The 115,343-nt window shown below is 37.1% G+C and carries 99 protein-coding genes, 1 tRNA gene and 1 pseudogene (1 of these 101 running past the window's edge); 68 read left to right on the top strand and 33 right to left on the bottom strand.

The genetic code is table 11. The annotated features are described in order from the left end of the window. The 3 genes from AACR75_RS09820 to AACR75_RS09810 all read left to right on the top strand — a co-directional run. Positions 1–403, top strand: the 3' portion of a protein-coding gene (locus AACR75_RS09820) for a hypothetical protein (RefSeq protein WP_047689936.1). Its footprint begins 128 nt before the window's first position; only the last 403 of its 531 coding nucleotides appear in the window; the start codon falls outside the window, past its left edge; it ends in the stop codon at positions 401–403. A 203-nt stretch (positions 404–606) separates the two neighbouring features. Further along, positions 607–1,953 (top strand): hypothetical protein, encoded by a 1,347-nt coding sequence (locus tag AACR75_RS09815; RefSeq protein ID WP_047689934.1) that lies wholly within the window; start codon positions 607–609, stop codon positions 1,951–1,953. A gap of 93 nt (positions 1,954–2,046) precedes the next feature. Then, positions 2,047–2,613, top strand: a complete 567-nt coding sequence (locus tag AACR75_RS09810; protein WP_047689931.1) for a hypothetical protein — start codon at positions 2,047–2,049, stop codon at positions 2,611–2,613. Between the two features lie 38 nt (positions 2,614–2,651). On the opposite strand, the gene AACR75_RS09805 is transcribed toward AACR75_RS09810, so the two are convergent. Continuing rightward, positions 2,652–4,751 carry a type II secretion system protein gene (locus AACR75_RS09805; protein ID WP_047689928.1) on the bottom strand — a complete coding sequence of 700 codons (2,100 nt, stop codon included), beginning with the start codon at positions 4,749–4,751 and terminating at the stop codon, positions 2,652–2,654. 976 nt (positions 4,752–5,727) lie between these two features. On the opposite strand from AACR75_RS09805, the gene AACR75_RS09800 reads away from it, so the two are divergent. From AACR75_RS09800 to AACR75_RS09765, 9 genes are all read left to right on the top strand, one after another. After that, positions 5,728–6,075 carry a hypothetical protein gene (locus AACR75_RS09800; protein ID WP_047689926.1) on the top strand — a complete coding sequence of 116 codons (348 nt, stop codon included), beginning with the start codon at positions 5,728–5,730 and terminating at the stop codon, positions 6,073–6,075. Between the two features lie 15 nt (positions 6,076–6,090). Further along, complete coding sequence (locus tag AACR75_RS18600; RefSeq protein WP_047689924.1) at positions 6,091–6,393, top strand: hypothetical protein; 303 nt, start codon at positions 6,091–6,093, stop codon at positions 6,391–6,393. Between the two features lie 289 nt (positions 6,394–6,682). Further along, positions 6,683–7,216, top strand: coding sequence for a hypothetical protein (locus AACR75_RS09795; RefSeq protein ID WP_156117114.1), 534 nt, complete (start codon positions 6,683–6,685; stop codon positions 7,214–7,216). 382 nt (positions 7,217–7,598) lie between these two features. Further along, positions 7,599–8,132, top strand: a complete 534-nt coding sequence (locus AACR75_RS09790; protein ID WP_047689920.1) for a hypothetical protein — start codon at positions 7,599–7,601, stop codon at positions 8,130–8,132. An 88-nt stretch (positions 8,133–8,220) separates the two neighbouring features. Beyond that, positions 8,221–10,626: a DNA methyltransferase gene (locus AACR75_RS09785; protein ID WP_052190343.1), complete on the top strand. Its 2,406-nt coding sequence runs from the start codon at positions 8,221–8,223 to the stop codon at positions 10,624–10,626. Positions 10,627–10,643: 17 nt separating this feature from the next. Continuing rightward, a complete protein-coding gene (locus AACR75_RS09780) occupies positions 10,644–11,078 on the top strand; it encodes a hypothetical protein (protein ID WP_047689917.1) in 435 nt (144 codons plus the stop codon). Continuing rightward, positions 11,062–11,364 (top strand): hypothetical protein, encoded by a 303-nt coding sequence (locus AACR75_RS09775; RefSeq protein ID WP_047689916.1) that lies wholly within the window; start codon positions 11,062–11,064, stop codon positions 11,362–11,364. Before AACR75_RS09780 ends, AACR75_RS09775 begins: the two co-directional genes overlap by 17 nt. 31 nt (positions 11,365–11,395) lie before the next feature. After that, complete coding sequence (locus AACR75_RS09770; RefSeq protein WP_025580922.1) at positions 11,396–12,097, top strand: hypothetical protein; 702 nt, start codon at positions 11,396–11,398, stop codon at positions 12,095–12,097. A gap of 804 nt (positions 12,098–12,901) precedes the next feature. After that, a complete protein-coding gene (locus AACR75_RS09765; RefSeq protein WP_047689909.1) occupies positions 12,902–14,005 on the top strand; it encodes a hypothetical protein in 1,104 nt (367 codons plus the stop codon). 74 nt (positions 14,006–14,079) lie between these two features. Here the strand turns inward: AACR75_RS09765 and AACR75_RS09760 are convergent, their stop codons facing one another. Continuing rightward, positions 14,080–14,379 carry a hypothetical protein gene (locus AACR75_RS09760; RefSeq protein WP_047689906.1) on the bottom strand — a complete coding sequence of 100 codons (300 nt, stop codon included), beginning with the start codon at positions 14,377–14,379 and terminating at the stop codon, positions 14,080–14,082. A 245-nt stretch (positions 14,380–14,624) separates the two neighbouring features. On the opposite strand from AACR75_RS09760, the gene AACR75_RS09755 reads away from it, so the two are divergent. The 4 genes from AACR75_RS09755 to AACR75_RS09740 all read left to right on the top strand — a co-directional run bounded on the left by AACR75_RS09755 (position 14,625) and on the right by AACR75_RS09740 (position 18,568). After that, positions 14,625–14,834, top strand: a complete 210-nt coding sequence (locus tag AACR75_RS09755) for a hypothetical protein (protein WP_047689904.1) — start codon at positions 14,625–14,627, stop codon at positions 14,832–14,834. 2 nt (positions 14,835–14,836) lie between these two features. Next, complete coding sequence (locus tag AACR75_RS09750) at positions 14,837–16,237, top strand: hypothetical protein (protein WP_047689901.1); 1,401 nt, start codon at positions 14,837–14,839, stop codon at positions 16,235–16,237. A gap of 325 nt (positions 16,238–16,562) precedes the next feature. Continuing rightward, on the top strand, positions 16,563–16,850 hold the full coding sequence (locus AACR75_RS09745; protein WP_047689899.1) for a hypothetical protein: 288 nt from the start codon (positions 16,563–16,565) through the stop codon (positions 16,848–16,850). Next, positions 16,850–18,568 (top strand): hypothetical protein, encoded by a 1,719-nt coding sequence (locus tag AACR75_RS09740; RefSeq protein WP_047689896.1) that lies wholly within the window; start codon positions 16,850–16,852, stop codon positions 18,566–18,568. Before AACR75_RS09745 ends, AACR75_RS09740 begins: the two co-directional genes overlap by 1 nt. A 40-nt stretch (positions 18,569–18,608) precedes the next feature. On the opposite strand, the gene AACR75_RS09735 is transcribed toward AACR75_RS09740, so the two are convergent. After that, the gene (locus tag AACR75_RS09735; protein WP_047689893.1) at positions 18,609–19,370 is read right to left on the bottom strand and encodes a hypothetical protein; all 762 of its coding nucleotides are present in this window, start codon (positions 19,368–19,370) and stop codon (positions 18,609–18,611) included. A gap of 219 nt (positions 19,371–19,589) precedes the next feature. On the opposite strand from AACR75_RS09735, the gene AACR75_RS09730 reads away from it, so the two are divergent. From AACR75_RS09730 to AACR75_RS09700, 7 genes are all read left to right on the top strand, one after another. Further along, positions 19,590–19,757, top strand: a complete 168-nt coding sequence (locus tag AACR75_RS09730; protein ID WP_154216430.1) for a hypothetical protein — start codon at positions 19,590–19,592, stop codon at positions 19,755–19,757. A 201-nt stretch (positions 19,758–19,958) separates the two neighbouring features. After that, positions 19,959–20,723 carry a BspA family leucine-rich repeat surface protein gene (locus tag AACR75_RS09725; protein WP_052190342.1) on the top strand — a complete coding sequence of 255 codons (765 nt, stop codon included), beginning with the start codon at positions 19,959–19,961 and terminating at the stop codon, positions 20,721–20,723. 227 nt (positions 20,724–20,950) lie between these two features. Then, on the top strand, positions 20,951–21,628 hold the full coding sequence (locus AACR75_RS09720; RefSeq protein ID WP_047689891.1) for a hypothetical protein: 678 nt from the start codon (positions 20,951–20,953) through the stop codon (positions 21,626–21,628). 209 nt (positions 21,629–21,837) lie between these two features. After that, on the top strand, positions 21,838–22,716 hold the full coding sequence (locus tag AACR75_RS09715) for a BspA family leucine-rich repeat surface protein (RefSeq protein WP_052190341.1): 879 nt from the start codon (positions 21,838–21,840) through the stop codon (positions 22,714–22,716). Between the two features lie 12 nt (positions 22,717–22,728). Further along, positions 22,729–24,240, top strand: a complete 1,512-nt coding sequence (locus AACR75_RS09710) for a hypothetical protein (RefSeq protein WP_047689889.1) — start codon at positions 22,729–22,731, stop codon at positions 24,238–24,240. 372 nt (positions 24,241–24,612) lie between these two features. Further along, positions 24,613–25,503, top strand: coding sequence for a hypothetical protein (locus AACR75_RS09705; protein ID WP_047689887.1), 891 nt, complete (start codon positions 24,613–24,615; stop codon positions 25,501–25,503). Continuing rightward, positions 25,503–26,501 carry an N-6 DNA methylase gene (locus AACR75_RS09700; RefSeq protein WP_047689884.1) on the top strand — a complete coding sequence of 333 codons (999 nt, stop codon included), beginning with the start codon at positions 25,503–25,505 and terminating at the stop codon, positions 26,499–26,501. The genes AACR75_RS09705 and AACR75_RS09700 overlap by 1 nt, the downstream gene beginning before the upstream one ends. Before the next feature lie 32 nt (positions 26,502–26,533). On the opposite strand, the gene AACR75_RS09695 is transcribed toward AACR75_RS09700, so the two are convergent. Continuing rightward, positions 26,534–26,851, bottom strand: coding sequence for a helix-turn-helix domain-containing protein (locus tag AACR75_RS09695; protein WP_052190340.1), 318 nt, complete (start codon positions 26,849–26,851; stop codon positions 26,534–26,536). 243 nt (positions 26,852–27,094) lie between these two features. On the opposite strand from AACR75_RS09695, the gene AACR75_RS09690 reads away from it, so the two are divergent. After that, positions 27,095–27,718, top strand: a complete 624-nt coding sequence (locus tag AACR75_RS09690) for a hypothetical protein (protein WP_047689880.1) — start codon at positions 27,095–27,097, stop codon at positions 27,716–27,718. A gap of 240 nt (positions 27,719–27,958) precedes the next feature. On the opposite strand, the gene AACR75_RS09685 is transcribed toward AACR75_RS09690, so the two are convergent. Continuing rightward, complete coding sequence (locus tag AACR75_RS09685; protein WP_047689877.1) at positions 27,959–29,284, bottom strand: zincin-like metallopeptidase domain-containing protein; 1,326 nt, start codon at positions 29,282–29,284, stop codon at positions 27,959–27,961. A gap of 136 nt (positions 29,285–29,420) precedes the next feature. Beyond that, positions 29,421–29,564, bottom strand: a complete 144-nt coding sequence (locus AACR75_RS09680) for a hypothetical protein (RefSeq protein WP_156117113.1) — start codon at positions 29,562–29,564, stop codon at positions 29,421–29,423. Positions 29,565–29,950: 386 nt separating this feature from the next. Between AACR75_RS09680 and AACR75_RS09675 the strand changes: the two genes are divergently transcribed. The 5 genes from AACR75_RS09675 to AACR75_RS09655 all read left to right on the top strand — a co-directional run bounded on the left by AACR75_RS09675 (position 29,951) and on the right by AACR75_RS09655 (position 37,359). Beyond that, positions 29,951–30,418 carry a hypothetical protein gene (locus AACR75_RS09675; protein ID WP_047689873.1) on the top strand — a complete coding sequence of 156 codons (468 nt, stop codon included), beginning with the start codon at positions 29,951–29,953 and terminating at the stop codon, positions 30,416–30,418. Positions 30,419–30,524: 106 nt separating this feature from the next. Next, positions 30,525–31,091, top strand: coding sequence for an XRE family transcriptional regulator (locus tag AACR75_RS09670; protein WP_038964398.1), 567 nt, complete (start codon positions 30,525–30,527; stop codon positions 31,089–31,091). Positions 31,092–31,240: 149 nt separating this feature from the next. After that, positions 31,241–34,222, top strand: coding sequence for a hypothetical protein (locus AACR75_RS09665; RefSeq protein WP_047689869.1), 2,982 nt, complete (start codon positions 31,241–31,243; stop codon positions 34,220–34,222). A 145-nt stretch (positions 34,223–34,367) separates the two neighbouring features. Continuing rightward, complete coding sequence (locus AACR75_RS09660) at positions 34,368–36,815, top strand: hypothetical protein (RefSeq protein WP_047689866.1); 2,448 nt, start codon at positions 34,368–34,370, stop codon at positions 36,813–36,815. Between the two features lie 16 nt (positions 36,816–36,831). Next, complete coding sequence (locus AACR75_RS09655) at positions 36,832–37,359, top strand: hypothetical protein (protein ID WP_047689864.1); 528 nt, start codon at positions 36,832–36,834, stop codon at positions 37,357–37,359. A gap of 14 nt (positions 37,360–37,373) precedes the next feature. Here the strand turns inward: AACR75_RS09655 and AACR75_RS09650 are convergent, their stop codons facing one another. Beyond that, on the bottom strand, positions 37,374–37,724 hold the full coding sequence (locus AACR75_RS09650; protein WP_047689861.1) for a hypothetical protein: 351 nt from the start codon (positions 37,722–37,724) through the stop codon (positions 37,374–37,376). 136 nt (positions 37,725–37,860) lie between these two features. Between AACR75_RS09650 and AACR75_RS09645 the strand changes: the two genes are divergently transcribed. Next, positions 37,861–38,928 carry a hypothetical protein gene (locus AACR75_RS09645; protein WP_047689858.1) on the top strand — a complete coding sequence of 356 codons (1,068 nt, stop codon included), beginning with the start codon at positions 37,861–37,863 and terminating at the stop codon, positions 38,926–38,928. Between the two features lie 36 nt (positions 38,929–38,964). On the opposite strand, the gene AACR75_RS09640 is transcribed toward AACR75_RS09645, so the two are convergent. After that, a complete protein-coding gene (locus AACR75_RS09640; RefSeq protein ID WP_047689855.1) occupies positions 38,965–41,595 on the bottom strand; it encodes a hypothetical protein in 2,631 nt (876 codons plus the stop codon). Between the two features lie 278 nt (positions 41,596–41,873). Here AACR75_RS09640 and AACR75_RS09635 point away from each other — a divergent pair, with 278 nt between their 5' ends. From AACR75_RS09635 to AACR75_RS09625, 3 genes are all read left to right on the top strand, one after another. Further along, positions 41,874–42,911, top strand: a complete 1,038-nt coding sequence (locus AACR75_RS09635) for a hypothetical protein (RefSeq protein ID WP_047689852.1) — start codon at positions 41,874–41,876, stop codon at positions 42,909–42,911. A 4-nt stretch (positions 42,912–42,915) separates the two neighbouring features. After that, entirely contained in the window at positions 42,916–43,662 is a 747-nt protein-coding gene (locus AACR75_RS09630) for a hypothetical protein (protein WP_047689849.1), read from the top strand. Positions 43,663–43,861: 199 nt separating this feature from the next. Further along, the gene (locus tag AACR75_RS09625; protein WP_156117112.1) at positions 43,862–44,017 is read left to right on the top strand and encodes a hypothetical protein; all 156 of its coding nucleotides are present in this window, start codon (positions 43,862–43,864) and stop codon (positions 44,015–44,017) included. 132 nt (positions 44,018–44,149) lie between these two features. Here the strand turns inward: AACR75_RS09625 and AACR75_RS09620 are convergent, their stop codons facing one another. The 6 genes from AACR75_RS09620 to AACR75_RS09595 all read right to left on the bottom strand — a co-directional run bounded on the left by AACR75_RS09620 (position 44,150) and on the right by AACR75_RS09595 (position 49,938). Then, positions 44,150–45,004: a hypothetical protein gene (locus AACR75_RS09620; RefSeq protein WP_047689847.1), complete on the bottom strand. Its 855-nt coding sequence runs from the start codon at positions 45,002–45,004 to the stop codon at positions 44,150–44,152. After that, complete coding sequence (locus AACR75_RS09615) at positions 44,994–45,710, bottom strand: hypothetical protein (protein ID WP_047689845.1); 717 nt, start codon at positions 45,708–45,710, stop codon at positions 44,994–44,996. The genes AACR75_RS09620 and AACR75_RS09615 overlap by 11 nt, the downstream gene beginning before the upstream one ends. Beyond that, entirely contained in the window at positions 45,692–46,429 is a 738-nt protein-coding gene (locus AACR75_RS09610; RefSeq protein ID WP_047689843.1) for a hypothetical protein, read from the bottom strand. Before AACR75_RS09610 ends, AACR75_RS09615 begins: the two co-directional genes overlap by 19 nt. 126 nt (positions 46,430–46,555) lie before the next feature. Next, positions 46,556–47,692: a hypothetical protein gene (locus AACR75_RS09605; RefSeq protein WP_047689841.1), complete on the bottom strand. Its 1,137-nt coding sequence runs from the start codon at positions 47,690–47,692 to the stop codon at positions 46,556–46,558. A gap of 59 nt (positions 47,693–47,751) precedes the next feature. Then, the gene (locus AACR75_RS09600) at positions 47,752–48,456 is read right to left on the bottom strand and encodes a hypothetical protein (protein WP_047689839.1); all 705 of its coding nucleotides are present in this window, start codon (positions 48,454–48,456) and stop codon (positions 47,752–47,754) included. A 1,188-nt stretch (positions 48,457–49,644) separates the two neighbouring features. Further along, a complete protein-coding gene (locus AACR75_RS09595) occupies positions 49,645–49,938 on the bottom strand; it encodes a hypothetical protein (protein ID WP_047689834.1) in 294 nt (97 codons plus the stop codon). Between the two features lie 322 nt (positions 49,939–50,260). Here AACR75_RS09595 and AACR75_RS09590 point away from each other — a divergent pair, with 322 nt between their 5' ends. The 18 genes from AACR75_RS09590 (at position 50,261) to AACR75_RS09505 (ending at position 69,619) form a co-directional block, all read left to right on the top strand. Further along, complete coding sequence (locus AACR75_RS09590; RefSeq protein ID WP_047689832.1) at positions 50,261–53,449, top strand: hypothetical protein; 3,189 nt, start codon at positions 50,261–50,263, stop codon at positions 53,447–53,449. A 133-nt stretch (positions 53,450–53,582) separates the two neighbouring features. Next, positions 53,583–55,697: a hypothetical protein gene (locus AACR75_RS09585; protein ID WP_047689829.1), complete on the top strand. Its 2,115-nt coding sequence runs from the start codon at positions 53,583–53,585 to the stop codon at positions 55,695–55,697. Positions 55,698–55,807: 110 nt separating this feature from the next. Then, on the top strand, positions 55,808–56,347 hold the full coding sequence (locus tag AACR75_RS09580; RefSeq protein ID WP_047689827.1) for a hypothetical protein: 540 nt from the start codon (positions 55,808–55,810) through the stop codon (positions 56,345–56,347). Positions 56,348–56,395: 48 nt separating this feature from the next. After that, entirely contained in the window at positions 56,396–57,358 is a 963-nt protein-coding gene (locus AACR75_RS09575; RefSeq protein WP_156117111.1) for a hypothetical protein, read from the top strand. A gap of 302 nt (positions 57,359–57,660) precedes the next feature. Then, the gene (locus tag AACR75_RS09570; protein WP_047689821.1) at positions 57,661–58,086 is read left to right on the top strand and encodes a hypothetical protein; all 426 of its coding nucleotides are present in this window, start codon (positions 57,661–57,663) and stop codon (positions 58,084–58,086) included. A 218-nt stretch (positions 58,087–58,304) separates the two neighbouring features. Continuing rightward, positions 58,305–59,393, top strand: coding sequence for a hypothetical protein (locus tag AACR75_RS09565; RefSeq protein ID WP_047689818.1), 1,089 nt, complete (start codon positions 58,305–58,307; stop codon positions 59,391–59,393). A 232-nt stretch (positions 59,394–59,625) separates the two neighbouring features. After that, positions 59,626–59,859 (top strand): hypothetical protein, encoded by a 234-nt coding sequence (locus tag AACR75_RS09560; protein WP_047689815.1) that lies wholly within the window; start codon positions 59,626–59,628, stop codon positions 59,857–59,859. 147 nt (positions 59,860–60,006) lie between these two features. Next, the gene (locus tag AACR75_RS09555) at positions 60,007–60,360 is read left to right on the top strand and encodes a hypothetical protein (protein ID WP_047689812.1); all 354 of its coding nucleotides are present in this window, start codon (positions 60,007–60,009) and stop codon (positions 60,358–60,360) included. A 248-nt stretch (positions 60,361–60,608) separates the two neighbouring features. Continuing rightward, positions 60,609–61,127 carry a hypothetical protein gene (locus AACR75_RS09550; RefSeq protein WP_047689810.1) on the top strand — a complete coding sequence of 173 codons (519 nt, stop codon included), beginning with the start codon at positions 60,609–60,611 and terminating at the stop codon, positions 61,125–61,127. A 118-nt stretch (positions 61,128–61,245) separates the two neighbouring features. Continuing rightward, positions 61,246–61,413 carry a hypothetical protein gene (locus AACR75_RS09545; protein ID WP_156117110.1) on the top strand — a complete coding sequence of 56 codons (168 nt, stop codon included), beginning with the start codon at positions 61,246–61,248 and terminating at the stop codon, positions 61,411–61,413. Between the two features lie 855 nt (positions 61,414–62,268). After that, positions 62,269–63,036, top strand: a complete 768-nt coding sequence (locus AACR75_RS09540; RefSeq protein ID WP_047689807.1) for a hypothetical protein — start codon at positions 62,269–62,271, stop codon at positions 63,034–63,036. Between the two features lie 16 nt (positions 63,037–63,052). Then, on the top strand, positions 63,053–63,574 hold the full coding sequence (locus tag AACR75_RS09535; protein ID WP_047689804.1) for a hypothetical protein: 522 nt from the start codon (positions 63,053–63,055) through the stop codon (positions 63,572–63,574). A gap of 193 nt (positions 63,575–63,767) precedes the next feature. Beyond that, positions 63,768–64,106 carry a hypothetical protein gene (locus tag AACR75_RS09530; RefSeq protein ID WP_047689802.1) on the top strand — a complete coding sequence of 113 codons (339 nt, stop codon included), beginning with the start codon at positions 63,768–63,770 and terminating at the stop codon, positions 64,104–64,106. 166 nt (positions 64,107–64,272) lie between these two features. Continuing rightward, positions 64,273–64,461, top strand: coding sequence for a hypothetical protein (locus tag AACR75_RS09525; protein WP_047689800.1), 189 nt, complete (start codon positions 64,273–64,275; stop codon positions 64,459–64,461). Positions 64,462–64,583: 122 nt separating this feature from the next. After that, positions 64,584–64,988, top strand: a complete 405-nt coding sequence (locus AACR75_RS09520; RefSeq protein WP_029803474.1) for a LexA family protein — start codon at positions 64,584–64,586, stop codon at positions 64,986–64,988. Positions 64,989–64,991: 3 nt separating this feature from the next. Beyond that, positions 64,992–66,251, top strand: coding sequence for a Y-family DNA polymerase (locus tag AACR75_RS09515; protein WP_047689797.1), 1,260 nt, complete (start codon positions 64,992–64,994; stop codon positions 66,249–66,251). 60 nt (positions 66,252–66,311) lie between these two features. Next, on the top strand, positions 66,312–67,259 hold the full coding sequence (locus AACR75_RS09510) for a hypothetical protein (RefSeq protein WP_047689795.1): 948 nt from the start codon (positions 66,312–66,314) through the stop codon (positions 67,257–67,259). 380 nt (positions 67,260–67,639) lie between these two features. Beyond that, positions 67,640–69,619, top strand: coding sequence for an ATP-binding protein (locus AACR75_RS09505; RefSeq protein ID WP_047689793.1), 1,980 nt, complete (start codon positions 67,640–67,642; stop codon positions 69,617–69,619). Positions 69,620–69,689: 70 nt separating this feature from the next. Here the strand turns inward: AACR75_RS09505 and AACR75_RS09500 are convergent, their stop codons facing one another. After that, positions 69,690–70,160, bottom strand: coding sequence for a CreA family protein (locus tag AACR75_RS09500; RefSeq protein WP_047689791.1), 471 nt, complete (start codon positions 70,158–70,160; stop codon positions 69,690–69,692). A gap of 237 nt (positions 70,161–70,397) precedes the next feature. Between AACR75_RS09500 and AACR75_RS09495 the strand changes: the two genes are divergently transcribed. The 3 genes from AACR75_RS09495 (at position 70,398) to AACR75_RS09485 (ending at position 77,590) form a co-directional block, all read left to right on the top strand. Then, entirely contained in the window at positions 70,398–72,338 is a 1,941-nt protein-coding gene (locus AACR75_RS09495) for a site-specific DNA-methyltransferase (protein WP_047689789.1), read from the top strand. Next, positions 72,338–75,274 carry a type III restriction-modification system endonuclease gene (locus tag AACR75_RS09490; RefSeq protein ID WP_047689787.1) on the top strand — a complete coding sequence of 979 codons (2,937 nt, stop codon included), beginning with the start codon at positions 72,338–72,340 and terminating at the stop codon, positions 75,272–75,274. Before AACR75_RS09495 ends, AACR75_RS09490 begins: the two co-directional genes overlap by 1 nt. Before the next feature lie 150 nt (positions 75,275–75,424). Continuing rightward, positions 75,425–77,590 carry an AAA family ATPase gene (locus tag AACR75_RS09485; RefSeq protein ID WP_231564197.1) on the top strand — a complete coding sequence of 722 codons (2,166 nt, stop codon included), beginning with the start codon at positions 75,425–75,427 and terminating at the stop codon, positions 77,588–77,590. Between the two features lie 87 nt (positions 77,591–77,677). On the opposite strand, the gene AACR75_RS09480 is transcribed toward AACR75_RS09485, so the two are convergent. Next, positions 77,678–78,709, bottom strand: coding sequence for a nucleotidyl transferase AbiEii/AbiGii toxin family protein (locus AACR75_RS09480; protein WP_047689783.1), 1,032 nt, complete (start codon positions 78,707–78,709; stop codon positions 77,678–77,680). Position 78,710: 1 nt separating this feature from the next. Beyond that, positions 78,711–79,334, bottom strand: a complete 624-nt coding sequence (locus AACR75_RS09475) for an AbiEi antitoxin N-terminal domain-containing protein (protein ID WP_052190339.1) — start codon at positions 79,332–79,334, stop codon at positions 78,711–78,713. Between the two features lie 556 nt (positions 79,335–79,890). Here AACR75_RS09475 and AACR75_RS09470 point away from each other — a divergent pair. Further along, entirely contained in the window at positions 79,891–80,694 is an 804-nt protein-coding gene (locus AACR75_RS09470; RefSeq protein ID WP_139047935.1) for a hypothetical protein, read from the top strand. Between the two features lies 1 nt (position 80,695). Beyond that, entirely contained in the window at positions 80,696–82,960 is a 2,265-nt protein-coding gene (locus tag AACR75_RS09465) for a UvrD-helicase domain-containing protein (RefSeq protein WP_047689778.1), read from the top strand. Positions 82,961–82,988: 28 nt separating this feature from the next. Here the strand turns inward: AACR75_RS09465 and AACR75_RS09460 are convergent, their stop codons facing one another. Beyond that, positions 82,989–84,137, bottom strand: a complete 1,149-nt coding sequence (locus AACR75_RS09460) for a DUF6035 family protein (RefSeq protein WP_052190338.1) — start codon at positions 84,135–84,137, stop codon at positions 82,989–82,991. Positions 84,138–84,387: 250 nt separating this feature from the next. Beyond that, positions 84,388–84,522: a hypothetical protein gene (locus AACR75_RS09455; RefSeq protein ID WP_269413195.1), complete on the bottom strand. Its 135-nt coding sequence runs from the start codon at positions 84,520–84,522 to the stop codon at positions 84,388–84,390. A gap of 188 nt (positions 84,523–84,710) precedes the next feature. Between AACR75_RS09455 and AACR75_RS09450 the strand changes: the two genes are divergently transcribed. The 3 genes from AACR75_RS09450 (at position 84,711) to AACR75_RS09440 (ending at position 87,914) form a co-directional block, all read left to right on the top strand. Further along, entirely contained in the window at positions 84,711–85,220 is a 510-nt protein-coding gene (locus AACR75_RS09450) for a hypothetical protein (protein WP_013867962.1), read from the top strand. Positions 85,221–85,290: 70 nt separating this feature from the next. Continuing rightward, positions 85,291–87,081: an HD domain-containing phosphohydrolase gene (locus tag AACR75_RS09445; RefSeq protein WP_047689776.1), complete on the top strand. Its 1,791-nt coding sequence runs from the start codon at positions 85,291–85,293 to the stop codon at positions 87,079–87,081. A gap of 140 nt (positions 87,082–87,221) precedes the next feature. Beyond that, complete coding sequence (locus AACR75_RS09440; RefSeq protein ID WP_026028382.1) at positions 87,222–87,914, top strand: HAD family hydrolase; 693 nt, start codon at positions 87,222–87,224, stop codon at positions 87,912–87,914. Here AACR75_RS09440 and AACR75_RS09435 read toward each other — a convergent pair. Then, entirely contained in the window at positions 87,871–88,083 is a 213-nt protein-coding gene (locus tag AACR75_RS09435) for a hypothetical protein (RefSeq protein WP_010318303.1), read from the bottom strand. The two genes, AACR75_RS09440 and AACR75_RS09435, sit on opposite strands and share 44 nt — an antisense overlap. 114 nt (positions 88,084–88,197) lie before the next feature. Beyond that, positions 88,198–88,866: a DUF2238 domain-containing protein gene (locus AACR75_RS09430; RefSeq protein ID WP_017046080.1), complete on the bottom strand. Its 669-nt coding sequence runs from the start codon at positions 88,864–88,866 to the stop codon at positions 88,198–88,200. A gap of 306 nt (positions 88,867–89,172) precedes the next feature. Between AACR75_RS09430 and AACR75_RS09425 the strand changes: the two genes are divergently transcribed. Next, the gene (locus tag AACR75_RS09425) at positions 89,173–89,796 is read left to right on the top strand and encodes a DNA-J related domain-containing protein (RefSeq protein ID WP_170935174.1); all 624 of its coding nucleotides are present in this window, start codon (positions 89,173–89,175) and stop codon (positions 89,794–89,796) included. Between the two features lie 106 nt (positions 89,797–89,902). Here AACR75_RS09425 and AACR75_RS09420 read toward each other — a convergent pair whose 3' ends face one another. The 4 genes from AACR75_RS09420 to tesA form a co-directional block, all read right to left on the bottom strand. Continuing rightward, positions 89,903–91,558 (bottom strand): ABC-ATPase domain-containing protein, encoded by a 1,656-nt coding sequence (locus AACR75_RS09420; protein WP_047689992.1) that lies wholly within the window; start codon positions 91,556–91,558, stop codon positions 89,903–89,905. 87 nt (positions 91,559–91,645) lie between these two features. Continuing rightward, positions 91,646–93,556 (bottom strand): bifunctional diguanylate cyclase/phosphodiesterase, encoded by a 1,911-nt coding sequence (locus AACR75_RS09415; protein ID WP_029189707.1) that lies wholly within the window; start codon positions 93,554–93,556, stop codon positions 91,646–91,648. Between the two features lie 200 nt (positions 93,557–93,756). Further along, a complete protein-coding gene (gene fabV, locus AACR75_RS09410; protein ID WP_047689774.1) occupies positions 93,757–94,956 on the bottom strand; it encodes an enoyl-ACP reductase FabV in 1,200 nt (399 codons plus the stop codon). A gap of 81 nt (positions 94,957–95,037) precedes the next feature. Next, the gene (tesA, locus tag AACR75_RS09405) at positions 95,038–95,640 is read right to left on the bottom strand and encodes a multifunctional acyl-CoA thioesterase I/protease I/lysophospholipase L1 (protein ID WP_047689771.1); all 603 of its coding nucleotides are present in this window, start codon (positions 95,638–95,640) and stop codon (positions 95,038–95,040) included. Here tesA and AACR75_RS09400 point away from each other — a divergent pair. The 3 genes from AACR75_RS09400 (at position 95,639) to AACR75_RS09390 (ending at position 100,511) form a co-directional block, all read left to right on the top strand. Next, on the top strand, positions 95,639–96,313 hold the full coding sequence (locus tag AACR75_RS09400; RefSeq protein WP_013867953.1) for an ABC transporter ATP-binding protein: 675 nt from the start codon (positions 95,639–95,641) through the stop codon (positions 96,311–96,313). The two genes, tesA and AACR75_RS09400, sit on opposite strands and share 2 nt — an antisense overlap. Beyond that, a complete protein-coding gene (locus AACR75_RS09395; protein ID WP_047689769.1) occupies positions 96,313–98,754 on the top strand; it encodes an ABC transporter permease in 2,442 nt (813 codons plus the stop codon). The genes AACR75_RS09400 and AACR75_RS09395 overlap by 1 nt, the downstream gene beginning before the upstream one ends. A gap of 275 nt (positions 98,755–99,029) precedes the next feature. After that, positions 99,030–100,511, top strand: a complete 1,482-nt coding sequence (locus AACR75_RS09390) for an FAD-dependent oxidoreductase (protein WP_081989769.1) — start codon at positions 99,030–99,032, stop codon at positions 100,509–100,511. 44 nt (positions 100,512–100,555) lie between these two features. Here AACR75_RS09390 and AACR75_RS09385 read toward each other — a convergent pair whose 3' ends face one another. From AACR75_RS09385 to AACR75_RS09375, 3 genes are read right to left on the bottom strand one after another with little or no spacing between them, the layout of a single operon-like run. Then, entirely contained in the window at positions 100,556–101,500 is a 945-nt protein-coding gene (locus AACR75_RS09385) for a 5-oxoprolinase subunit C family protein (protein ID WP_013867949.1), read from the bottom strand. After that, on the bottom strand, positions 101,482–102,201 hold the full coding sequence (locus tag AACR75_RS09380; protein WP_047689761.1) for a 5-oxoprolinase subunit B family protein: 720 nt from the start codon (positions 102,199–102,201) through the stop codon (positions 101,482–101,484). The genes AACR75_RS09385 and AACR75_RS09380 overlap by 19 nt, the downstream gene beginning before the upstream one ends. 53 nt (positions 102,202–102,254) lie before the next feature. Continuing rightward, a complete protein-coding gene (locus AACR75_RS09375) occupies positions 102,255–102,998 on the bottom strand; it encodes a 5-oxoprolinase subunit PxpA (protein WP_026027410.1) in 744 nt (247 codons plus the stop codon). A gap of 208 nt (positions 102,999–103,206) precedes the next feature. Here AACR75_RS09375 and galE point away from each other — a divergent pair, with 208 nt between their 5' ends. After that, complete coding sequence (gene galE / locus AACR75_RS09370) at positions 103,207–104,223, top strand: UDP-glucose 4-epimerase GalE (protein WP_029189705.1); 1,017 nt, start codon at positions 103,207–103,209, stop codon at positions 104,221–104,223. A gap of 95 nt (positions 104,224–104,318) precedes the next feature. Here galE and AACR75_RS09365 read toward each other — a convergent pair whose 3' ends face one another. After that, positions 104,319–105,746, bottom strand: coding sequence for a methyl-accepting chemotaxis protein (locus AACR75_RS09365; RefSeq protein ID WP_047689758.1), 1,428 nt, complete (start codon positions 105,744–105,746; stop codon positions 104,319–104,321). A gap of 186 nt (positions 105,747–105,932) precedes the next feature. Further along, positions 105,933–107,150 (bottom strand): aromatic amino acid transport family protein, encoded by a 1,218-nt coding sequence (locus tag AACR75_RS09360; protein WP_047689755.1) that lies wholly within the window; start codon positions 107,148–107,150, stop codon positions 105,933–105,935. Positions 107,151–107,757: 607 nt separating this feature from the next. Here AACR75_RS09360 and AACR75_RS09355 point away from each other — a divergent pair. Beyond that, on the top strand, positions 107,758–109,023 hold the full coding sequence (locus AACR75_RS09355) for a DEAD/DEAH box helicase (protein WP_013867942.1): 1,266 nt from the start codon (positions 107,758–107,760) through the stop codon (positions 109,021–109,023). A 10-nt stretch (positions 109,024–109,033) separates the two neighbouring features. On the opposite strand, the gene AACR75_RS09350 is transcribed toward AACR75_RS09355, so the two are convergent. The 3 genes from AACR75_RS09350 to AACR75_RS09340 form a co-directional block, all read right to left on the bottom strand. Continuing rightward, a complete protein-coding gene (locus tag AACR75_RS09350) occupies positions 109,034–109,744 on the bottom strand; it encodes a TetR/AcrR family transcriptional regulator (RefSeq protein WP_013867941.1) in 711 nt (236 codons plus the stop codon). Positions 109,745–109,867: 123 nt separating this feature from the next. After that, the gene (gene ltaE / locus AACR75_RS09345) at positions 109,868–110,872 is read right to left on the bottom strand and encodes a low-specificity L-threonine aldolase (protein WP_017043160.1); all 1,005 of its coding nucleotides are present in this window, start codon (positions 110,870–110,872) and stop codon (positions 109,868–109,870) included. Positions 110,873–110,981: 109 nt separating this feature from the next. Continuing rightward, a complete protein-coding gene (locus AACR75_RS09340) occupies positions 110,982–111,497 on the bottom strand; it encodes an NUDIX hydrolase (RefSeq protein WP_017048791.1) in 516 nt (171 codons plus the stop codon). A 277-nt stretch (positions 111,498–111,774) separates the two neighbouring features. Between AACR75_RS09340 and AACR75_RS09335 the strand changes: the two genes are divergently transcribed. The 3 genes and pseudogenes from AACR75_RS09335 to AACR75_RS09325 all read left to right on the top strand — a co-directional run bounded on the left by AACR75_RS09335 (position 111,775) and on the right by AACR75_RS09325 (position 115,322). Next, positions 111,775–113,433 (top strand): ATPase RavA domain-containing protein, encoded by a 1,659-nt coding sequence (locus tag AACR75_RS09335; protein WP_013867938.1) that lies wholly within the window; start codon positions 111,775–111,777, stop codon positions 113,431–113,433. A 9-nt stretch (positions 113,434–113,442) separates the two neighbouring features. Continuing rightward, a pseudogene (viaA, locus tag AACR75_RS09330) lies at positions 113,443–114,889 on the top strand (ATPase RavA stimulator ViaA). Between the two features lie 346 nt (positions 114,890–115,235). Beyond that, positions 115,236–115,322, top strand: a tRNA-Leu gene (locus AACR75_RS09325). The last annotated feature ends 21 nt before the right edge of the window (positions 115,323–115,343 follow it).

The raw sequence follows: 115,343 nt of genomic DNA, 5'->3' as shown, positions 1-115,343 counted from the left end.
TAGTTTCGATTCGGGCGAAAACAAAACATTCCCTCACTATCTTCTTGAAGAATTGATAGATCGCTTAGGTGCAAACTACTTCTATCGAACAGCGGTTGTAGAAGTGTTCAACCCGATCAAAAGCAAGTTAAATCAAGCTATCATCGATGACCAAAACATCTTGATCGGTCAAAATATCAGAGATTTCAATCACTTGTTTGAGATAAACGCAAGCTTTATTGCAGAACTATATCCAAACCGTTTTTACTCGTTCAGCAGCGGTTCTAACTTGCTGAAATACCTGAAAACTTTTCCTACAATCAACTATCTATTCGAGTTTGAACATATCAAAGAAGACTTTGCAATAATCGTCTTAGAGCAGATGATTAAAGATAGTGTAATCGAATCTAATACAGTACATTAAGCATCCTTGGGATGCTTTTTTTATCAAAGTTTCAATATAATAAATCATGATTCTCGATTAAAATTTTAAGTATATTAAAATTATGATATTCAATTTATACTGTATTTAAAACAAATCATTAACACTGAAATATACACTCTCTTAAATAATTATCGTTTAATGATAAAATGTACTTATACATAAAAATTAAACAAGGAGAGTTTATGTTATTAAAAAAATCAAAGTTAGATTTTATGGAGAATTTATCAGATAAGTTAGTATCACACTTACCTGACGAATTAAATCTATCAGAAGGTGATGTGTTTGAAGAATATGTGTTAGAAAACTCAAAATCATTGGCAAGAACAAAAACATATCTAAATCATTTATCAGACAGAATATTATCTGAGTATGAATCAACGTTAGATCTTGATGAAGCATATGAGAATGTTATGCAAAATGCAGATGTAGCAAGTCTTGTCTTTCAAGATCTGAATCTTGGCAACGGGCGAATCGTTCCGACGATAGATATTAGTATAAACGGTGGTTTGTCAGACGTTGAGCAATTCAACTTTGGTCAAAAAGATAAAGTTCTAAACGATACTGATTTAGCCGTTCTGAGCGAACTCAACTCTGATAGCAACATTTACCACAACACGCTGAGAGAGATGTTTAAGAACAAGTTCGATAGCTTAAATGACTCGTTAACGCTCAACGATAGTTTTAAAGAGTTGATGCTTGATTACACGTTAGCTAAAAACTCAGATGTTGTTGAGTTAAGCATAGGTGATAGGTTTGAACATGAATGCACACACTTCATAGCATTAGAAGATGCAGTGTATAAAATCAATGGTTCTGAGCTTACAAAGATAGACATTGTTGAAGCAATCGATTCAGACTTGTTGAGCTATGAATCTAATGACTTGAAATTCGACATCATCTCTAATGTTGAGATAAAGAACAAACGACTAATAGAGATAGAGTGTTTATTAGAAGATGGAGATGATACGGTATTCGCTAACATCAACTTTGATTTGCGTGATGCACAATTCCACTTTGATCCAGTTTTCAACAAACTGAATTTAAGCACAGATAACATGCTCGAACTTGAAGAAGCGTTGATTACCAGTATCAATAAGCTAATGGAAGAGCCAGCGGCTACATACAAGCTTCTTCCAAGTGGAATCAAAGTGCCACAGCTCGACGGGGCGACAACGGATGTTGGTAGCTTGTTTGTACTGAGCGGTAGACATCAAGATATTCAAGAGATCTATACAGACTTGGATCACAACGTCAAAGTGTTTGCAGCTTCTGAGATTCACCCTATGCATTTTGAGAAAGTTCTTAAAAGCTTTGGATTTGATACTGAAAAAGTCGGTAATCAATTGGCTGTGAAAAACAAAGATGATGCTGACATTAGTTTTTATCAGTTGAATGAGTCAAATAGAACAGAACTGAGTAGTTCAGAAGTTTCAAAAGAACTGAAACAGAAAGTCTCTGATGAGTGGAATGTAGATGTTTCAAATAAATCAAAAGAAAAACGTAATCGAAAAAGAGCGTTTAATCTTTAAATTAAAATAAAAAGGTGCAAGAGATTGCACCTCTTTTTTGCAATTAAATTTTGACATGATATAAATTATTATATAACGACAAGGAGAAATGTTATGTCAAAAGTAATAGATAATGAACTAATTAAAAACAAAAAAGAATTAGAATTAAAGTTTAACGCTATGAGTTATGAAGCTGAAAAGCTGATAAACCAAGAAGAAAAGTTAACGCATGAAGATACACTTTTTTTAAGTGAGTATTTTGTTCTTGAATGTAAGTTAATTGATATGAATGATTACATAAACACTCTTATCAAACTTGAACAAAAACATAAAAAAGAAAATAAAATCGCTAAGAGAGTCATAGAGTACAACTTGGCTTTACGCAAAAAAACGGAAAAAGACAAGAAGCAGCTTGAAGATTACATTGAGACGCATAAAGAAATTTATGTTGAGTTTTTGAATTCAGATGAAAATTTCAATAAGTTTTTGATTGATTTTATAAGAGTTGATGCTGCGAATACATACAGTGCAATAGTATTAGATAGGGTCAAAAGTACGACTGATGCGATTTTTGAACAAAAAAATGAGATTCACAAAGGCAAGTTAAAAGTAATCCTTGGCTTTATTGCTTTAATCTTTGTTTTGAAAGGTTCATTGATGCTTTATCATTCCTTTATATGATATAGGTAAAAAAGAACGCATAATGCGTTCTTTTTTGTTTATTTACATTTCATAACATAATGTGCAGTCACAAAGGCAGGAGCTGTTTCATGAGCGTGGGTTCTAATGATACGACTGTTGTCAAAAATTACATCGTATGTTGAACCATCACCACCGTCAGCACCACCACTGGCAGGATTCCATTCATTTCTAAAAACACCTTTTGGATTTCTTGCACTTCTATCATCTGTGTTCACGCGACCTTCAATATTTTGCATGTAACCAGAACTTTTTCTATTAGCAACAGATGAATAACCAAAAATTTTACTTGATGTTTTAGAAACTTGATCTCTTCTGCTCCACCATTTGACATCCAAATATTGAATGCCAGCACCACGAACAAACAAACCTTGCCAATCAGGTATTTTCGTTCCAAAAACACTTTTAAGCTTATCTGTATCACAATTGTTTATGATTGAACTGTTAATGATGCTTTGACCGCGCAACTCCAACCAACCGTCCTTTATCATATTTGCTGGATTGAACGGGACAAGCATAATCGAGCCGAAAGGAGCACTGTCTTCACCATACTCTGATGCCGCTTTCCAATACGTTCCTGAGCAATACAAAAGTCTACCTGTGCGTTTATCTGTTGATATTGCACCTTTACCTTCTGATATACAGTATTGGGGTGTTTCTTTGCCGTTAGCATCAAACAGTTCAACGCTTCCCGATACAAAGTTTTTCGCTTTGATTTCGCCCGTAGTCTCTATGTCACTAACAGATCTGATGTCGGTGTGATAACCGTTGCTGAGTTTTACACCATTGATAGTAGCTGTTTCGATATTTGTCGCAAAAACATTAGGTGTTTCAATCTCTGTTGCTGTCAAACGCTGCATATCTGTATCTTGTGTAAAGATCGCAGAAGAATTGAATGTAGTTGTGCCAGTTGAACTATCTATCAGTGCAGTTTTTAGCGTGTTTATGATTTCCATGTCGTCCACAACAGCGACTTTTGACACCAAACTATCAATGTTTGCTACTTGAATCTTTGCGCTTTTCAGCGTTGCTTCGTTTGTGTTTAACTGAACTGTTTGAATTGCTTTTGAGTCCAAATCATTCAGCTTTGCAGATAGGGCAATAATCGCTTGTGAATTTACGTTTGGAATGACTTGATACATTGTTGAACCATTGTCTACCATGCCGCAAGGAGAGCGTTTAGTGCTATCCACAACGTTTGTTCCATTCCACTCATACAAAACACATTCTTCATCTAAAACAACAGATTTGAATGAACCGTTATCTGCGACAACATCAACTGCTGCTGGAACACCAGTTTGTTTGTAAATGCCTATGCCGCAATCTTCATCAAGCGTTTGAATCCAAGCACCAGAATTATCATCTTTGTCATTCGTCCACTTCGCGCAAGTTAAGCCCGTTCCAGCACTTCCATCGACGAAAGACAAGTGACTATCAAGCATCGAGTTACTGCCATCAGTTCTCACATAATCAAATGAACCAGCTCTGTTATAACTAATCATAACACCGCAATCTTTATCAAGATTTATACATTGAGTGTTTGAAATGTCTGTTTTAGTGTTCAAATCGACAAATGAGTATGAGTGATTTGAAGAAGAATCAGATGTATCTTTTACTCTTGCTTTAAACAAACTCCTTTGCAAATTCTGATATTCTTTTTCAAAGTGTTCTTTGTCTTTAAAGCTTAAAGTCAGATCAAAACTCTCAACAAAACCAGCACTGTCTTTTTTCAGTTCTGCTTTCGCTTGCATGTCAAAAGGCATTTTGTTCCAGATTAAACAATCGACAAGTTTAGCGTTCTTTTGTTCTGAATCTTGTGGTTCCCAAGAACCAGTTGAACAGTTTGCATCAGCGGCAATCAATTGTTCCCTTAACAGATTATTTATTACTTCATTTGTGTTTTTCCACTCGTTTTGATTCCAGTGCGACTCTGAAAAGCCGTCTAAAAGTAATCGGTTTTCGATTGCGCCAATGATTTTAACAAACTCATTTCCTGCTTTTTCTTGCTGATCTTTCTCTAATTCATCTATTGCGATTTTTATTGCACCAGTTGATAACACACCTGCAATACTTACAGCAATGAGTGTTTCAACAAGAGTAAATCCTTTTTCATTTTTCATATGTTCTCCTTAATATATCTTTACTTATATTAGAGCATTGAATTTTATTAATTCAAGAGTGAGAAAAATGATGAAATTGATTATGATATATATTTCATTTAAATATTGATAAAAATTATTTTTGAATTATACAAAAAGATAAATATTAAAGTTGATTTAGTAAAATATAATTAGCGTTTTTAATTGGGTGTCTGATTTGACGATTAAGATAATAATTTGATATATGAATTGACAAATAATTGTTAAGTGCTTTAATGATAATTAAGAGATCTTGTTCCCTCCTTACAAATCTCTTGTTTTATTTAAATAAGAAAATTGATAATTGAAAACTATTAAGAGCAAGTAAACATTGCTCTTTTTTTGTTTATGTAAAACTTGCAATTTTGCATAATACACGTTTGTTAAGCAAAAATTATATTTGATTTTCTATATAATTTAAAATTATTTAGATAAATACTATCATTGCGACAACAAAAGAATAATGCTAAAAATACAGTTTTTTTAATTCTTCTTGTTTATGCATTAGGATGAATTTCAAATAATTTGTTTGACAAGTATAATTTAAATGTTATATCTATAAGAGTATAGAGTTAGTTGTTCTATACATAATGAAGCTTTGGAAATAGCTATGTAGTTCAAGACAGAACAACTCGTTTTTGCGGGAAAGTTGTAAGTATCGAATCTTACCATAGCACACAACTATATTTTTAGAGTTAAAACAAATGAGCTAATGCGCTGATCACGCATTGGCTTTTTTGATTTATGAATATAAACAACATCTCGTAGCTTTGTTTTTGTAAATCTTGCAATTTCTCATAAAACCCTTTTTTGATAGATAAACTATATTTAATTTTTTATATCGTTAAAAATATTTTCTCTGTAAATAAACAATAATCTGATTGAATAGCAGCTATAACCTTTAAATGATTATTATAAATGGTACATTGTAAATATAAACAAATTCAAAGGAATGACTATGAAAAATCAAATTGCTATTGCTGCATTATCACTTGTCAGTTTGTTTGCGAATGCGAAAGTTGCTGATCATGAAGAGATACTGAACAGAAGCGGTGTTTACTACTACTCAAAACTTGGACAAGTTCAAAAGTATCACAACCCTAACAATCCTAACCAGTTAATAGTCGAAGACTATTATTACTTAGAGTGTTATGTGGGAAGCGACCAGAATCCATACAATAATCAATTAGAAGACTGGCTAAGTCTGCCAGCACAACTTAACAAAAGGATGCTATCTGATGAAAGTTTAAGAGAGTGCAGGGCAGCGATAAACGTTAATAAATGCAATAAAAAGGTATGTAACTAAAAAGGAGAGATACAGATGAAGAGAATAATGATTTTAATGTGTTTAATGTTAGGCACATCGCAAGCGATTGCTGCTGAACAGATACATTGGCGAAAGTTGGGTGAAGTGTACTATTACGCAATTCCGTACAACGAACCACCGTACACCAAGCCAATGTTTGTATTGTCGTGCGTAACAGGCTATCCAAATCGCATAGGGGGTTTCGAAACGAATTTGGGTGTGAGAAGTAGTCCTGTTTTAAATGCTGCGGATAAAGCAAGTTGTGAAAAGGCTTTAGCCTGTACAGAAGATAACAAATCAAAGAAATGCAGGGGCTGATAAAAAGAGAATCCAGAACGGGTTCTTTTTTATGTTTAGAAAAATTATTTTCATTTAAAAATGCACAATTTAAATATTCAATTGAGAGATTTTTCTTTGATAAATTGAAAGGTTCGAAATAAATGCTTTAATATAAATGTATATATATTTAATGGGAGTGTTTATGAATACAAATAAAAAATTTGAATTTCTTGCGAACTATTTTTTGAATTTAGTAAAGATTATATTTATTTCTCTAATCTTGTATAAATTGTCAATTGCATGTACTACTGATTTTATACGAGACTTAATGAGTGAATCTATAAATGATGTTGTTTCACTGAAGATTAGAAACGAAAACGGTGAAATGATTTTGATTCAATTAAATATTCTAATGATTCTAAATATCCTGAGTGTTATTTGTGCATATATTTCAAAAGTTTTGATATGTATATCACCGATATTTGCAATTGCAATTGCATTATTTGAAAATTACGTAAAGATTGATTCAACAGTTAAACAAGAGATCGAAGTTAAAGCTATTAAAAATAGAATAGCGAAGATAATTAATAGTTTTGATTTCGAAGAGGCACAAGAGAATGTTTTTTTAACATCATGTAATGAATTCTACAAAGAAAAAGTACAATCACTATCTGAAAAATTTGAACAATTAAAAGCTGACGAAAATTGTTCTCTTGAAATAGGAAAATTCGAAGAGATGCACAGCAAGGTTCAAGAGATTCAAAAAGCTTATTTGAATGATGTAGAACATATAAATAGCGTTGAATCACTGGGTTATATTACAGAAAATCAGAAGATCTCAAATACACTGCACACAATCTAAAACAAAAGAGAATCCAAAATGGATTCTTTTTTATTTGTTAATGTGACATGTGTCACACTATGGAACGTTAGATTTTCTGTGATTTAAGCCGTTTTATGCTTGCTTTGATATATATATAAAAATTATCGGACCTTAGATCAACAAGTTATGAATTTATCAATTTTAAAAGCAACTCACAGTTGTTTTTAAAAGTCAAGTATAAAGTTATTGACTTGAAAATTTATTTATTTTAATCTTTGCAGCACAAATCGGAACAGAACAAAATTAAATGGAAAACTTTTAACAGATAGTCAGTGGTATAGATTATAAATAACGTATAAAGTATTAACTCAACACAAAGGAAATTTGTTCTTTCCCTGCATACATACAGGAGAAAGAAAATATGCAAAACAAAAAACTTGAACAATCTTTGAAAGACATTACAGAATCCATCAATTCAGAGATTAAAAATGAAAACCCACGTTTTAATTATAAAACATCAGATCAATTGATGTTGTACGTCAATCCTTACATTCGACCAAAGGCTGTAAGTATTGACGATTGTATTTCAATTGCTTTAAAACTGTCAGATAAATCACAAATTGTTGATTTTGTGCTTGGTATGCTTGACAAAGCGTATTCTGAACAAAATACCTATCAATTAATCCTCTTTACGAACTACGAATCAGCAGTGAACAGTTTTACGATCACTGAGCATAGGTTTGCTCAGTTGGTTGTTGAAATGTGCTCAGATACTCGATTCGTTGAACCGAACCCTCAGCTCTATTCAGTTCTTTCAGTAGTGGTAAATCACTTTGCTGACGACTTCAATGAACCTCTACACGTTCAACTTCTTGAAGAAGCAAAGCTTGTTTGCTTAACAAAGATGTTTTTGGCAATTCAAGACCAGAAACAAGAGTTGAAATTAGTTAGCTAATAACCAACTAAACAAAGTCCCTTTTGTATGTCTGGAACACTGGCAGGGGCAAGCTACATCTAAAAACTATTAAAGAGGAAATATCAATATGAAATCAATCGGTTATATGGGTTCAAAAGAGAAATTACTAACATTTATTGAAGATGCAATGCGTCATTATTTTGGTGAAAAATACAACGAAATTAAAACATTCTTTGATTGCTTTTCAGGAAGTGGTCGAGTTGCTAATCATTTCAAAAATCAGTTTTCTGTAACGACAAACGACAAGCAATTTTTCACGAAAGTAATTAACAATGCTTTTCTAAACAACAAGCATTCTTCTGAGCATTTTAAGCCGCTTATCGATCATTTGAACAACCTTGATGAAGAGTATTTCTATAAGACAGATGGTTGGTTTACGAAAACGTACTCGATGAACCATAACGTGAACGGCACGTTGCATGAAGATGGAACGCGCAAACTGTTTCTTACTAAGAACGGTCGGAAAATCGATATGATCCGTCATCGTATTGATGAAATGTTCGACACTGGTGAAATCGATCAAGAAGCAAAAGACGTTTTAATCGTGTGTCTGATGAGAGCTATCTCACTTGTTCAAAATGCAGGTGGACATCAAAATTCTTACTATTCAGAGTGGAAAGACAAAGCGTTTAAAGACCTTGTTCTGACTTACCCAACGATTGAACCAAGTGTTAATGCACACACACACTTTAATGCTGATATCGAAGATGTAATAGAGAATGTAGAGTCAGACGTTATCTATATCGATCCACCGTATGGTTCTACTGTTCCATACAGTGCTTACTATCACTTGTATAACACCGTTGCGGAAAACTCTCGTCCACAAGTGTCTATGATGGCTTCAAAGCCTGTTAATTGTTACGGCAAGAGTAAGCTTGAAAAGAAAAAAAAGAATGAAGTGATGAAGTCGTTTGTTGACCTAATCAGTGCTTCAAAGTCTAAGACAGTCGTATTGTCATATCACGATGAAGGGCTTCTATCTCACTCTGATTTAGTGAAAATTCTGGAGCTTTCAGGCTGTGATATTTCGAGTTTAAAGACCTACGGCACTAACCATAGAGCTAATCTTCAATCTCTTTCTGCAAATAAAGAGAAAGGTCAGAAACTACGATCTGTTGTTGAGTTCGTGATGATTGTTGATAAAGCACGTTTCTCAGTTGTACGTACTTCTGAACAAATTAAAGATGAAATTACTAAACATCTATCACTTTGTATTGAGTGTGATTTTGAAGAGATAGCTTATGTTTATGACAAACAGAGCAATAGCTTTGAAGCTCCACTAATCACCTTAGAAACAACGTCAGCCGCGAATGATGAGCCTATTCAGCTCTTCAATGAAGATGCACTAAAACGTATGTCGAAAATGGCTGATGAGAGTGTTGAATTAGTCCTTACAGATCCACCTTACAAAATCTCGTCGGGTGGAAAGGGCAAAGGTAATCAGCCCAAAGGGATGCTTAACAACGATAATCAAAATGTGAGAACTGGCAGTTTGTTTAAGCATAACGAAATCAAGTTTAGTGAATGGCTTCCAGAAGTCTATCGAGTTCTAAAAGATGGTTGTCACGCTTACTTTATGACTAATGCGAAAAACCTTAACGACTTAATGAATGAAGCTCTGAAAGTTGGTTTTAAATTTCACAATTTGCTGACTTGGAAAAAGAACAATGCAACGCCTAACAGGTGGTATATGCAAAACAGTGAGTTCATTTTGTTCTTTCGCAAAGGCAAATCAAAGTCTATCAATGATTGTGGTTCTAAGACTGTTTTAGAAGTAGATAACATCCTTGGGAACAAGGTTCACCCGACTGAAAAACCAGTCGAGTTAATGGAGATTTTGATAAGCAATTCATCAAATGAAAATGATGTGGTGTTTGATCCCTTCGCTGGATCTGGTGCAACTCTTCAAGCTGCAAAGAATTCAAACAGAAATGCAATCGGTATTGAGCTTGATGAAGAATACTTTGATTTAGCAAGTAAAAGACTAAACATAAATCAAAAAGGGCTTGGCGAGAAATCAGTAACAAACATAAATGCAATTAAACAAACTAAAAATGAGGAAAAAACTATGGCATATTCAATTAGAAAAGTAAAAAACAAATTACAGAGCAATGAGCAGTTCAGAGATGAATTATTATCGATCATTGACGAAACCATACCGATTCTTGATAAATTATTTCCGTACTCAAGACTTCGAAATCAATCAAATTATATAAAAGAAATGTTGAATACAAACACACAATTTTCAGACCATTTTGTTTCAATGTATATACATGAACTGAAAGATATACAGAAAGATCTAATGTGCATTGATGAGATTTACGTTGCTTTCCAAAGCGAACCATACAACAAAAGAGCAATTAAGAATTTACAACTAATTAACGCTGGTCTTTGTGTTCTTAATTATGCTCTAAAACACAATGTTTCACTAAGTGATGCATTCATAGAAATGAAACTTAGAAATGTTGCTTAATATGATAGGAGAATAAAATGAGAATTGACAATAATGGCTTAGAAGAGATGGAGTGTCCATCATGCTCAAAAACAGATTTAGTAGTGACTAATGAATTGTTTTTCAATAGTGAACATTTGAATGTCGATTTTGAATGTACATCATGTAATAAAGAGTATGAAAGAGATTATGAAGCATTAATTGCAGGTTTTAACGATTGTGAAGATTTTCCACACTTGCCGCAAGAAGAGTTCAATCTCAATGAAGATGAAGAAGGTGAAAGGTTTGAGATCGGTACTTGTTACAACTGCGGTTCAAAGGATGTATGGGAATCAAGTGATCCATTTTTTGGAGAGAACTACGTGCATGAGACATACACTTGCGATGACTGCGATTTAGAAACGTATGTAGAGTTCTATGATTGTGATGGTTTTAATGAAATAAAAGGAGAAGAAAATGACGTTGAAATGTAATAAGTGTAGCAGTGAAAATGTAGAGTTTATGGAGTATCAATATGAATCAGAGTTCGTTGATCTTGATTTGTGTTGTCATGATTGTAGTCATAAATTCAACATGAGATTCATAAATGTAGATTATAGAGATTCATTAAAATCTGGTTGTATTAAATGTTCGTCGGAAAATTGTGACAGTGGTTCTTGGGACACTGAAATTGATGAAGATGATAATATTTTAATGTCTGTGGATTTTGATTGTGATGACTGTGGATTTCAGTTTGAAAGAAGATATTTACAAGATTAAGCCTTTAAGTATCAACAATAGGAGAAAATAAATGAATGAAGAACAAATGATAAATGAACTGCTACAAACGCAAGGGAAATGCATACTGCTTGGTACTGATGGTCACTTCGCGTTAGAAGTGAGTTCTGAGCTTATAAACGATAGAAACTTATTCAAGTTTTTATCGTTTACAACAGATATGCAGAATGGATTATGTTTAGTTGATTATGATGAAGCAATCTTTGATTCTGACGTGTTTTGCTATGAAGAGTATAAAGCCTTGACATCTGTAATCACTCTGTACGAAACTTTAGATTTATTTAAAGTAAGTCATTATGTATCAGATATATATATTAAAGAAGACTATGTAGCGAATGGGACAATTTTCAAAGAAGTTGATTGGAACGAGCATAGTAAAGCACAATTGATCATCTTTGAAGTATTAGATGGATCTGGTGGTGTCGCTTATAAAGAACTTAAACTTTTAGTTGATTTTGACTACACAAATGTTGATGTCACGGAATGGAATCTTTTAGGCGAGTTTGTTTCAGATGAGACTTTTGTGAGTGGTGTATTCAGTTATCTATCAGAAGCTTGTTATGATTTTGAGTATGAATGGCAGTGCGACAACAATGATGATTTTAGCCCTGATGATAATATATTTGACGTTAATCCTGAGTGGGTACAAAGAATGTGGAATAGGCATTATTCAGCATCATGTCATATCGTTGAACTGATGAAACAACTAAAATGATATTGAAATAAATCGTGAATTTACAATTTAAATAGTTCACAAAAACTGGAACGCAATACTCACGCAAACGGATTTTCGTGATAGGGCGTTTTAGTGTGTTTTAAGGTAAAAAACTGGGTTAAGATGAGAATAATAAAAGTATTCTCTTTCTATCCCAAAAAAATGCCTTTAAATAGCCATTTTTCGAAAGTCATGTTTTTGCGTGTGGGACTGTCAAATCACGCACGTTTTGAGTACCAGAAACCAGTTCAAGCGCGTATGAGCGTAGAATTGAAAAGTAGCGACTAAACACTCGACTATAAAGAATTACATTTAATCTCACGTTCATAGTGAGATAGTGAAAAGAGACGTTTGGATTTTGTAGAAAACCGATTTGGTTAAAATTGAATTCCGTTGGTTGTGATTTTTTATTCGAAGATTGTTCATTCATTCGAAATTATCGTTTTGGTATTTTTTGCAAAAGTTGCAATTATTCACAATATAATAAATATACTATTTAAATTGTCTTTGTTTGTGCGTTTATAGATTGTCAAAAAAGCATTAAAATATTTATTTTGAAATAAGTGAATTATTTTTGTTTTATCTATTGACTTATATTGAATTGATGATAATTTAAATAGTGAAGTTAATTTATTTCTTAATGTACTTATAATAAAAAATAGCTAAGAGAAAGAAGAAGGACTATTATTCAAGGATGAATATTTCTCTAAGTTTCCAATATACTTTGCCGCTTGATTGAGCGGCTTTTTTTTGTCTTTTCGAAAATGGTGATACAATAGATAGTATAATATTTAAGGATTAACTATGAAAGAAATTCAAAACTTTTTAAAACAGAATCACAACTTAGATTTTTTGCAAGAAAGAATCGAAAGCCTTAACGAAACGAAATTTCGTTTTAACAACTCTGAAAACGGTTTGGTTTACGTTAAACAAAGCCAAAAAGCAGATCTGACTTTAACTGCAACAGAGCTGTTCAGAGATTTAAGAACGTTAGATAAAACAATGTGCGCTTTTGTGTTTGCCAAAAGCTACTACCCTGAATCAGATAGAGAAAAATATCTCGATAGAGTGGGGAATCTTGCCGCTAATCTTCTGAATCAAGACTCTCTCAAAACTGTGCAAGTTAAAGACTTTGATGATCTGAAACAGCTCTATCAGAACCTTCCAGATTTTGCTTTAAAATCAATGTTCAACACTGATGTTTGTTGCTTTACTGTAGCTGAAAATGAAGTGTATTACTTATCGCAAGTAGAACAGCACGTTTACCCTATGTCACAAACGATGTTCAGAGACGACTATGACACTATACGTGAAGTGATAATCGAGCGTGGTGAAGAGATTGAGTTCATGTCTCCATACCTATCAAACTCAGAGATTAAGGCGTTAACGCCTGTCATTTCTGAACTGTATGATGATCGAGATTTGGTTCATGGCACAGTGTTATGTCAGACCATAGGGTTTTATCGAAAAGGGCATAAAATGCCGCTTTGTGAAGTAGATTTTTCAGCTTATGGACTACGAAAACAATCGCAATTTTCAAAGCACATGTTGGCTCAAAACGTGTTTGACTTGTCTGATACTGACTTGCTCAATGAACTGAATAAGCATCACCAGCACGTCATAGACAACGCATTCGACAAATTCTTAATCAACATGCCTGAGAAGATCATATTGATTGGTGAAAGGCAGGACAGAGAGAGACTAAACAAGCTTGAACAGTGGCAAGCATTGTCTGATTTTAACGATTCTATCGACTTCACCAAAGACGCGAGACAACAGCAAAATCTCTCTGCTGGCATAGATCAGCACATCGACCAAGAGCTAATCGAATCATTGAATTTTGATTTTACTGATTTTGACGCGAGTGTGAGCAAGCAGGAAAACAAGCGAAATAAGAGAAAATTATGAAGTTTGGTAAAAATTGCAAGTTTTGCAAAAAGTAAGAAAGCCACTCAATGAGCGGCTTTTTTAGTGCTTGAATACTAAATGGTGTAGTGCTTGAATACTAAATGGTGTAGTTCTTTTATGTAACATATACTAAGTGCATTTTGTTTAAAATTCTGAACTGTATTAAGAATCTCAATGTTGTTTTGTAAGATTTTTTTCGTTGTTTCGTAGTTGTAAGGGTCGATTGACGTATCAGCTTCCAGAAGCTCTAACTCTTCTCGTAGATGATCAAGTTCATCAAGATCCATATTGTTTTCGATGAATTCGCAAAGCGCATCATACTCAAGATAGTTTGATTCATAGTATTGCATTAAAAATTCAATTTCTTCTTTCATATATTCTCCTTAAAGATAATTGTTTTCTTTTACTGTTAAACCATATTCTGAGATTTAATCAAATTATTTATATAAAATGAAATGCTTGTTCTTTGTGAAAATTATTTAGTTTAAAACAAAAGATATCGAAATTTATTCGATGGTTTGTTATTTATCATAAATATTATTGTGATTCTTTTGACTGTTATGTTTTAAATGATATAACTTTTAATATATATGCAATTTAATTAAATGGAGAAATTCGCATGAAAAATGAAAAGATAACGTTCGAACCTGAAACTTACGAGTCATTGACTGATTATCTTAAAAACTTACACGAAAAGAATTTGTCGCTTGATGAAATTAACGATCTAAGTGGCGATAGCATAGATAATCAGATTAAGTTTCAAAATGAGCAAATTAAGTTCAAGTCAGAACTATCTAAAACAAAAACTACAAGAAGATTAAGGAGATAAGTATGAGTAGTAAAAAATTATTATCAGAGTTGTTTGATGAGTTAGATAAAATAGTTAAAGTTGACGCTATATATTTCGAAGAACTGATACAATGTGGTGTTAACGAAAATGAAGCATGGATTAGAGCAATGGCAAAATTTTTCTTAGATATTGATAGTTCATATGAAGTGATATCAATTATAAGGGATGTGATTTATGATGAGTATTTTTTAAAATCATATAAAGAACATTCCAAACATTTTGAAACGCATGGTGAGTATCTACTTGAAAATGTGGAAAAGAAAACGATCCAGACACTAAAAAAATTGAATATGAACTACAAGATTGATTCTGAGATATTTAATTCTTTTAGCGATGAAGATTTGAAAAATGAACTTGAACGTAGAGAAAAAGCTGAATCAAAAGAACAAGACGTTGAGCTTGATCTTGATTTCGAAGATGGTTTAGACATAGAAGTTCAAGATCTTGAATTGAAACTATTAGGGGATGACGATTTAGATTTAGATGATTTAGACTTTGATGATGTTGATTTGGACTTTGATGATGAAGAGATAGAATTAAAAAAAGATGAACTTTCTGATTTTGAAGTTAACGAAGCTGAAATGAAAAATAAAGGTATTGACCCAAGAGACGACTTTATAAGTTTCGATGAGTATTTGAAGGGTTTAGAACAAGAAAAGCAAGATGTTAAAGCTGAACTTGATGATCTAAAAGTAGATAGAAACTCTGTGTTTTTAGACTATTTGGATTTCGAAGGTATCGATTCACTGATAGATGATACAGAATATGATGATGAATTATTGGATGACGAACTTAGTCTTGATGATGAAGATGAAGACTTATCTGTTGTCAGTCTGTTTAAAGTGAATGGAAATTCAATCTCTTTTGCGGATTATAAAGAAGAAACTGTAAATGACGATATTCTCGAACTAATAATTTCGTTATCTAAAGATGAAATTGGTTCGGTTTATTCAATCCAAGTCGATGGTATAGATTATTATTATTCTAAATATGATACAGCAGCATTGATTCACATATTCAGATATTTAAGAGATCTAAATCCAAAATCTCAGTACAACACACACATAGCACAGATAGGTGAGAACTACAAAAAAAGTGTATTAACTATGATTAAATATTTTGATTACATCAACGAGTTTTACGCTGAAAATAAACAAGAACCATTCAAGATTGTAAAGAAAGATATGTGTGAAAATCTATCTTTCGGAAACAATGATTGGCATAACCAGATCATGAATTGGCTGATAAAGTGTGGCTATATCGCCACTAAATCACACAATCGCTATGTAATAACAAATTTGGGATTCGACGTGATAAAAACAGAAGGTTTGAAAGTGAAGCATTTAGAACCTTGGCTTCGATATAGAATTGATCAAAACTAAATACAAACAAAAGACATCTTCTCGATGTCTTTTTTTATAACTGTAAAAATATATTCGAAAATTATTTTCCTTTAATTCTAAACTAAATCTCTTTCTTTAATGGTTTAAAACTTTTCTCAAAATTGTTGATTATAAAATATATGGTATAACAATAATTAGATACAACAACTAAAAATAAAAGGAATGAATATGACAAGGCAACAAAGATTAGTTGAGATTCGAAGATTGTTTAAATCTATCTCTAATAGATTAGATAGTTTAGAAATGGCTGTCGAAAAAGAACAACTTTCGAATCTTGAAAAGAAATTTAACTCAAGGAGCAATTATGATAGACGCAAAGGTTTTTGAACCAGAAACTGATATAGATTTAATCGTTATAGACGAATCAGACACAAACTCATTTTACGTTTTTCGATATGACAACATAGATTATCGCTTTGTAGATAGCATCTACGGATTAAATTTGTATCAAAAAGAAAATGATGAACTCGTTGAAGTCACTTATAGCTATGACTTTGATGATATCAACGAAGTGCAGTTAGAAATCTTACATCAAAAGATTACAAACAAAATAGAAACAATTATTAAACAATTAAATAAGGAAGGAAAATAATGAACAGAGAAGAATATACACAACTAATGATCGACAAGTCCAAATCACTTGCAAGAGATGATATGAATGTCGTGGATAGAATTGTAAATAAAATAAATGGTAAAAAAATTAGAACAAATGAAGAGTTTGCTAATCTTCTAATTGAAGAATGTTTTAAGCAAGATAGTATAAGACCTGAGTTTTTCTTAGACACAACTCAAACTGCAAGTCAGCGAGTCTTAAACACATTAGAAAAACAAGAAGCTTTTGCCAAAAGAATTGTTGAATTTCAACAAGCAGAAGCAGTTGTTCATGAAATGATGGTTACAGGCAACATTCAAGAGCTACAAGCTGATGGAACTATTTCACTTTATAAAGAATCAATGAAGTTTAATCCAAAAAATATTGATAGTTACTATGTCGATTATGTAAAGAGAATCAGCAATGAGAATGAGTTTGTTGTTAGTGAAGCACCAAAACCTATTGAATACACGGATAAATTCACACTTTTCAGTCAAGAGCCGATAAAAAATGAACAATCAGCTCTGATCAAAACAGCGGATTTAGAACAACCAAAAATTGTAAATTCATCTGATGCAAAAATTAAGGAAACTGTTTCACAAGATGTTGATGTACCAGAAGTTGAATATCCCATTCAAAAATCTGATAAAACAGTGAAGAGCTATCAAGATTTTATCGATGAACTGATAGAAAAATACGAAAGCAACTATTCTGTTGAAAAGTTGGGTAAAACAGGTTTGAAAAAACGCTTATTTAACGCTGAAACTGGCGGCTCAATAACTATCGAGAAGAGTATATTTGGTTCAACGACTTTGACAGCGGGGACAGGAACAAAAGCTGTGGATTTAAAAATGTTGTTTATGAATAAAAAATCAAAAACATTAACGCAAGTACCAACGCCTGAGACTGAAGAAGATTTTTTAAATATGATTGAAGCTTGGAAATTACTGAGATCAGACGGATTCGATTTAAACACAATCAAACTTCATGAAGAGGGTATACCACAACGCTATCATGATGCTTTGGCCGAATTGACAAGACCAAGTTTTGTCATGAATGGTGAAGAGCTGAACAATGATGTTGAAGAGCCAGCGAAACCAGAAAATTCATTCGTTGTAGTTGATGATAATCCTTTCGAAAATGAAGGAGAAACGCCTGAAAATCCGAAGAACGAAGGGGATGTACCGCAAGAGCCAAAACATCAAGAGAAGCAAGAGCAGGTAGATGATAATCCATTCTCAAATGATGGAGAGACACCTGAGCAGCCGAAGAACGAAGGAGATGTGCCGCAAGAGCCAAAACATCAAGAGAAGCAAGAGCAGCAGGTAGATGACAATCCATTTGAAGGTGAGAATGCTGTGAAAGCTGAACAGGCGCAAGAGCCAGAGAACCAGATTGTTGATGATAATCCGTTTGAAGGTGAAAATGCTGTAAACGAACCTGAACAGCCAGATCAGCAAAGTGATGAGTTAGATATTGATTTTGGTGATCTTGAATTTGACGATGAAGATGAAGTTAAAAACACAGCAAATCAAGAAAAAGACTTTGATCCTGATTTCGATGATGCACTTGCAGATGCGGTAAACGGAATCGATCCGAACAGCGATGAAGCAGTTGAACAACGCGCTATTCAAGAGATACAAGCTGAGACTGGCACAACTCCAAGCAACACACAGAAAACTCATCAACAACAAGCTAAAAAAGCGAAGTTGAGATAAAAAAGAAAGACCGCCAAATGGCGGTTCTTTTAGTTCTGAGTTACAGAGTTTTGTTTATCGCTTGTGAGAAGCAAAGTTTAATCAACATAATGTCTGGTAGGGCATGGAACTGATACTTGTTAAAATCTTTGTCAGTCTGATCAAAATGATGTGACTTTATCAGTCTATCTACTACATGTTCTAACTTAATGTTTTGAAGCGTTGATTCAGATTCAATCGAATACAGACGTTTGTAATGTTCAACAAGTTCTAACTCTAATTGCTTGTAAGCCACACGATAAGCTTGTGCGCTGTCTTTTGTGTCTTTAACAGTCCAAGCTTTAAGCAGAGATTTTATGGTGTCTGAGTTAACACCAATAGCTTTAAGCTCTGAGTGATAAGCCGTGTTAAGTTCTCGATCACGGTTAATCGCGTTGTAGACTTTTATAATTTCGTCTGCATAAAGTCGTTTGACTATTTTAGTCTTGCCAAACTTACTAAACAAGCCATTCCACAGAGTTTGCATGTCGTATTGAGAAGTTAAATCAAAGCCGAACATATTAACAAAGTATGTTGACGCATTGGCAAACACAACATCGCGCTTCGCTTCAAACTCTTTCATTATTTTTTCAGGATCACTTCTCAGAAGCTTTTGATGCTGTACGTTCAAGTTCATTAAGATCTTAACTTTGTCCATGATTAGTGATAAATCGATTCCTGACGCTATCGCTAAAAACGCATAATGATCTGTCCACTCACTCGCGTTTCGTGGCATTCTAACGTTGACGTATTGATTTAAAAAATTCAGTTCTTGTTTATTCATATTATATATCCTTATTATTAGTTCTTGTTATTATCGATATATCATGCATTGCTTTTAATTCAATAATAAAAACTAAACTTTATATAATAATCTTTATAGTTTAAAAAATTATTTATCGTAGTTAAAAGAAAAACGTTCAATTTTTTGGCTTGAGATTTGTTCAAAGAAAAATACGATGTAATATATAAATAAGAAGACAAGAACAAGGAGAGTGCAGCAATGGACAGAGAACTGAATACTAAAATGGAAGCGTTTGAAGACGGGGTTTTAACGAGAATGCAGGGATATAATAAATACTTTAATCCGTTTCGAAATACAGATAATGAAGAGCTTTACAAAGAATGGCAAAAAGGCTGGACTGAACAACATCTTGTCATGCTGAACTAAACCTTAGAACAACCAGAACATTAAGAGTGCGTATGCGCTCTTTTTTTGTTTTTAAATGATGGTTTTCGATTTTTGTTTATCTAAATGAAAATTAGATGAAGCGGAATGTTTTAAATATCTCTTAATTTGTATAACTAAATTTATATGATAAAACAAATATCATGGAAAAGATTTTTTCAATTAAATAAAAGGAAGGAGAAAATGAAAAAAACAATACTAAGCATAATAATACTCTCAACGATTACAGCACAAGCAGCCTTTGTTGCAATAATCGGGGGAGAAGGCTCTGGAGTTAGATATAACGTTGCGTCAGACGATCCGAATGGTGAGATAGGGCAAGTGATCGGAGATGGTCAGTATGTCATAACCAAGCCTTCAAATGGGGGCGGTAGTGAAACTGAACAGCCTAATCCTAATCCTGATGAACCTGTCAATTCATCATGCGTTGGTGAAGAACTAACAAGAGAAGAGCTGCGTTATCTGATCGGTTCTGGACAGGATTATTCGAAAGCGTGTGTGTCAACAATCACAGACTTTTCAAGGTTATTTGATGGTTTGTCAGTTGATTACGACATAACAGCGTGGGACGTATCAAGTGGCTTAACATTTCAATACATGTTCAGAAACTCAGTGTCTTTCAATCAAGATATAAGTAAGTGGCACGTTGCAAATGGTGCGAACTTCTCATATATGTTCGAAGGTGCGACAGCTTTTAATAAGCCGTTAAATGATTGGAATATGTCAAACGCGACAACGTTAATGAACACGTTTAAAAATGCTACGAGCTTTAATCAACCACTCGATAAATGGGACACGTCAAAAGTTAAATATTTTGATTACACGTTCGAATACGCAACTAACTTTAATCAAAACATTAGTAGCTGGAATACATCATCAGCGAGATGGTATCCTAAAAGTTTTTCAATGGGCAGTGCGTTAACTTCTGAAAATTCACCAGATTTTTAAAATATAGAAAGGACACTGAATGCAGTGTCTTTTTTTTGATGTTTTATATTAAATCTCATATTACTTCTGCAATTATTTTTCTTTTACTTCAAGCAATTTCAAAAGCTCATCTGATTTTATCAAGCTCTGATGATTTGTATATCTGATTATATATGTTAATGAATAATTAACATTAAAAAAATATTTTAATACAAATATTTCAACGATAAATATCAAGGATGAAGTTTATGAATAAAAAAATATTATTCTTCCTTAGCTCTTTTGTGACACTTTTTTCAAATGTTTCATTAGCCGCAGGGGAAGTAGAAGAGCGAATGAGGCTGGTTAGTTCACTTTATTATGTTCTTACAATCTTTGTTATGTTTCTTGGACTGGTAATGATGTATCAAGCAGCATTAAAATTGAAAAGAAGAACGGAAGACCCAAACGATACTAAAGCTTTCCCAAGTGCCATAATTGTTACTTTTTTTGCAGGAGCATTAGCATTTAACTATTCTGGCTCGGCTGGTTCTATGATAAGCAGTTTGCTTGGGAGTGATTCAGGGTATTGTTTTGTTCTGAACGATTCGATTGAAGATTCAAAAGATTTGCACACAGATAATTGTTGGGATTCTACCAATTCAGAGATCTTAGGTGATATAGCAGATAAAGTTGAAGAAATGGAAAGTGGCAAAGGCGATGTGTTGAGAGAAAATGCAAAAGTGATCGTCGGATTTTTTCAATTCATAGGACTGATTTATTTTGCAAAAGGAATTTATGGATTAAAAGTAACATCAGAAGGCCAAGGAAAAGCTACGTATGGCAAGTCAATTATGACAATGATTCTCTCAGCTTTAATCATAGATTTGCCACACACATTAGAATTCATAAAAGAAACGTTGCAGTTAATAGGTTTTGGAGCATAAACATAATCGACACTCAAAATTGAGTGTCTTTTTTTATCACTGTTCTATATCAAATATTATATTTTTTAAAATCAATTATTCCTTTAAATTAAATGAATTTTAATATCTTGGTTGTTTTTTGTTTTTCAAATTATTTGTATATCTAATTTTATATGTTAAATAATAATTATATCAAAACTATAATTTCATTAATTAAAAGGAAGGAAAAAATGAAAAAAACAATGATCACATTAACATTATTAGCTTCATTCGCATCACAAGCAGCGTTCGTGTCTTTTATCAGCGATAGCAAATACAATATTGCTTCTGACGATCCATCATCAGAGACAGGTCAAATCGTTGGCGGTGGTGAGTATGTTTCAAGCGAACCGTCGAACGGTGGCGGCAACGAACCTGTTGTTGTCGCTTGTGAAGGTCCTGAGCTGACAAAAAGACAGTTGCAAGACCTTGTAATGTCGGGCGGTGACTACTCAAAAGCTTGCGTAGGCACAATCACTGATTTTTCACTTGTATTTATGAATCGTAATGTCAATTACGACATAACAAACTGGGATGTTTCGAGCGGTGAAGATTTTAGCGGTATGTTCGAAGGTTCAAGCTTTAATCAAGACATAAGCGGCTGGAATGTTTCTAACGGTAATAACTTCTACGCGATGTTCAATAATGCTCAAAATTTTAATCAAGACATCAGCGGCTGGAATGTTTCAAACGGAAAAAATTTCTCATACATGTTTAATTATGCAAGAGCATTTAATCAAGACATAAGCAAATGGAATGTGTCAAATGGCAATGACTTCAGCAATATGTTTTCATCAACAAGAGCATTTAATCAAGACATAAGCAAATGGAATGTTTCCAATGGTAGAAATTTTTCATACATGTTTGATAGTTCCAATTCATTTAATCAAGATATAAGCAGTTGGAATGTTTCAAATGGCAATGATTTTAACAGAATGTTCAGATCAGCAATGGCATTTAATCAAGACATCAGCGGTTGGGATGTTGCAGCAGCAACAACTTGGTATGATTTTAATCAAAACTATCCAATAACATTACCATCAGAAAACATTCCTGCTAAATTCAGATAAAGTGAGGTTGTTATGATTGCAATAATTATAATGATCATGATGTTTTTAGGTTTCTTTATCGTTGTTGCTTACAACATGATGTCATTGAACCATAACTTAGTAGTGTCAGCAGAAGCTGACACTATTGAGAATGAGTTAGAACTGATAAAAACAAAGCTAATCAAATCATCTTTATCAATCGAGGGCAAAGACAACTATTCTTTGCCTTTTGGTTTAGATTCAGACAATAAACACGGCTTGCCGTTAGGTTTGGGGCTACCACTTAGAAACATTTCTGGATATGAGTATCAATACTGTCCGTTCTCTCGAAATATTGAAGAAGGGGTATTAAACATCTCTCAAAACATAGGAGAAAACTACACAGCAAACGTGAAGAAAATAAATGATATTGACTATGTGGTAAGTTCAAGCACAAGCCTTTCATTACCTAACGCGCCATCTGTAGCAGCACTGATTATTTCGAAATACGACGATGAGCAAGTGAACTGTTTAGATGTTGAGTATGACGTTAACACAGCACAGTTTTACTTGAACAACGCGAAAGTTAAAGCGATAACTTTTGAAGAAATAGAGCTGTACAACAGTTTCAGCTTAGAAAATGACGAACTACTGTTAAACGTTGATGGTTCAACAGTAAGTGATGTTCTGGCACTGGTAGAGAATGATTCATCGAATCGAACATACAAGCTTAATCTACTTAGTAATGTAGTTTTAAGCAAAGACTACAATATCAACCGCGATGAAAGGGCTAAAATCACGATTAAGACGAATGGCTATGCGCTTCAAGGGCAGTCTATCAGCTTTAACAACGTCGATATGAACATGTACAACGACATGAAAACGCCAAGCGATAACTTAACTAATTTCGCTTTTGCAAATTCATTAGTAAGACTCTCGAATGTCAGTGTTGGTGATGTATCGATAAGCAATACAAATGCACATTTCAACAATGTTCATTTGAAAAATGACACACTTCACCCGATCACTGTTATGAACAGTAGATTAGACATTCAAGGTGAGTTGTTGTTTGAGCCAGCGGTTAACTTTCAATCTCTTTTAAGGGCGAAAGGTTCTGATGTAGCACTGACAGGGACAATCAATGAAAAGCTCAGTTCTGGTGAAGGTGATAACTTACTGTATATAGATACAGGTTCGAAGTTTTACATGAACACTGGCGCAATCGCGCTAAACAAATCACTCAAAAATGGTGTTGATCTGTTGATAGTAAAAGGTTCGTTTTCAACATCTAATCAAAACAATGGAATAGCGATGATTGAAGATGATAGAATCAATGATCTGATTCGTATTGATGGTGGTGAAATCTATATCGATGATTTAACAACAAACATAAGTAACAATTCAGGTTTTGCAGTAAATCAAATTCTTCAAGACAATGATTATCAAGGTTCTGTGATACTAAAATCAACACTCCATTCTGGCTTGTTAGGTTGTTTGAACTTAGTGAAGAAAGAAATAGATAATGGATTAATCGTAAATCGAAATGAAATTATTCCATGCGGTTAATTAAAGGCACTCAAAAGAGTGTCTTTTTTTGTTGTTTTAAAATTCAAAGAAATAAAAACATTGATAAATAATGTGATAAATATCACAAATAATCGTTGTTATAAAAATAGATAAATTCTGTTTTTATGCACTTTATTTAATGAATAAAAAAATATCTGTAGCAAACTCAAGGCGTTAGCGTGAATTAGTTGCTAACATAATGATGTTTTGATGTCAATATCGCTGTATTGACAAATTAAATTAAATTTTGCTATTGTATTCAGCGTTGAAGAACAAACGGAAAATATTATGAGTAAATAAATTAACTTAAATTAACTTATAGGAATGGAATTCTCTTTAACAACAAAAACTAAAAAAAATAGGAGAATAATTATGAACTTTTACGAATGTGAACTACAAACTAACGACATTTCAGCAATCAAATTTGCGTTAGAATGTTTTGGAGTTAAAAAAAATGGCTGTAAAAAAGAAACGAGAGAAGTGTTTAATCGTTTGAAGAACAAGGTTAAAACTAAACAAACGACAATCAAAACTGCTTTTATAATTGATGAAGATAATGCAGTAAAATGTTGTGGTTTGTTTGAAACCATGCCTGACTATCCAAACTTTATATGCATGAAAGGTATCTACTTTTCAAGTGATTATGCAGAAGAAGTCGAACTTTCAAGAACTTTAGATTTGTTTTATGATGTATTAGAATCAAATGGATCAAAACTAATGTTCAAAGTTGATGATCGAATCATGAATATGCAATACCAAGGATTTTTGAACGTAGGGTTTAATAAAATCTTGATGAATGAAAGTGAAAACTTCCTCTTTAAAGACAAAGATATAATAGATTTAACTGATGCATCAACTACTAAACATGTCGTAGATTTATCGCACTTTGTTTCAAAAGAAAGTTCGATTAAAAAAAATTTTCACTCTCTCGTAGAGCATGTAGAAATTGATGAACAAGTAGCATGTCTTGTAGCGAATCTTAAATCCCTTATAGATGATGCGAAAATAAAAACAGGTAAGGAAAACATTCTTGAAGAATGGCAAAAAATCGTAGCTTGGCTTGATGCAGAAGATGACACACTTTTAAGTAAAGATGAAATTATTGATTGTTTTGCGAAACTACATCAAGGTTGTTTGATTCTATCTGAGAAAGAAGAAGAGAATGATGAAATAAACGAGATTTTTTCATTGATAGAAGAATTAGTGAAAATTGCTTTAAAAGTGATTGAACATTCTGAAATTGAAATGCAAGAAGCAGCATAATGAGTTTACTAAAAATTATTCAAAGCTCTTCTGACAAGCTACTTTTGAATCAGAAACATTTGTTTGAGTCATTAGTTGAAATGTCCTATCAATTCGTAATACTCGGCAAAATAGAGAAAAAGTATCAGCATCTTCAAGCTGTGTATGAAGAGTTTTCTGTCGCGTACATGAATGAAGTGAAAGATATGCCATTCAGGGATGTGCTTGGTGAGTTAATGGCTGAACTGAATCTCTTATGCAATGGCAAGTATTCGCGTAAAGCACAGCACTTTACACCTCAAGCAGTATCAGAAGCTGTTTCTGCGCTGCTCGGCAAACCGAAAGATAGTGATCACCAAACTGTTAGTGATATTTGCTGCGGTTCTGGTTCTCTTGTGCTGGCTGAGATGAAGAAGCGTGTTGATTCAGGCTATACAGGGACACTATCGCTTGTACTGAACGATTTAGACACGTTTGTTTGCAAAGTAGCTACGATACAAATTGAGTTTAACAACTTGATACACGTTAAACAACAGTATGAACTTTCATACATCATCTACAACCACGATGCTTTGGTCGAATATCAGCTTTTCTGTAATGGAATTGTATTTGATTCAAACGTCATTGGATGTTCTGCGACAGCGCATATTACTGAAAGTGTGATTGAACACGAAATTTGGTGGCGGTGTGATTGTGGTGGTAATATACATCATGAAGCTGAAGAGTTTGTTTACGTTGATAGAGTTCATTCGACTTATTGTTGTAGTAGTTGTGATGATATGACTAAAATTGTTCATGAATTTGAATCATGGACATTACTTTCAAGCGAATCTGACTCAGTTCTAAAACAGTTTAAGGTTGGTAAAATGTACGAGTCAGTTCCTGATTTTAAATGTTGTGAACATCATAATTCATGTTTATGTTATGACGCTGAACATTCTGAACCTCTCATGAAATGGAACAGACAAGAGTATGCTTGTGATGAATGTAAGACAAGGATTCAAATAACTTATAAATAGAAATGAAAAAGCCCCGAAACAACGGGGTTTTCTTAGTTTAAGACTATTGATCGATACTTAGGTTTACATTTCAAAGCTTTTACATCAACTAAATTCGATTTTCTGTTTACAAGTTCTTTCTCTTCAATTTTTATGATAGATCCAAATATCTCTAAGTAACCAATTAATGTATCAAGAGTGAAACGTTCGTGTTTCAATCTGATAAGATCACTAACTCTTGGTTGCTTGATATCTAAGATTTCAGCAACTTCTCTCTGTTTTAAATTATCGTCCTTTATTTTATTTCCTATTGCTTTCATTAACGCTATTTTATTTAAAGTCGAATTGTCGTATTTCAATTTATTACTCATATTAAATTCCTTTTTAATTATTGTTTATAAATATCATAGAATATCTATATTTGTAGTCAATACTAAAACTTTGATAAATTGCTATTTAATTTATTAGCGTTTGCAAAACTTTTTAAATTAAGGTTTTATTTGTAATTGCAATAATATTTAATCTTCTTAGTTTAAAGAATTATATAAATAATTTGGTATTTAATAATTCAATGATAAATTATTATATAGGAAACTAAAAAGGAGAGTTTTAAAATGAAAATGAAAGAAATATTATTAACTTTATTAAAAATATTGATGGTTGCAAGCATCGCAGTTATCGCATTTGCAGGTGGTGATTTATTTGAGATGTTCAGAGACAGTATCTTGCAGCATCATGGTTTTGCGATACCAGTGAGCGGCTATATGTTCCAAATAGCAGCTATTCTTGTATTAGTCGTGTTGTATCCCGTAGATCTAATGCGTGATAGGGAAGTAGCTTTTTTTAAGAGATTTGCGATAATGTCAATCAAATCGATACTTCTGATATTCTCAATTGTGAATTTGATATTGATTGTAAACACGTTGCTTAGTTTTGAATTTGTCATGCTCCAAGTGATTTTCTTTTCAGCAGCAATTTTCTCGTTTGTTTTTTCTTATAAAATGCTGATAAGCGTATCAAACGATTCAAATGACAGTCAGATATTAAGTAATATCAATGCTATTCAAGCATTATGTTTAACTACGATTATATCAATGATCGCGTATCAAGGTTCTATCTATAGTCCTATATTATTTAGCGTATTGTTTGCATGTTCGCTTGTATTTACAGCTTGTATAGCAATTTATCACAGCAGAATTAGATGGAATCAACAGAATGGAATCAAAGAAATAGCATAAAATGACAGAAAAATTGAGAGAAGATGAAAGTCTTCTCTTTTTTGTTTTTATTCATTTACTTGAATGATTTGAATAGCATGGTAAACTGATTAAGAAAATGACAATTTAACTAAAAATACATTAGCTTAAATCAGTTTTTTTTGTTTCTATGACATTTTAGATGTCGAACGTAAAAAGGACACTAAATCAGTGTCCTTTTTCTTTTCGTAAAAATTGCAAAGTTTGCAATTCTTCCTATTTTTAAGCTCTGAGTCTCTGACCACTTCTTTTATTGCCCTTAGTTGATTCAAGCTTTTGAGCGGCTTCAACACCGTATTTATCTTTGATTATGTCCTTGAATTTAAGTTCAAGCTCATTTCTCAGCTCTGGGGTGTTGTGCTTGTCATATGCTTCTTTAATGATGCCATAAATTCGATCAGCGTGTTTAGCAACTTTAAGCAATTCACCTTTGTCTTTCCCTGTGTAGCTAATGATGTATGCTGCGTGTTCCTCCATCAAATAGCAATACCCTAATGTCTTTGACATTTTAGACGATGGAAGCTCTACAATCGATTCCTCAAACGCATTTACACCATTAACACGTTTACCAACTTTCCTCTTATCAATCGCTTGCGTTGCATGACAGAACTCGTGACACATTACGGCAAAGTAATGCGCGTGAGATTTGTATTTTTCAGGTGGAGCCATTTTAACTACTGAATAGCTGCGGTCTTCTGCGGTTATGCAATGAGCAACATTCAAGTCTTCCTCTACAAATTTGATTTGTGGATATTCCGTTGTCATCGCTATCTTGATGATCTCTGCATCTACCCAAGCATCAAGATTCATGCGTTCAATATCCATTTTGCGCTCTGCAAGTTTCTCTTGCATGGCGATTTGTGGGATCTGGTCTTTGATATGCTGTGGAAGAACATCTTTCAGCTCGTCAAGGGAATGATACTTGTAACCTTTAAAATTGTTCTTCATGTTAGTAAGTATTTGACCAATTTCTAACGGGTTTTTGCCTTGCTCCTTTAACTCTTCAATTCGCTTGTAAGCTGCTGAACCTGTAAGTTGTTTGGAGTTCTCAGTATCGTAGCAAGAGAAGAAGCTACTCATTACTTCTGCCTTGGCTTGGTTGCCTTTCATTGGCTTTTCAGGATCAAAGCTTTTTGGTGCGTTATCAAGTACAAAATCATCTTTGATATGGTTTAAAAATCCAGCCATGTTTTTGAACGTCGCAAGAACAGGGATGTTCAGTGTTAAACGTTCACCTAAGATCGGATCATATTCAATTTGACTAAGTTCTTGTACACGAAATTCTTGTAATGAAAAAGTGTTGTTCTTTTCATTAAATATCAGTTTAACAGGTGGAATCTGTAATTCATTGGAATAGATGTAATTCTCTCTTTTTGCTCTTTCAGCGTTTTCTTCAAAGAACGCAAGCAAACTATCTTCAACAACATTATAGTTTTTAAGCTGTTCTTCTTGCTTTTTCTTTAACCACGCTTCTTTTTCTTCCGCTGTCCAATCCGTTTTTTTAGTTTTACTTTTTGCTTTGTAGTTTCTTCTTTTTGTCGTAGCCATAAACTTTCTCCTTATTTAAATATTTAAAGCTCTGATATAATTTGTTTTATCATATATTTAATTTTTTTGAAGAAAGACAAAAAAAGAATAGCAAACGCTATTCTTTAATCTCTGGATTATTTCATTTATTTAATAGCTAAATGCCAAGTTTTTCTTTTGTCTCTAAATAAACTTGATAAGCTTCTTTTGCACTGATATTACGTGCGTTATTCATCTGCAATGCTTTCGCTTTGTTTTTTAGATAATCATTAGGATCGAAATTCGTGAGATGCTTACTCATTATATCAATCTTTTCTCTTGTTAATGCGTTTCTGATACGCTGAATAACTTCTTCTCTTGAAAGGTTATTCATGTATCTGTGACATTCCATCATTTTTAATTACTCCTATATTTTATTTGTTATATATAGTCGTTATAAGTTATATATCGATAAATGCAACAATGTGATATTTCGAAATTAACTTTAATACTTTTTGCAAGTTTTGCAATTTTTCCGAAATATTTAGAATTAAACATTATTCATTTGTAGCCATTTTTTGACTGTCAAAAAAATATTTATAATTTTCTATATTGACTTGTAATTTTTAATTGATAAAACATTTATATATTCAAGACTGACAAACTTGAACTAATCAATTATCAACTTATAAAAAAAGGAAATGAATTATGTTAGATACAGCTATCAAATCAATTAGAAAAGCAATCAAAAGAAAAGAAGTGAGAACGTCAGACATCCTTGGTTATCACGCTGGTTACATAAACTCGCCAGCGTATAACTCGAACAAGACAGAGATTAGCTGGATTATCACTGAACAAGACAACGCAAGAGCATTAACACAGATCGAGAATGCTATGAAGTCCATCATCGCTTATGCAGAAGCTTACAAGTCAAGTGAGTTAACTCATTGGAATGTAGTAGGTTTTGACCGTGATTCTTTGAACCAAGAATCAAAACTGCAAGAGCTGAAAAATCGAGTGTTTGAAGTGGCTGCATACCGTGGTGAACAGAAGGTCTACTTAGGGTATTCATCGAACGGTGAGATTTTAGAGAAGAATAATCCAAGAGATTCAAACGGTATTGTTCTAACGAAAGATACAGCTAATTTTACGCACATAAAGACATTTAAACAATAAATAGAATTAAAACGAGTCGCATATTGCGGCTCATTTTTTTGACAAGAATAAATTATATTATAACATTTTATATATAATCAAAATTATAACAAAGGGAGAATATAATATGATTGCGACACACATTAAACGCCACAACGCACCAAAGGGGCTATTTTCAGGAAATATGCATGATGCACAAATTAGTTTAGATAATGAAAAGATTTATCAGATGATTTTCTTGAAACGAAATTTAAATAAGTTTATAGAAAAGGGAGAGTTAAACCAAACCGTGATTGCTCAACATTTTGGCACATCGCAAAGTCAAATATCACAACTGTTAAACGGAAAAATTGACAGTTACACTATGGAAACTCTGACAGTTTTCGCATTTATGATAGACAGTAAATTAGGTCTGGTTTCATCAAGGGATAAAGCGAAACAAAAAATGCTCAACAATAAAATAGCTTTGATGAAAGAAATATCGATTAAGATAAAAGAGAAACTAAAAGCAGATGGTATAAATCAATCAGAATTAGGAAGAAAGTATTTTAATACTAATCAATCTGTTGTATCTGAATTTGTCAATGAAGAGAATTTCAAAGTTCACGTTTCAAATTACAGCTATGACAGACTTAGAAAATATGCTTACGTATGCGGAATTACAGAAAAAGAACTGGATGAGTACGAAAAGTAAGATTATTTTTTCAGATAGAGAGAAGGCTTTTGCCTTCTTTTTTTTGCTTGTTTAAAGCAAATTAAAAATTAGACGATTTCATAAACTTGTTAATTATTAAAGGAATGATATAAATAAAAATATATATAAGATAAAAAAGGAGATTGCAAATGTTTAGAAAAATAACATTGCTATTATTATCAGCAAGTATGCTTACGGGTTGTTTACCCGATCAACCTACGGACGATGCGTGTATAGATACAGATGCGGATTTGTCTGAAATTACAAACAAATCATTTTCAGAACATTTTACTATTTGTAAGTCATTAGACAAAAATGTGCAGTTAAATAATGTTTTTGATGATATGGATCGTCAAGAAGAGAACATTTTCACTTCAAATCAGTTCATAACCGAAGATGATGCAGCAAGAAAAAACGCAGAACAAGCAGTAATTCAAGAAACTGGTGATCTGGTTTTTGAGTTGAATAATGACTTAGTTGATTTTTTCAAAAGCCACGGTGGTTTAGTGACATACACGATTTTAGGTATGTTGTTGAGTGGGCTTTACGGTTTAAAAAGATACAATTCAGAGCAACATTCAATAATTGATGTTGTGGCAAAATCAGTTGCGATTTTTGCACTAATTATGTTCTTTGGTTTAGTAGTTAGTCAGTCGCAATGGTTTCAAAAGGGCTGGTCAAGAGTCACGATGTTGACAGGAAATGGCTTTATCAAGAACTTTGAAGCAAAACAAATAAACAACGTAACGTCTATAAAAAGAAAGGTTACTGCTGACTTCAACAATCAAGCGCAAATACAAATGGAAAGCTTGTTTAAAACGAATATTTGTTTAAGCAATAACAGAAAAGAGATGCTGCACCACAAAGAGCTAACTTTGAACGGCTACGGTGATGTAAGTCAACTTGTCTCTTTTTACAAAGGTAAGAACGAACCGTATTTTCCTCGCGTTGAGCCGCGCAACGAACGTGTAATCAAGTATTACTACAATAACTTATCACAGTATCCAACGATTTCAGGAATCGAGCTGAAAGGTTGTGGTTTCTTACCTATCAAAGCAACTGAATTTTCTGGTGAGCTGGCTGAAATCATGCGTTCAGTGGACTTCTCGAAAGTGTTGTATGACGCGATTGTAAGTAATAATTTTGAGAGTGGTTGGACACAAATCTCTGACAAGTTTGATGAATTGAATCCTGTCAGTGATCAGATGGCCAAGAACCGCAAGACACAGCTTTTGGTTGCGTACAAGAAAGAATTTACAAAGGGTTTAATCGCTGGTGCGGTGCTGTTTGATGAGAAGACAGGTGAGCCGATTAAGACTGACTTTTCAAACTTCAACAAGCTGATGGAGCAAGCTGATGAGTATTACCGATACATTAATAAGAGTGTTTGTATTGTCAATAACGAAATTCTTATAGAGACAAACAAACGTCTACCAGAATTTATGCAAACTGGTGAGATGTCGTATTACTACTGCATGGACTTAAACAAAGAGACTCCATCGTTAGTAACTCAAAATCTGTATATTCCTGACTCTGGCTCAGTTCAGCACAAGAGTGCGAAACGAGTTGAAAAGCTGAATGACGTTAGTAGAGAAGTGAAAAAAGCACGTAATTTCTTCAAATCTTCAAGACAAGAATTGGCTGATTCTTATGAGAAAGTTCAAGATGTTTACAGTGAAGAATTAGACAAAATCTACAACATAAATCAGACGTTGATTGAGTATTACAATTGCGGTTCACGATGTGTGCAAAAGTTTTGGAAGACTGTTTATCACGACAATCCAGAACTTAGACATTTATACAGTGTGAATGGCTTTTTCTTCAAGTTTGATTATTCAAAGTCATTGCCGTATTTCAATTCGAGCGTTGACGCGAGTGTTGATAATTACGCGAAAATTTATACCGTTGATTTCGTTGAGCAGTTTATTCCGAAAGACGATGTTAACTTGAAATTGATTCAGGCGTTTGAAGAGATGAACGGCACTATCGGAACTGAAATGTTGAAGAATCAGTGGCATGTTGAATCGAGTGTCGAAAACACGGTGAAAGGTGACTCTTGGTTAGACGGTGTTGAGTCTACGATCAAGAATCAAGAGAGACTGTACTGTATCGGCTTGTCAGACAATAGCGATGCTAAAACTGAATGTCGTGATTACATGGTAAACGGTGGTGGTGTATCGACCTATTACGATATTCAAAGCCAGTATCTCGACTATGGTTCTGATCTGGCAATCGGGGGAGTGGTAACGAAACACTCAGCTTCATTTGCAGCAAGTGTTGCAGAAAAAAAGCTTAACTCTTACATTGCAAAAGAGCTAAAAGCGCAAAAATCATTCACTACTGGTAGTAAAAAATCATCGAAAAAAGGTGCAGCAATTGCCGCACAATCAGCGATGATAGCCGCGCAAGCAGCATCATTTTCTGGAAGTGTCATGATTGTTTTTGGTGCAACAGTTTACATAGTCGGATTGTTAATGAGTATGCCTGACATGTTTATAAATGGCATGATTCTGATTTCAGATTTAAGCTCTGCGTTGACCTTACGATTACTACCAATTTTGATAATTACAGCGACTGTCATGTTTTTCTTGTTCGGTAGAGATAGAAAAAGCATATTCGATTACGGGTTCTATATCTATCGCTTAGTGCTAACGCCAGTTCTTCTGAAAATCTTAAGCTTCATCGTGATTCCTTTGTCATTGTATACAAATGACATGATCAAGAACTACGCAGCGGCAACCATTGATACGACAACGTTTGATAACATGCTCATTGCTGATTCAGTGTTCGCCTTCGGGTTGAATTTCATTTTAGTGGGTATACGTAGCATCTTCTTGTTCGCAAGTATCATCGTGATGATCTACTTCTCCTTGATGTTGCCAGGTTGGATCGCGTTAGCAGCAGATAGACTTGATCAAGTCACACTGTTCAAGACAAGAACAGATGATGCCTTTGAGCAAAACAACTTTACGAAAAACGCTATAGCAATTGCAGGGATGAAGCACAGCAAAAAGATTGCAGGTTTCGATAAAAATGAAAAAGATCTACGAGAACGCAGAAAAATTGCAAAACGCAGAATCAAATCAAATCGAGACATAAAATCAAATGTCGGGGTTGATAAGAAAGAATAAATAACTTAAAAGATTTCACAATTTGTGGAATCTTTTTTCATTTAAATATAAGCAAATACTATTTCTGACTTAGTTTGAAACTTTTCTTTATTTAATTAGATGTTATAAATATTAATATATAAATTAAATAAAATTGGAGAAGTCAATGTTTAGAATAAAAGGAAGGAATTCTAAAACTGAAAAAAATAAAGTTACTGAGACTAAAAGTTTAAGTTCTGTGCCAAGACGTCTGTTTAAAGCTATAGGTAAAGGATTTTTAAGAACAACAATTCTTCTTGCTGTGATGTTTTTGTCATTAGGTTTATACGCACACGCAAACGGATTTTTTGCAGCAAATGATTATAACTATACTTATGAAGCTTATCAGAAACTAATCTCTGGCGAATTCGGAATGCACACGTCTGTTTCATCAGCGTTAGCCGATCAGTATGCGTTACACAATTCCTTTGCTGTGTATTTTAGTTACTCAATTGTAGGTGTAGCGTTACTGTGGTTCATATTCCAATGGATCGTAAGCACAAAAACAAACAGTGTAAATTCATCGAACCATGCAATGAAAATAATACTGTGCCTTAGTGCAGCCGCATTTCTCAATACTCCAATGGTCGAAACAAAAACGCCTAACGGCTTGGTGTATAAAAAGCCGCTAATTACAGTGATGTTTGAAAGTCTGGTAGGTGATGTTCTCACTCAAGCGGGAGAAATGAGCGAAAGAGATTATGGTCAATTGGTTGAGATTCCAGAAATCAAATTAGCACCTGAGCTTGCCTATTACGACTCGTTTCGTGAATTTTCAGTTCTAATGCTTAAAACAGATTTTGTAGAAGGAGTAGAGCATCAAATCAAGGTTTATGAAGAGAACGGTGAATACTATATGAGATTCAAAATGGGTAGTAAGTATTTGAAAATTAGCCTTGCAAGTAATGAAGATCTAAACGCCAAAGCTTACAACATTGGGGTTGATCTAAAGTCGTTAGAAAAAGAATATGTCATTGCATATTTTACAGATTTGGTGAATCACGCAATTCGAGTTAGAAATGCGCTGAATGGTGTAAATATCGAATCAAACAGCACTATAAGTAAAGGGTTTTTGGGTTCGAACGACTTTGATCAAATTAGTAATTACTCGATGGATTATAAGAAATATTGTGATTCTATTTATGATTCAGTTCCTGAAAGATTAAATGAATATGGTTTAAACGAATACATTGAAGTTGCGGCTAAATGTGCGTCAAAAGCACACATTTCTAAACATTATCAAAATCCTTTTTACGACTATGACACAGTGATGTTTACTAACACTGAACTGAAAAGGGGCTTTGTTGCAAACTTCGGTAATGATCGTCAGTCTCTGAAAATGAATGTCGATAGTTTAATTACGAAAACTCAACAGATGTGTAGCTCTGGAAGTTATCTTGCGTGTGCACCATCAGTTTCAATCGCTGCTTATGAAGACAAGGTTCGTAACTTAAAATTAGACATTTTTACGCCAATCGTTCGAATGTTTGCACCGCTAACTTTTTCGATAGACGATTCATACAACTTGCAAACTTCAAGGAAGATTGAAGGTGAGATTGTTTTATCAACCGACTTTGAAGATTACAGCTCGTATTACGCAAAGAGTGAACCTATCTCGACAATACCGTTTACGCCTATCGCTGCAAAACGAATGCAGCAAGATTTAGACGGAATCTATAACTATATAGATCTGGATATGATTGACTTGTCTAAGATAGATCAAGAATTGGTGGTGAAAACGCTAATCGGTACAGACACTAAGGAAGTCTGGGGAAGGCTGACAACATGTTCGTTTAATCCTTCACAGATCAAAGACGGTTATAGATGTATGCGTCCAACTGTTGAACTGTCGAACGCTGCAATAGGCTTCGGTCAAATGGCTGTTAGAGCGTATCTGTTAGCGACTGTGAACACATCAGAAGGCTATGACCAAAGTGTGTTCAAAACGAATAAAAACATGTTCGGTGGCAAAGTGAATTTGCTGAAAACAAGTGCGATAGGGTATGCGACAAACGAACCTTTCATTGATTCACCATATTATGCTGCGGATACTATGAACAACATGATTATCGCTAAGGTAATCATAGAGATGGTGAACCCTAATAACGTTGCAAGTGAGATGATCGCTGAGATTTTCTATACGATTGCAAAAGTTTTTGGCTTTGTGAGTATTTCGATTTTCTTGTTTGTTTACGCGATACCAACGATTTACTTCAAGCATTTATTTATGTCTTTGCAAGAGTTGTTGGTGCATCAAATCATAGCTCCATTATCAGTCGCGGTTTGGTCTGTAAATGCTGATCCTTTGTATGTTTTTAAAGAGTTCGTGAAAGCGTGTTTGAAGTTCCTAACATTCGTGGCCGTGTGCATAATGGGATTTCATTACATGGATTTAATTCTCATGGCAGTGATTGAGCAAATGCTTGAATATCAAGTTATGCAGTGGCAAGGGATTACACACTTTATTGCAGTTTATACATCAAAATTACTTTCGTTTGTGTTGAGCGCGTTTGTAATTCTTAAATCATTAAGAAAAGAGTTGGATGAAGTAAATCAGATGAGTAACGTGAATTAAAAAAGGAGAAAGATGTATGAATGAGCAAAATACTATTAAATTTTATAATGAATTGTTCATATTTGAGTTCAGTGTGATTCCATCGAGGATCACACAAGATGAAGTAAATGATTGTGGAACAAATCAGAGTTTTACAGATTTTAAGTATGAGTTTAAAGGCTTATCAGAGAAGAGCGAAACGCTAAACAAAGTCATTGCAAAATGTCATGATAAATTTGCTGAGTTCTTACATGAGAGTTTAGATCGAGAAATGAGATTGCAATTAGAATCTCGTAGCTATGAAATAAAAGATTTGCTTATACAAGCTCTGTTCGAAGAAGAGAAGCAACAACAGAAAATGACGTTCTCTCTTGTCGATGGGAATAGTGATATTAGAGCTTTAACAGAAATGGAAAAACGCGATCTCACTATGATTGCAGCAAGAGTGAAGCAAAAACCGCATGTTAAAGCACTGTTTGATAAATGTGAAGAAATTACAGTTAAGTTTATTGAATATAATCATAAAGTGAAAGGTAGAAAGCCGAAGATTGGTAAACCAAAATAACACTCTTTTGAGTGTTATTTTTTTATGAAGCTTTGCATTACATTTTTCGATTTTAGTTCATTTTTAATTGCATTTTGTTGAAAATATTCCACTCTTTCAATGATGTGTTTGAGCCATTTTAAATCACAAGATTCTTTTGTTGCACCAATTTCAATCATCAGCGTTCCGTATCTATGGTCGTCAGCAATTGAAATCATCAAACCACCACTGTAAAAATGTCGCTTGAAATCTTCTTTCGAAATATGTCTATCTTCAAGTTCTTTATAGAATAGCTCCGCAAATTCGTTTTCTTTAAGTTTTTCATTGAATTTGGCAAGTTCTGCTTTTACATCTCTTCTACCAACCATTTTAGTTAAAATTCTCATTTCTCTTAATTCCTTTTAGTTGTTTATCTAATTAAAAATATATCATGATATATAACTAATTCAACAATTTGATTGATTAAACAATAATAAGTGGTATAGATAAAGTAATAATAAATATAATTTTTAAGGAATAAAAATGAAGAAATTAACATTGTTCGAATTAAATCAAAAAATAGAATCTGAGAAAAGGTTGAACATTCAATTTAAAGGCTCTGAATTTAAAGAAGCGAATGACAAGATTTATATGATAAAACTTCCGAAACAGCTTGAAAGACACAAAGGCTCACTGGATTTTGATAAAAAACTCAAATCAGCATTGAAGAATCTTGAAGCGATAGCAGGGCAAGAAATAATTTTTACTGACGGTGAACCAATAGAGCTTGAACAATCTGTATCAAACTCTATTCAGTCAAGTGTCGTAGATGGTGTAATCAAATTCTCTGCAAGTAGTGGGAAGATCCACAACTTACCAGTCAATTCTATGTTTAGGTTGAAAGTTGATGAAGCACTGATCAAAGAAATTGAAGAGACAAAAGCTCTCAACAGCAGACTTTTAGATGAATTGAAAAACGACTTAGATTATGCAATTGATTTGATTTTGCAGTTCGAAACAAAGAACAAAGGACTGATCAGCAACTATTATGCAGTTGTTAAGCAAGGCAAGAAGTTCGTCAAAAGTGGGGACGCTGTGAATCTAAGTGAATCCACGATTCAAAGCTTAGTTCTGCACATAAACAAGAAGTACAAAAAAGCGTTTAGAACAAGTGAATTGCCAAGGTTCGAACACTTCAAAGAAGCGTTTATGTATGGTGTTTCAGGGCAGCACATAAAGCCTTTGCACGATGTGCAAGAAGTGATAGACCAGTTCAAGGCTATGCGCTGCAAAACAATCCTTGGTAGACCAGCGGCTGAGTATATGACAAAAGCACTGTATCAAGAATTGGATACCTTAGATGTTCTGATTTACGACTACACGAATCCGCGCATTTCAGCGTATGACACGAACAAGATTTTGGTTGCGAACGCGATAAACAACTTCTTTAACAAAATCAACGATGATTTGGCACAGTACATAAGCAATGCCAATGCACGTAGGGACTTGATCGAGCTATATTCAAAGATTCTCTGTGATTATTACATTAAGGGCGTACAACATGACTTAGATGTGATAATTGCTTCAAATATGAGAGAAGGAAAGCATTAAAAAAAGAACCTCTATCGAGGTTCTTTCAATTTCTGATTAGAGCTTTTGTTTGTTGTTTGAGCTGAGTGTTGAGTTTTTACCCTCGCGTAACTGTTCAATTCGTTGCTCATTTTTACGAACATAATCCTCTAAGATAATTCCGTTCATAGTCAGATCAGTGAATCCCGCTTGTTCGAGTTTAACGATAGAGCGATTCAAGAATTCTTCGTATCGTTCTCTTAAAACACCATCAAACTCTTCATTACTTAGAACAAACGCGCCATGAAGATTCGTAAAATTAAATGAATTTTTGTTAGGCGTGTTTATCGCTTTATCAATCGAAGCTTCCGCTTTTTCAAGCATTGTGTCGAATTTTTTCTGCATAAACTCAACAGTCCTTTCATCATAGCCATTTCGAACTTCGATACGGCTTCTCATATCTTGGTTAGGACAGAAGGTACGTTCAACATACATCGTCCTTAAAAAGTCACAGACTTTGCCATCTTTCGCATAAAATGATGTGCCATAGTCAGCATTATCAAGATTCTCCAACACTTCTTTTTGAGTGTGCGCCCAAGTGTCAAGTGCGGCACTTCGCGCTTGGAACGGCTGGAATAGCACATCAAATGAAGAATCGTCGCTCGGCTTGAAATATACAGTCGGTTGTTCATTTCTAATGCTATAAATGTAATAACCACCATCATACGTACTACGTTGTTCAAGCTTACGGTAGTCGTAGTTCTTTTGTATCGATAAAAGCAAAAACGACTTAGCATCAGCATTTTGATTCATCTGTTCAAGCAAGTTAGTTTTATTGCTCATAAAAGCAACTTTGTACTGCATAAAGCGAGCAGGGAAAGCATCCATTACCCACGTTAGGTTTAACCTGATTATCGTTTCATCATCAAGCTCAAAAAGCTCTTTAATGTCTTTTCCACGTAGGTCTTCCGTAAACCAACTGGATTTATACTTGAACGCGCTATAGTCGGCTTGTGCCTTACCAGCTTCGAACCAATCCGTATTTTCGTTGTGAATCTTTTTGCGATTCTTGTTGATCTTGTGATACGTCAAATTGCCTTGCTTATTCAAGTTAACAAGAATGCCGCTTTCTAAACAAAGTTGCATGTACGTTTCAAAGTGCTTCCTTTTGATCTTTATCGCTTCTTCTTTCGAGTAAGGCGCAAGCGATAGCTCATGATTCATCGCTGCTTTTGTCATACGCATGTTATGAGCAAGAACAGTTTGAATGCTATCTACGTCATAGGGTAATCGCTCTTGCTTCGTCTTGAACGTCTTATTGATCTCATGTTGAAGCTGATTGCGCTCATTATATGAACTTGCAAATCGCTTAACTTTGCTTCTCGCATCACCAGAAAAGCTTGCATTGTTAAATTTGATGCCCGTCTTTAGATCAGTGAACTCGAATATGTGCTCAACATCCTTTTTCTTTTCGAAATGGCTGTTCGTGTCTTTTTCGTGATCAAACCCAAAATCGATTTCAACGCCATTTTCTTTAAGCTCTTCTTGTAGCTTGTCATAGTCAACAATGTTGTCTTTAAGAGCTTTACTCACGATTCGTGATACTTCTTCTTTACGCGATTCATAAACTGCTTCTGCTTCACTTTTTAACATCTCGTCAAAAGCCGCTTTTGCTTCTTCGTTTTTATCCAAGTCGTTAAAGAACTTTTCGACTTGCATTTGATCATCGATGTCGCAGTCGTAACCATTATTTTTGATAAAGTCCTTGCAAATTTTATCTACGTTAAGAATAGTAGGTTTATTCATAATATCTAACACTGCTTCTTCTTTAAGGTCATTAGAGATTTGTTTTACCGCGCCAATGGCAACACCTTCTTCAACAAACTTATAAAGTCTTTTACTCTTACTTTTGTATGAGTATTTCTTCTCTAACTTCACGCCAATTTTTTTGTAAATATCGACATAGTTTTTAGGTGAAGAGAATAGTCCAGTGGTCGGATCGAACGGTGGTGCGATGTAATGAATGTGCGCTCCTTTTGACCAATCGGGATCGATATGAATATTCATAGGTAGCTCGACATCAGATATCTTAGTTTTAATTTTATGCTTCTTGGTTTTCTTTTTCTGTTCTGCTTTACAAGCATTATGAAATTCTTTTTCAAACTCTTTCGTCCACAAAATCAGAAAGTCTTCGATCATCCATCTCGCATACTCTTCTTCATTAAATACTTCCATTCTTACTTTGTCTTGTTCAGACAGATTTTTGTAGTTGTTAAATGCAGTGTCGCGTATACGCTGAGTTTCGATATCATCTAAGCGATGAGTACCAAAACGCAAAGGCAAGTAGGGGATTGCTTCTGTCTTGCTTATGCTTCTACCACCGATAGTCGATGATTTGGTTATAGTTCTTGATGTAAGTTCGTGACACTCATTATTTTCGTCCATCTTTGACCATTTTCTTGCGCCAGCAAACTTTTTTTGCCAGTGATCTAAAGCTTCTCTCGCATATTTCGCATAAAGTTCATCTTTTTCACTATTTGTTAGTTTGTTTTCACGATAACGAATGACATCATTATAATGTTCTAATTCTGCTATATTACTTACAAACACTGAAGCTTCAACGTTTGGATCTTTTTTTCTTAAGTATTTAATGTGTTTTGCAAATGGCTCAACAACCCAAGCACTATTTGTATACACTTTTGAAAACATAATATTATTTTCCTAAAAATTTAATATCTATTATTATGTATATCATTTTTAAAATCATTTGCAAAAATCGTGAAAATAATATTTGTTAATTTCTATATTTTTAAGATTTCGTTATTTAAATTAAAAAATATTTAGTGCAATTTAAAGTGATAAATTAGGCGTTTATGATTTTTTGCAATTTTTGCAAAAAATACTATTGACAAAAATCAAGGTCCTTGTAATCTAAATTATAGATAAAGAAAAAATAATTTATCAAAACATTAAGAAAGGAATTAGACATGACAAATAATAAATCAATAAAATTGTTAACTAAAAAAGAAGTTAATGATTTAGAAGTTAAAAATGATTCAACAACAACTTTGATAGTGCGTAGTAAAAAGGGCGGTTGTGCAAAAACAACAAGCGCAACAAGTTTAGTGCATGGTTTAGCACGTTTAGGTGAGAAACTAAATATTGTGTACGTTACAGCAGATGTAAATGAAGGTGCGAAACGCTTATTCACAGAAGAATATTGTAAAACACAATTTCCGAAAGGCGTTTACTTCAAAAGCATTGCTATTAAAGATGCATGGAAAAAATCAACAAGCAAAATTAACAGAGAGATTGCAGCAGAGCTTTTAGCTGATGAACGTTTGATTGAACATGCAAAAGCAAAAGGTTTAGAGATTACCGAAGAAGATTTAGAAAATACTTTTTACTTAGAAAGAGATGGTGAAATCCAAAAAGTCGATTACTTAATCTATGACATTGCAGGTGGTGTAGATCAGATTGAAACTGACCAAATTGCAAGAGATAGCTTAAATGGTTTTATCACAGTAGAGCTTGCAAACGACTTAGATTCTAAGAATAACGCTCTTGACTCAATAAGAGATATGGCACTTGAAGAGATTGCATACACCAAGCGTTTTCTTACAGCACAAGGGTATGACGTTGAGAAGATTCCAGAAGATAAATTTAACGCGATGAAAGAGCAGATTGGTTTTACTTACACTTACATCTACTCGAAGAACTACCAAGGCGCAATGAGCGTGAGTGATCCGAAGGAAACTGTTGCTGAACTGAAAAAGCTTGAAGCAGAGTTTGGTATCAAAATCGATTTTCTAATTCTTCCATGCGTCAAATTCAACGAACTGAAAAAACGCGGTCTGAGTTACCTAATAACGCGAGAGGAAGCGAAAGCTCAAGGACATAGTATCGGTAGAGTTAAGACGATAGAGAAACATCCAGAGTTTCAAGAGTTCATGACAGACTTTATCAAAAGTGTCTTAGGTGGTTATACCGCTAATAAATACGAACTAATGACAAAAGGGAGATAAGAATATGGCGCGTAGAAAAATTGATTTAAGTATTTTAGGTGATGAACTGAAACTTGATAATGCAGTATTTACTACTGAAACAAAAGAATCAGTCGTGATATCGCAAAAAGAAACAACAAGCAAAGAAAATTCAAAGTTTATGTCTCTAACTTATCCAGAAAGTTTGGTAAAAAGAATTATCACTTCACAGCTACACGATGAAGAGACAATTCAAGATGCCATAAGCGCATTATTGAAAATTGGACAAGAATCAGAAGCAGTTTTTGCACCAAAAACTTTAGAGATGGCAAGTGGAAACAAGCTGAAATATTCAGTTAAAATGCCAGATGGTTTCGATGCTTTTTTTGCTGACACAGTAAAGCTCAATATGTTGCCAGCAAACAAAAGTCGCTTTGTTACTCAATTATTAGAGTGGGTTTTGAACGGTTGCCCTGAAATGAAAAATGAACAAAAAGTTCTTAGCGATGAAGAGATTTTAATTGAAGTTATCAGAAAATCTGTTTTATTAATTTCGCATTCTACTGACAAAAAAACAGGTGGAGTGATGAATGAGATAGGATTAAGCAGCTCGGATTACACTCGATTAGATCAAAAACGAATGGTTGGTCTTAAAAATGTGGTAAACAAATTGAATAATTCAAAGTTTGGAATTGAAATTGATACAAAAAAAGATTTGGTAAAAATCAAACTCGAAGATGAAACAGAAATAAAAAGTTTCGACAAGTTTATATCTTGGAAGGCTTTTCATTAAAGCCTTACCAAAAATAGAGAAATAAATATATTTTGATTGACAATGATTAAAAAAGTTGATTTTAATAAATGGTCCTGATAAAATATAAAATATAAAATATAAAATATAAAATATAAAATATAAAATATGAAATAAGATAAGTTATATATTTAAACAAGGTTACAAATAAACAAATTAAATTAAGAGAGAGGAAATAATTATGTGGTTAATTCATGGTATATTAAGCGGAATTGGTGCAGTAATTGTATCACACATTCGTATGATGTGCGGAAGTATGGGACTTGTTCCTGCAATGTTTGCTTGGGCAATGGTGTATGGTGCGTACATGTGGACACAAACTGGAATTTTCTGGTAAAAATTTTTGTTGAAGTAAAACAAATTCGCAAGTGAAATGCTTGTTTGAATAGTTGTATATTTTAATAGGAGCTATCAGTGAATATTCAGAAGTATTAAAAACACTCTAATCAAAAGTTAGGGTGTTTTTTCTTTATTTATCGTTGTTCGTAATTTTTGTAAAGTTTGCAATAACTGGTTTTTCATATTCCATTGCTACATAATACAGTTCCAAAATCTTTTCATAAGACACTTCTTGATTATCTCTAATTATCGAATCTCGTATCGTCATTGATAGATCTTGAATCTTATGTGCTTTTTGAACAGAAATTTTATCATACACATTTCCGACTTGATCAACATCATGAGCCGTTAAGTTACAATGTCCAACGGTTTTTGATACTTTTTTCAACAACATCATCAATCGGAAAATATACACTTCAACGTCATAATTCCCTTCATAGCCACGATTCAAATAGTACAAACCGCGCTTATCGCTTTCCTTGCGTTTCATGTGTTTCTCAACTTTCCAATCATCTAATAGACAGAACCACAACTTCTCTTCGATTTTTCTATCGTAGAATTTAATCTCATCAATCTGTCTTACTTCTTCATGAAAAGCCCAAGGCGCTTTATCAAATTCAATATCAGAAACGATTTGCGAATACTTACGCATAATAAAGTATATGTGTTTGATGCACTTGAACACATACCATGCTTCTTCAACCAGATCTTCCATGTCTTCGCTAATGTCGTGTTGTGGCGTGATATCGCTTGTATAAGCTATTGGAAGAAAGATATTCTCGATACAGATTTTCACTAACTCATCGATGAATTCCTTATGATAAGCTGCGTGTGCAAACACAAGCTGCGTGTCTTCTTCAAAGGCCGGTATTAGATACTCACGGTAGTTGTAAATGTCCATTAGCCACTCAAAATCATCGTGAATCTCTTCAAGATGCTTCTGCATAGGTGTTTTTTGTTTAAATGTCAGTATGTTAGCTTGCATTTTTCACCACCCTTACAACCATTTCAGGTTTGATATGAATGTCGTCAAAATCTATGATTTCGCGGTATAAGTAGTAGCCAATCTCCATATTCGCTTGCTTGTTGTTCTTGTTTTCTTGAACGTGCGACAAGCAAGACTTCTTAGCTGATACAGACAGATAATCCATGTAGTTTACGATTTCGTTATGACATACGACAATCACTTGTTTTAGCTTGTTCAGTATGATGCCGTTGTCCATTGCAAGATGAAAGAACACGGCTTTTTCTTTATCGAGATAAGATAGGTGAGCGTAGTGCTCAACAAAGCTAAATGGTGTAGTAGCCTTTCTATCAACAGTGATTAGATCAGCTTTCGACAATGGCAATTTCCAATTGTTCTTTTTAAGCACATCATTTTCGATGTTCATAAGCTGTTCAACAGAATCGATCCACAAAAAGCACTGGTTTGCGAACGTGTGAAGCAACTGTATGTCTGCTTTGATCGGTGTAAGGTATGAATCTTTACCGTCTGCTTCTAAATACGCTTTAACTGTTAGGACATCGATTAGTGTTTGAGCATAAAATTCTTTAAGCTCATACAGATCGAAACGAACACGATTGTGAAAATCGTCAAGCGTTCTATCACTAAGAAAAGCAAAGCTAATCTGTTTGAATGTTTGATCCATTTTGTTTAGATGCGCCAGCATCTTTATATCTCTGTTATACATAGCAACTCCTTTTCTATGTTATGGTTTAAAATGTTGTGTTTTTTCAATGCAACGTAGCTCTTGCCGTGTGTTTTAAGAACAGGGATGAAATCACCACCGTTACTAATGAAAAAGCCGCGCTCGGATTCCCACGCTTGTAAATTCTGTTCAGTAGTTATGTCGTAATGCTTTTTCAAGAATTGCTGCAAGTAAGCTGAATCAGTGTTGCAAAGACATACTGCGTCTTTATCTATCAAATTCACTTTCGTTATGAATGTGAGTGAAGAGTAGGGATCTGAACTCTGGTCGTAATGCTCAATGGCCTTGCGGCAAAGCTCTGAATGGTTCTCGAACACAAATTCAACGAACTGTTCTGCTGAAAGTGGCTCAATGACATTTGCAAGTTCTTCAATTTCATTTTTTATAGAAGCTGGTAAATGATAAATACCACTTTTTGTTTCAATGACTTCGCAAAGTTTGAACAAATCTTTATGATGTTCTTTAAAGAAAAGTGGTTCATAGATTCTTTTATACAAATAAAATGCAAGTTCATTTTGAACAGGGAACTCGTCAAGAAATAATAAACCACTCGGTTTGATTATCTCTTCAAGTTCTTCTGGATTTGAAATGAATCCACAAATAACAAATTCATTATCGATACGAATTGCAATGAATCGTTCGATTCTAAACTTTGCCATCGCATCATCGATCAATGTTTGAAAATCATTTTTCATAGACATAACTTACTTCCTTAAACTTTATATATATTTAAAATTGTATAACATTAAAAACTTGAGTCAACAAATGGACCATATATAGAAAGGGATTAAAGAAAAAGATAAGTATTACTACTTATCTTTTGGTTGTTAATTCAAATGTTTGTTGTCGATTCTTTTTGCCAGAAACTCAACAAGTTTTTTGAATTGCAAACAGACTTTGATGATTGTTCTTAATCGAAATTTATTTATTTCATTTTCGTTTGAGTTTTCATTACAGAACATATTACAATCTTTAACAATCTTGTTTATTTCAGAAAGTAGTTTGTTCATCTCTTGGATGTCCGTTGTGTTGCTTTTATCAATGCTCTGTTTTTGCAAAGTCATGTTCTCTAAAAGCCAGATAACAATTTCAGTGTTTGTCTTCTCAACAGGCTCATAAGCTGACAAAGGATTGCTTGGGTTGATAGCGTTCTGCTCATAGCCAAGCTTCAACAGTTTGAGAGTGTTCAACACTTCTCTTTTCTCTTCGTCATTGATGTTGTCCATAGCGTTTACCATCTCATCCAGTTGTTCATAGACGGTTGTCATACGTTTGTTTTTTGATAAACGATGTCGAGAGAATTGAGAGATTCTTTTCACTTCATTTAGCTGCTCAACATCATACACAAAACAGCAAGTTCGCTTGTTGAAGTTTCCAGCTTTTTTGATCTGATTTAACTCACGCAAATAGTTGTTTTTTTCTTCACTTGTTATTGGAACAATCGTTAAACCTTTCATCACATCTGTATCGTAAAAACTTAAACAAAGTTTGATCTTTTCGAGTAGAATATCTATGAAAGAATGGTTGTTGTATTTGTCAAAAATCGCAACGAAATTCTTCTTGCTCACTAACTCTGAAATGAATGAATTAAATTCACTTAACGACATCGCTTTTAGATCAATATCAAGGTCTTTTGACTTGCCATGAAATTCACTCGCTGCTAAAAAGTGAAGCTTAATCTGTGAAGCGTTTTGGCTGAATCGCTTAACGGTTGAACCTTTGTTAATTGTTTTGACAATTTCCTGATCTAAATGCTCAGATGAATAGATGGTGATTGGTTCATTTCTTATCAGCTTATTGATTAAGCCAGTAGTTTTAAAAGCATCATTAGAATCATCTTTGATGCGCTTAATAAAACTCATAAGTTCATCGTTGTATGAAAACGAAAACTTGAACTTTTGTTTCTCTGTTTGTTGTGTTTGTTCTATGAAGTTTTGAATAACTTCTGTATTGTCATTGCTCATAATTTCTTCCTTAAATTTTTTAAAACGGGCGAGTCCTTCGCCACGTTTGTTAATCGTTTTTACTTCTGTTTTTTGGTTGCTGTTTTCTTAACGACTTTGTTCTTTTTGATAAGTTGTTTTGGTGTCATTGCCGCAAGTGAACTTAGTGCATCTATTGTGTCTTCGAGTGAAACAGATTGATCAAGAAAACGTTCTGTTAGAACTTCGTAAAACTGATCTATTAGTTTTGTTTTTTCTTGTTTGAAATTGTGTTCACCAATGTTGTTAATTTCAGTTGAATAGAGTTCCAATTTTTCGATGAAGTTTGTGATTAAAGTTTTTGGTTTTACGTTGTGTTGTTTTGATTCTGCAACGTGCTCATTCCATTTTGTTTTTATTAAATCATTTTCATTTAGAATGATGATTTCGATTCCTTTCAACACGATCTCATCTTCATCAAAGTTTGGTGAATTTGTATCGCTAAAAGCTCTTAATAAAGGTGTGATTTTTTTGGTCAAATCTTGAATCTGTTTTAATACAATTTTAGCTTCATTTTTTTGATTCGAAATGTTGATAAAATCAGTGCTCAGTTCTTGCAATTTTTTTACTTCATTTTTAATCGCTTGTGCTTTTAATTTTCTTTCATCATTTTGTTCTGATTTTTGAACCTGTTCTTGAACGGTTTCAGTTCTATTTTCTATAACAGAAATTTCATTTGAATGATGTTCTTCTGTTACTCTATCTTTATTATCATGTGTAATTTCAGTAGTGTTATATATGCTCATTGTATCTCTCCTTAAATAAATTATTTATACCAGTGCATATATACCTAATTAACATTTCAGAAAGTAATGTCAAATATCACTCACGACTGGCAGGAGTTGGATTGCTCGAAGAGAATCCTTTTTTTGTTTTTATGATTACTCACTGATTAGGTGAGTAGAGTAAATACAACTCGTCTTGCAATGTTCACATAGATACATATTTGAAGTTTGGATTTTAAAGTTTCAAAATGTAGTGAGTAACTTTTTTTCTAATAGAAAACTATACTCACTGAAAAGTGTCGTGAGTATAATTTACGTAATTTTAATGATGAAAAACGACATCAATTTAGTATCAAATAAGGAAGGGTTTTCGATATCGAAATTGCACAACAGATGACGTTTGTTCTATCGCAAAAAGATAAAAGGCAATGTCTGCGACATTGCTAATTTCTGAAAGTCCCGAAATAAACATCGCGTTAGAAATTCAAATAAGCCATCGGTATGAATTATCGATCAAAACGACGACGAAAATAGTTATAAAAAATGAAATTAAAGTTGAAAAATAAACAGAGATTTTTGTTTAAAAAACAGTGCTAAAAAGTAGTGTAAAAATTGAATGAAAAAGTAGTAAATTTTGGTTCAAAAAATATGACAGAAAAGTGTGTTTTTTGTTCGTGATTTTTGTAGTGAAAAGTGTGTCATAAAGTGGCAAGAAATTTTCGAAAAAGTAGAAGGGCAGTTACACCAAAAACATGAAATAAAAAATCGATTCAGGTTTGAAATAATTGATCAAAAAGTTAAACCAAAATCTCAAAAACTTTTAGTTAAAAAAATAAAGTTCGTTGATCAAAAAATGGATAACACTCTTCATCAATTGTTCATAAAAAAGTTGATCTAAAACACCGATATAAATTTAAAAAAAGTAGATCGTTTTGGTTCGAAAAACATCACATAAAAGTGTGTCATAAATCGGCAAGAAATTTATCAAATAAGTGAAGTGCAGTTGCTCCAAAAAGTTGATATAAAAAATCGATCAAGTTTCAAAAAAGCTGATCGAAAAGTTAAACCAAATACTAAAAACTTTTCACAAAAAATCTTTCGGTTGTTGATCGAAAAAAGTACAACACTCTTCTTCCATTACGTTGAAAAAAGTCTGTGTATCATTGCTCGAAAAACTAACACAATCTTAGACTGCAATGAGTGTGTTTATCATGATTCATTTTTAGTTTTGTGGATTTCGAAATCTACTAAAACTTTAACTGGAATTGCTTTGACATTATGATCAGATTTAAAAGCATAGGCTTGCTCTTCTAAGTCAAAAAATTTTGCTTTTAAAATATCATCTTCCATATCGGATTCATCACTAACATAGTAACTATCACTTAAACCTTTTTCTTTTTGTTCTGTCTCATCGATTAGGCGAACAAGAACGAAAGATTCACTCTCTTTTAATAAACGAAGTTCACTTAATCTTAGTTTCTGTTCGATAGATAAATTGCTCATAAAGGTTGTTCCTAAAAAAATAATCACAGCATTATAGTGCATCTCTTTTTTTGACACAATCATAATTATAAGATGACGAAAATTGTAATTGAAATCAAGAACAAAAAGTTATCTTTTGTGTGTTGATTAATGGCTAAAAAATAGAGAATAAAATATATATTATAATGCTTAAATTTATTGCTTATAAATTGCGGTGTTTATTTCATTAATTAGTAAATTATATTTCCTTTAATTTAAGTAATATTTGTGTGTGTCTAATGCTCTAAATTGACTAATTTATATAAAATGTTAAATATTTAATATAAACAATAAGGAGAATTAAATGTCATTTATAAAAGGAATTACAGAAAAAATAAATGTCGCAATTGTAATATGTCTAACTGTATTAACATTTTCAAGTAATGTTTATGCAGAAAGTGACTTTGCAATTAGCAGTTTATTTACAGATAAGCAAGAAGGCATTGACTGCGAATCGCCTAAAGAATTTTCAAGACTCAGTGGTAACAGAACTAATGCGAATTACTTACCACCTTGTTATTCATATCTTGAACAATACGACTACACATTGGTTGCGTGGAATTGGCTTCTAACTAAAGATGAGTATGACGAACACAGTTCAATGTTCGAGTCTTACGGTAACGATCCAAATCAGCAAAGAGTAACGTTCAGAGAAGAGACTTTCGATTGGGGCATAGGCTTAGATTTAATCGTTGGATTTTTCGCAATGATTGTAGCTCTTATTTGTATCATTCAAGTATTTATCTATATGAGTGAAAATGAAGAGAAAGGAGTTCCAAGACCTGTCATCTTTATTTTAGTTGGGTCTACGCTGATTGCTTTGTTAAGTTGGTCCTTCGTAAGAGCAAAGTTGCTTCTTTATATAGCTCTAATCAATAACGCAATAGCTTTAAATTTTCACAATGTCGAAGATGAATTGGCAGTTTATAAGGATGGATATCTTGAAACATTGGTGAGTGATGCTAAGGACAAAAACAATCAAGTTCTGTCAAATGCTTTACACAAATCTATTCTTGAAAGAGAAATCTTTGAAAGAAATGCGTTGAACAAATGGTTCGGCACAAGCACCGAATTTGAAGATAATGGTGTGTTCTACAACAGTGACCAAGACTTATCAGCCGATGAATATTTTAAATATGCGTATGAATGTTTTTCGACTTATAAAGCAGACGTTTACACATCGTCAGAGTGGAATTTCACTAATGGCTTTAACTTTGTGAACAAGATACCAGACGAAATTGTAATCAAGTACGGTGGCGAGACACAAAATAACTATTGTAATAGGTTAAATTTTGGCTACGAGATAGCTGACACAACGATTAAGTCAGACTTCCCGAACGTGATGACTAACTTTTTCCAAGGAATCTACAAAGAAGACATGTCGGAGGAGACTTCTGTGTATGAAGATGCCAAGGGGTTGTTTGATATCAGTCTTGGTAATGCTGAAAAGACCATTGCAAAAGTAGTAGAAGCTGGCTCTAACATGAATATGCGCAATGATGGTTCACTAATGCAAGCATTAGCCGCAGTTAAACAAGCTGATCCAAACCGTAAAAACATCAAGAGCACTGAGAGTTATCAGAGATTGGTTGAACAATTCGAAAAAGACTTTTCACAAGCGATGGTGTTTGAAGATTCATTTAGTGTTGAAGAACGTTTGAACTTATCAAACCTTACTATCGAAGCTTATAAAATGGCTATCCTTGGCGGTTATGAACACGGTGAAATTGACGCGACATATGAGCAAATCACGGGCTTTCAAGCTTTCGAACGTTTTATGAGAGAAACAGCGCGTTTGAATCTTGAATACCATGCTGCGAAGAAAAGTGATCGTAAAGACTTTATGTTTCGTCAGCAACGCGCAGATGAGTTTAACAGACTTGATTTGAGCAAGGACAACGATAGGTATAGTGCCAATATAGCTTCTGGTTTTGATTTAGATGGATTTGAATTCAATTACAGTTCAGTAGATATAGAGAAGAACAAAGACAAGCGTTTCTCTATTAAAGCAGTGGGCGACCCTGATAGAACAATCGATTTGTATAGAGAAGTTGTTGACCGCAAACTTGCAGTTCAGACGTTGTTCAACGCGATTGATACCGCTGGCTACAAGTGGGCTATGGCTAACGCTGAATCGATGGATGAAGAGTTGATTGTTGAAATGCTGAATAGCATTAAGCCAACCTTCCAATCTGTAACAGATTTTAAGAATAAGCAAATTGATAAACGAGCTGGTTTGAATCAAGTCTTGAACAGTGAAGTGGACCTTTACACAATCACAACGCATTCGTGGAACACAAACGAACCACAAACGTTCTATCCATATCCAGCCGTGGGTATAGACATAAGCGATGTAGACGGTATTGAGTTGTACGACAAGCAAAACGAGTTGAAGAAGTATGACGCTTCAATGTTATTGAGTAACGCTTATTCTGCGAGAACGCCCAACGTAGTGTCTGACAAGTCATTGCTTGAACGTTTTGGTTTAAACGACATGATCAATGATATCTTCTCGATGGATGATTGCAAAATCAGAGATGCAAATGGTCACTGTCAGATGTCACCAACGCAATTGTCATATTCTTACAAGGACAAAGCAATTAAGTCAGCAACCATTTCTGGCAGTACAGTAGTCGTTGCTGAGTTAGCAGGTTCAATTTGTAAATTTAAGAACGTTGCTAAGTTGTCTGCAAAGGGTAAGTTTAAATCTGGTAGTGGTAAGGCTATGAAAGCAGCAGAAGAAGCCGTAGAAGGTGGCTGTGACATAGTTAACGGAGTTAAAGACTTAGTTAGTAACGCAGCGATGACAGTGTTTATCATTTCACTTGTGTTGATTGTAGCGAACACGTTAGCGAGCAACATTGGTATATATGTTGGTATTCTGATTCTTGTTTATACTTATCGTTCGTTTCTGATTCTTCTACCATTAACTTTATACACGATGGCTGTAGAAGGGATTCAAATGCTGATCGGTGCAGCGTTAGGAAATGAGAGACAAGGTTTTGACAAAACAAAAGCTCTGTTGAGTGAAGCAAGTTTTCAAATTATCTTCTTCCCTTTGATGATACTTTTCTTGTTTTACACTTTAACAACGCCTGTCATCAGTGGTGCGATCTATGATTTAGTGAGCGGTGCGATGAACGCGAATAGCACAAATCCTTTTTCAGTGATTTTAACAGGTTTGGTGCATCAAATTGTTAATCTTGCATATATCTGGTTCTGTTTGTTTGCAGGTTTGAAAAAAGTAGAAGGTTCATCTCGTGAAATATTCAGACTAACATCGAACCACATGAACACTGACACTGGTGAAATTACGTTTGCTAATCAAGCTGCAATGTTCAATCTTTATGATAGAGCTACGCGAACTGTTCAAAATGCAAAAACAAGCACATTTGGACATCAGCAAAAACCAATCGCTGAAAACTTGAAAAGCGGTGCTAAAAAAATCCTTTCAACAAAAGAAAGACATTCTGTAAATAAAGATAATAAATAATCTTAAATTCCAATAATTAAAAGACATCTTAAAAGGTGTCTTTTCTTTTTGTGAAAAATTAAATGTATATAAATTGAATTATATTAAATGAATGATATAACGAAAGTATAATAAACTTAAAAAGGAGAGAGATGTGAAGAAATTTAATTTATTAGCAATGCTGTTCTTTATATTTTCGTTTAATGTCACATTTGCTGAAAATCAAACGCTTGAATATAAAGTTTCAGATTGTATATCAGTTTCTGATAATAGAGATTTAATGACACAAATTCAAGATAACGGTAAGTGTATTGATGAAATATCAGAGTCAAACGAAATAGGTGATAAGAATTTAACCACAAAGAAAACATTATATAAATCAATTTTGAGTTTGATTTATCCAGTGGTTCAAGTTGCTTCAACCATTACAGCAGCAATTTTTGGTTTGTTTCTGTTATACAAAACGATGCGAAAGCTTGCCTTTGACGAAAATATGGACGTTTCATCAAATGTCATTGGTTATGCAGTTTTAGCTCTTATAACTGCGATTGGCTCAAATACAGGCACATTACCGTTCTTAACAAATAAGCTGTTTGAAAATACAGACAATCAAATCACAAATTTCTTAGCAATGAACAACGTTGTTCAAGCAAGATCTGAAACCGCTAAACAGCCATTGATTGATTCAAACATTAAAGAAACTGCGCAAGCGGTTCAAAAGCTTGGTTATGGAATCGTGAACTCTGAGTTTTGTTCTTTGAAATATGTTCAGAATCAAATGTCATTTTTCGAATACCCAACAGATAGATCATTTAACAACTCAAAAGAAATGCAATGTCTGAGTGATAAAGAAACAGAAGCTAAGACTATGAACTTCTTGGAACGTGGTGGACGTTCACCTTTGAACTATGCGGTTAAAAAATGTAGTCGCGTGATCAGCTCGAAAGATTACGATTGCGGCTTTGTCGATGGTGTAAGCTCTTCAAGCGCGATAGGCGCGTTAGTGAATCAGTACGCTCCTGAGTTTATAGAAGTAGCGAAAAACTACGATGCTGAGTTGTGTGAAGATCTGAACATCGATGCTCTGAGCAGAACGGATCTAAAATCATATTGCAGAGAGTGGAACGGTGATCGCTTTGTTCTTAAAAGCACAGAGATGACAAACGCTGAGATTGATTCAGCACTGGTTGCGATTAACAGTGCGATGATGAAGAACGTCAGTGATGCAATCTCTAAAGACTTAAACAAAAGGGTTGAGACTGATATAGCACTGTTTAACACCTTTGAGCTTGCGAATGCGCTTGTCAGTTCGGGGATTGATGAAGACTTAATGCAGAATGAATTAGCGGCTTTACTGAGTGAGATTAACTACTCGAATCCTTACATTGTTGATCAAACATTTGGGAACGAACTAAAAGATGAGTATCAGTCGGGTTCTAACATATCTTCGCTGAACGGTTACTATGACAGATTGAATCAAAATCTAAGAAAAATATACACATCTGACGCGATGGCCGAAGATACGAGTATGCAGATATTGCGAGTTTTACGTGATCCAAAAACGTTGTTTGGTAGATATACAAAGGACGGATTTGAGATAGACGCACAACCACTTAAATCAATACAAGACAATTACAAGTCAATAGGGGTGATGTGGATAGCAGGGTATACAGCAGGGAACTATATATTTAGCCGTGGCAAAGATTTAGGCGACAAGGCAATGATGAAAGTGGGGACAAAACTGAGATCAACAAGCAACGGCTTGCTTTACACAATCGTCATATCGTTTTTGTTTATCCCGATTGTTGTATTTTCTAAAATTGTGCAAATTTTAGTTCAAGTGTTCCTAAAGATAGTGGGTTTAATAGGTGCGGTTTACGCTTTTATCTTCAAGAAAGATGAACCTTCTCAGCTCTTCATATCATTTCTTGATTTGAAGCTGATACCTGTCATGATAATGTCGCTAACAATTTCTTTAATGCTAACGTCATTCTTTACAGCGATCTGGTATGACAATCTAACAGCTCTTGGTCTTGAAACTATGCAGAAAGATAGTCTTGGATTATCGATAGTGAAGCCGTTCCTATTCTTATTAGGATACACGATACTGATAAACCTTATCTTCTTATCGTCTTACTACGCGACATCAAGCGTTATAGCCAAAATGATTAGATTCACAAGAGCTATCGCATCAATCGAAATGACTGAGCAGGGTGTGAATAAAGGTGTTAAAGACATCAACAATGTTTTAGGTAGATTTTTAAGATAAAATAATTAAAACCTTTCTGAATATAGAAAGGTTTTTTGTTTGTTCTCTTGTAATAATTAATTTGTATGTTATATAAAATTATGAATAAATCATTTTACAGGAGAATAAAAATGAAAAGAACAGCAATATTATTATCAATAGTCAGTGCAGCAAGTTTTGCAAACGCAGCAAATTATCCTTACATTGAATGTGAAGATCTGAAAATGGATATAGAAGAACACGGTGTTTCTGATCTGAATGGCTTAACTTTTACTTCAATTGACACGTTAGATAGAATGACAGTGCCAAAGATTGAATTCTCTTTTGGCTCTAACGTCTATATAGAGTTAAACGACAGAAAACAATACAAAATGTTTGATGTAGTGAAAGAAGGAAATAAGTATTCGTTTACGACAACAAAAGAAAAAAATAACTTAGGAATCTATGTTGATCGTAAAAATGCCTTTGCTTTTGAGATAACAGATCTCGGAAATGGCGAATACACGTTCCAAATGTTCAAAGCTCGATATGAAGGCGGGTATACTGACAAAAAAGTAGTGTGGGTCCCGTATAACAAATTCGTTCAAGGTGATGATTTCGAAACACCTGTGCGTTATGCAATTGACGAATCTTCAATCGATGCGAGAAACGAGTTCAAATGCGAAAACTAAAATTTTTATAGAAGAAGAGAAAGGTGAGTACCTTTCTTTTTTTATTTTATGGATTTCGTAAAAATTGCAAAACTCGCAAAAAGTATTAAATGTTTTGTTTTTTACATAAAAACTTGCGAAAAGTTTATCAATCATTTAGATTGTTGTCTGAGCATTAAAATGTTTTACATTTGCAAAAGGATTATCTTAATGACTACTGAATTTGAACTACCACAAATCACCGATACTGAAAAATTACATGTTGCCCTAAGTGTCATGAAATCAAAACGCAGCGTTCAGAAGTTTGTGTCTGAACATGGTCTTGACGTTTTGGAATCTGTAAAGAAAGTTGTTGATACTGTCATTGTTGAAGAAAACGAAAAAATCGAGCGTGAAGAAGCTATTCTTCGTGCGAAAGAAGAAGCTTTTGATGAAATGAATGAAAAAATGAAGGCATTTCTGAAAGAAAAACTGTCTGAAAAAGGCATTGAAGCTTCTGATGATGAAGTGGCGAAAATGCTACAAGCACAGCAGAACTCTGAAATGCCAGTTACTGAAAAATCAAAACGTAAAGCTAAACCAAGAAATAAATACAAATTCTTGATCGGTGGTGAGACAGTTACTCGTCCTTTTGCTCGTCCGACAAAAGAAATCGAAGCTGAGATGGCAGAGAAAGGCTACACTGATCAGTACATGCTTCTTGCTCCCGAATCTTTTGAGCAATTCTTGAAAGACGCTGAGACGAATCCAAAATACAAGTCACGCATTGAAGAGATCGAGGCTTTTTTCGCAAAAAAGCGTAAAAGCTCGAAAGAGCATGATGCAACAGCTATCAACCCAAACATCGAAGTTGAATTAGCGTTGGACATTGAAACAGCAAGAGAGAAGTTCAGCATTGAAATGACAGAAGATTTTGTGTTTAAAGGCGCAATATCTGAGCTATCACCTGAACAAGAAAAGCTGTTAATTGCCATTTCTGACGATCATACAGTCGAAGGTGGGATTGATGCTATTGAAGCATTAGATTCATAATTCAAGATCTAAAGCTAAATAAAGCCACTCAATGAGTGGCTTTTTAATTTCTGGAAGTTATTAAAACTTGTACGTTGCAATAGTCATTTCATCGATTTTCTTAATTTACTATCAAAGTGAATGTATAAAATCAATTTTCTTCTTTTCTCAATTATTCCTTTAATTATCTAAAAAACTCAACTCACTTCTCTCAATTTAACTAATCAAACTGAATATTTTAATACTGAGATTCTTTGGAATTATCAAAGTTCTAATATAATGATATTAGAAAAAGAATTTCAATTATCATTAAGGAGAGAAACATGAGAACGGAAATCCAAGCAATAATCACAGAAGCAGAACTAAACGCAAAACACGGTTCACTTAAATCTTGGGTAGAATCACTAACCACTAATCACAGCTTTTCATTTGTCGCTGATTGTTCAGATAAAGAAGAAGCACAGCGAACAGCATATGAATGTTCAACGGACATAGGCATTTGTTCATACACAGAGTCTGATTATACAGTAAGCAAGCGAATCAGTGAGCTTGAATCGCAAGAAGACAAGGTTCTCGAAGCGTTGAAAGCGATTGATAAAAGGCGTTGGAGCGGTGAAAGTGGCTTAGAGTTAGACAAGTTGGAAGATGAGCTTAACGAACAAGCTTCATACATAGAGATCGCAATGAATATCGAATGGCAAAAGCTTGAAACACAAACTAAGAGTTATGTTTTAATTGCAGATTGTTAAAATAAAGAAGATGGTATTTGCCATCTTTTTTTTGTCGTGTTTTTTAAAGTTTTAGGAAAAATTGCAAGTTTTGCAAAAAATAATAATGTGTATTTTAAAACAATATTTGGTTGTTTTAAAAAATGTTTTAAGATAAGTGATTTAATATGATATTAGGAAGTTTTGTTATTTATATTTTCATGATAAAATATAATTGTGCATAGATAATTGGAGGGCATATGAATAGAGGAAATGGTTATGATGGATACTCAAGATCGAACAACGCTATAAATGCAGAAGAAGAAGGAAGATTTCCAGCTTCGAAAGCAGCAAAAATTTTAGGTATTACAACTGATACATTAAAACACTTTTTCGAAACAGAACATATGGAGTGGCATCATACTTCAAAACATTATAATAAAGTAAAGTTTTATGATGTGTCTGAAATTGAAAAAGAGATGACACAAGAAGTGTTAGAATTTGATAAAGAAGTAAGACGTAAAAAAAGAGAGAACAAACCCGTTAAACTTTCAGGTTGTGAAGTTGAGTGGATTGAGTGGGTCGGCACTGGACGTAACAAACGTAAAGTAGAGCATAAGGAACAAGGCTGTAAGATAGAAATTTCAGGTCAAAAGCATGTGATCACGACAAAGGCAGGTCATACTTTTACAAAAATGCTTGCTGCAAACGGTTTTTCATACAAGACAAAAGAGCAACTGAAAAGTGAAGCTGATGCAATAAAGCAACAAAAACAGCGTCAAAAGCAAGCTACAAAAATGCTGAATGCAGATTTAAAAGCTATGTTGTCAGATAAGTCTAAGCAGTTAGTCGTTGTTGATTATCGAAACTATGTAAGAAATTCAGATACTAACAAAATTGAAGCTTTAAGAATTGACGAACAAGATCAAGAGTTCGAGAAACTGACTCAAAAAGCATTTAAAGAAAAACTGCAACAAAGTGGTTTGGACTATGCACAGAGAACAGTTGCTGAATGTATTGAGAACGGGTACTCACGTTTAGGCGTAAGCCAATTAGTTATTCACTCAGAAGATCCACAATCTGTTTTACACGAACTTAAACAAAACCGTGTCGATAGCTTCTTAGAAATCGGTAAACGTGAAGGTTTAGAAGAGTTAAAAGAGTATGTAGATATAGACGTTCTATCTGAGCACATTAAGCATCGAAAAGATGATTTGGCTATATCTATCAAAGACAAAATAAATGAAGAACAAATGCAGTCGTTTATCAACAAAAATAATTCAAAACAAGAACAAGAGAATGTAGAAGTTGTTAAACAATCTCGACGTAGTAAAAATCGATTAAGATAAATAAGATGGCAAACGCCATCTTTTTTTTTGCGTGTGTTTTATATTTTTAGGAAAAATTGCAAGTTTTGCAAAAGTTCCTAAACGTTTTATTTTCTAAAAGTGTTTAGAATTGCGTGATTTTTCTAATACGTTGATTTTAATTGTTTTATGCACATTGACTTATACTAAATCTTTGATAAATAGATAGTAGGGCAAGAAGCCAATTATCAATTATCAAAAAGGAATTATTATTATGAGAAAGTCAGTAAGCAAAGCAACAAGAAACGCAGCATTATCTATTACATTAAGCATCTCAGCTATCGCAGTCGCTGCAACATGCTTCTATTCAGTTAAAACTATTTCGGAAGGGAAAATAGAAGAAAGAGCAGCGATGAAACAGCTTGTTGCTAAACGAAAAGCTACAATGAATCGAATGCATGAATTTACAATTAAACAGAATCAACAATATTCATTCATTATTAAATAAAAATGAAAGGTTTTAAGGGCACTCAGTTGAGTGTCTTTTTTGTTTTCTAACGTTGTTAATAAATTAATTTATATAATTCTCTTGAACATCGAATTAAATATGATAATAAAATATTTGTAGTAACTAATTAAAAAGGAGATGTTTACTATGAATATTATATCAAAGTTTTCTGCTGTAATCTTAACAGCAATAGCAACAACCATTAGCTTTGGGGCTGGCGTAGGAGAATTAGCACAAGGTTGGGGTGAAACGGCTACCGCACTGCAAGTCTTATTGGTTATAGGTGCTGCATTAGTTGGTCTTGCTATGATGGCTGCTGGCGGTATGCAACTTAAAAAACACGGTGAGAATCCGCAACAAGTACCACTAAACAAAGGTCTTATCTTTTTAGCGTCTGGTGCGTTGCTGTTTGGTTTAAGTGCAACTTCAACTACAATGCTTGATACAATATTTGGTACAGGGGCTGCGGAAGGTTCGACAGACGTTAGTTCAGAATTTTAATTAAAGTGATATTAAATAAATTTATTGTTTTAAGATTGACATAATGTTTATTTAATATAACTTATAAGTATGAACATTTGTCATGTTCATATTTCATTTTCTTAATAAGTTGAAGTTCAAGGAAGCAAACGAAGGTTTGCTTTTCTTGTTTTTGTAGTTTGTATTTATTTAATCTCTGATTGTTGTTTTTAATTATTTATATGTTATTGAATATAAAAGAGCATAATTTAAACAATGGAGATAAATTTATGAACGATAAAAATGATTTAAATCTGAACGAATCGAAAGTCGATACAACAAAAGATAAAGCTACTCAAATTGCTTCAATGGCAAATGATGAGTTGAAAGGGACTGTAAACGCTGTGAAGAGTGTTAAAACGGTTAATGACCTAAAGGCATTGCCTGTAAATGCAAAAGCGTTTGTAGCTGGTTTGGGCGTTGTTCTGTGCTTAATGTTGTATACGCTGTTTGGAGCAAGTGGATTTGAGTATCATGGTGAGTATGTGATTGATCAGTCTGCTTACACAAAACACCAAAATATTCCTGAGAATAAGAACATCTTTAAGATCACGGATGATGAGATAACACTAATGGGAGATAAAGAATTTTATAGAGTGGTTGAAGAGAAGGGCGATTCAGTTCTGATCAAGATAGGTAAGAACGAGAATGACTTGCTCGATGCTGAGATCAAGAAGACTGACAAGGGATTAGATGTTTTGTTGAAGGGTCGTGCAACGATAGTGATGCATATCAAACCGAAAGAGTAACATCCAGAGATGAGAAGGCGAAAGCCTTCTTTATTTGCGTCTAAGACGCTCTGATTTGCTAATGTTTGTAGTATGTAGGATATACAACACTCAAATTTGCTTCTAAGGGCATTAAACTATGGCAATAAAAGCAATACTACCGATTCGTTTAAAGATCCAAGGAAGTTTACACATCTTCCTGATCGATTATGACTTAGCTGTAAAGTTCAGATCTGGTGAGATCAGTATGATTGAACTAAAAGAGCTTAGTTCGAGTGTGTCTATCAATACAAGCTACGCACTGTAACTCTCATTCATCTACATACGAGAATCTATCTATTGTCTTGTCTCAAACCATTGCACAAAATTAAATTGCTATTCCTTCCAGTCATAGCCAGTTCTGAAAGAATTGGCATTTTAATAACTGACACTGCAAAGCCTTTCAACAACAATTCCAGTTCTCCAATTTCTAAATAAAAAAGAAAGAAGAATCTTTAATTCTTTTTAAAGCTTACCTGTAGTTCGCTTGCGAATTACAGAGTTTATAAAAGATCTTTTAGTATATTAAAAAGAGTTTATAATTAGTGTGTTTCCCCTTGGTCGTATAAGTGTTTCACCTTAGACATATATCGCATATTTGTGTGTTTCACCTTAGACACGACGAACATATTTTTGATCAAAACTGTCATGTATTGACAATCAAAATCAGTTTGTTTTTAGTTTTGAAAACTTCCAAAAGAAATAAATATTATAATACGCATTTCTTTTATGAATAAAATCGATTGATATTTATATCTTTAATCTATTTTTTCGATGATAAGTTTTAGTAAAGATAAATTTCAATTTCAAGCGAACGCTTAAAAACATTATGTTTGTGAGAATATTTTAGTATCTGAATTGTATAATTAACTTTTTTACTGCGCGAATAATTTGATTTTATGTAGAAAATAGCTGAAAGGCGTTGTTTGACAAGAAATAAATAAATGGTATCACATATATTACAGAAATAAAAAAAGGCATCATAGAGATGCCGTTTCGAAAATAATAAGTGACGCTAACACTTTTAAAATCTTAATTACAATTTACCTTGTATATAAAAAATGTCAAGGGGTTAAGCTTCAAAAAGTGTTTTTTCGAAATAAACCAGTTTGGAGCTATTTTTATGAGTAAATTAAACAAAAACAAAAAAACTAATCTTGTTGCACTGCCATTTAGCACTGCAATTTTAAATCACAAGGCCAGCACTATCGATGTGCTATTTCAAGACTTATTACCAAAACACATTCTTACCCTGATCTGGATTATCGGGCGTTATCAGTTGTTTCAAAACACACATTTCAACAAATCTGACCAAACTTTTTTCATTACACAAGAAGCATTTACCAAGTTCAGAGACAGATACAGAAGAAGCTCAGAGATGATAGATATGATGAACGCACTACGTTCACATCCATACATTTCAGATATTCAATGGGGCACAAACGACACTATCAATATTGAAATTAGTGAGCGTTTTCATGAAGAAATGGCTAAATCAAGAAAACATTACTACGTAAATTTAGAGTTTCTTTCAACAAAAGAAGTATTGAAGTCAAGAGATATGATGTTCTATGCGATTTTGATTGATTTTAACAAAACAATTGATCGCGGTGACATCATTGAACTGTCAAACAAAATCAAAAAAGAAAGTGATAAAGCTGTTTCTAAAAGACAGCGTTGTAATCGTATCCAAAAGATAAAAGCAGCGTTTCAAACATTAGCTGCATTAGGCTACTTAGAACAGCTTGCTTATCACGTTGTCAGAAAGTTCAAACTAACATTCAAATCATTAACAAAATCATTTGAATACAAGCCATTTTCACGCAAAAAAGAGCCGTGGGAAGACGTGGACTTTGACGCGATATTCAAAGAACGTGGTATAGCAATTTAAAATTAAGGAGATAATTATGAGCGAACAAACAAAAAAAGATTTAAGACCTGTAATCTTGTGGATCAAAAGTTTCCCTGTTTTTAAGGAATCTAAGCCTGTGGCATGTTCACAAATTTTAAAGCAGTTGTTTGAAGAGAACAGCAAGCGTTCTGAGCCGTTCACTACGACTGAAATACGAAAGGGCAGCTTCATTGCTTCAACTAAAGATCTGAGAGTCTTAAAAGCGACTGTGAGCGGTGAATATGATGTTTTTCATGATCTTTATGGCAATCGTATTGAGACATATCCAATACGTGAAGACTTGCTTGAAAAAGTGCAGCAAGGAATTGTATCTGTTAAAGCAGAGATGAAGGCTCGTAGAGCTGAAAAAGCAGCGGCTCGTAAGGCAGCTAAACAAGCTAAGGCTAAGAGAGAACAAGAGCAAAAGACGGCACAGATTGCTGTTAAGAAGAAAAAAACTCTTGGTGCTGCAAAAGACAAAAAGCCTGTTGAAATTTTGGTGAAGAAGAAAAAGCGTAAAGTTTTATCTCTAAAATAATCAGAGATTTGTTGTTGCATTTTTAATTTTTCGGAAAAATTGCAAGTTTTGCAAAAAATAATATTTGTGTATTTTTAGGCAATATTTAATCCTTTGGAATAATATTTTAAATTGATTTAACTATTGTCTCTTGCAAGTTTTAATATGCATGTTATAAAAATATATATATCATTAATCAAAGGAGATATATATAATGAGTTATGAATTTAAAAATACAGATATGTTAGTTGAAATATTAGATAGAATTAAAAGTGAGCATGAAACTTATCCAGAATCTGGCTTAATTGCTGATGATGCGACAAATGAAAGAATTCAAGATATTCTTCGAGATTTTGGAATAGATGATGATTCAGATGATATTGCAGAAAAGTTTGGACATCATGGTTTAGATATAATTCGTCATGCTGAACACGGTTCTTATGATTATGAAGAGTTACAACAAAAACCTAAGCATTTGAAGTCTAATAAATTAGAATCTGAATTTGTGAAAAATTTAAGAAAAAATCGAAAACGAAGAAATAGAAGAAATTAAAATGGTTGTTGAATCAGAAAGTTTTTAAAACAAAGAGAAGCAAATGCTTCTCTTTTCGTTTAAGTAAGAAACATGTGTTGTACAAAAAATCACTCGTTTTAGTGTCTTTTTAGTTAAGTAATCAGTGATATAATCGCTGTCATAAGACTGAATTCACAAAGAAAAGATGAAATCACAAGAAGAACTGGACGAAAAGCTTGTTGGCTTAGTTCACTCCTTAGAAGAGCTTTCACAAGCCATCTCTCGCGCAAGTGCAGTGGATGACGTAGAAGAGTTGGCTAAGTTGCTCGAAAAGCGCACTGCGCTTGAATCTGAATGTAAGAAAATTGAGAGAAAACGATACGAGTTGAGTTGATAGAAAGGGAAGCATCGCTTCTCTTTTTTGTTTGTGCAATGACCGATCAGTTCTGTGCGATATTGATCTATTCGTGCCGCTGAATCATACTACTGTATATCTATACAGCATTGTGATTTTTTATGAAAGTAATCCCACTATTTGCATCGGCTGGCATTACGGGCTTTGAGAGTCCTGCTGCTGAATACAACCAATTAGACCTATCGCTTGATGAGCTACTTGTCGAACGTCCGTCCAGTACGTTTTTAGGTTTCGCACAAGGCGAATCAATGATTGATGTGGGTATATTTGACGGTGATTTATTGATCGTTGATAGGTTTCCAGTAGCTAAACACAACGATGTGATAGTAGCTAACTTGAACGGTGAATTTATCTGTAAAATCATAGATATGCATAATCGCCAGCTCTTATCAGCTAACCCTAAATACGGCACTGTTACGATCACGGAAAACGATACTTTCACCATTGAAGGTGTTGTAGTGAGTTCTGTTCGATTGTTCAAGAAAAGCTTTTTGTTGAGCGCATAAGCCATGTTTGCCTTAGTCGATGCTAACTCTTTTTATTGCAGCGCGGAAACTGTCTTTCGACCTGATTTAAGGGATAAGCCAATCATTGTTCTTTCGAATAACGATGGCTGTATCGTTGCGGCAAACAGAAGAGCAAAGGATCTTGGTGTTCCTAAGTTTTCTCCATACTTCAAAATCAAAGCTGAATGTGAAGCAAAAGGTGTGATTGCGTTTAGCTCGAACTACGAACTGTATTCAGATCTGAGTGCGAAAATGATGAACGTGATAGGGCGGTTTGCACCTGAGCAGTTTGTTTATTCGATAGATGAGAGTTTTCTTTCATTTCAACGAACATTTCCAGCAATTCCATGTTTGAAAAAGCATGGTGAAGCTTTGCGTAAAGCTGTATGGAAAGAAACACGACTTCCTGTATGTGTCGGCTTTGGCACAACGTTAACACTCGCAAAAATGGCAAATCACTTGGCTAAAAAGATCAGAAGTTTCAATGGTGTTTGCGTCTTAGATGATCAAGACAAAACGTTAGAACTGTTGAAAAAAGTGGAAGTTGGTGATGTTTGGGGGATTGGTCGAAAGTTGTCTAAACGAATGCAGTTTATGGGTATCACCACAGCGTATGATTTAGCAAAATATCCAGTCGGTTTGCTAAGGAAAGATTTCAACGTTGAAGTTGAACGAACGGCAAGAGAGTTGAACGGGCAGATCTGCAAAGGTTGGGATTTAATAAAAGCTAATAAACAGCAAATTTATTCTACAAGATCTGTGGGGGAGCGAATCACAGACGTTGAAAATCTACGGCAAGCCTTGGTCAAACACGCTGGAATAGCTTCACGGAAATTGAGAGAGCAAAATTCACTGACAAAAGTAATGTTGTGTTTTGCTGCTTCTTCACCATTTGATGAAAAGCCAGCTTCATTCAAGACTATACATAGATTTAGCTTTCCAACGAGTGATATCACTCATCTCTCACAAGTCGCGTCGAATGCCGCTGATGAACTGTTCAAAGACGGTGTTCGTTTTTACAAAATAGGGGTAGGGCTTTTAGATTTGTCTGACGGTAGTATGCAGCAATTAGATATGCTTAACGATAATCCATCTAATGATAAGCTCAACGCTGTTTTTGACAGTTTAAATCGAAAATACGGCACTGATGCAGTGTTCATTGCAGGGCAAGGCATCAAGCAAGAATGGAGTATGAAAAGACAGTTGTTGTCGAAACAGTACACAACAAAATGGTCTGACTTACCAAAAATTAGTTGTCGATAGATTGTTCTTTTTGATCGGTCCTGATAATTTTAAATCATCAAATCAATTTCTTGGTGAATCATGAAATACGATATTTTTAAAACTAAATATCAAACTGTTCTGTCTGATAAAAAAACTGTAAAAATGCTTAAACAAATGATCGGGCATGTTCCGACTTTTGAAGAATTTTTAGTTGAAGATTCATACTTAGCGAATCAATTAAATGATGTTCTTGGTATAAATACAAATGCAGAAGAATTGTTTTATGAGCAAAGTAGAAAACTTGTTTTTGTAAATAAATCGATTGTCGAAATGTTGAATCGTGCAAAGTTTACATCAAATCTAAATGCAACGATTAGACCACCGAAAGGTTTTGAAACTTTCGCTTTGTGTTTTGAAAAAGATACGTATGTAAAAGTCAATGGTCAGAACATCAAGCTCTATCCTTGTCAGATCACTGTTCTCTCAGAAGAAGAAATGTATGAAAAAGTGCATGTGCCGTTTGGTGAACTGACAGGTTTGAAGATTCAGAGAAACCCTGAAATAAACATTTCAATAACTGTGAGTTATAAAATCAAAGATGTTACATACAGAAGTTGTGTTGATGTTTCTGAGATAATTTCAAAGTTAGACAATGGTGTGAAAGAATCATCTGAGTTATCGACAATTGTTGATCAGAGATTAAATGATATTGAACAACTAACGACAAATACACTAATGAAAATCGCTGTTCAACTTTTGATTTTTAACTCTGCAACTGACAATAAATACTTAGTGAATGGCTTTCCGCATCAAGCAAAGTTTCGAATGCCTGAAAAAACTACAAGAAATTATTGGAATGCTTCATATTTCAACTATGAACCATCGAACAAAATCTCTGAACACATTCGAAGTGCGCATTTTCGAAATTTGCAACACGATAAATTCTATCGTGGTGAATTTGAAACAGTGCAAAAAGGTAGCCGTTGGATCTTAGTTAAAGAAAGTTTTGTCGGCAAGTCTAAAACCTACGTTCAGTTAGATTCATAAGTTGTATAAAAAGTTGTTTTACCAGAATAGGGGGTGAAGATTTTCTTCACCCTTTTTCTTTGTGCAAAGAATAAACCAAGTCAGTGTAGTAGTAGCCTGTTTGTATGAAGAATCTGTTGTCTGATTAGCTAACTTAGATACGTTGAACTTCGAGCATTAGGAGTTAGGACAGTCGAATTCTTAGTGATTAATTTGTTAACAAAAAGTCAGTTTATAATGTACAAACAATTCAAGAACATCGAAGCCACTAATCTTAGTGACTTTTAGTATGAGGAATCAGCTATGAATAAGATAGGTGTATCAAAACAGACGTTGAATGGCTGAGTTTTGATTTGGATTGATGTATTGTATAGCCAATGAACCTTTTGAAGTGTGTACCGATGAGCAATCAAAACATAATTGACGTTGAAGTTGAAAATGATTTCATTAACAGAACCTTAACAGGCAAGGCAGTGCAAGCTTTGATCGAGTTAGTCTGGAATGCTTTCGATGCAGATGCCGAAAACGTCTACCTTAAAATCAATCACGGTGAGCTGGGTATTGAGTCGATTACGATAACTGATGATGGCACAGGTATTGAGCAATCTAAATTCAAAGACTATTTTAAAAGCTTAGGTGTATCATGGAAAAAAACAGAACTCCGCTCAAAATCTGGACGTTATTTACATGGTAAGTTAGGTCAAGGGCGATTTAAATCCTTTATTGTAGGTAGATATGTTGAGTGGCAAACGACAATATCATCTAATGATAGATATGAAAAATATACAATTAGTGGACTTGCAGATAACCCAAAACAATTTAGATACACAGACTCTGAATTTTTAGATAAGGGAACAACTGGCACGATTGTTACGATACGAGAAATCCAATGTAGCTCTTCAGACCTAACAATTCCGAGAATAAAAGAAGAGTTTTCAACTGTATTCGCTAATTATCTAAATAAATACCCAAGTTTAAAGTTGCATATAGAAGATGAGATTTTAGATCCGTCTTCACTGATATCATATCAAGATAAATTTGAGTTAGAACCGATAGAATTTGATGGCGAACGGTATGATTACACACTTAATATCATCGAATGGGATTTTCATTGTAAGAATGAAATCCATTTTTGTAATGTTAGTGGCTTACCAATCTTACCTTGTAATGAAAAACCTATCGGAACCAAAGGTTTTAACTATACAGCATATTTAAGATCAGACCACATTTCAGTTTTGTCAGATAAGGGGTTGTTAGACTTTGATAGTTTAGAACCATCTTTAAACTCTGCTATTGAAAATTGTATTAGCAAACTAAATTCATATTTTCAAAAACGAAAGCTTGAAAAAAGTGTAAGTAAAATTGACAGATGGAAAAAAGAAGAAATCTATCCGTATAAAAATAGATCGTATTCACCCATCGAGCAAGCTGAAAAAGATATGTTCGATATCTTAGCTGTTAATATCAGCGACTCGATCCCAAGCTTCGAGAAAAGTGATAAAACTATTAAGAAATTTCAACTTCAATTGTTGAAGCAAGTTGTAAATACACAACCAAGTGACCTACAAGATATTTTAAAAGAAGTCCTTAAACTATCGAAAAAGAAACAAAAGGAACTATCTGAATTAATTAAAGATGTTAGCCTAAACTCTATTATAAATATGTCAAAAGTAGTTTCTGATAGAATAGCATTTATAACTGGTCTTGAAGAGATTTTATACAACAAAGAGACTAAGGCAATACTAAAAGAGAGAACACAGTTACATAAAATATTAGCAGAAAACACTTGGGTATTTGGTGATGCATTCAACATGACAGTCAACGATCAGTCGTTAACCAAAGTATTAGAAAAACACTTAAAGTCTACAAACAGCGATCTGATCATTGATAAGCCCGTAAAGAGAGTTGATGGACGTAGTGGTATTGTAGATTTGATGTTAACACGTGCTTTACCAACTAATCATAGCGATCAGGTTGAGCACTTGGTTGTGGAGTTAAAAGCACCGAAAGTTAAAGTGGGGGCTGCGGAATTAAACCAAGTTAAGTCATATGCATGGGCTGTAGCTGCTGATGAAAGGTTTGAGAATCTGGATTCTCGATGGACATTTGTCGTTATCTCAAACGAATTAGATGCATTTGTTCAACAAGACTTAAAGAATGACAAGACTGGCAGTGGTATCGCTTATGATGTAGATAATATCCGTGTTTTGGTTAAAACGTGGTCCCAGATTATCGCTGAATGTAAGCACCGACTAAAATTTATGAAAGATGAACTAAATTTAAATGTTTCCGCAACAGATGGGTTAAAATACATCAAAGAGCATTACTCAGAATACACTGAAGGTGTTGAAGTGAGTGAGGACGACTTAGTCATGTCATAAGTGATTTTAATAACATATGAGTTAGTAGAACATTGAAGCCACTCTATCGAGTGGCTTCTTTCATATATGCCTAATTTACCACTTTAGTTGGCTCAACATACGCTTTCGTTCCGAACAGCGGCACAGTAGATAGACTGTGTTTAAAGCTGCCATCTGTCTCTTTGGTCGTGTAGGACAAGTAGAGTAGAGTTTGATTTTCAGGGTCGTAGATTCGACGCACTTTCATTGTTTTAAAAAAGATGCTCTTCGACTTTTTAAACACCACTTCACCCGATTTGCTCTTATCAATTTTTGCGATCATCTCAGGCGTAATTTCGCCTGTTTGCCGACATGCGATAGAGCTATCGCTTGGGTCGGCAAAGCTTAGATCAGCTTCGATAGACGCGATATGACAAGTAACGCCTGTCACTTCTTCATCTACTAAGCTCGAAATTGAAATGTCCTTTAGAGTGAACCACCCAAGACCTACATCGCCAACTTCGTTATCAGAACAACCGACCAAAGCAGTTGCCATCAATGCACTTAAAAGCATTTTTTTCATTCGTAAATCCTTGTTACTAACGGTTTTGGAAAGTGTAACACGTATCATTTGGTGTAAGTTCATTTTCACAGAATAGCTGTTTGTCAAAACTGAACTGAACTTTCAACAACAGCTATTTCGCTTGAGTTTTGTTCAGCAATGAGTGAAACCTAATACTTTGATAAATCCAATGAAAATCAGGCTCATATATAGTAGTATTAGGCACAAAATCGATACAAATCGCTACGGTACTTCATAATGGCATCTGAGACTCTTTTCTCAAACAAAGAAACCACAAACAGCAAACAAATCGCAATTCTGAAGAAGCATTTTCCACAATGTTTTGATAAGAACGGTAGCTTCATGCAAGACCGCATGATGGAAGTTATTGAATCGAATGAAGTTGAACTCTCGAAAGAGAGTTATTCTTTGAATTGGCTCGGTAAGTCATATGCGAAACTGATGTCGAATCTACCACCTAAAAAGCTGATGGGGGTTGATGCTGAACATAATAGCCAACCAGATAACAAGTCGAGTAAACACCTTTTATTCAAAGGGGATAACTTAGAAGTACTGAAACATCTGGTGAACACCTACGGTGAAGAAGTACACATGATCTACATAGATCCTCCGTACAACACAGGTAAAGATGGTTTTGCATACAACGATGATCGCAAGTTCACAAAAGAGCAGCTAAGTGAGCTTGCAGGTATTGACCTTGATGAAGCAGAAAGGATTCTAAAGTATACGGTTAAAGGAGATAGTAGTCATAGTGCATGGTTAACCTTCATGTATCCAAGATTACACATAGCTCGTGAATTGCTACGTGATGATGGTGTGATATTCATTTCACTTGACGACAATGAGTTAGCGCAACTCCGTGTACTTTGCGATGAAGTTTTTGGTGAACAAAATTTCTTAGGTAATGTTATTTGGAAGAACGTTACTGATAACAACCCGACAAACATCGCTACTGAGCATGAATATATTGTCGCTTATGCGAAAAGCCGTAGCCATATTGCGCAAGTTTGGAAAAGTAGAATTTCTGATGTCAAAGACAATCTGATTGAGCTTGGTGAGAAATTGATCGCGGAGTATGACGATGAAAAGAAATTGCAGGCTGCATATTCAAAATGGTTTAAAGACAACAAGTTTCAACTTGGTCCGCTTGACCGATATAAGCTAATCGACAAAGGCGGTATCTACATCAATAGCCAGAGCGTACACAACCCAGGCAAAGAAGGATACCGTTACGATGTTATACATCCAGAAACGAAAAAACCTTGCAAACAACCGTTGATGGGCTACCGATTTAAAGAATCGACAATGCAAAAGCTGATAGACCAAGACAAAATTATCTATGGCAAAGACCATAATAAGATAATTGAGTTAAAGCTATATCTTTCTGAGTTTCAGGAAAAATTCTCCAGTGTATTGGAGTTAGATGGTCGTATTGGTGCAAATGAGTTGCGTTCCCTATTCCCTGAAATGAAACAAGCTTTTACTAACCCTAAATCAACCCAACTTATTGAAATGTTGATTTCGTATGTTTGTGAAGGTGAGGGTATTATCTGTGATTTCTTTGCAGGTTCTGGCACAACTGCACATGCAGTTATGAACCTGAACCATAAAGAAAACCAAAACTATAGATTCATTACTGTACAGCTCGATGAACCAACAAAAGAAAAATCAGAAGCTCTATCAGCAGGTTATGAAACAATATTCGACGTAACCAAAGAACGACTCATACGAGCCAGTGCTCAAAACGGGAACCAAGGCTTTAAAATCTACTCTCTTGTAGAAGATTTTCGTGTGCAGGATGAAGATATCGAGTTTGCATTAGAAAACTTAACGATGTTTGATGATGTGGTTTTGAACAAAGAGCAATATGATACCTTGTTAACTACATGGCGTTTGCATGATGGCAGTGATCTCGCTGATGAAGTTATCGACGTAGAATTTGATGGTTATGTCGCACATCTGTGTGATAACAGGCTCTATATGTTGGAATCTGGTATTACATCTGAAGGGATAAAAGCTTTAATCCTGAAACTGGATACTGATGAATCGTTTAGCCCTAACAAAGTTGTTTTTTATGGCGCTAACTTTGACAGTGGTAAGCAAAGAGAACTTAAAGATGCTCTAAAAAACCACTCAAATAAAAAATCTATTGAAATTGATGTAATGGTGCGCAACTGATGTCAAAAGGATTTTCATTTGAAAAAAATCTTCCCCATCAGCAAGTAGGGGTGGATTCTGTTATCAGCTTTTTCAATGGCGCAGATGTGAGCTATGTAAGTGATTATCGAATCAAGTATCGCTCGAATCCGATTATCAAGGTTGATCGTGATTTACTAAAATCGAATATTGAAAATATTCAGCGGAAGAACTCTATCTCGCATGATCCAATGTTTTACGATTTGGATAGCAACGTAATCGACATAAAGATGGAAACAGGTACAGGTAAAACATACACCTATACAAAAACCATCTTTGAACTGAATAAGTCTTTTGACATCAATAAATTTGTTATTGTTGTTCCAACTCTTTCAATCAAGGCTGGTACAGTAAACTTTCTTAGAAGTTCAGCTTTGAAAGAGCATTTCAGGGATGACTATGACCGAGAAATCAAAACATATGTCGTAGATAGTAAGAAGAATGCTGGCAAAAAGGGCAAAAGAAACTACATGCCGCAAGCCATCCATGACTTTGTTGAAGCTGATAATGTAAACCGAAAACACATTCATGTTTTGATCATTAATACTGGCATGGTCAACTCGAAAAAATCTATGAATGAACCTTATGACAAGGGGTTGCTTGATAACTTATACGATACTCCAGCAGAAGCTATCAGCGCGATAAATCCTTTTATCATCATTGATGAGCCTCATAAGTTCCCCAAGGGCAACGCAACTTGGAAGAATATAAAATCATATAAGCCTCAGTATATCATTCAATACGGTGCAACTTTTGGCAACGATGAATACGATAATCTACTGTACGATCTTGATGCTATCCAAGCCTTCAACCAAGGGCTTGTTAAAAACGTTGACGTATATATAGAGAAAGGTACAGGTGAAGAGGTAGCTTCGGTTAAACTCACCAAAGTTGAAGGAAAAGTCGCCACCTTTAAGCTTACTGAACGTAACAAAGTAAAATCATTGCCGTTTAGTAAGGGTGATTCTTTGGTCGCTTTACACGCAGAATTAAGAGGTCTAAGTGTAGAACTCATTGATGCAACTCAGAAAACTGTGATTCTGAGTAATGGGATCGAGATGAAGGCAGGTGTCAATCAGCTCAACCCATACGCTTACTCTTCTATTTTAGAAGACGATATGATGCGTAAGGCTATTAAGCGACATTTCGAAGTAGAAAGAGAATTATTGACGCAAACACCAAGAATTAAGCCTCTTGCTTTGTTCTTTATTGATGATATCGAAGGTTATCGCGACGGTAATGATATCAGTGGTACTTTGAAGAAAAAGTTTGAAGATTGGGTCGTTTTTGAAGCTAAAGAACAACTAAAAACAGTTAAGGATGAGTTTTATCGAACATACCTTGAACAGACTATCAATGATGTAAGTAGTGTTCATGGTGGATATTTCTCAAAAGATAACACTGGTGCTGATGAAAAAGTCGAAGAAGAAATCAACGAAATTCTTCATGATAAAGAGAAACTGCTTTCGTTGGATAACCCAAGACGCTTCATCTTCTCCAAATGGACACTAAGAGAAGGTTGGGATAATCCTAACGTATTCAGCATATGTAAACTCAGAACAAGCGGTAGCAAAACATCCAAACTACAAGAAGTTGGTCGTGGCCTACGACTTCCTGTAAATGAGTTTATGAGTCGTGTTAAGGATCGAACATTTGCACTTAATTACTTTGTTGACTTTACAGAGCAAAACTTTGTTTCCTTGTTAAAAGGTGAAATTAATAGTGCATCTCAACGGGAACCAATTCCAACAGAGTTTGACGCAAACTTAATGGAGCGCATTAAATCTGCATATCCAGAACTGTCAAATTTCAATATCATGAGCAACTTGATTAACAAGGGTATCATGGATGAAAACCAACAGTTTTTGAAGGATGACTCTTTTGAATTGTTAAAAGAAGAATACTCAGGAGCGTTCCAGAAAGGTCTTATGGAAGGGAAGGTGCGTGAGGCATCTAAGACCAAAAGAACATCTAAAATGCGTATTGGCATGTTTGATGAGCTTAAAGAGTTGTGGGAGCGAATCAATACTAAGGCGATACTGCAGTATAAGATTGATAGTGAAGATCATTTCCTTGGATTGTTTGAAAGCTATTTGAGAGAGTATTCCGACGAGTTCAAAAAATCTGGCTTTCGTACAGTAGTGGAAGAAGTACGTATTAAGAACAATATGGCTCAATCAACTCAAACAACTACTGAAAACCTTGTTTTGTTTAGTAACCTCTCCTACGCACAATTTCTTGAAGAGTTGTCTGAGATTTCTTTCATCAAACGTTCTACACTGCATAAGGCATTCATTGCAGTAAAAGACCTGTTCGATATTCGTGACTACCTAAACAACAACACGATAAGAAAGATCAATAGTGACTTTAATGATTATTTGCTAAGTAATTCATTTAACAAATTTAGTATTGGTTACAACATTATCTCAAGTAAGTCCTATCCAACCAAATTCACGGATTCATTAGGTAATCCAGTTGATGAAGTTAGCTCTGCAGACTTGGGTGTGCATCATGATATGTTGAATACTCCTTTGAATGGGTATTTGTTCGAGGATGTATTCTATGATTCTGAGTTAGAACGACTGAATATTGTTGAAGATAATGTTGTTGGTGTGACTGTTTTTACTAAGATTCCTAAAAACTCAATCAAAATACCAGTATCTGGCGGTGGAACATATTCGCCTGACTTTGCTTACGTTATCAAAACGAAGCAAGGAGAGTTCCTAAACTTTATCATTGAGTCTAAGAACCTATCTGGTAAGAAGCAACTGCGACAGGAAGAGAAGCAAAAGATTGCTCATGCTGAGAAGTTGTTCGAGAAAATTGCAGAAGATTTAGGTGGAGATATCAAGATTGAGTTTAAGACGCAGTTCAAAGATGAAAAAATTATCGAAATAATCGAGCCACATCTTAGTTAATACTGAAACCCCAATAACAGCGTTATTGGGGTTTATTTTTATCAGCCGTGGTGACTCTGACATTGTTGAAAGAAGATGTATTGAGCTGTCTCTGTGGGTTAAATTGGTATTACTAATGGATTGACTATATACAGTTGGCTATGGCATGGAGTGAGCAAATTGATATCACAAATTAATTTTGAAAGCGTTGCGAGCTATAGAGGTAAAACATCGCTCAATACAGACAAGAAAGTGAACATAATCTATGGCTTAAACGGGTCGGGGAAAAGCACATTCTCTAACTACTTTTACAAACCAAGTGACGAAAAATACCAGGCATGTTCGTATACTGATGATGGTTCAAAGATTCTTGTTTATAATCAGGAGTTTATAAGGGATAACTTTTACACGGAAGACACAATTAATGGAATCTTCAGTCTTTCAAAAGAGAATAAAGAAGCCAAAGAAAAGATTGAACAAATAGCGAAGGAACTTGATCAAAAAAACATCGATAGTGAAAAGTATCGAGATCAGATCCAGAAGCAAAACGATGATATATCAAAAGCCAAAGACAAAGCACAAAAGGTCGTTTGGGATATCAAGAAAAACTACTCTGGTGGTGATCGAGTTCTTGAGTTTTGTCTGACAGGTTTAATGGGCAGGAAAGAAACACTATTTGAGCATTTGGCTTCTATACCTTTAGCTTCCGTGAAGCCTAAGAAAACGGTTGAGCAGCTCAAAGAAGAGGTTGCCGCTATAAATGGCGATAAAGCTACCACTCATTCCGTTTTACCCAAAATCACTTTATCTGAACTATCAGTAGAAGAAATAGAACTACTGAACGATGTCATTGTAGGTAATGAAGATAGTGCTGTTGCAAAGCTAATCACAGAGTTAAACAACTCTGATTGGGTAAGTGATGGGCTTCAATATCTCGACAACATCGATGATGATACATGTCCTTTTTGCCAATCCAAAACGATTACAGCCGATTTAATAAAGCAGATTAGAGATTACTTTGATGAGTCTTATGAAGAAAGTAAAACAAAAATCAGCAATATCCTTATCAAATACAAAAAAATAGTCGATTCCTTTCCTGACTTAGAAATATACAAAACTACTCCATTTGCAGCCGATAAGTTGGCTGGGATGACAGAATCACATTCGTCAATACATGAAATACTAAACTCGAACTTACGCAAGATTGAACAAAAAGAACACACTCCAAGCATCAAAGTTGAGTTGGAAGGCTTTAGTGCGGATTTAACAACATTCAACCAGTATGTAGAACAGGTAAACCAAAGCATTGGTGCTCATAATCAAAGAATTGCCAATTCAAGTAATGAATTACAGAAAATTAAAAATGAGTTCTGGAAGATTGTTCGTTGGGAGTACGATCAGACGATCAAGAGCTTTGATACCATTGAAAGCGATGGTGATGCAGAAATTAAAAAACTAACGGCAAGTAAAAATACTGTAGATTCTGAGATTGTAACTCTGGAAGAAGATCGAGTTAAGTATCAGAAACAAACGATAAGTATCGAAGAATCAATAATTAATATCAACAAAGGTCTTTCTGATATTGGCATAACTGACTTTTATATTGAGAGTTGTGGAGATGAACTGTATCGCCTTGTAAGGTCTGGTTCTGAAGGTTCAATCTTTTTATCGTTGTCAGAAGGTGAAAAGATGATTATAAGCTTTTTGTACTTCAGAGAACTGTTTCGTGGCAAACAAACAGCAGATGAAGCTCATGTTAAGAAAATTGCTGTGATTGACGATCCAGTATCAAGCCTTTCTCATATATTTGTTTATAACATCGGTCAGCTCATCAAAAATGACTTCTTCAATTCAAAAAACTTGGAACAAGTTTTTGTGCTGACGCATAGCTTGTATTTCTTCTATGAGCTGGTGGACGCAAATCACAAACGAAGAAAAGCAAATCAATCGTTATTCAGATTATCTAAGAATATGAAAGGCACGACTATCGACACCATGAATTACGAAGAAGTGCAGAATGACTATCAATCGTACTGGTCTGTGATAAATGATGAAAATCAACCACCTGCATTGATTGCAAACTGTATGCGCAACGTGGTGGAGTATTTCTTCAACTTCGTTCAAAAGTCAGATCTAAGCAACGTGATGCAAAAACCTGAGCTTCAAGAAGTCAAATATCAAGCGTTCATTAGATACATAAACCGTGAATCACACTCACTTGGACAGAATATCTTTGACTTCAAAGAGTTTGATTATGGGGCGTTTAGAGATGGACTTAAGTTCATTTTTGAAGATACAGGTTACAGTGACCACTACCAGAAAATGTCTCAGATATAAATATGATAAATAGCCACTCAGTCGAGTGGCTATATTTTAGATAAGAATAAGCTAAAGGTAGGTGGTTAAAATTTCTTCTATGGTAGATCAAGCGTAGAAGCTACCATTTGCCTTAGCTTCAATCGACTTAACATTATCTATTAAATCTTCGAATGAATAGGGCAGTTCAGCTTTAGGAAACATATCTGCCATGCTTTCCCAATCCTGTTTATACTTATCCGTCATGTCTTGATTCTGAGGGACAAGCATTAACGGTCCCTTCAAAGCTGATGAGCATGAATCAGCGTGCCATTTGTAGTAGACATCACAAAAGTTAACCACAACTTCAAACAAAGCTCTATTTGTACACCATTCTGGGAATTTCGAATCAATTTCGACAATATCATAAAGATGTCGAGCATGTTTATCAGCTAAGGACTCTTTCACATGGTTCGTGTGTATTGCGAACATCTTTTCTAAAATTGTTCTTTCAGGAGACAAGGTTAAAACATCAAAACCATCATCTAAAAGATCTGGTATAGCCTCGCCCAACATATGATTAATTTCAATCAATTTGTCAGGGTGATTATCAGAACGCCCACCAGTTTCGAGCAAAACTCTTTGTTGAGCAGAACTTCCATATTCATCCTCGTTTAGAGCTTTAGGATAGTATATGGCGATGTTGAGTGGTGCATCAGATTCAATCTCAACTTTGACTCCTGTATCCAGAGCTTGTAAATGTTCAGTAAGTTGGTCAATGAGCTGTTGCTTTATTAGCTCTTCAGCTTTTGTATCGATTGCTATAGCTGCGGTTTGTCTGGCTTTCCTACTGGTTACTTCTTCTAAATCAATAGGTTCACATTCAAGGAGGTTTAAAGAAAAAGATAGGTCTATATCTTCAGACATTCTATTGATTAGGCTGTAGCCTTTAGAAAGACTCGTTCCACCTTTAAAGAGAAATGGCTTATCACATTTCTCAGAAAAAGTAGGTGCAATCTTTGTGTAGAGAATGTTTAAAGTCTGTGTAACCCAATAATCTTTTTCGATTATATATGCAGGAAGGTTACTCTCATGTTGCCCTTCTGCAACCAATAATGCTTCACGCTTCTCAGAAGCAGATAGCTCTAAATATTTGCTCAATTTAATGTCCTAATTCATTTTTTGCCCAATTCATAGATGGTGGAAGAGCTTGTAAGAATTTTTCTCTAACATCACTGCTCAACGTTTTGTGAAAACGTGAAATGTACTTACTTCTATAATCGGAGAACCTATCCTTGCCAATGTAATGTAACGCACTCCAAAGAATAAAAGCCTGTTTTTTCTGAGCTTTATCACTGACTTTTAGGTGCTTCGAAAAATGATCAAGTGCTTTACTATATTCAATTTTGATATTGACGGACTTAAGATCGGCTCTGACACGCTCTGTCATTAAATAACTCCTGACCATTGGGAGTTGCGTAGATAAGCCTAAAGCGTTTACTGCAGCAGCCCCTGACACTACATATTCAGCCTGTTTTTTTCTGCTGAGTGCTTTGATGAGTTCTTGTGTATCAACAGGCAGAGTACCAAAACGGCTCTTTTGGGGCTTGTAATAGACTCCACGAGATAGACGTTTGACTAATTTCATCTCAACGCAGCGACTGAATGCAGTGACTGCCGCTCGGTTTGATTCAAGACTTGAACTTTTCATGAAATCATCAAGCGTAAAAACACGACCATATCGCTGATGCATTATATAACTGGTCACTTGCTGAGATACTGACATAAAAACCTCCTCAATTACTCAGATAAGTATACTAATTTTGTGACCTATTGACACCTATGATGCATCAAAAAGTGTAACCTATTGACACTTAGTTTACGTGGTTAGAGTTTAGGGGAGTAAAAATGACAACAAAGAAACTGAACGGAAACATCTAATATTCAATAGGTTAAGTACTGACCATCAAAAAGATGCAAATATTGTGTCACAATATCGAAGACAGAAATTATTATTTTTCAATTAGTTAGGTTGTGTGGTGTATAGAGAGCGACTGAATTTCATCTCTTGATGATCAGAGTATGGCGATCAGTTCTGGAACATTCATGCTTAAGTGGGCTTCGAGGGAACTTATCGTCTTAAGCAGCTGCAGAACGACTTAACTTTGGTTTTCAAGTGCAGTGTAAACATCAATAAAATCATCATTCAAAAAGATTGTATGAACTAAGACGAAGGTTGATAATGAATTAAGTGCCATCAGTCACATATCACAGAGTGCGTAGCTTATGATTAGTATATTTAATGGTATGTTTATCTATTTAAAGTGTTCGAGATGTTGAGAGTGTCAGATAAACGAAGTTTTTTTCATGAAGGGCTTAATAGTGAGTTAACTCAAGGAAGTGTGTTCTATGGAGCCTTTGCTGAGGATTACAGCGAAGAGCTAAATTATGGGTTAATAATAACTGCAAGGTGCGATATATCTCAAAAAAAAGCACCAATATATAGCTATTTGCCTTTAATTTCAATTGACAACTGGATGGTCGGTGAATTTAGTTCAATATTGTACAATAAAGCAAATAAAAGTGTATATAGAAACTTAGTTACAGCATTTGAAACTATTGGTGGTAGTGAACTATTATTACAAACATACTCATTAGATAAAATTGTTGAAAATTTTTCTGATGCTGGAAAGAAAGCTCAACGAGTTTCTTTTGTCAATAAGTTAAATGATTACCGTGAGACACAGCGTTTGTTAGAGAATAATCTAAGAGCTGAGGATATTAAACAAATTGTGTGTTCTTCTAAAACTTTAAGCTCATTAAGTGAATCAATTATCGGGGATTTGATATCCCAAAATTTACTGGGCTACTATTTTATAGATGATGTAACCGGAGATGGCCCACACATTGTAAAGATGCGAGATGTATATAGTCTCAAGTCCGATTACGTTGAGAATTTACGAACAGGTATTTCACTTCCTTCGGTAAAATATCCTGAATCAGATAATGAAAAAATATCATTTACAGTTGGTGTAATTAAATCCCCATATATTGAACATATACTTCAAAAGTTCTCAAATGTCTTCGCAAGAATTGGAATTGATGACCCTGACAAAAGAATGATTAAGGAAATAATTGGTAATTAATATGGCTAAATTTGTATCAATTGACATTAACGCAGCTAAAGAAATAGTCAAAATAAAAGACTACCAAAGTGTTGATTACAAGAAGGGTAAAGAACTTATTGACTTATTAAAAAATGGTACTCCTTTTAAGAATCAAGATTTATTTGTAGAATGTGTTTCTGAAGGTTGGATAATTAGAACAAATAAGTTTGATAAAAGCAAAACCTTAGTTTTTGACTTAACTGAATTTCATGGTTTTATTGAGAACAGCGATAGAAACTGTATTACATTATTTCAGAAGTCTTGTCGCTTAGTCATTAAACTATGGGAGGGTATGGGTTTAAGCTCTTTGGAACGAGCAATTGACAATAGATTTGTAATATTAACACCATTTTCATTTCGTACTGGGTATTACAAAGTTGCATTAGATAAGCGTCCTGACCATAAACGCCAAGAAAGAAGAAACAGTCAACATTTCTTAATCTTTGGTTCAGGTAATGATCAATTTGAATTAGAGACAAACCACCTTACCACCAATTATAAAAAGGCAGTCGAATCCTATAAGGATGTGAATAAAGATGTGTCAACCGCACTTTCATCCGATAGTGATGATTGCTTTTCGGCTATGTCCTTGGAAATGCCAGATAATGAAGTAAGTGCTTTTATAGGCTTTAACGGAATCGAAGGTTATCTTACTGAAAATCAGAAATTATTTATAAATAGTAAATCACTTGGCCCTGCGCGTTTAGATGGAGCGGCTGGCACAGGGAAAACGCTGAGTCTCATACTTAGGTGCATAAAGACTCTCAGGTATTATCAAGGTATATCAGAACACAAAAAATTAATTTTCATTACACATAGTTCAGAAACGAAAAACAATATAAAGTCAATTTTCAAAGCAAATAATGCGGATGACCTTATCTATAACCCAGAAGAAGAACCAAACCATTATGTAAGAATTACCACATTACAAGAGTGGTGTATTGAGCTTTTGGGTAACAAAATTCAAGAAACAGAATATTTAGATAAAGATGCAAGAGATTCTAAAGAAACACAACTACTTTATCTTTATGAAATAGTTGAGAGTTTTAAAGAAAAAGAACTGAAATCATTTTCAAAAATGATTTCAAGAGAGTTATACGAATTTCTTGACAGTGATGAATATTGGTCAATTGCAGAGCTTTTGCAATCAGAGATTTCAACATACATTAAGGGTCGAGCAGGCGAAAGTTTAGAAAGATATCGAAAAATTGCACGTTCAAAATATCTATTGCCTATAGTCAAAGACGAGGATTTTGACTGTGTTTACGCTTTATACAATAAATACAATGAACGCTTGATTTCTTTGGGACAGTTCGATAGCGATGATATTGTTTTAACGGCAATGGGAGAATTAGAGACACCGATTTGGCGTAGACGTAGAATCAATGAAGGTGTTGATGCTATTTATATAGATGAAACTCATTTATTTAACATGAATGAGTTATGCTTGTTTCACTTCTTAACAAAGCCCAATGCCACTACCAATATTGTATTTACAATTGATAGAAGTCAGGCATTAGGTGACTCTACATTGTCGTCTGGTGAAGTAAAAGAAGCTTTGAATATCAATAGTAATAGTGATATTGAGACTGAAGGTTTCAATACAATCTTTAGGTGTAGTCCTGAAATCATCGATCTTGCTAATCACATTCTTTCGAGTGGTGCGGGATTATTTACCGACTTTGAAAACCCTTTGAGTAGATCAAGCGGTAGTTTTACGATGGAGGAAGAGAAAAAGTGTGTGGTTCCTTATGCGAAAGCAATATCAAATGACAAAGACTTACTCCAATCATCTTTTGATGAAGTAGATATTCTTTGCAAAAAGCTGGAGTGTAGTCGTTCAAATATAGTGATCATACCTACTACAGACAATTTAAGTAAAGAAATTGAAGAGTTCGCAAAAGAAATCAATAAACCTTTTGAAATTATTAAAAATAGAGGTGATATACAGAAGGTTAATGACGCACAAAAAGGCGGTAAGTATATAATTTCTGGAATAGATTATGTTGGAGGATTAGAGTTTGATGCGGTAGTTATTGTTGGAGCAGACAAAGGACGTTTACCTCCAACAGAAGCAGATGTGAATACAAATAGTAAACACTACTTAACATATATTTCATTTAATCGCTTATACGTTGCAATAACACGTGCTCGATTTGCTGTGACCATGCTCTATTCAGGAGCACGCGGTATTTCAAACTTGCTTCAAACCTCAATTGACGAAAAGTTCTTAGATTCATTTTAAACTGGTTGAGAGAAGTGAGTTACTTCTCTCAACTTATCTCATGACCACATCGCCCACAGACAGTAAGTCTACCAACTTTCTTCGGCTTTCCTATGATCATACATTTTCTGCAAATCAAGGCTTCACCCAATGATTTGGTAGAAGAGGGCATTTGGGACAGATGTTTACTTCTATGAGCCTTCTCTTTGTAATGATTTGGAGTTTGAAAGTGAGAGTATGATCGTGCAAGTTTATCAAGTCGTTTCTGTTCTTCTCGTTCTTGCCTCAGTGCTTCTTGTTTAGCTCTCTCTCTTTCTTCTCGTTCAAGTTGTTGCCTACGCTTTTCGTCGTTTATATTGTTGATGACTTCTGCTCTAAGAGCATCAGTATCGACAAAATATGTTTTCTTATTTAACTCATCAAAGTTGAGCATTGAGAAGTCAACGAGTTCATGAACCCACTTATGAGCAATGTTTAAGTCTTCGGTCATAAATGGTTTACGGTAATAGCATTTTAAAACAAGTTTCCCGTTCAAATCTGACTCATGCTTTGCTTCGTTATCCAATACAAAAACATTGGCTTTGTTGGCATAAGCGATATCAAGAGTCGTAAACTTCTCAGCGTCAAAATCAAGGAATACCCACGTAATATAGGCATCATTTTCCTTGTAAAACTGCTCACGACTAATAATGACATCGAGAAAGGTTGTTGATACTTGAAGCTCAAAAACAACCTCACGCGAGTCTTTGAGCAACGTTGCTGAGATATCAGGTCTGCGCCTGCGTTTGGCTATGCCAGTTGGATGTTTTTCTCTGAACGTCTTTTCAACATGAACATCATTGTGAAATAGACTATCTGCTCTAAGGTATTGGGCTAAGGTTTCTTTACCTTCTCGATGAAGCCGACCTTCCTTTTGACCGTTGTACTTCATTGCGAGGATTTCCTCGGCTGTAAGGTTTGTTGTGGTCTTAATGGGGCAATCTTCAGAGTCTTTTACATGAGCAAAGTATTTAGTTCTTTGCGGTGTGCCTTTCAACAGAACAGGTTGAAAACAGACATTACACAGGACAACAGGGGAGGTTTTTCGATTTTTAGCAATCTCTGTTCGTAACTCAAAAAGTATCTTTTCGTCAGTAGTATCTAAAAACTCATTAGCATCAATAACTTTACTTGCTTCTGTCATAAAAACAGATGTCATATTTCTCATTTGCTTGAACCTACAAACCTTTCTTAGATGTATTATGCACAAACTTGATACTGTTTAAATACACACGTATCACGTTTGTGTTGACTTGACGCTCATAAACAATGCAAAAGAGAAGTTAAGTAGACATTTGTTTCGTTAGAAAATGGGGAAGTGTACTGACCAGTATTAGTGCAATTCTTATGTGTATTCAGAATGATAGGGCTTAGTAATTGTTCATTTTTAATGTGTAATATTTGCTCGTTTAAAATGGTTGTGTAATACTATGTAAATCATTAAGCGTGAAAAATCCGAGCGATACATCGCCAACTTCATTGCTATCGCAGCCAACTAAACCAAAGCTAAGTATGAATGCGGTGGTGATGAGTTTCTTGTTCATGTCTATAATCCATTTATCCATCTTTCTGCACATGATAGCAGCATCAAAGGAGAATGATATAGGCTGTTATGTTGATGTTTTGGCCAGCATATCTGCAGTTTAGATGAGGATAATGTGAGTAATGGCTTGTCGCATATCGATCTGGTCAGTATCCTGCTTGCAACAATTAGAAGAAGAAGTAAATAACAATGATTAACCAACCTGACGTTGCCGCCATTAAAAACCAATGGCTATTTGACCAAGTGAATGTCGAATTTCCAACAGAGGAGAGCTTACAAGGTCGAGATCTCTACCAAAAAGCGGTTGTTCAACGCAGTTCTCGCCCTTTTATTGAGCTCACTGAGGAGCCTAACCTATCGTTGCTCGAAGAGGTTTATTTGGTTGATTTTCATCGGATGACAATATGGTTTGCTCTGTTGCAAGCAAGCTTATGGAGCGATAAAAACGATCAATCAAAAGTTATCGAATTCTTTACCCAAATCATTTATTCAGCACCTTGCGAGCTTTACTTAGGTTTTCAAAATGGGGAGCCTGTGGCTGCTGGTATCGTCACCTCCACTTCACATGAGATACTCATCTCTGACATCGTGACTCTGGATAAAAATGCATTTGGAGGTGAAGATGTATTCACGCGGTTGTTGCTCGCAAAATGGCGTGCTAATCATGAGTGCAATGGTAATGTTTTTATAGAACAGTAGCTTGTCCTGATGGAATTGGTACTATAGCGCCTGGTTTGGTATTAATTTTAGCCTGCACGGAGAGCTATGTATGAATAAACAGCAAATAACATATTGGCTTAGTTGGACTGCTATGGTCTGTTATGCGCTGTTTTTGTCGTTTCCTGCTAAGTCAACTCGCTGGGAGCCTAAAAATATTCTTGTGCTGCATTCATACGAATCATCTTATCAATGGACATATGAATTTCAAAAGGGCATTGATGCTGTAGTTAAGAGCAGCAAAACACCGATTAAGCTCTCCATTGAATACCTTGATACAAAAAGAATTTATAGCCAAGAGTATCTTGAGGAGGCCAAAAAATACCTCCACGTTAAATATCGTGATTATCCATTCGATGCGGTTATTATTACCGATGACAATGCGTTAAAGTTCACTAAAGGGCTCTCAAGCCTATTTAAACCAGATACGCCTATGGTTGCGGTTGGCATCAACGACAAAAGTGCCACACTCGATGACATGACTAAGTACAATAAAATTATTTATGAATCTGAAGCTATCATAGAAAACTTCCATTTAATCAAATCATTACGGCCAAAACTCAAGAAAATCTATTATTTATCAGATCAAAGTCATACTTCGCAATTAATCCGAAAAAAAGTCGATGAAGTGCTGGCTACGGATCTTTTAAAAGGTATCGAGTTTATCGATATTAACTCCATCACTTTGGCTGAAGCAGAAAAGGTGCTATTCCAGATTTCACCTGATGATGCGGTACTGCTATCGCACTTTAATACAGAGATAAATCAAGGTGTTTACCATACTTATCAAGAGATTTCCTACCGCCTAGCACAAGCTAGCGCTGCCCCCATTTTTGTACTTTGGGAGTTTTATATTCGTGATGATATTGTTGGAGGGTATGTTAACCGTTCTGAGCAACTGGGAAATGATATATTGATGGCGTTAAACCAATTTGTCTCACTAGATTTAGCCTCCGCAGTTGACATGCAAATCAGCAGTACAAGAGCGGTTTTTGATTACCAAGCCATGCAGCGACATCAGATTGACATGAAAGCCTTGCCACAGGATGTGTTGGTTCTTAATCGTCCTCTCTCTTATTTTGAACAGCATTGGAAAGTGTTACTCGCGGCTAGCTTTATTATTCTCTGTTTGCTGGTTGTGATTGTTATGCAAGGGGTGACCCTCAGACAAAAAAGAGAGCTTGGCGTCAAAAACCGTAAAATAGTGGTATTGCAAGAGCGTACATTAGCCGTACAGCGGGAAATGATTCATTTACTCGGAGAAGCAATAGAAACGCGCTCTGGTGAAACGGGTAATCATGTTAAGCGGGTAGCAAGACTCTCTGCGCTGCTGGCTCGTTTGTGCGGGTTAACGCAGCGCGAGGTAGAAATGATCGAGATCATCAGCCCAATGCATGATGTGGGAAAAATTGCGATTCCAGAGTCGATTTTGGATAAGCCTGGAAAATTAACACCAGATGAGTGGGAAATCATGCAGACTCACACTACCGCTGGTTATAACATCCTCAATACAAGCGAAGGTGATATAACTAAATTAGCTGCGACTGTCGCGCATGAACACCATGAGCGTTGGGATGGTAAAGGTTATCCTAATCAGAAAAAAGGCACAGACATTCATATATTTGCTCGCATTACTGCAATAGCGGATGTGTTTGATGCTTTGCTAAGTGAACGTTGTTATAAAGAAGCGTGGCCGCTTGAGAATGTAGTAAGTTTATTTGAACGTGAATGCGGTTTTCAGTTTGACCCTACTTTAGTCAATTTATTGCTTAATCATTTGGATGATTTTATCCAAATCCGTAATTTGTATCCCGATACGACAAGCTATTACAGAGCCGGCTAAATACGCCCCATTGAGTATCAAAGAGTGATGTGGCTATAAGTTATGCATATCAACTCTTATCTTCGTTTCATTCTGTTAACTCAATCATTTTATACATTCATCCAGCGGTTAAAATTAAGCATTGGATGAAGGAAGTGTTTATGACTGAGAAAAAAATAAAATGTATTATTTTCGACTGTGAAGGTACTTTAGTTGATAGTGAGCGTTTATGCTGCGAAGCGCTAGTCAATGTATTGAACCAACTAGGAGCCCACCTTACTTTTGCACAAGTGATTAACCATTTTGAAGGTGGGAAGATTGCGGACATACTGTTTCAGGCGCTTGAACATACGAACATTAACGCCGATCTTGATCTTTTAGAGAACCTTTATCGGGATAAAGTTAATGAGCTCTTCCAGCAATATCTTTCACCCATGGATGGTGCGATAGAACTACTTGAGTATTTACGCCAGCAGGGTATTGAATACTGTGTTACCTCTAATGCACCTAAAGAAAAAATATCATCAATTTTACAACGGAGCGGTTTGCTCCCTTTGTTTGAAGGACGCATTTTTTCAGCCTTTGATGCGAATAGCTGGAAGCCTGAACCTGATTTGATTCGTTATTGTGCAATGAATATGGGATTTCTTTTGCAAGAATGTATTTATGTGGATGATTCAGCAAAAGGGGTTGAAGCGGGTATCAATGCAGAGGTACCAACCGTTCAGCTAGCACCTCTTAACCCACAGGGTTTTTCTCAAGCGCCTAATGTCGTTGTTATCGACACATTACTCGAGCTTAAACCATGGCTCAATGCACATTGTTGGCCAAGCAATGAATGTGTTTATGACTGATTAGCGCTGTGTGTACACCAATCATTTGCTGGACGCTTTGTAAGTGGTCGGTTTTAAAACCACATTGTGCGCAGATAAACTTTTCATTGTTTGTGGAAATAAAGTATTCATCATGTTGACAAAGTGGACAGCAGTCTATTTTTTCAAGTGTTTTATTTATATTTTTCATAATCAATTCTCAGCAGCAAAAAGGGAGAGTCATGTTCTCCGTACTCACAGAATAAACACTAATCAAAACTTGCTCTCGGTAATATTTACCTTAGTTCCAAAAATTAGAGGCATTTCATACTTCACTGTAAGGAATGTTTGATTTTGGCCTAAACCATAATAGGCAAAGTGCCGTCATTGCCCCAAGGGTATCGCATAACATGTCTTTTTGTGCGTCCCAAATGTCGCCTTGTGAACCCAGAAAAGCGATTCCCTCATCACCACCCGCGATTGAGGCATACCACCATTCAATAATTTCGTAACCTGCTGCGATACTCATGATAGAGAAAAGCCCGAACAATGAGGCAATTAACGGTTTACAGAGCTGCTTTCTAATTAAATATTCAGCGATAGGGTAGGCATAAAAGCCAATTGAGAAATGAGCGACGCGATCAAAATTATTACGAGATGATCCGATCAGTTCGTTGAACCAAGCAAATGGAACATCTGCAAATGTATATTTAGCCCCAATGGTGTGCAAACTAAGCCACACAAACATCAGAATATAAGCCGTTGAGCTAAAGCGTAGTTTTGTTGAAGCCCAATAGACGAGTGCTAAGATCCCTAGCGCAGGGATGATTTCTGCTAACCAGACAGCACGAGAAACCGGCGCGATCGCTGAAAATAGAAAGAGTATACCGTAGATCGCCGTCAAAAATAAAAGCGTGCGTGAGAAGTTGAGAGACATGGTTTTTCCTATGACAAAATACCGATGGATAGTGCCACTATTTTGCACGATGTTCAATTTTGTTGAATTCTGTATCTTATAGACGTAGAAATTTGTGTTTGAGATGTGCGTATCTACCTTCGTTTTGTGATTGATTTTCGCATTGTCTTGGCAAAGAGATCTGCAAGGTGGAGAAGATCATGCAACAACTCGATCTTTCTCTTTTTATGTATTGATAGATAGTGCGTGTGATAAACGGACTCTAGTTCAAAAAGCCAAGATAATATGCGGTAAGAAACTCGACAAAAAAGCGATATTGGATTTGAATGAAGAGAGAACCTTAATGTGAACGTCGAGACTATGTCCCAAAGTAGGCCCGAAAGTATGTCTGAAAGCTTAGAACTTACCGCTCAGTTTCAATCTTACATGGAAAATCCGCTGCTTTGGCCAATGTTGGAGGTGTTGCGTAAACAGCCTTCCGGTTGGAAAGTCCATACGTTAGCGGCACATTTAAGTGAACAGGGATTCATGCCTGTACTTGATAGCGCACCTGAAAAAGACCTCTTTAAGCGTAATTTTTTGATCATGAACGCGCTCTATCAGCTTCAAGAGACGCTTTACCCTGAAAAGTGGTTACAAGTATCAGCAATGGACATTGTACTAATGCCTGCGCATCGTGCCGTTAGTTGCGAAATCGATCCAGATGATCCATTGCGTGATTATTACACTCAGTGGAAAAATTATGAGGCTGATGAAGGAGAAGTGCGCCGCTTGTTGAACGAATTTTGGACTCGTTACCGTAAAGCAATGGGTGGAACGAGTAACCTTAATATGAATCGTCTTCAAGCATTGAGGCTGTTTAAATTACCAGCGGAAGCGACGCAAATTGAAATCCGGAAAACATGGCGCAAGTTGGCACTAAAGTGGCATCCAGATAGAGACAATGGCAATGCTGAAACGTTTCGAGTGTTGTGTGAAGCATGGAATATTTTGCGGCAAAATAGTTAAAGCCCAAACCTTAAACTCTAGACAAGATATTTGTCGAATAAGGTACTGAAGTAAAAAAGAAGCGATCTCTCGCTTCTTTTGGCTTTTGTTGTAGGGGAGTTAATCTTTACTGGTGGTTTTTAAATTGCGACTTGCGCATACGGTTCAACGCCGCCATCACATCGATGACACGCGGTTTCGCCAAATCACCGTGGTTTGGCATATTTTGGTGCCATGTTCCTGCTAATAAAGCCATCATCTCTTTGCTTGGTTGCGCTGACCACCCCGGAGTCTGCGCAAACTGGAACCAAGTCCAGCCAATCGCATTGACTTCAGAAGGTGACTCCAATTGTTCTAACGCATTTAAATCCGTAAATTCTTTGCCAAAGCGAAGCGAATCAACGCCTTTGGCAGAGACTCGGAATTTACCATCAACCAGTAATTTTTGCAGCGCAGTGCGATTCACCGCGCGTTCTGGGAAAATAGCCAGTGGCGTTTCACATTCGTTGTGACGAGCAGTTGGGTGCTGTTTGATGACTTCTTTAGCTTTGTTAGTCACATCAACGGCGTGGTAGTCATGCATCTGGATGACAGTATCGGCGACGTCTAAGTAATCACCGGATCCCCCCATGACGATCAGTGTCGAGATATCCAAATCATCGCGAAGTTGCCCGATACGATCAACCAATGGTGTAATGGGCTCATCACCTTTACTAACCAGCGCTTGCATACGCTCATCACGGATCATGAAGTTGGTGGCGGAAGTATCTTCATCAATCAGTAATGTACTAGCGCCAGATTCAATGGATTCTTGTAACCACGCTGCTTGCGATGTTGAACCGGACGCATCTTGAGTGCTGAAATCGGAGGTTTCTTTACCCATAGGTAGGTGATTGATGTAGTTGGACAAATTTAAATTATGTACGCAACGGCCATCTTCAGCGCGAATTTTCATGGCTTGATGATCCGTAACAATTCGCTCACGGCCATCGCCGGGAATATGGTTGTAAATTGAACGCTCAATCGCCGTTAACAAAGTCGATTTACCGTGAAAACCACCGCCGACGATAAGGGTTATACCTTTGGGGATACCGAGTCCTTTAATTTTGCCTTGGTTTGGTGTCTCAAGCTCGACTTCTAGCGATGTGGGCGCTTGGAAAGTAACGGCGTCTTTCATCGGCAGATCACAGTTACCTGCCAAGCGAGGTAATACGCTGCCATTAGCCACAAAAGCAACCAGATTGTGCTGTACCAGTTGTGCACGCATTGCTTCTTGATCTTCGATCACAGCGCAATGCTCAAGTAGGGCATCTTTATCCAGTTCACGTTCAATGGTGGCCCGGCGAATGAATTTTGGCAGGTAGAAGGTGATGATGTTGAGCGCTTTCTTGGCCAGAATGTCACGACCTTCAGCGGGTAAATTGATGCGAAAACGAAGCTCAATACCATGCTCCGTAAAGAGAACAGCTGTACTATCAAGCACCGTTTGGCCCGTCAATGCGATGGCAATATGGTTCTCTTGCTTAGCAAACTCCGCAAAACTACGAGCGATAAAATCTCTTGCAGCCATTTGATAAGCAGGTGATTTCTCTTTTAACCATTCCAGACCGGTCAGAGACCATGCTCGAGTAGCGCGAAAGCGAGATGCAGAAGCGTAAGGGTCCGCTTGGATATGATCGATATGCAAGGTGAAATCACCAAATTCGTATTGACCTTTGATCTGCTGATAGGCGCGGTAGTTCTGTTTTTCTAGCTTTTTGAGAATTGATGTTAATAAATCCATCTCGATATCGCTCGTTTGGAAAGGAAAGGCGGCGATTATAGGAACCGCCACACTGAGAGTAAAGACATGATAAGGGATTCCTTTATCCTACAAAACCTTTGTCTCGATAGGGTGTGCATAATTTTGGTTCAGTAGCCCAGCCTCAAACTCGTCACAAGGCATCGGTTTACCATAGAAATAGCCTTGGCCAAACTCACACCCTTCACTGATGATAAAGTCTTCTTGGCTTTGATTTTCAATCCCTTCGAGGATCACTTTCAGCTTTAATTTTTTGGCAACGTGAATGATTGAGCGAACAATTTCTTTATCTTCCTCACTTTGATCCAATTGATGTACAAAGCTTTTATCTATTTTTATGCAATCGAAGGGAAATTTTTTCAAATAGCTGAAAGAGGCGTAGCCCGTGCCGAAATCATCAAGTGACAACGTCACACCTAGTTGGTGTAGAATTCGCAGTGTGTTGCGAGCCACCACTTCATCTGCAATCAAACAGCTTTCTGTTACTTCCAACTCTAAGTACCGAGCTGGAAGTTGGTAGGTGTTCAGTAGCTCACGAACTTGGTCTGCGAATTGGGCATTCTTCAATTGGACGGCTGAAACGTTAATAGCCATTTTGAAATTATCGACCTGTTTTGCCCATTGGCTCGTTTTTTCGATGGCCGATCGCAGGACAAAGTTACCCACTTCAAAAATCAGTCCATTTTGTTCGGCCATGTGAATTAAGGTTTCATTAGATATATCGCCCAATACGGGATGCCGCCAACGTAGTAGCGCTTCTGCCCCCGTCCAGCGATGAGTGGTTGGAGAGACCTTAGGTTGAAAATAGAGCATGAGCTCATCGTTGCGCACTGCTCGTAATAAGTAGCTTTCTAATTGGTTGATTTGCCGGAGTGAGTCACTGAATACTTGCGAGTGATAGCAAAATTTATGACCGGAATCTTTGCAAGAGACCATGGCAGCAGAAGCTTGTTTGAGCAGTTCTATAGCATTGTCAGTGTCTAAACTCGTTGCAATACCAATATAGGAATGAAGATGAACATTATGGTCATCGAGCTTAAATTCAGAATGACCGATTTCGACCAATTTATGGCACAACTTTTCCAGGTGACGCGCTAATAGTTTTGTTTTGACGATCAAGACTAAATCTGTCGACGTGGGTCGAGCGGTCAATATTTCAATTTTATCGCAGCGGCCTAGTCGCTCACGATATCGAGCGATGACTTGATCCCATGCTCGGTAGCCAAAGTGAGATTGAATATGACGAGCATTAGTGAAACCAATATGAATGGCGGCAACTTCGGTGTGCTGCTTTGTTGCTTGTAAAAGGCTATTTTTGAGCTCCAGTTCAAGTGCGTTGCGATTTAAAAAACCTGTGCTGACGTCATGCCACTTTTGATATTGAATCTGTTGTTCTGCGGCGCGGCGTTTATCGATTTCTTGCGTGAGCGAGTAGTTGAGATCAGCAAGATCTTGTGTTCGGTTATCGACGCGAAGCTGAAGCTCATCATTGAGCTGCTGAAGTCTTACTTGTTGGTATAAGGTGGTGAGATGGGATTCAATGGTATCGCGAAAACTCTCCAGTAACTGCCGATAGGTGGGGCCAAAATGGTTCTCCTTGTTATCGAGTACGCAAATGGTGCCAAATATATCACCATTCGGCCACTTTAATGGGATGCCACAATAGGCAATCATGCCCAGTGGTGCATCTGGATTATGCATCCATTTTTTATCGGCTAAAGCATTCGGGACCAATAGTTCCTGCTGTGTTTGCATCACAGTTTCACAGTACAGACCTTGTCCTAAGGGTTCTTTATGTCCGGTTTGATAGGGGTTGTCGACGTTGGTGTTTTTACAGAATATTTCGAGTTTTTGCTGGCTAGCACGCATGATCAATGCGCTCGGAACGTTTAAAATTTCAGCGAGTAAATTCACAATGCGCTGCCATCCATCCATCATTGAAGAGGGGATGAGCATCTCATGTGTCTTTATTTTCGACATATTATCAAATTCCTTTGGACGACAAAGCTTAAAAAAGCCGAGCATTCATTGCTCTAGACTGACGATGACAAGATCCGCTCCTATGACCATAGTATGGTATTAAGAATAAGAACGCGCCGCCAATGTAACAAAAAAAAGCCCCAATAAAATATTGGGGCATTGAGATAGTTAGCTGTGTCTCGTAAATGATACGGAAGGAGTTAATCGGCTTGCTTGATATAATGGTCGATATTAATTTCTTGAGCATAATCAACACAGTCAAAGTCGAAGCCATTGAGCTGCATGAATTCTCGCTTAAAGCCCTTATAGTCACCTAGTTGCTTAAAGTTGTACTGATCCATTTTCTCCAGTAAATCGGCCACTTTTTGCTGAGTATCTGGGTTGAGCTCCCAATCATCCATACGGATCAGTCGTTCGCCATCAACGGGTACTTTGCCTTTGCTAGAGAGTTTTTCGCTAAACAGACGCTGCATCTGCTCGATACATCCTTCGTGCGTCTCTTTTTCTTTCATCACCTTATACAATGCGACAATGTAAGGGCTTAAATTGGGAATGAACACGCTCGCCTTCGTGACTAAAGCTTTACAAACAGTCGCATAAGCCCCGCCGCCATAGTTAGACAATTTTAGGTTGAGAGAGTGGCTGGTTTGGTGCAAATCAATTTTGGCGCGCCCCAGTGTACCGTCAAGATAAATGGGGTGAGTAATCTGAGGGCCGATGTATGAAAAAGCAATGGTTTTACACCCTTGTGCAATCGATTCAGTGTTGATCAGCGTATCTATCCAGTTTTCCCAATCCTCGCCACCCATTACTTTCAGTGTACTTTCGATCTCTTCGTCATTTGCAGGGGTAATGGTGGTTTCTACCCACGTATCGTTTTCTAGTAATATTGTCGCACCAGAAACGGCCTCACCAATCGGTTTAATGGCGGAGCGCCAATACTGATCTGAATTGGGTTTTGGTCTCATGCCGCTGGCGATACTGTAAATGACTAAATCGACTTCCCCTTCAAAATAGGTCTCTATCGCTTCAATCACTTGCTCGCGTACTGATGGTGAAAAAACATCCCCATCGATATTGACGGCGACTCGACCCGCTTGCTCGGCCTGTTGTTTAAAAAAGAGATTGTTGTACCAACCAGCACTACCAACCCCTTTTTCTGATGGCGTTTTTTCAAAGGAAACGCCAATCGTATCGGCTTCTGAACCACCAAAGGTCAGGGCAATGCGGGCGGCGAGCCCAAAGCCTGAAGATGCGCCTAAAATGAGAACTCGTTTTGGCCCGTGAGTGATCGGTCTGCAAGATTTTACGTAATTAATCTGTTGTAACACAGCTTGTTCGCATCCGAGTGGATGAGCAGAGCGAGCGACCACACCTTTGATCACAGGTTCAATGTGCATAGTTTGTACCTTTGCGGTTAGGGGAATGGTCTAAAAAATATCGTAAAACTAGGTAAAGTTCATTGAGCTGAGGCATTAAAATCAGAGATGCTCTGCTAAATGTTGCGCAACAAAATTGGCGATCCACGGCTGAGCGTCGACCGTCGGATGTAAGCCATCAGCCATCATCCACTCGGGTTTAATGATCACTTGCTCTAAGAAAAAGGGCAGTAACGGCACAGTGTGTTTGAGGCTAAGCTCAGAATAGAGGCTATAAAAGGCATCGCTGTAGCGTTTGCCATAGTTTGGTGGAATGCGGATCTGCATCAAAAGAGGGGTTGAGCCTGCTTTTTTTATTTGGCCAATGATGGCGGTTAAATTGCTGCTGATCAATTGAGGTGGAAAGCCACGCAATCCGTCGTTCGCACCAAGCTCAATAAGCACCGCATCAGGGGTATGTAGGGTGAGTAGTGACGGTAAGCGGGCTAGGCCATTGCCCGTTGTATCGCCAGAAATACTGGCATTAATGACATCAATGTCTGATTTACCTTCAGCTTGCAAGGCATTAGGTAGCAAGCTAGGCCAAGCGTTTTCAATCGGCATTTGGTAACCAGCGCTTAAACTATCACCCAATATCAAGAGTGTGGTACTACTAGCGTTAGCCGAGAATAATAAAATACAAATCAAGGAAAGAAGTCGAGTCATGCAAACATCCGTTATTAGAGCACATTCATTATCTAAAACAGTCTCTACCAATCAAGAGCATTTAACAATCCTAAAAGAGGTAAACCTAGAGATCAAAAGTGGTGAAAGCGTGGCGATAGTCGGAACGTCTGGTGCGGGGAAATCAACCCTGATGACGCTGTTGGCTGGGCTTGATACGCCGACACGCGGAGAGGTAGAGCTATTGGGTCAGCCATTGTCTCAACTGGACGATGAAGGACGTGCGGCGATCCGCAGTCAATCGGTTGGCTTTGTGTTTCAAAGCTTTTTGCTGATCCCAAGCTTGTCTGCGTTAGAGAACGTGACGCTACCTTGTTTGTTAAAAGGCGAAAAAGAGGATGTGGATCGTGCTAAATCCTTGTTGACGGCCGTTGGTTTATCGCATCGAATGCATCACTCTCCTGCACAACTTTCAGGGGGCGAGCAGCAACGAGTCGCGCTAGCAAGAGCCTTTATGATCAATCCGAAAGTGCTGTTTGCCGATGAGCCTACTGGCAACCTTGATCAAGAAACCGCGGCAAAAGTGGTTTCATTATTGTTTGAATTAAATAAGCAGCACGGAACGACCTTAGTGCTGGTTACCCATGATCCCGCTCTTGCGGCTCAATGTGATCGTATTTTCCACATGCAAGCTGGTATGTTGGAGGAGCGGTAATGAGCGAGATGTCGAGCCGTTCACTCAATAAACGATTAATTCGCTGGAGCTTAGGTGAAATCCGCCACGGACAGTTGTGGCCTATTTCAGTGGCGCTAACCTTGATCATTGCTTGTATTTTTGCGCTGACTGCCTTAGCTGAGCGTATGGAGCAAGTGATTGTTAAACAAGGTAAAGACGCACTCACTGCCGATAGTGTGTTTGTTTCCGCAAACCCACCCCCAGCGTCATTGCTCGATCAGATCGAGCGCTTGCAATTGCCGTCTTCACAACTTACGCGTTACGCGACAATGGCATTCAGTGAGCGCGGTATGCAGTTAGTCACTGTCAAAGCAGTGGATAGTGCTTATCCGCTACGCGGTGAAATGCGTCTTTCTGATGATGTGACGACATTTCAGCACCTTGCGCCGAATCAACTGTGGTTAGATGAACGAGTGTTTGCGCAATTAGACGTTCAAATTGGTGATCAGGTCACGCTGGGCGATGCCGACTTTACGGTATCGGGACGCATCCTTGAGGAGCCGGGACTCAGCTTTAATCCGTTTCAACAGATGCCCGCGGTGTTGATCCACCAAGACGATGTGGCTCGTACTGGTGCACTTCAATTGGGGAGCCGAGTGCAATTTAGCGTGTTCATTAATGGTGATGATGGACAGATTGAAGCAGTAAAACAGCCCGTTACTTTAACGCCTAGCGATCGTTGGCGCGACCGAAATAGCGCCAGCCGAACGAATGAGGTTTTTGAACGCACAGAGCAATATTTGTCGTTAACCGTAGCGATTGTGATCATCATGGCGGCAACCACATTAGTCCTGACTTGTCAGCACTATGTTTCTACGCGGCAAAAAACCATCGCCATGTTAAAAAGCCTTGGAGCGAGCAAACGTTGGATCCGCCAATGGTTGATCGTACAAGTGGTGATTTTGTTTGTTTCTGCTGCGGTGCTTGGGGTATTGATCGGCATTGGCCTAGAGTCTTTATTACGCGTGCCGCTGGTGGATTTATTGCCTACGCCTTTACCGAGTTATGGCGCTAAACCCGCTTTTATTGCGCTGATGGCGAGTGTATTGATCGCTTTTCCTGCACTCGGCATTCCTTTACTGCATTTGCTAGATACCAGTGCGCTCAATGTCATGCAAACAGAGCGAGCGAAACCGAATCATCGCCGTAATGGGTTGCTCATCTTGATTCCGTTAGTGCCGATGCTGTGGGCTTATTGGAATAATCTCTTAGTGTGGATTGTGTTGGCTGGGATAGTGACGCTTTTTGCAGTGCTTGCTGTGGTCAGTGTTTTGGTTGCTCGTAGTTTAGGACGTCTTCCGCTCTCTACCGCGCTTAAATTAGCGCTCAGCCGAATCAATCGTTCGGCAATCACGACCGGAGTCCAGTTCGGCGCGTTAGGACTATCGTTAATGTTATTGGCGATCATCTGGTTAGTGCGTACCGATTTACTCTCTGATTGGCAGCGAACCTTACCCAGCGATGCTCATAACGCATTTGCACTCAACATTTCACCAAATGAAGTTAATGATTACCTTAACACGTTAGACAGCGCCAACATTGTGCGTTCGCAAGCCTATCCGATCATCCGAGGGCGTTTATCGACTATTAATGGCATAGAGGCCAAGCAACAAGCTCAAGGTGAAGAGGGGAGTGATGCGTTGAGGCGAGAGCTCAATTTCACTTGGGGAGAATCGCTACCCAGCAATAACCAACTGACGGCAGGAGTGTGGACAGAGCAAGGTGGCGTTTCGGTTGAATCGGACGTTGCTCGTGATTTGGGGCTGAAACTGGGTGATAGTTTAGGCTTTGTGATCAATAGCCAAACCGTGGAAGCGAAAGTAAATTCCATTCGCCAAGTCGAGTGGCGAGAAATGAAGCCTAACTTTTATTTCATTTTTACCCCAGACCTATTGCAGGAGATCCCTGCCACGTGGCTGGTGAGTTTCAGAGCGCAAGATCAAGATAACGCCTTGCTTGCCACCCTTGCTCGCACTTACCCTACGGTCAGTTTGATGGATATCCGGGCAATGGGCGATAAGATTCAAACTTTGCTGACGCAAATTATCTGGTCAGTGACAGTGCTGGCTGCAATGGGCGTGATTGCTGGTATTTTACTGATTTTTACCCTGTTGCGTTTAAGTTTAAGCCAGAGGCAACAAGAAATTCGCTTATACCGCACTTTAGGGGCCAGCAAGCGCCGCGTTGAGCAGACTATTTGGGCTGAATACGGTTTGATGGCGCTCATTGCCGGAGTTGTCGCAAGCCTTGGCTCTGACGCGGTGGTGGCCAGCGTCATGAAGTTCGGTTTTGAACTAGAACCTATGGCGCATTACAGCATGTGGTTGGTGCTACCCTTGGCGACGTTTTGCACATTATCGCTGGTCGTGAGTAGTTTAATTAAGCGGCTGTTAACCCCTATAAATAAAGACTTTAACTAGCGGTATCGATAATCCCAGACTGAGTTATCCACAAAAACAGTGGATAAAGTTTGGGATAACTCGACGGCTTGATAACGGCCTATTTGCGCTTAGCCCCGTAGTTACCTTGGGTTGCGCAGTTTTGTTATTCACAAGGTTGAAAAAACGTCGTTTTGGCTTTATTGAGTCAAGCAATTTTTTAAGTTATTTGTCGATTATGCGTATTGCTTGTTAGTCGTAAAACAGATAAGACCACGTGAAAAATGTGATTTTAATAACGCTTTACAAGCTTTAGAATGCATCCGGGTTTTCCAGAGTACTCGTATCTTATGTCATATAAAAAGTTCAATACAGATTCTCCATGTGTCGCAATTATTGGTGGGGGTGTGGCTGGTGCCACTGCCGCCGTTCATATGGGAGAACTGGGGCTCAATGTGCTGCTTTTGGAAAAAAGCGCTGGCCTCGTTAATGGGCCGCCGATTTGCCATCTGCACGCGGGTGGTAACCTCTATCGCGAAATTTCGCAGCAGCAGTGTCTTGAGTTACTTAAGCAGTCGATTGAAACCGTCAGGCTCTATCCCCACACGCTGAATAAGCGACCGACTGTGATTGCTGTTCCGCATAGTGATGGCGGTGAGCCGCAAGCCTTATTGCCAAGGCTAGAGCTTATTCAGCGCAGCTATCAACAATTGGTTGATGAAGACCCACGTAATCAACAGCTTGGTCAACCCCAAGAGTATTTCAAACTCTACAGCCGTGAAGCACTGCAGGTATTAGCAACTCAGCAACAGAGTGATCAACCGACATCATTCGATGATTGGGTGATCCCTTTTGCTCAACATGCAGATTTAAATCAGTTGAAATACCCAGTCATTGCGGTGCAAGAATACGGTTGGAGTGTTTTTCGTCTGGCGGCCAGTGCTGAGCTTGCGTTAGCGGCGATGCCTCATTGCCAAGTTTTAACGCACGTTAAATTAATCAAATCTGATTTTATTGATGAGCAATGGCAGCTCGTTTATCTGGATGCTCAAAAGCATGAACACGTTATTCATGCCGATTATTTAGTCAATGCATGTGGTTATGAAACGGGAATAGTCGATGATTTGGCTAAGGCTCCGCGTCAACGCTTGGTGGAATTTAAAGCGGCTTACGTTACCCGTTGGGCAGAATGCGACCAGCAATGGCCAGAAGTGATTTTTCACGGGCCAAGAGGTACCCCACAAGGAATGGCTCAGCTAACACCGTATGCTGATGGTCTATTTCAGTTGCATGGTATGACCGAGGGAATCACGTTATTTAAAGATGGGTTAGTGGCCTCGCAAGCTGGATCATCACAACCCGTATTGCCTGATTATCTCGAACGCAAAATTAAGAACGGCTGGCAACAGGACGCACTACAAGAGCGCAGTGAACGAGCCATACACCACATGAGTCAGTTCATCCCACAGTATATTCAAGCACAAGTGGCTGGTAAGCCACTGTTTGGTGCACAGCAAATTCCTGGCCAAGATGCCACATTACGAGCCGCTGATGTTACGTTTGAAGCTCATAATTATGCGCGAATCGAAGTGGTCAAAGGTTCATCTGCGTTGGAAGCGGCAACTAAAATTGTTCAGCATTGGCAGTTAGTGAACGATGAAGACTTGCTACAATCGATAGAAGTTCGTCACCCAATCAGCATGAGTTTGGCTCTTGAACAGGTGGAAGAGAAAGCCATCGCGTTAGCTAAGGCACGTGCTTATCCTGAAGAATTAGCAAAAATTGTCGGTATGGTTTGATTGGTAACACCTTGCGGTTTTCTAAAGGAGCAAGGTGATAGTCGTTAGTAGCCGAAATAACGCGCCCATTGGCACCAAACCTCTTGCAGGCCTTGTATATCACCTTTGACAAAACGTATTTTCTGCCCCGGTTTTGCTTGTGCCAAACGGGGCAGATCAATGCGAGCCACACACCCTAATTTAGGGTAACCGCCGATGGTTTGGCGATCGTTGAGTAAAATGATCGGTTGGCCATCTGGCGGGATTTGAATCGCCCCCAAAGCAATCCCTTCCGATAAAATAGGTGTCGCGGGTGGGGTAACCGTATCGCCATTAAGGCGATAGCCCATGCGATCGGCATGCTGACTGACAGTGAAGCTGGTTTGATAAAAGCGATCGAGTTGCTGCGATGAAAATTGCAGGGCTTGGTAGCCTTCAATGACGCGTAATTTAAGTGGCAGATTATAATCAGGCTTATAACGAAAAGTGATGTGTACGGGTTTGTTATCGATAGCGTGGGGATTAAAGTGCAGTGAATCGCCCGCTTGCAGTGGTACGCCGTTTTGCGTTAACCCACCAAGCTGTTCTTTGGGTACGGTGGCAACACTACCTAAATGGTGAGGCACAATGAACCCTCCGCGCACGGCCAAATAAGCTCTTAAGCCATTTTTGGCTAGGCCAAATTTCAGTGTTTGCCCGGCTTGCGCGCTAAAGCTTTGCCAATTACCAATCAGTTTTCCATCTAACGTGGCCGATAAATCACCACCTGCAATTGCCAGCATACATGGATGTTCAACATGAAATTCCGCCTGACCAAGCGTGATTTCAAGCGTTGCTAAATTGACTCGGTTACCCAGTAAATGGTTGGCCCAACTGTAGGCGTAATCATCGACTGGTCCTGATTGAGTAACACCGATATGACTGAGACCAAAGCGGCCAAAATCTTGAATTAAGCTCAGTTGACCGGGTTTTATCACCTGTAGTAAGGGGCTCATGAATGGTGCTCCCACTGCGCGGCTAATTGAGGTATTTCACCTCCTAATGATAAAAATTCCTCGCGAGTCATCGCTGTAAACTTCACTTTAGTTCCAATCGAAAAAGGCGTCATTGGTGTTTGATGAGGAGAAAAGAGCGCATGGGGGCAATTGGCGATGATATTCCATCCTCCGGGAGAGTTGTTCGGATAGACGGCCGTTTGCTGTTCTGCAATCGCGACGCTGCCTTTTGCCACACTAAGGCGTGGGGTGGCATGGCGCGGTAAGCGTAATTGTTCATCTACTTCAGCCATAAAGGCAAAGCCTGGTGCAAAACCGACGGCACAAACGGTGTAGACCGTTTGAGTGTGTAGCGCGATAACTTGTTGCGTGGATAAACCAAGCGCATGGTAGCGCTTCAAATCTGGGCCGACACTTTCATCGTAGTAAGCGCCAAGCTCAACCAAATTGTGGGTGGCTTCCACAGCTAAAGATAAGGCTGCGATCGCTGTGATCAATTGCTGCTCTAGCTCCCTTTGAGTTATACGATAAGGAAGGTAATCGATCAAAATGGTAGTGTAAGAGGGAGTGACATTCATCAGGTAAGCAGAAAACTGCACCATGATCTGTTGCGCAACTTGTCCGATATCGAGTGACAGATCGGCCGATGGCGGGTGAGCAAAACGCAATAAGAGGCTGCATTCCGCAACGGGTTCAATGCTGTAGTTCAATGTCACTTAACACTCCTTGTGATGACGTTGTAGCCGCTAGGAGATACACGTGTAATGGTTCAACGCTCTCGTAGACAAATTCGGATTTTCTCTATCAGTTCAATCGCTGCCGGATTATCGCCATGCACGCAAATCGTATCGGCTTCGATAGGGATCACAAAGCCATCCGAACTGGTCACTTTTCCGTAATCAACCAGTTGTTTAATTTGATTGATGATCGCCTCTTCATTAGTCAGCACTGCATTGGCTTGGCCTCTTGGAGTGAGCATACCATTAGCGAGATAAGTCCGGTCGGCAAAGGCTTCAAACAGCAATGGCACGTCATAAATATCGGCGATATCAAGGTAATCTTGGTTATTGCCTGAAGCTAAGATCATCAAGGGCACATTGAAGCAAGAAACTGCATCGACCACTGCGCGAAAGACAGATTTGTCACGCATCATATCGTTATATAAAGCCCCATGAGGTTTGACGTAGCTTATCTCGGCATTTTTGCTCTCACATAATGCCTTGAGTGCGCCAATCTGGTAAATCAGTAACTCGCAGATCTCTTCTTCGCTAAAACTCATTGAACGGCGACCAAAACCTTGCAAATCGGGGTAACCCGGGTGAGCGCCAATCATTACATCAAATTGAATCGCCAGCTCAATCGTTCGGCTCATCACGTGTGGGTCAGAGGCATGAAAGCCACACGCAATATTGGCCATGTCAATCCAAGGCATCACCAACTCATCAGCGCCCATTTGCCATGCACCGAAGCTCTCGCCCATGTCACAATTGAGAGTGATTGTTCTTTTTGTCACGGGTTGCATCATCCTTGAGTATCCATGTTGAGTAACTTGCCGTAATCAAAGGCAATATACAGTGATCCGATTCATTGTTTGGCGATAAGTATGGGCCGAAAGAGAGCGAATTTGCCTGATAGACAAACATTAAAGCAGATTGATTTATAAGTGAAGTTTAGGTTGAAAGTCGTTAAACTTGCACAACCAATGTCAGAAGGTAAAAACAATGAAAGTATTAGTGACAGGCGGGATGGGGTATATCGGCAGCCATACCTGCATTCAAATGATCCACGCCGGTATGACACCCGTAATTTTTGACAACTTATACAATAGTAAAGCATCGGTTTTAGAGCGCATCGAAAAAGTGTCCGGTGTGAAGCCGCTGTTCGTCCATGGTGATGTACGCAACCAAGCACAACTGGTTGAAGTGATGAAAGCGCAAAATATTCAAGCGGTGATCCATTTCGCAGGCTTAAAAGCAGTCGGTGAGTCAGTAGAAAAACCATTGGAATATTACGATAACAATGTGAATGGCACATTGGTACTGGTGGCGGCCATGCGTGAAGCTGGCGTGAAGGCACTTGTTTTTAGTTCATCTGCAACCGTATACGGTGACCCAGCCTCAGTGCCTATTACCGAAGATTTCCCAACCAGCGCGACCAACCCTTATGGCCGTAGTAAGTTAATGGTTGAAGAGTGCTTGGCCGATTTCCATAAAGCCAACCCAGATTGGAGCATTACACTGCTGCGCTATTTTAACCCTGTAGGTTCACATCCATCAGGCGAGTTAGGTGAAGATCCACAAGGTATTCCGAACAACCTAATGCCTTTTGTCTCGCAAGTGGCCGTGGGTCGAAGAGCATTTCTCTCTGTTTTTGGCAGTGATTACCCAACTAAAGACGGCACAGGGGTTCGCGATTATATTCACGTAATGGACCTAGCCGATGGTCATATTGCTGCGCTGGAAAAAGTAGGCCAACAAGCAGGCTTGCACATTTATAACCTAGGCACAGGAAATGGCTACAGTGTACTAGAGATGGTGAAAGCGTTTGAACAAGCGTCAGGTAAAAGCGTGCCGTACCAATTGGTCGAACGCCGCGCTGGTGATATTGCGGAGTGTTGGGCAGATCCAAGCAAAGCGATGGCGGATCTAGGTTGGAAAGCGACTCGCAGCCTAGAAGCGATGACACAAGATACGTGGCGTTGGCAGTCAAATAATCCACAAGGTTATCCTGAGTCTTAAGCTCTTGCTTCAACTTCTCTGCGATGAATGAAATAAATAGCCAGTCAAATGACTGGCTATTTTGATCTGACTTGGTTACTCAAGCAATCCAATGATCAGTTAGTCCGATAACGGCTTAAAATTTCACCAAGGTTGCGCGAAGCGTTTGCAAGGCTAGCGACACCTTGCGATGAGGTTTGCGCAACACTGCGAATCGCATTGGATTGTGTACGAATATCGCTCAGCTCAGCAGCAATATCATTAGCAACGGCGCTTTGCTCTTCGGCTGAAGTTGAAATTTGAATACTCATGTCATTGATCATTTTTGCTGATTCAGCAATTTGATTGACGTTATTGCCGATGTTAGCGACTAAATCACTACTGGTTTGAGCTTGACTAACCGTTTGCTCAGTAATGCGTGCGATATCTTGACTTTCGGTTTGCAGCTTCTCAATCATGGATTGAATTTCAACAGTAGCCGCTTGCGTGCGGCTAGCTAAGGTGCGAACTTCATCAGCTACCACGGCAAAACCGCGCCCTTGTTCACCAGCACGTGCCGCTTCTATTGCAGCGTTCAGTGCCAATAAGTTCGTCTGTTGCGAAATGGCATTGATGGTGGTGATCACATCGTTAATCTGCGCCGTATTTTCATTCAATGTTGAAACCGAATGAGAGGCTTGTTCAATGAATTTTGACAACTGGGAAATTTCATTAATCGCTTGCTGAACTAGCTGTGAGCTCTCTTCCGCTTGTTTTGAATCTTGCTCGGCTTGCTGATTGGCTTGTTGGGAAATGGTCGACACTTCTTGCGCCGAGGCCGTCATCTCTTCCATGGCCGTGGCGACGGAATCCAAGGAAGCGTATTGGCTACTGATTTGTTGCTCGCTCTCTTTCATCTCATGGGCAAAAGAGCTGGATGTTTCACCGAGAGTGGTGGCGTTTTGTTTTACTGAAACTACCAGTTCGGTCAAGGTGTCCATGGCGTTATCGAGCGCGCAGCCAATGGTGCCAAACTCATCGCGACCGGGATGAAAACCTAATCGTGAAGTTAAATCACCTTTTGAAATTTTCAAGGTTGTTGTGTATAGCACCCACAATGCACCGCCAATAAAAGTAGCGATCCAATAGAGGAAAATAGCAAAAGGGATTGCCCACAAATAGCTCAACAGAAAAGTCGAGAGTGCCGATCGCTGAGCGTCTTTTTCAAGATAAGAGAGATTCTCTGTCAGTGCGTAAACTTTGCCATCGCTGTGTTTTGCTGTGGCGGTAATCACCCCTTTTTGATAACTAGTTGCGGCTAAAGAATGGCGAGTTTCAACCGCTGAAAGGGTTTGTGGATCTGCGCCGCTGGCAAGCAGACCTTGCAGTTTGTACTCAACAGCTAACTTCGATTGCGCTTCTATCTGGGCCAGTGAATCAACATAGCGATTTCCTGCGACAAAGCTTAAAGCGGTGAGGAATAAAGCGAAGATCACCCACATCTTGTCATTAATTGACATTTTAATGAACACGCGGTCAATCGTCCTGAACTGAACTTCTTTCATTGCTGCTCCGATATGCAAAAAAGTAATAGTAAATTTTATAAATATACTAAGGCTAAATGTGTGTGTTCGTGCAGAATTTTATGAAATGAATGTTGACTTAAATATCAAGATTGAGACTTTGATCTTATTTTAGGTTAAAAAAGTGGGGAGAGTAATATTACTCTCCCCACTTTTAACTTTAATTGATTAACCCAGAGCGGGTAGTACACCAAGGCTAATAAAGATTTGCGAAGTGACGATCATCAAACCAATGGTCGCTGTCATGGTCAGAGCCAGTTTGCCGCCTCTGACTTGATATTGTGTTCCACCCTGCGGTTGGAATACTTGGTTTGAACGCACTTTAATCACCATCACAATCGGTAAGAATATGGCCAAAATAGTCAACGCAATAGCCGCGTAACCGAGCGCCATAATAAAGCCTTGAGGGTAAAATAGCGCAAAGACTAATGGTGGCAGATAGGTGATGACGGAGGCAGCCATACGGTGCAATGGAATGTTCTTTTTCTTAATCGTATCGCCCATGAATTCAAACAAGCCCAAGCTTACGCCTAAGAATGACGTCAAAAGTGCAAGGTCGGCAAACACGCCAATAATGCTGCTTAAATTGGATTGATGAACGGTTTGCCCTAATGTCACAATTAGCGCACTAAGGCCGGAATTCTCAACCAGCTGAGGTTGGCTAACGACACCTAACGTGACGATCTGCCAAAAAATGTAAATAATCAACGGGATAGCAGAACCAATTAAGATGGCTTTGCGCAGCGAAGGGGTGTCGCCATCTAAGTAATTCACAATCGCCGGAATACTGCCATGGAAACCGAATGAGGTGAAAATGACGGGAATTGCAGCAACGATTAAGCCTTGCTCAAGTGGCATACTAAGCAAGTATGACTGAGAAACATTAGGTGCAAGAAATGAGAGCACTATAATCATCGCGACCATTTTACCGGCAAACAACAGGCGGTTCACTTTATCAACCGTGCTGGTGCCGATCGTCACCACAAGTGCAACCAGTAAAGTAAAAAGCAAGGTGCCTAACGGATTGCTGATCTCAATGCCAGCAAACTCTGTCAGGCGATGAGTGAATTGTGCGCCGCCACCGGCAATGTAAGCTGCACAAAGCGAATAGAACAAAAATAGCATAGCAAAGCTCGCTACCCATTTTCCTTTTTGCCCTAAGATCTGTCTAGCCAATGTATGTAAGGTGGCGTCTTTGTCTGCATATTGATGGATTTCAACCATTAACAATGCAGTGAAAGCCATTAATGCCCAGAGGGCGATCATAATCAGTAATGATGTGCCAAAGCCGATACCTGCAGAAGCGAGCGGTAGAGCTAGCATGCCTGCACCGATAGTGGTCCCTGCGATGATCAAAGTACTGCCGAAAATCTTTGATTGAGTCATGGTGTAAAGTTCTTTATACGTTATGTTGTGTTTCAGGGAGTGATATATATGAATACAACGGGGTGTTGACCATTAATCCACTCATTTTGGGCTATATTGTAGAACTTCGGATTCATTTTCAACAGCTTTGTAAAAATAAAAATCCATGAGTGTATTTTTTTGTTTACATGGCAAGGTGGCGGCTAAATAAGAGTGGTCGAAATCGTTTCGCTGTGATAGATATTGTGGTGATGATTAATTTGACTATTCGCTTTCAAAAAACTGTCATATAAATCATTTAAAAAGGATCTTGCGACGTGATAATCCCGTCTCAGTAAATATCAAAGGAGGTCGATTAATGAGTGACCAATATAAAAACGATGAGTGCTTAGAGTGGCTCGACGCCATGGAGATCGGATTTGATTTATCCGATTATGACTCTGTATCTCATGAATGCTCTGAACAGAGCGCAGAATAGTACCAGCCAGCAGCCTATGCTGGCTATGCCCCTTACATTCCCCCCTCGTGTATCAATTCCTTAACACTATTGATTTCCGCTGATTTTGAATAGGCGATTACCTTGCGCTTTGTTACAATCCGCGCCCTGATTTCCAATAGGTAAGCTGCAATGTCTGATACTGTGCACCCATTCCAACGTTTAGGACTTTCAACCACATTAGTTAGCGCTCTGCAATCTTTAGGTTTTGAACAACCGACGGATGTTCAATCTCAAGCTATCCCGCATGTTTTGGCTGGTAAAGATGTCATGGCTGGGGCGCAAACGGGTACCGGCAAAACGGCAGCTTTCGGTTTACCTATTTTGCAACGTTTTCTTGATAACCAAGCTGAGCGAGAAGCCAATAGTAAAGTTGTGCGCGCGCTTGTTTTGGTTCCGACTCGTGAGCTGGCTCAACAAGTGTTTGATAGCTTAAGTGCTTATGCACAAGGCACTACATTGAAGATCGTCACCGCGTACGGTGGAACCAGCATGCAAGTACAAACACGTAATTTACGTGGCGGTGCGGATATTTTAATTGCGACGCCGGGGCGGTTAATTGACCATCTTTTTGTGCGCAACATTATCCTGACGCAAACCGAAGTGTTGGTGCTGGATGAAGCCGATCGCATGCTCGATATGGGGTTTTTGCCTGATATCCAACGTATTTTGAAACGCATGAATGATGAACGCCAAACGCTGTTTTTCTCGGCCACCTTTGATGACAAAATCAAAGCATTAGCACACAAAATGATGCGCGACCCTGTCGGCGTGCAAATTTCACCGGCCAACGCGACCGCTGATACTGTAAAACAGATCGTTTATCCAGTGGATAAAAAACGTAAAAGCGAGTTATTAGCTTATCTAATTGGTTCACGTAATTGGCAGCAAGTCTTGGTATTTACCAAAACCAAACAAGGTAGCGATGAGCTAGCCAAAGAACTGAAATTGGACGGCATCAAAGCGGCCTCGATCAATGGCGATAAAAGCCAAGGGGCGCGCCAAAAAGCATTGGATGATTTTAAATCAGGTAAAGTTAGAGCGTTGATTGCTACCGATGTTGCAGCTCGTGGAATTGACATTCAGCAACTTGAGCAAGTGGTTAACTACGACATGCCCTATAAAGCGGAAGATTACGTGCACCGTATTGGTCGCACAGGTCGGGCCGGGCTAACGGGCTTCGCGGTCTCTTTGATGAGCCGAGATGAAGAGTATCTGCTTGAAGCGATAGAGGCCTTACTCAATCAACGCCTGCCACAAGAGTGGTTAAAAGGGTTTGAGCCGAGTTTGTTGGAAGCCTTACCGACTGAGCGTAGCAGCCGTAAACCTAGCCGTTCAGCGGAAAAAAGAAAGATGAAAGCAAAACTAAACATCCATGCCGGTAGAGGTAAGCGATAAAGCGCCCGCTTTATCTGGCCCAGTCACATTCAATATCATACAGCAACTCATTGATGGAGTTCGGACAGAGCGTCTGAGCTTCGTCGATATGGAACTTGGCGATCATCAAGTCATTAAAGAGTTGCCAATGTTTTAGTAAGCATTGGTTCACATCTTGAGTTTCATCTGACCATGTTTCTTTTAAAAATGGCGTGAGGCTCGCCGCGCCGTGCGCGTACATGATCATCTGCCATTTTATCTCCCACACCTTTATTGGTGTGGCTGAAAATTCACGGTTGTATTGCTCGGCAAGTTGTTCGACGAGCTGCTCAATTTCACCTGCACTGTCGATAAAATAATCAAACAGAGCATCTTCTTGCCTTACCGCATCGGCGATCAGTTGAATCGGCTGTTTGACGGTCAGCATATGCGCGAGCAGCCGTACAATGAACAAATACAACTGCACGTTGGCGGGGGTGTTGGCTGGGATCTCTTTCAATATATGACGTAAATAATTCTCCATATAAAGATGGAGACCATCGCTGATACTGCGCCATATTTGCTCTTTACTACCGAAATGATGACGCAGCAAACTGTGCGAAACCCCAGCTTTTTCGCTGATCGTTCGTAATGACACTCGTGCATAACCTAGCTCGCAAAACAGATCCGCAGCGACCACTAGAATGTCTCTTTTGGTTTTTTGGGCATCAGTGGCACTTCGGCGGCCTTGTCTTTTGGTCATTTTTTAACTCGTCTCATTTTTTAACGAGCGCAGTTGTACCAGATTTGAGAGGCAGTTTCACGGAAAAAACGCGTTGGCAGTCATAACCGATGATAAGGTTATGACTGCACAATGTTAATTGGATCAGAGATAAAGGGAGAGTTTGCTGATTAGAAAATCAATATCATCGCGCGAAACGTCTTTATGGGTCACAAAACGTACTGGATTGCCTGGCGAAACTTTTATTCCATCTTGCGCCAACTGATTGGTAATTGTATGGATATCGATAGAATCAGCTAATTTGGCAAATACGATGTTAGTTTGCACTAAATCTGGATTGACGGAAAACCCGTTTAAGTCCGCTAATTTGCGCGCTAAATATTGGGCATTGTCGTGATCAGTCTTCAGCTGAGTGACTTGTTCAGTCAATGCAAGATGGCCTGCTGCGGCCAAAATGCCTGCTTGACGCATGCCGCCACCGAGCATTTTTCTTAAACGTCGAGCCTTGGCAATGTAGGTTTTTGAACCCAACAGCAGCGAGCCGATAGGAGCGGAAAGCCCTTTAGATAAACAGACCGTCATTGAGTCAAAGTATTGCGCAATCTCTTTAACATCCACATCCAGCGCTACAGCGGCGTTGTATACGCGCGCGCCATCTAAATGCAGTGCCAAATGGTGTTGATCAACAAACGCTCGCGCTTGCGCTAAATAGGCGAGTGGTAGAACTTTGCCATTGATGGTGTTTTCAAGGCTAAGTAATCGCGTGCGAGCAAAGTGGGCATCATCAGGTTTAATGGCCGCGCGCAGTTTATCGAAGTCTAACGTGCCATCAGGGTTATTTTCGATTGGCTGCGGCTGAATAGAGCCAAGAACCGCGGCGCCACCCGCTTCATATTTGTAGTTGTGCGCTTGTTGGCCACACAGGTACTCATCGCCACGCTCACAATGTGACATTAAACCCAGCAGGTTGGCTTGTGTGCCTGACGTGGTAAATAGCGCCGCTTCAAAACCGTGTCGCTGCGCGGCCCACTCTTCTAAGGCGTTGACGGTTGGGTCATCGCCATACACATCATCACCCACGTCGGCATTAGCCATTGCTTCACGCATCGCGGCGGTGGGTTTAGTAACGGTATCTGATCGAAAATCCATATAATCTCCTCATGCGTTTTTCTATTTTTGCTAGAAGCATTTTCACTTCAATTCTTATCTGTGATTGTAATTTATTGATAAATAAGCTCTTTATTGATGGCTAAGTATTTTATAGATAACCACACAGCTTCGCCTTACTTAGGCAGGCAATGGTTTTTGAATCTGTGATTTGCCCAGTGATGATTTTTTGCTCCAATTCCTGGATCGAAAGCGTCACCACCTCAATGACTTCATCATCGTCGCATGATAATCGTGCAGTTTTGCTCAACTGTTTAGCGACAAACAGGTGCTGTATTTCGTCACAAAATCCAGCTAATGGTGTGACTTGCCCTAAAGTGATCAGCTCACTTGCGCTGTACCCTGTCTCTTCTTCAAGCTCACGGTGCGCGCATTCGGCTGGAAGCTCCCCCTTTTCTAAAGTGCCTGCTGGGAGCTCTAACAACCACTTTTTGAGTGAGGGGCGAAACTGATTAATCAGAATAATATCGCCTTGTTCTGTGATCGGCAAAATCACGGCCGCGCCCGGATGGACGATGGTGGTGTGCTCAATGCTTTTGCCTGTAGGAAGGGTGACATCCTCTTGCACTAATGAAATGGTTTTCCATGTATGTATGGTTTTGCTCATGCAAACTCTTCTTTAATTGTGGCTAGCCAATGACTGATATGGTGATAAGGGTTCAACCTTACCGAGAATCTGTGGCTAAGACAAAGTAAAACGATAACCTAAGTATCAATATTGCTTGCACAATCAGTGATGTCAGTCTCATATATGCAAACATTGATTTCGAAGAATTTCACAGAAAAGAGATCTGCTATAAGTGGGCGCCTATACTAAAATCTATTTGTAACAAAACAATAACAGTCGTATAAAGTTATGTATACAAACCATTTGGAGCGCTTAAGTGATCAATTTTACTCCTGCATCTCATGCGCAAAAAGCGCTACTTTCAGAGCGCATAAATAAGCTTGCTAAGGCTTTATCGGATGGTGTTTATGAGCGTGAAGACACCATCAAACTTTGTCTACTGGCTGCTTTAGCGGGGGAAAGTGTTTTCCTACTCGGCCCTCCTGGTATTGCAAAAAGTTTGATTGCGAAACGTCTGATCCAAGCCTTCGATAACAGCAGTTATTTTGAATACCTCATGACGCGTTTCTCAACACCAGAAGAGGTATTTGGTCCATTAAGCATTCAAGAATTAAAAGATAATGGGCGCTATGTTCGCCTAACCAAAGGCTATCTTCCTACCGCACAAGTGGTTTTTCTTGATGAAATTTGGAAAGCAGGCCCCGCCATTTTGAATACCTTATTAACGGTAGTGAATGAAAAGACCTTCAAAAATGGGAGCGATATTGAACGTGTACCAATGCGTCTTCTGGTTTCGGCATCGAACGAATTACCGGATGAAGAGAGTGGTTTAGATGCCTTGTACGATCGCATGTTAGTGCGTGTGTTTGTCAACCGTATTCAAAATAAGCAGAATTTCAAATCGATGCTGACTGTCGGTACGCCACAAGAAGCGCGCATCCCTGAAGGGCTTGCGATTACCGATGAAGAGTATCACTCATGGCAGCGACAACTTGACGATTTACTGTTGACAGATGACGTGTTTGAAAAGTTATTTGAGCTGAAAAACATGCTAGAGCATGCCGTTGAAAACCAGCCCGCTGCGGCAAGTATTGATATGTACGTTTCAGACCGCCGTTGGAAAAAAGCGGTGAAGTTGCTCAAAGCGAGTGCGTTTTTTAATGGCCGCGACTCAATCAACCCGCTTGATTTACTGCTGCTGCAAGATTGTCTTTGGAATAGCCCCGATTCTCGCGATATTGTGCGCCGCGTTATCCGCGACTTTGCGTTGAAACATGCTTTTGACCAACAAGAAGTTGAACATCAAATCGTAGTGTGTCGTGAAGAGCTGGCTGAGATTCAAGAAGAGCTAGAGTCTGAATTTGGCATGTTGCTCTCGCTGGAAACATCATCCGGTTTGATTAAAAAGCAAGTGCATCAGTTTGATACCAAATCGGCAAAAACCTATCAGGTAGGCACCGCTCATGACTTGGTCAAATTGGTATTGCTGCAAAGCAATATGTCCGTCTCTGAGGCCGAAAAAGGCGATAGCCGCTGGGTTTATGTGCCTAAAAGCGAGCTTGAAAGAACGATCAAAGAGGGGCATGGCGATGTGTATGGTTATGTGAATCAAAATACCAATTTGTGCCGTTTAAGGTTTGATTTAGATGCTGGTAATAACCTCGTTCTTAAAGATATTGCTAATCGCTCGGTGTTGGTGAGTTTGGTGACTGAGCAAGGTTTAGACGAAAGTCTTTATCAAGAGTGGCTTACGAAAGCGGATCAAGCCGTTGCACAGTTGCAACATGCCGAACACCATTTGCGTAAAGTGCGTTCTAAGTTTCACGGCGCTTTGCCGCATAACTTCATTGATCCGGAGCTGCCCACCGCTATGGAAGCGACGCTGCAGCATCTACAGCAATTACTTGAATCGACTCATACCGAATGCGAAAAAACGGTGCTTCGTTTTAAAAACCTAAACCAGTTTTTTGCGTAAGGAGAAAAGATGCTTGGTGCCGATGGTTTAAATTTAGCGTTAATGATTGCCGACTCGGGCATCATTGATACGGCAGTGAATGATTTGCTTGCGCGCTCGCAAGTGATGATGATGGCTGAAAACCGCGGCGTGGCGAATTCAGTTAAAAATCACCTAACTAAGTGGCGTGGTAGTGTCAAAAAACGCATTACAAAAGTGTGTGAAACTGAGCGTTTTCAACAAGAGCTGACCTTATACCAAGAAGTAATTCACTGGGATGAAGAGACCTTCTTTACCCGGATTAACGAGATAATCAAACAGTTGGAATGGCACTCAGCATTTTATCTCCAAGCACGTCGTTTAATCGAAAAAAAACAAGGGGTTGCATAACCCCATGTTCCCTCATTTCTTTTGTGACCAATGGTATCAAAGCCTTTGCCATGCGATTAAACAAGCGCAAATCAACGAACTTGAAAGTAACAAAGAAAAAGTGTTGGCCGATTTGTACCAGCGTATGGAAACCATGAAAAACATGGATAAAGTCACGGAATCGGGTGATGAAAGCAGCGTCGGTCGCTTGTGGGATATGGCATCGGCGAAGCTCAGTAAAACAGACATTAGTGTCATGAAACGCCATGCAGAATTTTTGAAAAAGAACAAAGGATTGCAAGAGATTGCTGAACAGCTTGGGCGCATGGCTGGCGAAGTAGATGACCCGGATCTCAACCGCACTCCAGCCGAAGCGCTGCAAATGGTGGAGGAGAAATCGGACGAAGCGACGGATGACATCGTCGGCATCCACGAAAGTGATGATCTGAACAAGCTACTGCCCAACGAAACCATGTTTCTTGCCTATCCTGAACTTGAGGTGGTTTTCTACAAGCATTTAGTGGATAAGCGCTTGATGAACTATCGCATGCAAGGCAAGTCTCGCACCTTGCGTAAAGTCAAAGCCTACCAACCAGAGCACAAACAGTTTGAGATTGAAAAAGGGCCGTTCATCGTATGTGTGGACGCTTCTGGTTCCATGAGTGGTTTCCCAGAACAGTGTGCAAAAGCGATGGCTTATGCTCTGATGCAGATCGCGCTGGCTGAGAGGCGCGAGTGCTACGTGATGCTGTTTTCTACTCAGCAAATTACCTATGAGCTGACCAAGCAAGATGGCTTGCGTGAAGCGAGTGATTTTTTAAGTTATTCATTTCACGGTGGAACGGATTTAGACCCTGTGCTAGAACAATCGGTTGAACTGATGAACAGTGACAAATACCGCAATGCAGATTTGGTCGTATTGTCGGATTTCATCGCACCTAAACCGCCGGAATCTCTGCTAGAAAAAATCGCGACCTTAAAACATCAAAAAAATCGTTTCCATGCGGTGAGTTTGTCTCGCTATGGTAATCCACAGTTGATGGCGATGTTTGATCACTGCTGGGCATACCATCCTAATCTCGTCGGGCGACTGATGAAAAAATGGTAACGATCACTTGATAAAAGCTGATGGATTGTTGCTCTAATTGTTCGCCTTCTATCCTTTGCGGGTCGATTCTTAGTCACTTGATTCATAAGTGGAAAATTTATTGTTGACTCATTTTCTTAATCCGTTAAAGTACGCCTCGTTCTCACGGCAAAGCTCGAAAGAACAATATCAGGAGTTAGTTGCTCAGCAAGATGAGCAAAGTTATTAAAAGCTGCAAAGCAATGTTTAATAACAAATGTTTTTAATAACCAAATGTTGTTAATAACAAAGCTAGCGAATGTACTTCAAAAAATTTTCGATGGTGTGTAACTGATTCAGTTGACGGCCTCGCAATCCAGAATTGCGTGCCCTGGTGGTGAAATTGGTAGACACAAGGGATTTAAAATCCCTCGACTTTCGAGTCGTGCCGGTTCAAGTCCGGCCCGGGGCACCATCTTTTTACTGCTTATGCAGT

This window comes from Vibrio sp. ZOR0018 (genome assembly GCF_963865925.1).
Taxonomy (GTDB): Bacteria; Pseudomonadota; Gammaproteobacteria; order Enterobacterales; family Vibrionaceae; genus Vibrio; species Vibrio anguillarum.
The sequence above is the reverse complement of the archived record's forward strand: the minus strand, read 5'-3'. Positions and strand labels throughout refer to the sequence as shown.

Excerpts from the sequence above, each read along its gene's own strand:
- AACR75_RS09745 (WP_047689899.1), top strand. The coding sequence starts at position 16,563 with ATGATAGACGCAAAGGTTTTTGAACCAGAAACTGATATAGATTTAATC.
- AACR75_RS09625 (WP_156117112.1), top strand. The coding sequence starts at position 43,862 with ATGTGGTTAATTCATGGTATATTAAGCGGAATTGGTGCAGTAATTGTA.
- AACR75_RS09355 (WP_013867942.1), top strand. The coding sequence starts at position 107,758 with ATGTCTGATACTGTGCACCCATTCCAACGTTTAGGACTTTCAACCACA.
- AACR75_RS09575 (WP_156117111.1), top strand. The coding sequence starts at position 56,396 with ATGGATTTCGTAAAAATTGCAAAACTCGCAAAAAGTATTAAATGTTTT.
- AACR75_RS09350 (WP_013867941.1), bottom strand. The coding sequence starts at position 109,744 with ATGACCAAAAGACAAGGCCGCCGAAGTGCCACTGATGCCCAAAAAACC.
- AACR75_RS09475 (WP_052190339.1), bottom strand. The coding sequence starts at position 79,334 with ATGTCAGTATCTCAGCAAGTGACCAGTTATATAATGCATCAGCGATAT.
- AACR75_RS09440 (WP_026028382.1), top strand. The coding sequence starts at position 87,222 with ATGACTGAGAAAAAAATAAAATGTATTATTTTCGACTGTGAAGGTACT.
- galE (WP_029189705.1), top strand. The coding sequence starts at position 103,207 with ATGAAAGTATTAGTGACAGGCGGGATGGGGTATATCGGCAGCCATACC.
- AACR75_RS09465 (WP_047689778.1), top strand. The coding sequence starts at position 80,696 with ATGGCTAAATTTGTATCAATTGACATTAACGCAGCTAAAGAAATAGTC.
- AACR75_RS09725 (WP_052190342.1), top strand. The coding sequence starts at position 19,959 with ATGAAAAAAACAATACTAAGCATAATAATACTCTCAACGATTACAGCA.
- AACR75_RS09550 (WP_047689810.1), top strand. The coding sequence starts at position 60,609 with ATGAACGATAAAAATGATTTAAATCTGAACGAATCGAAAGTCGATACA.
- AACR75_RS09665 (WP_047689869.1), top strand. The coding sequence starts at position 31,241 with ATGTTTAGAAAAATAACATTGCTATTATTATCAGCAAGTATGCTTACG.
- AACR75_RS09495 (WP_047689789.1), top strand. The coding sequence starts at position 70,398 with ATGGCATCTGAGACTCTTTTCTCAAACAAAGAAACCACAAACAGCAAA.
- AACR75_RS09735 (WP_047689893.1), bottom strand. The coding sequence starts at position 19,370 with ATGAATAAACAAGAACTGAATTTTTTAAATCAATACGTCAACGTTAGA.
- AACR75_RS09535 (WP_047689804.1), top strand. The coding sequence starts at position 63,053 with ATGAGCGAACAAACAAAAAAAGATTTAAGACCTGTAATCTTGTGGATC.
- AACR75_RS09630 (WP_047689849.1), top strand. The coding sequence starts at position 42,916 with ATGGCGCGTAGAAAAATTGATTTAAGTATTTTAGGTGATGAACTGAAA.
- AACR75_RS09530 (WP_047689802.1), top strand. The coding sequence starts at position 63,768 with ATGAGTTATGAATTTAAAAATACAGATATGTTAGTTGAAATATTAGAT.
- AACR75_RS09340 (WP_017048791.1), bottom strand. The coding sequence starts at position 111,497 with ATGAGCAAAACCATACATACATGGAAAACCATTTCATTAGTGCAAGAG.
- AACR75_RS09755 (WP_047689904.1), top strand. The coding sequence starts at position 14,625 with ATGAAAAATGAAAAGATAACGTTCGAACCTGAAACTTACGAGTCATTG.
- AACR75_RS09695 (WP_052190340.1), bottom strand. The coding sequence starts at position 26,851 with ATGAGTAATAAATTGAAATACGACAATTCGACTTTAAATAAAATAGCG.
- AACR75_RS09710 (WP_047689889.1), top strand. The coding sequence starts at position 22,729 with ATGATTGCAATAATTATAATGATCATGATGTTTTTAGGTTTCTTTATC.
- AACR75_RS09690 (WP_047689880.1), top strand. The coding sequence starts at position 27,095 with ATGAAAATGAAAGAAATATTATTAACTTTATTAAAAATATTGATGGTT.
- AACR75_RS09650 (WP_047689861.1), bottom strand. The coding sequence starts at position 37,724 with ATGAGAATTTTAACTAAAATGGTTGGTAGAAGAGATGTAAAAGCAGAA.
- tesA (WP_047689771.1), bottom strand. The coding sequence starts at position 95,640 with ATGACTCGACTTCTTTCCTTGATTTGTATTTTATTATTCTCGGCTAAC.
- AACR75_RS09810 (WP_047689931.1), top strand. The coding sequence starts at position 2,047 with ATGTCAAAAGTAATAGATAATGAACTAATTAAAAACAAAAAAGAATTA.
- AACR75_RS09400 (WP_013867953.1), top strand. The coding sequence starts at position 95,639 with ATGCAAACATCCGTTATTAGAGCACATTCATTATCTAAAACAGTCTCT.
- AACR75_RS09660 (WP_047689866.1), top strand. The coding sequence starts at position 34,368 with ATGTTTAGAATAAAAGGAAGGAATTCTAAAACTGAAAAAAATAAAGTT.
- AACR75_RS09445 (WP_047689776.1), top strand. The coding sequence starts at position 85,291 with ATGAATAAACAGCAAATAACATATTGGCTTAGTTGGACTGCTATGGTC.
- AACR75_RS09655 (WP_047689864.1), top strand. The coding sequence starts at position 36,832 with ATGAATGAGCAAAATACTATTAAATTTTATAATGAATTGTTCATATTT.
- AACR75_RS09545 (WP_156117110.1), top strand. The coding sequence starts at position 61,246 with ATGGCAATAAAAGCAATACTACCGATTCGTTTAAAGATCCAAGGAAGT.
- AACR75_RS09520 (WP_029803474.1), top strand. The coding sequence starts at position 64,584 with ATGAAAGTAATCCCACTATTTGCATCGGCTGGCATTACGGGCTTTGAG.
- AACR75_RS09600 (WP_047689839.1), bottom strand. The coding sequence starts at position 48,456 with ATGAGCATATATAACACTACTGAAATTACACATGATAATAAAGATAGA.
- AACR75_RS09615 (WP_047689845.1), bottom strand. The coding sequence starts at position 45,710 with ATGTATAACAGAGATATAAAGATGCTGGCGCATCTAAACAAAATGGAT.
- AACR75_RS09415 (WP_029189707.1), bottom strand. The coding sequence starts at position 93,556 with ATGTCGAAAATAAAGACACATGAGATGCTCATCCCCTCTTCAATGATG.
- AACR75_RS09450 (WP_013867962.1), top strand. The coding sequence starts at position 84,711 with ATGATTAACCAACCTGACGTTGCCGCCATTAAAAACCAATGGCTATTT.
- AACR75_RS09795 (WP_156117114.1), top strand. The coding sequence starts at position 6,683 with ATGAGTGAATCTATAAATGATGTTGTTTCACTGAAGATTAGAAACGAA.
- AACR75_RS09505 (WP_047689793.1), top strand. The coding sequence starts at position 67,640 with ATGAGCAATCAAAACATAATTGACGTTGAAGTTGAAAATGATTTCATT.
- AACR75_RS09700 (WP_047689884.1), top strand. The coding sequence starts at position 25,503 with ATGAGTTTACTAAAAATTATTCAAAGCTCTTCTGACAAGCTACTTTTG.
- AACR75_RS09765 (WP_047689909.1), top strand. The coding sequence starts at position 12,902 with ATGAAAGAAATTCAAAACTTTTTAAAACAGAATCACAACTTAGATTTT.
- AACR75_RS09645 (WP_047689858.1), top strand. The coding sequence starts at position 37,861 with ATGAAGAAATTAACATTGTTCGAATTAAATCAAAAAATAGAATCTGAG.
- AACR75_RS09395 (WP_047689769.1), top strand. The coding sequence starts at position 96,313 with ATGAGCGAGATGTCGAGCCGTTCACTCAATAAACGATTAATTCGCTGG.
- AACR75_RS09780 (WP_047689917.1), top strand. The coding sequence starts at position 10,644 with ATGAGAATTGACAATAATGGCTTAGAAGAGATGGAGTGTCCATCATGC.
- AACR75_RS09595 (WP_047689834.1), bottom strand. The coding sequence starts at position 49,938 with ATGAGCAATTTATCTATCGAACAGAAACTAAGATTAAGTGAACTTCGT.
- AACR75_RS09750 (WP_047689901.1), top strand. The coding sequence starts at position 14,837 with ATGAGTAGTAAAAAATTATTATCAGAGTTGTTTGATGAGTTAGATAAA.
- AACR75_RS09420 (WP_047689992.1), bottom strand. The coding sequence starts at position 91,558 with ATGGATTTATTAACATCAATTCTCAAAAAGCTAGAAAAACAGAACTAC.
- AACR75_RS09455 (WP_269413195.1), bottom strand. The coding sequence starts at position 84,522 with ATGAACAAGAAACTCATCACCACCGCATTCATACTTAGCTTTGGTTTA.
- AACR75_RS09805 (WP_047689928.1), bottom strand. The coding sequence starts at position 4,751 with ATGAAAAATGAAAAAGGATTTACTCTTGTTGAAACACTCATTGCTGTA.
- AACR75_RS09590 (WP_047689832.1), top strand. The coding sequence starts at position 50,261 with ATGTCATTTATAAAAGGAATTACAGAAAAAATAAATGTCGCAATTGTA.
- AACR75_RS09775 (WP_047689916.1), top strand. The coding sequence starts at position 11,062 with ATGACGTTGAAATGTAATAAGTGTAGCAGTGAAAATGTAGAGTTTATG.
- AACR75_RS09730 (WP_154216430.1), top strand. The coding sequence starts at position 19,590 with ATGGACAGAGAACTGAATACTAAAATGGAAGCGTTTGAAGACGGGGTT.
- AACR75_RS09515 (WP_047689797.1), top strand. The coding sequence starts at position 64,992 with ATGTTTGCCTTAGTCGATGCTAACTCTTTTTATTGCAGCGCGGAAACT.
- AACR75_RS09640 (WP_047689855.1), bottom strand. The coding sequence starts at position 41,595 with ATGTTTTCAAAAGTGTATACAAATAGTGCTTGGGTTGTTGAGCCATTT.
- AACR75_RS09500 (WP_047689791.1), bottom strand. The coding sequence starts at position 70,160 with ATGAAAAAAATGCTTTTAAGTGCATTGATGGCAACTGCTTTGGTCGGT.
- AACR75_RS09580 (WP_047689827.1), top strand. The coding sequence starts at position 55,808 with ATGAAAAGAACAGCAATATTATTATCAATAGTCAGTGCAGCAAGTTTT.
- AACR75_RS09815 (WP_047689934.1), top strand. The coding sequence starts at position 607 with ATGTTATTAAAAAAATCAAAGTTAGATTTTATGGAGAATTTATCAGAT.
- AACR75_RS09365 (WP_047689758.1), bottom strand. The coding sequence starts at position 105,746 with ATGAAAGAAGTTCAGTTCAGGACGATTGACCGCGTGTTCATTAAAATG.
- AACR75_RS09680 (WP_156117113.1), bottom strand. The coding sequence starts at position 29,564 with ATGAGTAAGCATCTCACGAATTTCGATCCTAATGATTATCTAAAAAAC.
- AACR75_RS09525 (WP_047689800.1), top strand. The coding sequence starts at position 64,273 with ATGAAATCACAAGAAGAACTGGACGAAAAGCTTGTTGGCTTAGTTCAC.
- AACR75_RS09790 (WP_047689920.1), top strand. The coding sequence starts at position 7,599 with ATGCAAAACAAAAAACTTGAACAATCTTTGAAAGACATTACAGAATCC.
- AACR75_RS09565 (WP_047689818.1), top strand. The coding sequence starts at position 58,305 with ATGAATAGAGGAAATGGTTATGATGGATACTCAAGATCGAACAACGCT.
- AACR75_RS09510 (WP_047689795.1), top strand. The coding sequence starts at position 66,312 with ATGAAATACGATATTTTTAAAACTAAATATCAAACTGTTCTGTCTGAT.
- AACR75_RS18600 (WP_047689924.1), top strand. The coding sequence starts at position 6,091 with ATGAAGAGAATAATGATTTTAATGTGTTTAATGTTAGGCACATCGCAA.
- AACR75_RS09540 (WP_047689807.1), top strand. The coding sequence starts at position 62,269 with ATGAGTAAATTAAACAAAAACAAAAAAACTAATCTTGTTGCACTGCCA.
- AACR75_RS09390 (WP_081989769.1), top strand. The coding sequence starts at position 99,030 with ATGCATCCGGGTTTTCCAGAGTACTCGTATCTTATGTCATATAAAAAG.
- AACR75_RS09425 (WP_170935174.1), top strand. The coding sequence starts at position 89,173 with ATGTCTGAAAGCTTAGAACTTACCGCTCAGTTTCAATCTTACATGGAA.
- AACR75_RS09620 (WP_047689847.1), bottom strand. The coding sequence starts at position 45,004 with ATGCAAGCTAACATACTGACATTTAAACAAAAAACACCTATGCAGAAG.
- AACR75_RS09800 (WP_047689926.1), top strand. The coding sequence starts at position 5,728 with ATGAAAAATCAAATTGCTATTGCTGCATTATCACTTGTCAGTTTGTTT.
- AACR75_RS09720 (WP_047689891.1), top strand. The coding sequence starts at position 20,951 with ATGAATAAAAAAATATTATTCTTCCTTAGCTCTTTTGTGACACTTTTT.
- AACR75_RS09460 (WP_052190338.1), bottom strand. The coding sequence starts at position 84,137 with ATGACATCTGTTTTTATGACAGAAGCAAGTAAAGTTATTGATGCTAAT.
- AACR75_RS09705 (WP_047689887.1), top strand. The coding sequence starts at position 24,613 with ATGAACTTTTACGAATGTGAACTACAAACTAACGACATTTCAGCAATC.
- AACR75_RS09610 (WP_047689843.1), bottom strand. The coding sequence starts at position 46,429 with ATGTCTATGAAAAATGATTTTCAAACATTGATCGATGATGCGATGGCA.
- AACR75_RS09555 (WP_047689812.1), top strand. The coding sequence starts at position 60,007 with ATGAATATTATATCAAAGTTTTCTGCTGTAATCTTAACAGCAATAGCA.
- AACR75_RS09715 (WP_052190341.1), top strand. The coding sequence starts at position 21,838 with ATGAAAAAAACAATGATCACATTAACATTATTAGCTTCATTCGCATCA.
- fabV (WP_047689774.1), bottom strand. The coding sequence starts at position 94,956 with ATGCACATTGAACCTGTGATCAAAGGTGTGGTCGCTCGCTCTGCTCAT.
- AACR75_RS09685 (WP_047689877.1), bottom strand. The coding sequence starts at position 29,284 with ATGGCTACGACAAAAAGAAGAAACTACAAAGCAAAAAGTAAAACTAAA.
- AACR75_RS09760 (WP_047689906.1), bottom strand. The coding sequence starts at position 14,379 with ATGAAAGAAGAAATTGAATTTTTAATGCAATACTATGAATCAAACTAT.
- AACR75_RS09740 (WP_047689896.1), top strand. The coding sequence starts at position 16,850 with ATGAACAGAGAAGAATATACACAACTAATGATCGACAAGTCCAAATCA.
- AACR75_RS09785 (WP_052190343.1), top strand. The coding sequence starts at position 8,221 with ATGAAATCAATCGGTTATATGGGTTCAAAAGAGAAATTACTAACATTT.
- AACR75_RS09605 (WP_047689841.1), bottom strand. The coding sequence starts at position 47,692 with ATGAGCAATGACAATACAGAAGTTATTCAAAACTTCATAGAACAAACA.
- AACR75_RS09435 (WP_010318303.1), bottom strand. The coding sequence starts at position 88,083 with ATGAAAAATATAAATAAAACACTTGAAAAAATAGACTGCTGTCCACTT.
- AACR75_RS09670 (WP_038964398.1), top strand. The coding sequence starts at position 30,525 with ATGATTGCGACACACATTAAACGCCACAACGCACCAAAGGGGCTATTT.
- AACR75_RS09560 (WP_047689815.1), top strand. The coding sequence starts at position 59,626 with ATGAGAAAGTCAGTAAGCAAAGCAACAAGAAACGCAGCATTATCTATT.
- AACR75_RS09635 (WP_047689852.1), top strand. The coding sequence starts at position 41,874 with ATGACAAATAATAAATCAATAAAATTGTTAACTAAAAAAGAAGTTAAT.
- AACR75_RS09360 (WP_047689755.1), bottom strand. The coding sequence starts at position 107,150 with ATGACTCAATCAAAGATTTTCGGCAGTACTTTGATCATCGCAGGGACC.
- AACR75_RS09770 (WP_025580922.1), top strand. The coding sequence starts at position 11,396 with ATGAATGAAGAACAAATGATAAATGAACTGCTACAAACGCAAGGGAAA.
- AACR75_RS09675 (WP_047689873.1), top strand. The coding sequence starts at position 29,951 with ATGTTAGATACAGCTATCAAATCAATTAGAAAAGCAATCAAAAGAAAA.
- AACR75_RS09490 (WP_047689787.1), top strand. The coding sequence starts at position 72,338 with ATGTCAAAAGGATTTTCATTTGAAAAAAATCTTCCCCATCAGCAAGTA.
- AACR75_RS09570 (WP_047689821.1), top strand. The coding sequence starts at position 57,661 with ATGAGAACGGAAATCCAAGCAATAATCACAGAAGCAGAACTAAACGCA.
- ltaE (WP_017043160.1), bottom strand. The coding sequence starts at position 110,872 with ATGGATTTTCGATCAGATACCGTTACTAAACCCACCGCCGCGATGCGT.